The sequence below is a fragment of the Photobacterium sp. AWH4_225 genome, assembly GCF_056158405.1.
Map to the genome: position 1 here is coordinate 2,363,127 of NZ_JBSWTF010000004.1, position 113,860 is coordinate 2,476,986.

Sequence of the window (113,860 nt, forward strand, 5' to 3'; positions counted from 1 at the left end):
AAAGACAGAGACTCGCTAAAGTTCATTGCGACAATCGTCGTGCTCATCACTGTCGTGCATGTCGTCAATGTATTCACTGTAGGCTATCTTTCTGATTTTGGTCTGTTACCACGTCACTTTAGTGGTTTCACCGGCATTATTGCTTACCCATTTCTACATGGCTCTTGGGGCCATTTGATCAGTAATATCCTCTCGTTTTCTGTGTTGGCGTTTCTGTTATCTCGATCAGGTTTGGCAAGGTTAATCGCCATTTTTATGATTAGCTGGCTAGGCAGTGGCTTAGGTGTCTGGTTGTTCGGTCGAATGCATTACCATATAGGCTTGAGCGGGATTATCTATGGACTATGGGCGTACTTGCTGATGTACGCGATTATGTATCGTAGCGTTAAATCTATTGCTATCGCCGTTTTGGTGATGTTTTTTTATGGCTCAATGGTTTGGGGATTTTTACCCACACAAGAGTGGATCAGCTATGAAAGCCATTTGTTCGGTGCTATCTCGGGCGGGATAGCGGGCTACTTTTATGCCCGTAGAGATAAGAGAAGGAGTGAATAATGTTGGTGACGTTCAAATGCAAGGTCCACGCGAATGTTGTGATGTTCGGTGATATTGCTAAACAGCTGCTTAAGTTTATGGGGCATTGTGAGAACATCCCTGGCGCTATTGATCCGCAGGATATTGGTGATGCGCTTGCAAAACTCACTGCAGAAACACAAAGACTGCGTCAGTTAGAGTTGCAAGCTGCCGATGAAGATGCTGTTGATGTTGATGATGTCGCCGATTTAGACATGGAGCCTGTAGTTAGCCTCCATACTCGTGCAACGCCACTGATTGAAATGCTTGAAGCGGCAAAACAGGCTGATTGTCATGTCATGTGGGAGGAAGGTTGTTAAATTTTTCTCACTCGGCCTCACACATGAGCTTTACTCGACGATGTGAAGGGGGGCGAAAGGATCATCGTCTGGATCGTGAATCCAAAGGTATTCCATTTTTATCGCTACCTTGCGAGCAGCCTCTTCATTAAGAAAATCTGCAATCACAGCGATAAACATGTCTAAACAGGCAGTATTACCGGACGAGGTAAATACACGCTTATCACGTGTCCAGCGGGCTACGGGGTTCCATTTAACGTGGTTTCCAAATGTCGTTGCCCAATGATAGTGTTGTTTATTGCTGGTCGCAGAGTGATTCTCAAGTAGCCCTGCCTGAGCGAGTAACACAGCCCCTAAACATGACGAGCAAATGAGGGTGTCATGTCGGTTTTGTTTAGTAAGCCAATGAATTAGGTTTTCGTTTAGAAGGGCACTTTCGACGCCGGAACCTCCTGGAACAAAGAGAATGTCATAGGCCATCAGTGCCTGATAGCTTAAATCCGTGTTTAACACGATGCCTTGTTGGCTGGCCACCGCCTCGCCGTTCTCTGAGGTCAGCAGAATATCAAACTTTTCGGGTAATCCATGAAACAGTGCAATAGCAGCCGATACCTGAAGTAAATCAAACCCTTCAAATAAAACGATTGCTAATGTAAAGCGTGATGGCACGGCTGGTTGCTGATGTTCTGACATATCTTTTTCGTAAATGTAATTGACCTATTTAAGCGTAGCTTCGAGAACTGCCGGAAGGGATCGCAAGTTTGCACTTCCGGCGATTAGATATGTGTTTTTGTCTGAATCTGAGCCAAATTAAAGAAGCATCTGCATTAAGGAACTATCTGCGGCGCGTCAAAGTTCTCTGGTTCATCAGTATAAATACATACATTCCACTCTTTGGCTGCACCTGTTTCAGCCTCACAATGTGTAGCAAAGAAAGTTTGGATCTCTTTTCTTTGACAATGCGCCTCAAATGCTGCCATATCTGACCATATTTCATTGAACGCAATAGGCATAGAGTTCCCCTCGGCAAACGGGCTTTTGATCTGTCGCGTGACGATATATTGCAGGCAGCCATCTTCTCTTAGCGTGTTTGGCTCTAGAGCTTGGAGGGCAGTAAATAACTCTTGTTCACGGCCAGCTTTAGGTTGGAATTGGGCAATACAGTAAACTTTTTTCGACATTTGACTTCCTTATCAGACATTTTAAAGTTGTGAGCTTTGATTAATTAAACCATGCAGTTACATATACCCAAGTTACTGGGTGTACAGTTAATTAGTCAAATGTAGTGCTGAGGACGGATTCTGTCCATGAAAAAAAAAGCTCCTCGAGTGAGGAGCTGTAATTGAGGTTGTGGTTATGCTGCCAGAGTGGCAGTTCTAAATGAAATAGCCTTACTGCTAAACATTATTCAGTGCTTGAGCAATCACGATATTACGCTCAATTTCTTTCGCCTTATGTTCGCTGACATCACCTTTAAGAATTTGCTGCTGTGTCTTGATATATTCGGCAGCTTGTTTTGGCGACTTGAACATAAGATCTTTGACATTAATTGATGCGATGTTGGTGTAACGACCATCTTCGCTGGTTGGTACGGAAATCTTGCCTTCATTAATTAGAGTCTTGACGACTTCACGCTGCTTTTCAAAACCGTCAAGGCCTGAAAGCTTCCAACGGTGCATTGGCTTGCCTTCGTATTTGCCGTGCTTAACTTCAGTCAGGTAACGAATGGTCAGGTTGCGAATTGTGCCGTCTTCTTCACCGTATTCAGCTTCTGTATCAAATAGAACAGGGAAAGATTTGCCTTCTAATACGCCGCCAGCTTTTGTCAGGTGACCCATACGGTAGCTGTTCATGCCTAAGCGGATAGGGGTAGTATCTGTCACAGCTGTACCATCAGCGAACTGTAGATCAGTAATTCGCTGGCCCTGTGGCTGGGTTAGGTCGATGGTATATGTCACACCGGCAAAGAAATCGTTGGTGGAGTACTTAGAGGCACGACGTACTGGATTGAAGCTATATGTCAAATCACCAGGAGTGACGCTGTTAAAGTAGCCAGCTGACCATTCCATGTAAGTTTTTAGATCTTTACCTGTCATTTCATAGACAGTGATCTCGCCACCTGCATATTGGTAGTTATAGGCGATATCTTTAGCCTTGATCTTACCAACGTTCAGCTCAGCCTTGTCATTATCGATCTGAAGGGCAATGACATTGGCTTTCGGCGCATAATACATGCTGGCTTCTTGGAATAGAGTACTGATACCGGTGTCTTGGATATGTACCTGCGGGATCCCCTTGATCTCATTTTGCGGTACAAGATCGATGCCTGTAAGTTCAGCAACTACGCGATTAGCTTGCTCGCGAAGTCTTTTGTGATATGGCGAGTACAGCTCGTCCATTTTGTCATCAGAATCGATACCATTAATTTTGTAGGTAAAGCTGTCTTTGTTCACCAAAGTGTATTGGCCATTTTTCTCTTCGAACTGAAGATCGATACGAGAAAGGGCGCGGCCATATTTATCAGGCTCAGTGATAATTACACCATTGACCACGGCCTTATCGATACGGGTGTGCATGTGACCGGCAACAATGGCATCCAGCTCTGGGTTGTCGTTGGCGATATCGGTGACACCGGTTGCTTCGATGTTGTTTTCGTTATCAAGGCCCATATGGGCAACAAGCACGATAGCGTCTACTTTATCGTCAATTTGCTTGATGACTTTTTTCACTTCCATTGATGGGTTAGTGAATGTCATGCCTTCTAGGCGGTTTGTCCCTTCAGCAAACACCTGAGTCATTGGGGTATCCATACCGATAACGCCAATCTTAATGCCTTTACGCTCAATAATTGTGTGGGCAGGTAAGAAAGGGTTGCCATCTTTGCGTTTGATGTTACCGCCCAGAGAGGTACCTTTAAACTGTGTAAGCGAGCGGTTTAGCACCTTGAGGCCAAAATCGAACTCATGGTTACCCAACACCCATACATCGTAGTTCATTTCATTGAAGCCGAGCATCATAGGATCGACAGGCTCATCCTTGAAGGTTTCAACGAAGTTGCCCTGGATGGTATCACCGGCATCAACCAGAATGACGTTGTCAGATTGGCCGCGGACCTCTTTTACCTTTGTGGCGATTTGGCTCAGGCTACCACGGGTATTCGCTTTGTCACTGGCGTAATCCCACGCCATGAAATGTCCGTGAATGTCAGATGTACCTAAGATAGTGACATCAACGATATCGCCATCAGCTGCGAAGGCATGGCCGCTCATGGCGAGAAGAATGGTCGAGGCTAATAAATGTTTTTTCATGTTAACTTATGATTTTTATGAATAAAGTGGCGTAATACTAAAGGTTTAACGTTTTCGTTTTTGAAGTATTGATCACTTTTTTGCTTGTTGATTGTATTTATTTGCATTTCATTGTGAGGCGCATCTTACATTCTGTTGCGGTATTAATCGAAATGGGTGGCTTTAAACCAATTGCTAAATTGTCATTATTTTATTGCCTAATGTGGAGTGAAATCATCACAACTGCATGGTCTGTGCTATGGCTATCTATGTCATAGGATGGGTTGATAAGGTGTCTATCGTAAAGGTGATAATCGTAAACTTCTGCCAGACTTTCATTAAAGCTAGGGTCAAACTCTCCACTTAATAAAATGTAATCCAGCACCATGCCTTTTGCGCCATAGTAGTAGGTATAAGGAGCAGGGTGCTTTGTTGGGATGCGTATGTTTTGATCTTCAATACCCTCAAGGGATTCTGACTGTGCGGCTGTGTTGGTTTCGCGATGGCACAGGCTGGCCTGAAACAGTGCCCAACTGTGTTGAAGCCGGAAGCGTTGGGAAATAGAGTTCGAAAAGGCATCATTTTTCTGGCGACCACCATCAGCAAGTAAATGGTGCAACACACTGGTCTCTAACTCGTCATTGAAATCACCCATTAAAATGGCAGGTAAGCCCGACTTCAATTTTCTTGTCCAGATAGCATTCATGAGCTGGGCAGCTTCCGCGCTTCGTTGTTGAGTTGAAGCCCATTGACCAAGGATCTCAGCACGTAAGTTGTCAGTCGCTATTTCTGATTGAGAAGCCGTATCGATATTAATTTGACGAAAGCCCTCATCAACAATGGGTCTCTTAGACTTAAAATGAACGACATAGAAGTCGCATTCTCCTAGCTGAGGAAGGTGTATTGTTGCTCTAAGCGGCTTGCGGCTGAAAGAAAAGCTGTCACTGATCCCTAGCGGGCCATTGAGATTAGCGTCTTCTACAACAGCGCTGAACTCTGTTATCGGAAAGCGTGAGGCAATGGCGACCACTGGACTATCGTAGATATAGTCGTCGACCACGTTTGGCTCATCGATAACAGTGAAATAGGCGTAGCCAGACTCTTTTGTTAGTTGCTGTAGAGAAGACGAAGAAAAGACTTCTTGAAACCCAATCACATCAGGTTGATGTTCAGCCAAATAAGTACGAATCCAGGATTGTTTTTTTTCCCACTGCTCTTGCGAATAGATATTTTCGAAGTCATAGAAAGCGTCGGGAGGGGCGAGGTAATTGCATAAATTGAAAGTAGTTATTTTGATAGTACTATCGGGTTGAGCGTTATCGGTTGAATACGGCAAACTGCTATCCAAATATTCGGAAATCCTATAAATAGAATAGGGCTATACATGCAAAAACAAAACGAAAATTGCAGTTTAGCCCATATACACCGAACTTGATTGGATGTTATGCGTTCAACGCTTGTTCCAAGTCTTCAATGATATCGTCGATGTGTTCGATACCGACGGAAAGGCGAATCATCTCTGGGCTGACTCCCGCTTGGGCTTGTTCGCTTTCACTCAGTTGTCGGTGTGTGGTTGAAGCGGGATGACAAGCTAGCGATTTCGCATCACCAATGTTGACCAAGCGCTTGAAGATTTTCAATGCATCGTAGAAACGTACACCAGCATCATAACCATCTTTCAATCCGAAGGAGAGAATCGCTGAAGGTTTGCCTTTCATGTACTTCTCAGCCAGTGGGTAGTAAGGCGAATCAGACAAACCGGCATAGCTCACCCAGCTCACCTTTTCATGCTGTTTTAGATACTCAGCAACCTTAAGCGCATTCTCGGTATGGCGTTCCATGCGAAGGGGGAGTGTTTCAAGCCCTTGTAACAACATAAAGGCATTCATTGGAGAAAGTGCTGAGCCCGTGTTACGCAGGGGAACCGTACGTGCACGTCCTATAAAGGCAGCTTCGCCAAATGCTTCGGTATATACCACGCCATGGTAAGAGGCTTCTGGCTGGTTGAAGACAGGGAAGCGATCTTTGAATTTAGCCCAAGGGAATTTACCGGAGTCGATGATCATACCGCCAAGGGTTGTACCATGACCACCAACATATTTGGTTAACGAGTGAACCACGATATCCGCGCCAAACTCAATAGGTTTACACAGGGCAGGGGTCGCGACCGTATTATCGACTATAACCGGCACACCTTGCTGGTGGGCAAGCTCTGCGATTTTCTCCAAGTCGATAATATTGCCTGCCGGGTTACCGATACTTTCACAGTAAACCGCTTTGGTGTTTTCATCGATTAGGGCTGCCAGGCTCTCAGGCTTATCATCTGGGGCAAAACGAACTTCAATGCCTTGCTTAGGTAGCATATGGGCAAAGAGGGTGTAAGTCCCGCCATATAGCTGAGGGGTAGATATAATATTATCGCCCGCTTCTGCCAAGGTTTGGATTGCATAGTTGATGGCTGCACTACCAGCGCTGACAGCCAGTCCGGCAATGCCGCCTTCCAGTGCGGCCATCCGCTTTTCTAGTACATCGTTAGTCGGGTTCATAATACGGGTATAGATATTGCCCGGTACTTCCAAGTTAAAGAGATCTGCACCATGCTGCGCATCATCAAACTCATAGGCAACAGTCTGATAAATCGGTGTTGCGACTGATTTAGTTGTCGGGCAGGTCTCATAACCACTGTGTATTGATAGCGTTTCGTCTTTCATATCGCTTTTTCTTCCTTGATTAATGACAGAACAATTCGAAAGTATGGCAAATGTTTAATCACTTTACAGTGAAGCTAAACATTAATAGAAAAAAAGTAGCCGAAAATCACATATTAAAAAGAGAAGTACTGATTTGGACAAATGTCCTATTGCTTCATTTTGAACTTGTCTAACATCCGCACGCAAACGATTAAACTCGCTGGTGGCTGCGGATGAATGTACAAACTTGGAACCCTTCTGGCTGTCATGTTATGGCAAAACCGACAGGCTCAAAATGCAATATTGATTGCTCGTATTGCTTCTATTTAGAAAAAGAAAAACTGTACCCTGAGCGCGGTCAAGATTGGATGATGGGAGAGCAAACCTTAGACGCATACATCCAACAGCAGATAGATGCCCAAAGTGGAAATGAAGTTATCTTTGCTTGGCAGGGCGGGGAGCCAACGTTACGTGGTCTCGCTTTTTTTGAACAAGCGGTACTGTTACAGCAAAAATACGGTAAGGGTAAGAAGGTCATTAATACCTTTCAAACCAACGGTATTTTGATTGATGATAAATGGTGTGCTTTTTTTAAGCAGCATGATTTTCTGATCGGTATATCAATTGATGGTCCGGCTGCACTGCATGATGTATATCGAAAAAGCCGTTCTGGAAAACCCACCCACGCTAAAGTAGAAGCCGTAATCTTGTTATTCAAGCAGTACAAGATTGAATTTAATACCCTAACGGTGGTGAGCGAGGCGAATGTTCACCAAGCCCTCACTGTTTACCGCTACCTAAAGCAATTAGGTAGTCAACACATGCAATTTATTCCCTTGGTTGAAAGGAAAGCAACAGAGCATACAAGCAGTGGGCTAACCTTGATTAACCCTGAAAGCAAAGTGGCTGGGGAGCTTTGTGAGTGGTCTGTTGAACCCACGGCTTTCGGCGAGTTTCTGATTCAAATATTCCATGAGTGGGTTAGGGTAGATATTGGCAATGTCTATATTCAGATGTTTGAAAATACTTTTGCTCTGACGTGTAATCAACCCGCGCAAATTTGTGTGTTTTCATCCCAGTGTGGCAGTGCTTTTGCCCTTGAGGCCAACGGTGATCTATATAGTTGCGATCACTACGTATATCCCGAGTACAAGCTGGGAAATATACACGAAACGACAATTACACATATGAACAATAGTGAGCGTAATCGACTGTTTGGTTTAGCTAAATCGGACACCTTGTCTGCCGACTGTCGCCGCTGTGAGTTTCGTTCACTTTGTCACGGCGGTTGTCCTAAGCATCGCTTTGCTCTTTCGTCATCCGGGAAGCCGGATCAAAATTATTTATGCCCAGGCTATAAAGCCTTTTTCCGTTATTCCTCTCCGTATATGGCGCTAATGAAAAAGCTGTATCTGAATCAGTATCCGCCTGCGGCAATCAAGCAAATTATCCAAAAGAAAGAATCTCTACAGCAGTAAATGGAGTACGTACCATGTTTAAACTAAATGCCATTGCCAAAGGGTGCGCATTGGCGGCGTTGTCTTGCTCACCTTTTGTGCAAGCAACCGAAACTGTGAGTACCGATGAGCAGCCAAATATTATTGTGATAATGGCGGATGATCTAGGTCAGTGGGCAACTAGCTTTCGCAACCAAGACATTATCGAAACCCCTAACCTGGATTACTTGGCGGAGAATGGTGTTCGTTTTGAGAACGGGATGACGCCCGCTCCGGTCAGTTCAGCGGCTCGTGCCTCGTTTCATACTGGAAAAATGCCGTCGCAGCATGGGGTTTATGACTTCTTGGCTGAAGACCCAAAGTTCGATGCCAATTGGCTTGATGGTGAGAAGCTACTTTCTGAGCGAATGAAAGATGAAGGCTACCGTACAGCCTTGATGGGTAAGTGGCATGCAACCACTGATAGTAAAGATCCTATTCGAGGGTTTGACCGTTGGCTGAGCTACGATGCGCTAGAAGCGGGCTGGAAAAATCAATATTTGCACTCTGGGACGGTACTGTTTTCTAGTGATGGCGAAAACATGGAGTACACGGGCATTCAAGCGCAGTTCTTAACGGATGAAACGCTGAAGTTTATCGACCAGGACAGTGATCAGCCTTTCTTTGTTAGCCTAAACTATGTTGAGCCTCATTTTCCGTTCGAAGGACTTCCAGAGCGTTTGGTAACCAAATACCGCGGCATTGCACACAAAGTTGTGGCATTTGGTGGAAATTCGGTACTTGAGCACATGAGCGACTTTACTTTAATACCCGATGATCACGAAGAGCAATTAGCCCAATACTTAGCTGCTGTAACACTGTTAGATGATCAACTGGGCAAGTTGATTGATGGTCTAGAAGGGCGCGATTTACTCGACAATACTGTGATTGCTTTCGTTTCAGATCATGGTTTATTGATGGGGCAGTATGGATTGTACGGCAAGGTGAATGCGTCTTTCCCATATAACTATTATGAAGAGACAGTACGTATCCCGTTTGTTGTATCAGGCCCAGAAAAGTTTGTGAGGCCAAAACAAGTACGTGGTGAGTTTGTGGATTTGATTGATCTACATGCAACCGTGCTGGACTTAGCCGCAGGCGAGAAGCAGACCTATGACACCAGCTATGGGCCGGGCAAAACATTGCTGCCAATGCTTAAAGGTGAGCGTGTACGTGATTGGCGCGAATATCAATTTGCAGAACGTGGCAATTCTAGAATGATCTCTAACGGCCATTGGAAGCTTATTCGCTATTATCCGAACCCGGAAGTAAATAAAGAGCCAGAAGATCATTGGTATGATCTAAGTAACCCGATGGGCGAACGTTACTTGTCTGAACCACCGCGAGAGGAGTTGCGTGTGAAGATGATTGCTGACCTTGATGCATTCTTCGAACAATACTCAAGTGATAAATATAATGGTTTGAAGATGTGGGAGCAGGCATATCCTAACTTCACAACAGAAGATATGCTTAAGCACGAGCGCTGGAACTAATTGATTCATAAATAAGTATTTAATAGCTGACCGACAGATTATTGCTCAATCTTCCGGTCGGCTATTTGTCAATTTCCATTTCTAAAATCTCTTCCAGTAGCTCACGGTTGGTGACTTGAATAAAGTTTCTGCCTACCTCAACAGCGCCATCAACTTGCAGTTGTTTGATAATACGGTTGTATACGCGAATGCTAGTGCCTAACCGTTCAGATTCCAGCGTTTTATTGATATAGAGCTTTTCACCCGGTGTTAGTTCGTCAAAAGACAGTAGTTCGTCAATCACACAGAATTTAATGGTGTGAAGGATATTTCGGGTCATCTTTTCAACAGACAAATACCATTTCGATGTGATGTGCTTAAAGACAAATTTGGCCAGTTCAGGTGTTTGATAAATCAGCTGGGTAAACTGCTTAGTGTCAAGAAGGTAGCCAGTACACATGCTATTTGCACAGACAGTGTAGAAGCATGTTTTTTCAGAAAAGAGCTCCATCAAACCAATAAAGCCATTGTGTTTATAGGTTCCTAGCTGAAAGCGTCGCCCATGTACAGTTTGACGATGCAAAGAGATTTCACCATCCAAAATAAACAATAATTGCTCGACTTGCTGCCCTTGAGTCAGAAGTGTTTGGTTTTTCTCGAAGCGAACAGGTTTAAGGGTGATACTGCCTTGATGACGGCTCAGGTAGTCAATCAAAGTCTTGGTGTCGTAGACATCTTCAGAGGTAACTAGCATAGTGATGAGCGTAATGTAGAAAAGTCATTATGATAAATTCCAGAAAAGTATACTGTAAATTGATCATTTTTCAGTATTCATTTTCGTCCTTTCTAAAACAGGAAAACGATTATTCCGAGTTTGCATATCTAGCAATTTCCTTATTGATTTGAAGAACAATATAGCGTTCTATTTATAAGTCACTCTGACAACAGGAAGTAACAATATAACTTATAAAAAGGACTTTGCAGTGAAGAAGTATGTTCTTTCCGCAGCCATCAGTGCTGCTCTTGCTTTTCCCTCTTTCCACTTGATTGCCGCTGATGTACCAGAAGGTGTTGAGCTTGCCCAGAGCCAGCATTTGGTAAGAGCCAATGGTGCAGAGCCGGATACCGTTGACCCGGGTTTTGTTGGTTCGGGTAGTCCGGGCGATGTGATCGTCAATGATCTTTTTGAAGGACTGGTGATCGAGAGCCTTAACGGAGAAACAATTCCAGGCCAAGCTGAGTCATGGTCGATATCTGAAGACGGTAAAACGGTAACTTTCGTTTTACGCGATGGTTTGAAATGGTCAGATGGCTCGACTCTGACGGCCCATGATTTTGTCTATGCTTGGCAGCGCGCGGTTGATAGTAAAACCGGTAATAGCACAGGGTTTAACTTTCAAACAGCCAATGTGGTCAATGCCGTTCAGATTATCGCCGGTGATAAACCTGCTACTGAGTTAGGAGTGAAGGCAGTAGATGAACAAACCTTAGTGGTATCACTGACTCGCCCAACACCGTATTTCATCAGTATGATGAGTATTAAAACCTTCTTTCCGGTGCCGCAGTCAACAGTCGAGAAGTATGGCGACAACTGGACCCGCGCTGAGAACTTTGTTTCTAACGGTGCTTACACACTGAAGCAGTGGGTACCGAATGAAAAAGTCGAAGTGGTAAGAAATGAGCAATACCGTGCGAATGACAAAACGGTGATTGAAGGGGTGACTTACTTAGCACTGTCGTCACAAAATGCCGAGCTTACCCGATACCAAGCGGGTGAAATCCATATGACCAATCGTGTCCAGCTGGAATACTACCAAAAACTCATCAAAGAAAGCCCAGAACAGATTCAGGCACTCCGCTTGCTTGGCTCTTACGTCTATGCCTTCAATACCCGTGTTGCTCCGTTCGATAATGCTGATGTACGCCGTGCCCTTAGCATGGTTATCGACCGTGAAATACTGGTTGATAAAGTGACCGGACAAGGGGAGCCAGCAGCTTATTCCGTCGTACCGGACATTATTGCGGGTTATGAAGGGGCAGTACCTTCATTTAAAGCGACAGGAAATAAACAGCGCCTTAAGGAAGCCAAAGCCTTATTATCAGCAGCAGGCTATGGTCCAGATAAGCCGCTTACAATCAAGTTGACGTATAACACTAGTGAAAATCACAAGAAAATTGCGTTGGCGATTGCTTCAATGTGGAAGCCGCTGGGCGTAAATGTTCAGCTGATCAATATGGAGTGGAACGCGTACTTGTCGGCCAAGACTGCAGGTGACTTTACTGTCGCTCGTTCCTATGCTTTCGGGGATTTTGCTGAGCCATCTTCGGTGCTGGGAAGCTTTCAATGTGGCCATGTGAGTAACGAGACAGGATTCTGTGACAGTAAATTTGATGATCTGCTAGCTAAGGCGGCTTCGGCATCAGACCAAAGCGAGCGTTATAACCTGTACCATCAAGCAGAAGCGATCTTAAATGATGCTGCGCCTGTGATCCCGCTATACCACTATAACCATACCCGTTTGGTCAAAGCGAATTTGAAAGGCTTCCCTGTTAATAACCCTAAGGGCAACATCTACGCCAAGGATATGTATTTTGTGAAGTAATTAGTTTCAGTGACAGGTGAGATAAAGAGCAGTAGGGTTAAATTTCAAAAACTACTCGCATCGATGGTCCGGGCTGGCGTTCCAGAGTCGGAGCTACATGGATGTATTTAGGCGTTTTTGAAAGTTGATCCTACTGGTCTCACATAGATAATGAAGCGTTATTTACTCTTATACGGCTTATACAAACACAATGACATGATGATACCGAAGCAAACACCTTGTGTGATCATCGCGGTACCGCCATAACTGAAGAAGGGAAGAGGGCTCCCCATTACCGGCAACACACCACTGACCATCCCCATGTTGATAAACGCATACAAGAAGAAACTCAGTGATAATGCGCCACTGACTAATCGGTTGAATGGCGATTCACACTGACAGGCTAACCAAATCACTCGGCCTGTAATGAATAGGTATAAACCCAGTAGGATCAGGCTACCGATAAATCCCCACTCCTCGGCATAGGTTGAGAAGATAAAGTCTGTGTGGCTCTCCGGGATAAAGCCAAGATGACCCTGTGTGGCATTGGTCCAACCCTTGCCTTTAATTCCCCCTGAACCAATAGCAATTAATGATTGAATGATCTGATATCCAGCGCCAAGCGGATCAGACTCCGGATCAAGAAATTGAGTCACTCGTTTCTTCTGATAAGCCTCCATCACGAAGAACCACAATAAGGGAACAGCTGTGGCAATACCGCCAAGAAATGAGCCAATGATTTTCCAGCTCATGCCGGCGAAATACAGCACAAACAAGGCATAGATAATGGTGAAGATGGCACCATCAAGATCCGGCTGGATAAAGATCAGGCCAGCAGGAATGCCTGTTACCAATAGGCAGAGGCCAATTTTTTTAAGATCAGGACGGCCAGCATCTACCACCAACAACCAGGCCACCATCATCGGGATGGCGACTTTAACCAACTCTGAAGGTTGGAAGCGGATAGGGCCAATTGCCAGCCAACGTTGTGAGCCATTGGTGCTGTCGCCCATCACAATAACACCAAGCAGTAATACAATCGCTAGGCCATATAGATAAGGGGCGGCATGTTGGTATTTAACAGGCGGAATGGCAGACATCACCACCAAACAAAACAGAGCAATCAATGCACGAATGAGGTGGCGCTCGAGCATCGGCTCGCTAAAGCCACTGGCACTCCATACTGTGAGGGAGCCGAGTAAAATCAATGTGCTGATGGCTATCAGCAATGGGTAATCAATTCTTGGTCTGAAGTTAAGCATAATCTATTGAATCGTAAGCAATAACAATTAGCGCAATAGGTATTGCGCACGCTGGCAGTTTAAAGCCGAAAACATCTATGTTGTTGTTTCGATTAGTTAGTGATGCTCGACTATTGTGCGGAACTGGAGGTTGGCTTCTTTCCAGCCACCTAAACGGTGTTTGGTTTTTACTAGCGTGTAAGCACACAAGGGGATGGTGACTACAGCCATTGCAACCATTATCCACTGCATGACCAAAAGTCGTCTTTTGGACGCTTGCCACCAGTAATCAACAGGTATTGTTTTCTGGGAAAGTTCGAGGTGCCGTTGTGACGTAGGCGGAGAACTGATAGTTATCCAGCCAATGGGCTCATGCTTGTGTAACGATGAAAAATACCATTCTTCATCATCATCTTGCCGTTGTTCGGAGGCCTCAACCACTAGGGTTAGATGGTAACGGCTGTGCTCAAATCCAGGCTGAAATAAGAAGCTTATATAGGTTGATAGAGATACAAGCGATAACCCGAAGATCAGCATAATGAACTTGGGGAGTGAAAGTGAATGTTTCATTTCTTGTATCTATGCCAGAGCATTTGAGGGCTTTATATCTGATGAGTGCAAACAAGTTAAAGCGTTAGTAAAAAAATGCAATTGATTTTTGCAATGCTGCTGGCGAATGGCATTCAGTTGCGGGATATTTATTCAGAATGCCTTGCTAGAGCCTTGTAAAGCTGCCGCTATACTTAAGGCAGGATCCTATGTAACAAAAAGGTGTCGGCATGAAAAAGTTGTTTTATCCGGTTGTGTTGCTGTTAGGTTTACTAGGGATAGGAATGACAGGGTGTTCTAGCAACCCTTATGGTGATTCCTATGGGGTTGCAGATACCCGTACAATTCAGCAGGTGCGCTATGGTGTTGTGATGAAGACTGAACCTGTGACTATTGAAGGTGAAGGACAAGCCGTTGGTGCTATAGCGGGTGCTGCCGTGGGTGGTATTTTAGGTTCAAAGATTGGTGGTGGTTCCGGCTCTGATATCGCTGCTATCGGTGGTGGTGTACTTGGCGGTTATGCCGGTAGTAAAGCAGCAGAAGGCGTCACACGACGTAATGGAGTTAATTTAACGATTAAGATGGATGACACGGGTGAAACAATTGCAATTGTACAGGAGGCAAACCCGAATATGATGTTCACAGTCGGGCAGCGGGTAAGGGTTAACGTTGATGGCCGAACCGCAAGGGTTGTACCTGAATAACATCTCTTAAAGCTAGCCACTCTAATGTTTGGGATTCACTTCTATATCTAGCCGCTAGAGTGGCTTTATTTCACATGCACCCTACAGGTATATTAGAGCTCTAAAACCATCAAATGCTGGATGCTATTTCAATGACCCAAACTTTATCTTCCGTGATTGTCGAACCTGAAGTTACGCCAACAGCAAGTGTGATCTGGCTTCATGGACTAGGCGCCAATGGTCACGACTTTGAGGCAATCCTGCCTGAGCTTAACCTTCCTGAAGGTGCTCCTATCCGCTTTATTTTTCCGCATTCTCCTTCGATTCCTGTCACCATAAACGGTGGTATGGTCATGCCAGCATGGTATGACATTCTTGAGATGGGGGCGGGAAGAAAGCTCAATACACAGCAGTTACTCGACTCTGCTGCTGCGGTTTCAAAGCTGGTTGATCATGAAATAGCCAGCGGTATTCCTAGTGAACGGATATTGATAGCAGGTTTCTCTCAAGGTGGTGCAGTTGCCTATCAGCTTGCTTTAACCTATCCGCAGTCTCTAGCTGGATTACTCGCACTCTCAACGTATTTTCCTACCGCAGATGATATCGAAGTAAGTAGTGCCAACAAACAGCTAGACATAGAGGTAATGCATGGTAGCTATGATCCAGTAGTGCTGCCTGTAATGGGAAGGGATGCACTAGAGGCTCTTGAGGGGCTTGGGTTCAAACCAAACTGGCGCGAGTATCCTATGGAACATCAGGTGTGCTACCCACAAATCAAGGATATTTCAGAGTGGCTTAAGGCTAAATTGCTACAGCAGAACTGAGTTGGTAATTACGGGTATCTACTGCCATTTAGCCATTAAAAATGCCCAAGTCGAAAACTTGGGCATTAGTACTTGGTGATTAAGCCGCCAGTTTCCTAAACAACGCAGGCACCGATGCTTTACTTGTTTTGCTTAGTTTGCGCATAACGTCAAATGAGACCGACTGTAAATTGGTTTTGCTTTTCACTTCATTGACTAAATGTAACCACAACCTTGCAGTCATTTCGGCGTCGGCTAATGCTCGGTGGAAGGTGCCATCATTAGGAATGCTAAGCTCATTAACCAGGGTTCCTAACTTATGATTCGGTGCTTCCTGATAGAGGCGGCGTGCCAGCAGCATAGAGCAGACAAAATCACCGCTATATTGGCGATTGAGCATACCCAATTCTGCATCAAGGAAGCGCTGATCGAAAGAAGCGTTATGAGCAATAAGATTATAGCCTTGGATGAAATCAGCAAACTCATCCATAACCGCATGGCAGCTTGGAGCAGACTCTAGCATTTTATTGGTGATACCTGTGTAGCCTTCTATGAAGCTGCTAACACGGAAACCAGGGTTCATCAGTTGCTGGAACTGGTCAATAACAATGCCGTTTTGAATTTTTACAGCACCGATTTCGATGGCACGGTCGCCCATGTTGGGTGAAAGGCCTGTTGTCTCGAAGTCGAGAACAATAACCGTATCAGCGGGATGTTGTGTATACATTAGTAACCTAGCAAATAAGTGTTTATTTTGTGTTTTGTTTTTCTTAGAAAATTAGTAACCACGTTTTTTCCAAAATTCAGCTTCGTCTTTGGCGTAAAGATTAAAGGTTTTTTCTGCTACCACCTTACCTCCAAGCTCAATTGTCATGCGCCATTTGCCGATTTTGTTGGAAATCGGAGCCCAAATGGTATCGCCCAAGTAGAAGTCCCAGTCATTGGTACGAACATGCAACTCGCCGTCAAAAGGCTCTAATTCATCACCATCCTCGTCAGTGATGCCCGGATGGTAAATACAATAGCGGATCTTCTCGCCTCGGGCTTTCTTAATATTGACAGTAAACCCAAACTCGATGTCTATTTCTGCTGGCACATCGGTGGTGAAGGTCTTGATTTTGGGAAGGTGCTTGGACTCGGCATCCCAAGTGGTATGGATACCATAGGTCTCAATGCTAACGACAGGTTTTGATTTGGCCATGACTTAAAGCGCAGTGTTACTAAAAATAAAGAGGCATTATAAGGGGAAGTCGGGAAGGTTTCATGCTCAATTGTAAGCAGATGCAAAAAGAGGCTAGTTATCTAGCCTCTTGTGTTGCTTGACGTATTGAATCAATTGATCTCCACATTGGTGCTATTAGGCGAAGCCCCTTCAACTTTTGGTACTTGTATGGTGAGTACGCCATCATTGAAGCTAGCATGAACGTCTTCTTGTTGGATATTGTGGCCGAGATAAAAACTTCGCATCAGCCTACCTTCATAACGTTCTTTACGGATCACTTTTCCATCTTTTTCTTCTAGATCATCTTTCTTAGTGACAGCTTCTATGGTCAAAGAACCATTTGATAGTTGGACAGAAATATCACTCTTGTTAACACCGGGAAGATCAGCGCTGATTTCAAAAGCATTGTCTTTTTCAATGATATCGATTCTTGGTGAATAAACATTAGTATCAAGTCTGTGCCTTAGGGTAGGAAAGGCATGATCGAACATCTGCGAAAAGTCGAACCAAGAATCACGAGGTACCAAGCTCATAATTGCCTCCGACAGATTGCTTAACCATCAATACAATTTTAGATAATGGGCAAAAAGCCTGGCACTGTATTTAAACTCGGCTTGATGTATGTCAAGCCGAGTTACCTTTTAGTCTCCGCCATCGTCTCCATCATCATGGCTTCCTTCATAAGGGGAGTCATCTCCTGGGCTACCTTTGGCATACCTATCCATGCCATCCTCATCGTCAGGTGAGTGTTGTTCAACGATATTGTCTTTGTCTGGTTGTTCAGGATTAAAGATGTTTTTGAGCCACTCAAACATAGGCTAACCTTACTAATGACATTAGCGAATTAATGATTTTACATTACTAATACTAGTTGTTTGTGTGGGTAATGACATGAAAAGCGTACACATTGGTGAAACTTGCTTAGCTTATTTGAGAGTGACTGGACCCTATGGTGAAAGTTATGAACCCGCTGTTGACCATTTATACCGCTGGGCAGGGGAGGAAAACTTACAAGGTGGACAATGTTTATTTATCTATCTTGATGATCCGGATAAAACGGCGCCTGCACAATGTAGAACGGATATCTGTTTAACTGTGCCAGCAAGTACTTTAACCTCCGGTGAGATTGGTATACAAGTCTTGCCTGAAGGCAAATACTGCACACAGAGAGAGATAGTGAGACATAAATCAGATTACCCGGTGTATTGGAAAGCATTATCAGACTCAGTGAAACAGGCCGGGTTTGAGATTGATGGGCGTCCATGTTTCGAGCTATATCACAGTTATGATATTGAAACACATGTTGCAGATGTCGGATTTTACTTAGCAGTCAAAGGGTAAAGTTTTCTCTAAAGCCTAGCCGGTTAATTACGTGCTTCAGTGAGTGGTATTTGCATTTCAAAGTGTAAATACAGTTGTAAGATATTAGAGAGTGTAAAAGTTTGCTTCATTTTATCGTGAGGTGTTTTCTTATATCGGTTAGACAGAAAAGACTTGAAGAAAAACCCGAGTTAAGGGTATTATTTGGACGTAGTAATAAAGTATCCAGTTCAATAATAAAAATACTTTTCTTCCTCAATTTCACCCTCCTAAATATTTCACTTTGTAAATGGTTGAAATGTTTGCTCATTCTTTTAATGCTTTATTTACTCATTATATATTTCCATTACAGTATCATACTTTTTTATACGTTAAATAAAACACTGTAATAAGTTTAATCAATATATTCACACTCAAGAAAACAATAAATATAGACGTTTGTAGAATGAAGATTACTCTTAATAAGGTTTCAATGTGAAAAAAGTCATACTCTATTCAATCTTACTTTTGATTGGCTTGTTCTTATCACAATTGCTCCCACTGTATTTCCAAGGCTATAGCGCCTTGCAGCCAGTACTGATGGTTGTAACGATGTCGGCTTTGGCTTACATCATGATCAACGTCGGGCGTGAATTCGATATAGATAAAAACAATTTAAAGCAATATGGCTGGGACTATGTCGTAGCTATGACCACAGCGACATTCCCTTGGATCGCTGTCGTTCTCTACTTTATTTTTGTACTGATGCCGAGTGAGCTCTGGTTCAATGCTGATGCTTGGAAAGAAACACTTGTTATTGGTCGTTTTGCAGCGCCGACTTCAGCAGGAGTATTGTTCGCGATGCTCGCTGCAGCAGGTCTTGGTGCGACTTGGATGTTCAAAAAGGCAAGGGTGTTAGCCATTTTTGATGATCTAGATACCGTACTGCTGATGATTCCATTAACTATTTTGGTTGTCGGTTGGCGACCAGCGCTGGGCTTAACCTTAATAGTAATGCTTGTGCTGTTAGTCATGGGCTACAAATACCTACATAAGTGGAATATACCAGCTTCGGCAAGTTCGATTGTGGCTTATTCAGTCTTAATTGCAGGCCTGTGTGAGTTGTTCTATATCTCTACGGATATTCACTTTGAAGTACTTCTCCCAGCCTTTGTACTGGGCTGTATGATGAAATCGCAGCATGAATCAGCTGAAGATGTAAAAGTGTCTACGGCTGTTGCCTGTATCTTCATGGTGCTGGTGGGCTTGAGCTTACCTCAGATTTTTGGCGCTGTTGCTTCGACTGATAATACAAGTGTGACGACAGCAATGCCGGCAATGGAAATGAGCGAGATTGTATTCCACGTCATTATGATTTCCATTGTGTCGAATATCGGCAAGATGTTCCCGTTATTTTGTTACCGCAACGAGGCGACTGTGAAAGAGCGTTTAGCTCTGTCTATAGGCATGTGGCCTCGAGGCGAAGTTGGTGCTGGTGTGTTGATGATCAGTATCGGTTATGGATTTGGTGGACCTATTGTGACGATCAGTATGCTGTCATTGGCTTTGAACTTAGTGCTGACAGGCTTTTTCATCATGATGGTACGTAGTTTGATTCTAAGCCCAGTTAAAGGAGGCGCACATGAAAAAACGCGAGCTTAAATTACTAGCAGCCGTAATATCAATTTTCCTGTTTTCACTCGTAGTGGGTAGAGCAGCAGCATAACAATATCGGCTTAGTTTCCATCTTAACTGGCTACGTTGCTAAATTAACGTAGCCAGTTTTTTTATGTGTTGATTCTATTACGCGTTAGCAGGCTGTGGTTGAACAGTTAAGTTATTTAGCCAACGGCGTTTCAAATAGCGGTTGAAACAGAGCGATAGTTTTACTATCTCTTCTGCTAGCAGTGCCAGATACACCCAACCAAATGACCACTCCCCGATAAATGCGCCATATGCGGTAAATGGAATACCAATCATCCACATGGCGATAAAGTCCATTCTCAAGCAGAACAGGTTTTCACCACCGGTACGTAAAATGCCGTTAATGATAATCATATTAAGCATGCGTAATGTGATACCAATGCTGATCACATACATAGCGGGTTTTGCCAGCGGCATTAAATCTTCTTGGTTTAGGTTGAGCCAAGAAAGCACGAACAGGTGATTGATATAAAGGAACAAGCCCATTCCCAAGCCGACAATAAACACGAATTTAAGGAAGAATACCGTCATAGCTTGTGCTTTTTCGAATTCATCACGCCCTAAAGACTGACCTATCAATACTGAACACGCCACGGAAATACCCATGAAAACGGAATAGAGCAGTGATTCAAAAGGCCCAATCATGCTAAATACCGCAAGTTCAGTGGTGCCCATATGACCAAAAATAATTTGATAAGTCAGGGTACCTAGTGCCCATAGAAGCGCATTTAGAGATTGCGGAATAGCCAGCTTACGGTATGTCATCCACAAAGTTTGGTGGTTACGGATAGCTTGGCTAACGATCAGCCAATGCTTACGATAAGCGAGTACGCCACACATCATCAAAACCTGTGCAAATCGAGCAATGGTTGTTGCCAGCGCCGCACCGGCTACCCCCATGGCTGGTATGCCTAAACCACCTTTGATCAGTAGGAAATTCAGGGCAATATTCAACGCAATGGTAATGGCACCAAATATAAGTGGCAGCAGGGCATCATCGCTGGCACGTAGGCTTGATTCCAACGTAATGATCACATGAGTAAGGATCAATACTGGGAAGCTGTACCACAAGTACTGGCTGCCTTGCATGATGACTTCCAGATCGCTGGTCTGTAGGCGCATAATTTGCGGGGCAAATACAGTAATAACAATAGTGACTGGTACCATAATGGTCGCCCCAAGCTTCATCGCTTGAATAGTCACCGTTTTGGCATGAATACTGTCTTTTTTGCCCCAATACTGGGAAACTAGGATGCCATTAGCTGAGGCCAAGCCAGCCATGATCATAATGGCGACAAAGTGCCATTTCGAAGCAATACCCACAGCCGCGGTGGCTGACTGGCCAAAGTCACTCACCATTAATACATCGGCAAGAGCGAGGATCGCCACGAGGGCACTTTGAATGGCAACGGGAAAGGCCAACTTTGCGATACGGGCAAAGAGGTCTTGTGGTAGTGCTGTTGGATTGTTTTTAATTGTTGTCATCGTCAGTCTCCGGATCATACCCATTAGAGGTAGAGCGGTTTATAGAGATAGATCGGCTTGGTAATGGACGGCAACTATAGCGAACACAAAAATGGAGTGACATGTTAGAAAATACAGAAAACCTGTGTGAATCTGTCACCATGGGTTTTGCATTGGCTCAACCCAAAACGGATTGGAAAGAAGAAGTTTATCTGGCTCAGGCTTGTAAGGAGCGCTTTCTTACTCAGTCAGATCTGCCTGAGTTGACCGATAATGGCTTTTTTATGGCTGGCTTGGCCGAATTGGCCGAGGGATATGAGATAGAGCGGGTTGCGACGACCAATCATACTCTTCTGTTGACTCAAGAGGGGGCTGGGTTATTAACCCTTTCAGATCGCCAATATCACCTTATGCCCAATACACTGACGATATTGCCAGCAGGGCAGCCTTTCCGTTTTGAATTGGCTGACAAAAAAAAGGGCTGGAAGATGGCCTGGGTGCTTTTGAAACCCGGTGATAAATGGTTACCGCTGGTGGCAAATGGACAGCGTGTCGAACATACCCATATCTGTGAGCAAGTATGGTCAGTGATGAATTTGTTACACAGCGAAATCGGTGGACGAGCTAGTTACAGGAAGCTGTTTGCTAGCGAACTTTCTCGTTTAATGCTCGGGAGTGCCAACTTGGCTCCTTCCAACTCTGTGTTACGCGTTCAAAGTGTTTTCAATGATATTGAGTCTCAGCTTCATCTTAACTGGACGGTGAAGGGAATAGCCAAGCAATGTTTTCTCAGTACAGAGCAGCTAAACCGAATCACTAAGCAGCTTTTTAATTGTTCGACACAGCAGCGGCTGATTCAACTGCGCATGGAGAAAGCAGTGGATTTACTTTACTACCAAGAGTGGACGATCGGTATGGTGGCTCAGCGTTTGGGTTATCAAGACCCATTTAATTTTACCCACCGTTTTCGCCAATATCATGGTTGCTCACCGAGGGAATACCGTAAGCGGTTGTTTTTGTCTGAGTGATATTGACGATTACTGGCTTCACCGTTTACTTTCACAGAGATAAACGGTGAAGCCCAAAAAGATTACTTACGCTTAGGCTGCTGGTATGTGCGGCCCGCAGCTTGGTAAACATCTTTCGCTTTTACGTCGAACATATCAAAAAAGAACCACGCAACGAATTTGATCACATCCTCACCGACATTCATGATCCACTCGGCGTACTCTTCTTGTTCACCTTCATCATTTTCTTCTAACGACACATGGTAGATACGCTGCTCACCTTCAATCTCAGCCACTTTAAACTGGCCTGTTAGTGATGCTGCGGCTTCAGCGATCTCTGTATCTTCATTGGCTTTAAGTGCTTCAAGAACTTGGGGAACAGAGTCCAATTCACAAAGAGATTTAACCAGTGTTTCGAATTGGTCATGTTGCATGGTTTAATACCTATTATTAAGCAAAGTTGATTGCGCATATTCTAGCAGTGTAATTGATTGGAAAGACAGAATTATGATTTTGCAGGCAATAGGTGACTAAATTTTGTCCTCTTTTGGTCGCACAGCTGGTAATTTCAAATTTTGAGCGTTTATTCACGAACATTTCAATACATACACTCAAATACATAAAAACATGGATTCCCTAACAGTATGTGAGCGGATTACTTGTTAGCAGTGGGCGAAAAATTGCTTTATCTCTCGTTTTGTAGCTCCCATTTCCCATGTGTATTTACTTATACAGTGATGGAGTTGGTAAAAAAGGACTTTCAAGTTTCTACGCCCCCCATCTACGCCTATCAAACAAAGCAAGGGGGAGGGTATGGGGATTACAAAGTTATGAATAATAGGGAAATCATAACTACAAACTTGGAGACTCGATGTGAAAAGGAACCTACGATCTTTCCTTGCTGTGGCGATTGCAGCGTCGCTCACTGCCTGCAATAGTGCAGACAATGCTGCTGAAGTCGCTGGTATTAATTCAAATGCCTATATGTGCGATACCTCAATGATGACGCAATCGGATGATTTGCGTATCTACCAGATCATGGTTGAAAGCTTTGTCAGTGGTGACGACAGCATTGGGCATGGTACCGGCTATGGTACCAGCCATCATAAAGGTGATTTGCAAGGCATTATAGATTCATTGGATTACATCGAGTCCTTGGGAATGAATGCAATATGGCTGACACCTATTTTTGATTCAATCCCTGTCGAGGGCCAGGATCACTGGGCTGATCGATTAGATGCTACAGGCTATTTCACTAGTAACTATTTTGCCATTGACCCTCGCTTCGGCACCATGGACCAAGCAAAAGAGTTGGTAGAAAAAGCGCATGAGAAGGGGCTATATGTCTTCTTTGATGGCGTATTTGGTCATCATAAAGGTAATGTTGTGCCTTCGCCTGAAGGTCGATTGCCAGCTGGGGAGAACAACCCAGTCAGTTACCCAGAAAGCCTCGAGTTCTATCAGGAAGTTGCAACCTACTGGATCGAAGAGCTTAAGATTGATGGCTGGCGCCTAGACCAAGCTTATCAAGTACCAACTGAGGCATGGGCGGCTATCCGCGCTAGTGTAGACGAAGCCTCTAAATCAGTGACCTATGTGAACTCAGAGGGAGAAACTGTGAACCCGTTGGGTTATATGGTTGCTGAAATCTGGAACAACGAAAACTACATCAAAGAAACAGGTTACGGTAAAGAGGGTGAGCCTGCACTTTGTTCTGCATTTGATTTCCCGGTTCGTTACCGCGTCGTAGAAACCTTTGCGGTCAATGAAAACAGTATTGGCAACAAGGGAGGGAAATGGCTTGATGAAGGGATGAACCTTCATAGTCTTTACCCATCACACGCCAAGCCGAACCTGATGCTAGGCAATCACGATTTGGTGCGTTTTGGTGATTTGCTGCAGCGTGGCGATATTGCCTCCCCGGATCAGCCTGAATACTGGGCAAGGCACAAAGCGGCATTGTCTTTCCAAGCGGCATATTCAGGGGCAATCACTTTGTATTACGGCGAAGAAATTGGTGATGAGCTTGAAGGCTATGCGAAGAAGGTCGAGTTAGACTGTGCTGTCCAAGGGTTGTGTGATGACCATGTTTCCCGTACCAGCGCCAATATTGACGGTATAACGGCCTCTCTAAATACCAATCAGCGTGATTTGAAGCATTATGTGTCACAGTTGATGTCATTGCGAGCGTCTCACCCAGCCTTAAGCCGTGGAGAGCGAACTAATATAGTTGCCAACGATACCGTCTATGTTGACCATAAGCAGACGGACGAAGAAGCACTGCTTTACATGGTTAGTACAACCACCAAGCCAGAATCTATTTCGCTGAAAGCAAAGGATATAGCTTCTGAAGGTCAGTTGGTAGATTTGCTTAGTGGCAAAGTTTACCAGGCTATCGATGGTGAATATCAAATCAGCTTGTCACCTTTTGAAGCCAAATTCTTGAAGATTGTTGAGCCATCAGAAGAGGGGCTGACTAAGGCTGCAGCCACGACGACTGCAACGCTAATGGGCGAGGGTTTTATGGCTCAATGTGACAACCCAGAGGTTGAAGGCGCAGGTCCTGTTGGTAAAACTCTTTATGTTGTGGGTGACTTTGTCGATGCGGGGTGGAAGCACAAGCCGAATCGAGCTTACAGCTACGTGGGTGATAATACCTACCAAGCGGTTGTAAACGAGAAAGCCGGTGCATTTCGAATGCAATACGCCAGTAAAGATTGGTCACCGCAATTTACTGCTGATGGCCTTGAGCTAACACCAGGTAAAGTTGCGACTCTTAAGCGAGGTGGTTACGGTAAAGATACTGCGGTGACGTTACCTGAAGCCGGTGAGTATGTTTGGAGTCTCAAGTTTTCTGACAGCGGAGAGCCGGAACAGTTGATGGTTTCTAAGTGCCCATAAATTCATTAATTTAATACCAAAAGGGAGCAGGTGGCTCCCTTTTTTGTTATTGTTTTTATTACAATATTAATAGCTGGAAGCGTAAAGATGAGTGAAAAATGCGTGGTGATGACAACCTTCGCTGATGAAAAAGTCGGGAAGGCAATTATCCATTCGTTAATTGAGAAGCGGCTAGCTGCCTGCATACAAGTTCAAGCTATTGAGAGCTATTACCACTGGGAGGGAAAGGTGAATAATGACCAAGAAAAGTTGGCCATCATTAAAACGACCACCGACCTGTATGAACAGGTGGAGGCTGACATTCTTGCCAACCATGATTACGATACACCGGAAATCATTCAGCTTCCGATCACAGCCGGATACAGTGACTATCTGCAATGGATAGAGAGTGAGTGCAAATAGCTTTTGCATTGGTAATAACGGCATGTGAACAACAGTCATTATGTAACTAATTGCACTTATACAAAAAAAATATTTGTATAATTGATCCAATCTACTACTCTTCCTTGTACAAGAGATTAGTTTTGTACAAGGTAGGGATAGTCATGCAAATACAAGTTGGGATCAGTGCTTGCGTTTTGGGCGAGCGAGTAAGGTTCGATGGCGGACACAAACTCAATCGATTTATTGTCGATGAATTATCTAAATATCTGACTTTCAAGCCAGTCTGTCCTGAAATGGGCATCGGCATGGAGGTACCTCGACCTGTTATCCGCCTCCTGCAGCTACCTTCAAATGAAATTCGCTTAGTGGAAAGCAAGCGTCAGGAAATTGATTACACCGATAAAATGGTGGAATTCGCTCACAAGAAAGTGTCTCAGTTCGATGATCTGTGTGGGTATGTTGTTTGCGCAAAATCACCTACTTGCGGTATGGAGCGTGTAAAACTACACATACCAAACAATAACACTATTCCAGGCGGCTCTGTTGGCATCTACACCAGAGAGTTAATGGCAAAAATGCCATGGTTACCGGTGGAAGAAGACGGTCGATTAAATGATCCGGTATTGCGTGAAAATTTCGTTTTTCGCATTTTTGCCCTTAATGATTTTTATCATTCAGTAAGGGATCAGCTCTCTGCCAATGCTATTGTGAAATTCCACTCCCGCTACAAGCTAGTTTTAATGGCACACAATCCGGCAGCTTATAAAGACTTGGGCGGTATGGTTGCGCACATCAGTGAATGGGATATTGACGAGTTTTATTTGGAGTACCGCCTCAAATTTATGGAAGCAATAAAAGAGCGCGCTTCGAGAAAAAACAAAACTAATGTGCTGATGCATCTTCAGGGTTACTTCAAGCGTTCTCTAACCAAAGAACAGAAACAAGAACTGTCTGAATTAATCATGAGCTATAAGGAAGGGAATCAACCGATTCTTGCACCGCTGGCTTTGATTAAGCATTACTTGCGTGAATACCCTGATCCGTATTTGCAGCTACAAACTTTCCTTGACCCATATCCGGAAGATTTGAAATTACGTTATGGACTCTGATAACAAATACTATGCAATTAAAGAAGTTTCTGAAATTACCGGTGTGAATTCAGTAACGCTTAGGGCCTGGCAAAGACGCTATGGATTGCTCAACCCGATGAGAACCGAGAAAGGGCATCGTTTATATACGGATAAAGACATCTCGAAGATCAAAGAAATTGTTGAATGGCTTGATAAAGGTGTCGCAATCGGGAAAGTAAAACCTATGTTAGGCAAGCTTGCCCCTAATATCGGTGAAGACAATCAGAATGAGAGCCAACGAGCGATTGGAAATATTTTGGCATCTTTGGCTCAGCTTGATGCTATTTCTTTGGATAAGCAGCTTATTCAACTGATGAAAGAATATCCGGTAAAGGTATTGGAAAATAAAATTATCAGTACAGTGATTAAAGAAATACAGCAACCTGACAATCCTTTGCTGGATATTCAGATGGTCATTTGGACAAGTGTTTTTCAAGAAAGGTGCTTATCTCTGATATCAGCTTCGCGCAAGCGCAATAAAAGGCCGTGCCTGCTGATTAGTTTTGATGAAGAACCAAGTTCACGGTTTTGGTTAAAGGCTGTTGAACTATCAGAGCTGGGTTACAGTGTCACCTTGCTGCCAAAGTTGAAAGGCAAATTGGCGCCATTGACACCATTGCTCAACTCTTGGACTGATAAAAAGCTATTTATCGATGGTGATAACAAGCTTCCTTTGGACATTTTGAGCCAAGTTGAACTGTTATTAGATGGTACCGATTCAGAGTTGGTAACAATGGGCAGCATTAATACTATCCATCCCGAGTTATTGGAGTGGCAGCATGAGTCAGCATAAGCAGATAGGTTTAGTTTGGTTCCGTACTGACTTACGTGTGGTAGACAATACAGCTTTGTTTGAAGCGGTTAAACACTGCGATCAACTCATCGCACTATATGTTTCAACACCAATGCAATGGCATGAACATCATGTTGCTCCGATACAGGTTGATTTAATTAGGCGCCGGCTATCGATTCTAAGAGAACAACTTGCCGATATTGGTATTCCACTTGTATTTAAAGAAATTGCCGATTTTGATCAAACCGCTGAGCTGCTGGTTGATATTGCCAAAGAGATGGCAGTAACGCATGTCTTTTGTAATAAGCAATATGAGTGGAACGAGCTTCAGCGAGATGACAAAGTCGGGCACCGGCTTGCTGACGCAAAAGTTAAATTCAGCATATTTGACGATTGCTGCGTCATTACCCCTGGGGAAGTACAAACGCAAAAAGGTGAAGCGTTCAAAGTATTCACGCCGTTTAGAAAAGAGTGGCTGAAACTGTTTCGTTCATTGTCCCCGGCTCCTCTACCAACTCCAAAGCCAGTTAAGGAGCCTTTAAAAATAAAAGACTTGGGTGAAATCGCCTTGACGTATCCGCCTGTTGATAGCATGGCTTGGCCTGTTGATGAAGAAACAATTCGTCAGCGTTTAGTGACTTTCTGCTACGAAAAAGTTGAGGACTACCATCAACAACGCGATATTCCAGCTATAGATGGCACCAGTTGTTTATCTCCGTATTTGGCACTGGGCATGCTTTCTCCCCGTCAATGTATAGCGGTGCTGGTCGCAGTCAGTCCTATGTGTTTGGACGAGCCGGAAAGTGGTGCATTTAGCTGGCTTAATGAGATTATTTGGCGTGAGTTTTATCGCCACTTGCTTGTTGCATACCCTAATCTTTGCCGGGATCAACCCTTCCAGCAATGGACGAAGAAAGTGCATTGGCAGTCATCGAGTGAACTACTGGCTGCATGGCAGCAGGGTAAAACAGGCTTTCCCATTGTAGATGCCGCGATGCGCCAGTTGAAAGAAACAGGGTGGATGCACAACCGATTAAGAATGATAACAGCGAGTTTTCTGACCAAAGATCTGCTGATTCACTGGCAGGCGGGGGAGCAATGGTTTATGTCTCAGCTCGTTGATGGAGACTTTGCCTCAAACAACGGCGGCTGGCAGTGGGCTGCTTCAACAGGGACTGATGCACAGCCGTATTTTCGGGTGTTTAATCCGACAACACAGGGTGAACGCTTTGATCCAAAAGGAGAATTTATCCGTACTTGGTTGTATGAGTTAAAAGACGTGCCGGACAAATATATCCATCAGCCACATCTGTGGCCAGGTAGCGATGGCATCAATTATCCAAAGCCAATTGTTGATCATAAGCAGGCAAGGCTACAGGCAATCAGTGCTTTCAAAACGGCAAAGGAAATGTGATTGCATCTTTGCTATCAGGTGCAGCGGCCTTAAGCGTTCAGGAGATCATATGGATGAGCAAAATATAGCGTTAGCAGACAAGTTCGTCGCAGCTTATCAAAATCTGGATAAGCAAGATTTGTCTAAATTAAAAGACATATATCACGACGATATTGTATTTGAAGACCCCGCTCATCGTGTGGAAGGTTGGGGAGAGCTTTCAGATTATTTTGCGCGTTTATTCGATGCGGTGGACTACTGCAGCTTCAATATTACTGAGCAGGTATGCCAAGGCGATATCGCATACGTACAGTGGGTAATGACCTTCCAGCATCCACGTTTACAGTCAGGAAAAAGCCGTTTGGTTAATGGCTGTTCGAGATTGGTATTTGCAGAGGGCAAAGTGATCCACCACCGGGATTATTTCGATATGGGGCAAATGCTTTATGAAGGAATTCCTTTGTTAGGATCTGTCGTTCGCAAAATTAAAGCGAGACTGTAATCATGAGCACAAATAAGCAGGTATTGATAACAGGAGCCAGCTCCGGTATCGGGAAGCAACTCGCCATTGACTACGCGAATACTGGCTGGTCGGTATTTGGTTGCGGGCAAAATCCAGAACGTTTACAGGCGCTGTCTGATGAAAATGAAAACATTACGACAGTAAATTTTGACGTCACGAACAATCAAGACGTTCATGAGAAATTGTCAGAGTTAAGTGAAGTACCTAATCTAATCATTTTAAATGCGGGTACTTGCGAATACATCGACCATGGTCAGATAGATGTGCCTTTGTTTCGTCGTGTCTACGAAGTTAATGTATTTGGTCTGCTTAACTGTATAGAAGCATTGCAACAATCTTTTAATGCAAATACTCACCTCGTGATTATAGGTTCAACAGCTTCTTATATTCCATTGCCAAGGGCAGAAGCATACGGTTCTTCTAAGGCCGCGATAGCTTATATTGCAAATACGCTAGCTATAGATTTGGCTAGTAAGGGTGTCACTGTCAGTTTAGTTAGTCCGGGATTTGTTAAAACCCCATTAACTGACAAAAATGACTTCGCCATGCCTATGCTAATGTCACCAGAATTTGCATCAGAAAAAATAAGAGAAGGAATAGAAGCGAAGAAAAAGGAAATTCACTTTCCGCTGAAGTTTAGTTTGTTCTTAAAGTTTATCGCCTTGCTACCCATTAGGCTGCAATTGGCTACCGTGAAACGTATGACAGGAAAAACCGCATGAAAATAGCAATTATAGGTAGTGGGATCTCTGGTCTAACATGCGCGCATTATTTGAATGAGCAGCATGACATCACTCTTTATGAAGAAAATGATTATATTGGCGGGCATACTGCGACGGTAGATGTTGAAGTAGAGAGCGGTAAATACGCGATCGATACAGGCTTTATTGTTTTCAATGATCGTACATATCCGAATTTCGAAAAACTCCTCGCAGAAATTGGTATTGTCGGTCAACCCACTGAGATGAGTTTCAGTGTTCATAATACCTTAAATGGCCTTGAATATAATGGGCATGACTTACTGTCGATGTTCGCTCAGAAGCGCAATTTGCTCAACCCATTTTTTTATCGCTTCATCTACGATATATTGCGATTTAATCGACTAGCGAGGGAGGTTGATTTAGCGTCTGAGATAAGCAAAACGCAAACCCTCGGTGACTTTCTCACCTCACACCGCTTCAACAATTACTTCTGCGAAAATTATATTTTGCCTATGGGCGCTGCGATATGGTCTTCGACATTATCAGACATGCGTCAGTTTCCTTTGGAGTTCTTCATTCGTTTCTTCCGTAATCACGGGTTACTGGAAGTGACAAACAGGCCACAATGGTACGTCATTCCTGGTGGCTCCCGTGAGTATGTCAAACGTTTGATTGTTCCTTTTGAAGAACGAATTCGTTTATCCAGCCCAGTCACTGCTGTGAAGCGTACACATGGCAAAGTCGCAGTGACATCAAATGGTGTAAGCGAAATATATGATCACGTTATTTTTGCCAGCCATAGCGATCAAGCTTTGAACATGCTGACGGATGCGACTGAAGCTGAAGAGAAAATACTTGGTGCATTGGGCTATCAAAAAAATGATGTCGTATTGCATACCGATAAGTATTTATTGCCAAAACGAAGGGCTGCATGGGCATCTTGGAATTATTATCTGGGGGATAATGAAGATGGCCAGTGGGAAGATAAGCAAACAACCCTGACTTATAACATGAATATTCTGCAGGGTATTGAAGCACCGGAAACATTTTGTGTCACACTGAATCAAACCGATCAAATTGCACCAGAGCGGATCTTACGTAAGTTTGTATACGCACATCCTGTTTTCACAACTGAAAGTATCCAAGCGCAGCAATGCCGTGAACAAGTCAATGGCGTAGAAAATACTTGGTACTGCGGTGCTTATTGGTACAACGGATTTCATGAAGATGGCGTTCGCAGTGCATTAGATGTCGTCGAGCAGATAAACAAGTTAGAGCTGGGACTATCTACGCCAAGAAGTAATGACTCCCACGAATTATCTGCCGTAGAGGCAGGAAGTAGGGGAGTGTCATGAACAGCGGCTTGTATTCAGGCGTTGTCAGGCACCGTCGATTTACGCCTGTTTCGCACCAGTTCCAGTATCCGATGTTTATGCCCTTAATCAATTTGGATGAACTCGGTCAGCTTGAAAAGCATGTTTTCGGTTTTGGCCACCGTTGGTACCACTTTGCAAGGTTCAAGCTTTCGGATTACATGCGTGGTTGTGAGCAACTCAATGGGCTGACTCATTCAGGTATTGCTGAACAAGGCGCAGGGTTGAAGTTTGCTGTGTTAGATAAATTAGAGCATTTGACGGACGAGAAAGTGAAAGGCCAAGTCTATATGCTTTGCCAATTGCGTTACGCAGGTATGTATTTTAGCCCACTTAATATGTACTACGTATTTGATGAACAGGGTAAATGGCAATGGGTGTTGGCTGAAGTTAGCAATACACCATGGAATGAAAAACATTACTATGCGTTACCTGCTGTTGAGCATTGGAACAATAAACAATGGTATGAGAAAAAATCATTCCATGTGTCGCCTTTCAATCCGATGGAGCAACACTATTACTGGAAATTAAAACAGCCAGCATCGAATGTTTTTCTTCATCTCGATATTCATGAGCAGCAAACAGACATCAAAGTGCTGGATGCGACGATGGCTCTCAAGCGCCACCCAATGACCTCATCAACTTTATGGCAGCATATTGCTCAAACGCCAATTCAAACGGTCAAAGTCTTATTCGGTATCTACTGGCAAGCGTTGAGGTTATGGCTAAAGAAAGTGCCATTTTACTCTCATCCAGATAGCACTCATTCACCAGCGACGGTAAATGAAAACAAGCATTTTCCTCCACCATCAAACAATAAGGAGTAGAGGTATCATGTTAAATAGCGAAGTAAGCCAAGGGGCATTGGCCCTTTCAGGAACAGATCGCGTTGCGAGGAAAATCATTTTTCGGTTTTTAGAGCAACTAAGCGGTTGCGGTTTGATGGTGTCGGAAAATCAAGGTGAAACTTATTACTTTGGTGAACGTTCAGCTGAACTGCAGGCCCAACTTATCGTCAAACACCAGGGGTTCTACAAACGTGTTTTAGATGGCGGCAGTATTGCTGCTGGCGAAGCATACATGGACGGTTGGTGGGATTCACCTGATTTAACTCAAGTTGTGCGTGTTCTCGCCCGGAACTTGGCCACTCTTGATAACATTGAATCTAAAGTGGGCTGGTTATCGACCTTAAAAAACAAATGGCTTCATTACACTCGCCGAAACAGCAAGCAGTCTTCAAAGAAAAATATTCTTGCGCATTATGATCTTGGCAATGATTTCTACCGTACCTTTTTAGACGAGAATATGCTTTATTCGGCCGCGATCTATGATGGCGACAATACCAGTCTTTCTCAGGCCCAATTCAATAAGATGGATCGCCTCTGTAAGCAACTGGATCTTAAGCCTCATGATCATTTGTTGGAAATTGGTACTGGGTGGGGGGCACTTGCTGTACATGCTGCCAAGCACTATGGGTGCCGAGTGACAACCACTACTATATCTGATGCACAGCATCAGTGGGCGAAAAAGCGTATTGAAGAAGAAGGATTGGGAGATAGGGTCACCCTATTACTCGACGATTACCGGGATTTAACCGGGCAATACGACAAAATTGTATCCGTCGAGATGATTGAGGCTGTTGGGAAAGAGTATCTAACAACTTACATCAAAAAGTGCCAGTCATTATTGAAACAAGATGGTTTATTGGCCATACAAGCTATAACCATTGCCGACCAGCGGTATGACAGTTACAGCAAGGGGGTGGACTTTATACAGAAGTACATTTTCCCTGGTGGATTCTTGCCTTCTGTAACGGTGCTTTCGCAGCATCTAACCCAGCATACAGATTTCGTGATTAGGGATCTGAGAGACATGGGAATGGACTATGCAAAAACGCTGTCTGATTGGCATAAGGGTTTCAATGAGAATATCGACCAATATCTTCAAAGCGGATTCGATGAGCAATTCATAAGGATGTGGCGCTATTACCTTTGTTATTGCGAAGGTGGATTTTTAGAGCGAAGTATTAGTACCGTACAGTTAGTTGCCAGTAGAAGTGGGTGGAGACGTTGAACCATCATAGCTAACCAACAGGCAATCTAACATCCAGTATGACGATGGTGATGAATATGTCCGGTAAGAAACTACTCCTAGCAGGTTTATTGTTTAACATGTATTGGTTAATCGCGGTGTTAGGGCAACAGGCTTACGTGTGGGTACTTGTGCTACTTATTGTTGCCTGCTGGTGGAAGTTTCCAAAAGGTATCAAAGCTGCACTTTCGATTGCCTTAGTTGGTGTGGTGATGGATTTCACTCTGAGTGCTGTAGATATCTTTGCATTTGACAGCTTCGTAATCCCAGCATGGCTCGTCATGCTGTGGCTAGGTTTCGGTACTTTTGTGTGGTTTATGAGAAGTACCATTGTTAGTTACCCTGTAATGCTGATCGGTATATTAGGCGGAATTGGTGGCTCTATGAGCTATTTTGCCGGGTATCGTTTAGAAGCAGTGCAATGGCCGTTAGGGGTGGGGATTACCCTGTCAGTACTATTTGTCATATGGCTTCTGTTCTCGTTATCGATAGCACTAATGATGAAACGCAATGAGCCTCATTACTCATAACCCATGACGTGTTAGTCAGCTATGTCGCCCTCGAGGGGGATTTATGAAACTGTTACGATCAATTCTAACCCGATACACAATGTTGGCTATGTTTGGTTTGTTCGCTACCAATGCAATTGCCTCAACGCCTTGGCAAGTTTGGCCCGCTGTGGGTGATGCCCGTTTAACGTGGGGACCTTGGGTTATATATGACTCGGAGCTACGGTCTCCTGATGGAGAATATCAAGCTGCTGGTGACAACCTTGCGCTGGTGATTCGCTATCACAGAAATATAGATAGTGAAGATTTGATTGAAGCTACTGACGACCAATGGAGACACCTCGGCATTAGCTCTAGTAAACGTACTCAATGGATAAACCGTCTTGAAGAAATCTGGCCTGATGTTAGGAAAGGAGATCGTCTAATTTTTGTTTTAGACGATAACCAAGGTGCATTCTTTCAAGACAACCGTCAGATAGGCGTCCTTCAAGACTTTGAAATGTCCCATTCCTTCTTGCAAATTTGGTTGTCTCCAAACACTGCATACCCCGAAATTCGCAGCCAACTGATAGGTAAACGCTAATGTTGCTTGAGAAAAAAACAATTAAACGTTTTTGGCTATTTGGGTGGTTGATGATGTCCTTGTTTGGTTTGTTCGGGTGTAGCGCAACAATCAATGATTATCAGAATACTAAGCCGGTGTTTAATTTGTTTAGTTACTTTGAGGGTGACATAAAGGCTTGGGGAATGTTGCAAGATAGAAGTGGGAAACAGACCCGACGTTTTACAGTTGATATCAAAGGTTCGGTGAATGATGATGTCTTGACGCTTGAAGAAGATTTTGTCTTTGATGACGGAGAAAAACAACGAAGGGTTTGGGTTATTACACAAAACCTAGATGGAACCTACACCGGCCGTGCTGATGATGTAGTTGGAGAAGCTACAGGTATTGCATTAGGTAACACGCTTCATTGGCAGTATGTGTTGCGTATCCCTGTTGATGACACTACATATGACATCTCCTTTAATGATTGGATGCATTTACAAGATGAAAAGCGCCTGTTTAATACCGCCAAAATGACCAAGTGGGGTTTTACGGTTGGAACAGTTACCTTGTTTTTTGAAAAACAGTGAATAAGAAAGTAATTTGGTGCATAGTTCTTAATTTTTACGGCTAGTTTGTTATTTTTGGTATATAAGCTCGAGAATCTACCATTTTGCGATATATGTATATTTATTGAATAGCTCTTACACAAGCGTTAACAATCCAATCATTTGTGTACCATACTGATATAAGGAAGGATTAGTAAGAAACAAACATGGACGTATGGAAAGAGCACAGATAGATTTCAGTTATATCAAACAGCTAATCATCTTATCGCTGATTCTATATAGCATCATTTTTTTAGCTATGATTACAAATGGCTGGGAAGATTTATATAATCTTAAACTTAACGATAATGATGATTACATGAGGTATTACCAGTTTACATCCTGGTTACAGGATGGAAATTGGTACCTTAAGCCGATTGGGAATTTTAACCCAGATCAAGGTCAAATTATCCATTGGTCAAGACTCCCCGATATCCCGCTTGCAGCGATAACATTAGTTATGAAGCCTTGGTTGGGACAACATACTGCTGAAATAGTAGCAATAATATTTGTTCCGTTCATATATTTAGTCTTCCTTAGCACTGCTTTAAGTTTCTTTACTTATCGTTTAGCTGGTATCGATGCTGCAAAACTAGCATTATGTATGGTGTTGTTGTCACCACTTATAACAAAATTTAACCCTGGTTCAATTGATCATCATAATATCCAATTAGCTCTTTTGGCATGGATAATTGCATTACTTCCCCTCAATAAATTTCAAGCTAAATGTATTAATATTTGTTGGTTGCACGGATTACTAATTAGTTTGTCGCTGTGGGTTGGGATGGAGAACTTACCAATAATTGCAATTATATTGCTATTCATGACAATTTTCGGCTACAAAATCTCAAGACAATATTTACTATACTGTAAGCAGGTCTGCATTAGTGCCAGTCTATTTACAGCTTTGTTTGTTGTAGTTAACCGCCCAATGGATGAAGCATTACTTGCAAGATTTGATGCTATATCTTTCATATGTGTAGTTTTGCTTGTTTCAGGCTATATTTTCTGTAGTTTATCCATTTACTGTCTAGTGAACAAAAGGTTAAGAAGGTTCAATAGATTCTTAATATATTCAATAATAGCTATTGTCTCTATCATTCCTTTGCTTACAACTATCCCATTTTTAATTTCAGGCTTGTTTTTAGACTATCCTGAAATTCTAAAAGAGTTTTGGCTAAACCATGTCATTGAAGCAAGATCCATGTTAGAGATAATAAGGGCTGGGGGTCTTCTAGATAAACACAATTTTTTGATGTTTATATTGCCAGGAATGCTTTCTATTGTATGTTTTTACAAGAGAAAATATCATTTAGTGCTTTATCTTATGATGGTGTTATTATTAATATTGCCTTTTTTCTGGCAAGTTAGAGTTATCTATGCGGTTTTTTTGTTTGCGATTCCTGTACAGGCGATATTGTGTGATTTGTTAATAAATAAAAACAAATTTCAGTTGGTAAGAATATTTATATTATTGGTTTGTATGCCTATAACACCTATACTAGCTACAAAAACAATTCAAACTTACATCAATAATGTCGTGGCTGAAAATAATGTTGTAGAAAATGAATCAAAGAAAAAACAATCCAATTTAAATAAAATAGATCTCTTAACAAGAAACAACGTAAATGGCAGTTTAATATTAGCTCCAATAGAGTATGGAGCACCAATATTAGCACTAACTAATAACAAAATAGTTGCTGCGCCATATCATAGAAACATTAGTGGTAACACTATCATGGTTGAGATATTCTCATCAACAAATGATGTGTATGTGAAACAAGAAATTGATAAATATAAATTTGAATATATCTTAATTGGAAAAGATGGCGGAACAAGTATTCTTTTATCTAAATCAGATAACGATGCATTTATTCATCAATTAAATGAGAAACGATTACCACAATGGCTTTCATTAGTCGAAGAGTCTTCAAGTGGAGAGATATTGTATAAGGTGGATCAGGAGGTTTTATGATTGAAGCAATGAACATTGCTGTTTTGCTCCCATGTTATAACGAAGAGGGAGCTGTTGGTAAAACAATTAAAGATTTCTATAAGGTATTACCTTATGCAAGAGTTTTTGTTTATGACAATAACTCAATAGATAAAACAGTTGATGAAGCTGAAAAAGCGGGAGCTATAGTTTTTAAAGAGCTCCGTCAAGGTAAAGGAGAAGTTGTTAAAAGGATGTTTGCAGATATAGATGCAGATATCTATGTGCTTGCCGACGGGGATGATACTTATGATGCAAATGCTGTAATTAAATTGATTGAATGTTTGGTCAATGAAAACTTAGATATGGTGATTGGTACTCGTTCTGTTGCGAAAGATGCATACCCAAGAGGGCATATCATAGGGAATAAGGTTTTTACAGGCCTGATAAGTATGTTTTTTAACTCTAAACTAAACGATGTATTTTCTGGCTATAGAGTAATGAGCAAGCGGTTTGTTAAAACAGTTCCAGTTCTCAGTGATGGATTTGAAATTGAAACTGAATTAACAGTACACGCTTTGCATCATAGAATTCCAATCAAAGAAGTTGCCACAATGTACAAAAGTCGACCTGAGGGAACAAAAAGCAAGCTAAAAACATTTAGTGATGGTTTTAAAATCATGAATTTCATTTTCTTTTTATTGAGGGATGTAAAACCACTTCTATTTTTTTCTGTTTTATCAATGTGTTTTGCATTAATGTCTTTGTTTAGTGGTATTCCTGTCGTGGTTGAGTTTTTTCAAACTGGTTTGGTCGAGAGGTTACCCACTGCTGTATTAGCCAGTGGCTTGGGTATTATATCAGTTCTGTGTTTTTTTACAGGTTTAATTCTAGATAATGTGAGTAGAGGAAGGCTTGAATCAAAAATGATTAACTATTTGTCGTATGAGAATATTAAAGATAGTAAATTGGAAGGCTTTGAAATTCTTTTTCAAGAAAATAATCTAAAATAATTTGATGATTAATTATTATTATATGAGGTAATGATTATAGAGGTTAATATTAATGAATGTTATTCTGGATAGATTAGATAATGGTTTATTTAGATTTCTTTTAGTTGGAGGGAGTTCAACTGGAATCAATCTTTTTCTAGTTAATTTGTTCATCTATACTAACTTTATGCCATTAATACAAGCATCAATATTTGGTTATATAGTAGGTGTTATTTTTTCATTTTTTGTGCAAAAAACATTCACATTTGGGTGTGATGGATATAAAAGCCACTATTTCTTTAGGTTTTTTGTTTTATCCATTTTTGGTGTTTTTTTTAATGCATTTATAATCTTGATTTTGGTTGAGCATATCCAAGTAAATAAACATTTATCAACAATTTTATCGGCACTACTTATCGCAGCGATAAATTATTTTATGCTAGGTAAATGGGTGTTTAAATGAAAGGTTGTAAGTTTGTGGTTGAGCGTAAGTTTATTTTTAATTTTGTTTTGAGAATAATGATTTGGGGTGCTTTTTCATTATTTCTATATGATATCATTAAAGTGTATATACCACCTTTAGATATTAAAGTTTCAAAGTTAACACCAGGAAGAGTAGCTCATGCAGCAGGTGGAGTTAATAACGATGTTTATACTAATTCATATCAAGCCCTTGATAATAATATAAAAAAAGGATTTACTTATTTTGAGATTGATTTCGTATTTACATCTGATAATGAGATAGTTTGCTTACATGATTGGAATGATTCATTTTATTCAAATTTTGGATACCTTCCTTCTGACAGATTATCCTTAGAGCAGTTTGTTAAATCCGTTGAACTTTCAGGGAAGTATAAGAACTGTACGTTACATGGTCTATCAATTTGGATGATGAACAATCCCTCTGCAATACTAATAACTGATGTAAAAGGAAGTAATATAGATGCCTTGAAGAAAATTCATAGTGTTATTCCAGACTCAAACAAAAGAGTAATACCACAAATTTACAATCCAAACGAGTTTTCAGAGGTAAAAGAAGTTGGCTTTGAATCTATTATTTGGACGTTGTACAAGTTTAATGGCAGTAATAGAGCAGTACTTTACTGGCTTAGTCGTTTTGATGGGAAGGTTGGTGTAACTATGCCAAAGCATAGAGCAACAAGCGGATTAAGCTCAAAGTTAAATCAGTATGACATTACTAGTTTTGTTCATACTGTTAATAATAGAGAAGAACTCATAGAGCTGCAATCAAAGTATGATGTGACAGAAGTTTATACTGATTTCATTTCGCCTTAATTTTGAATTATTCTTGAATGATTTATGATGTCTAAAGCCAACTTTGAATCAACATTTTTATTAATTGATCTCGTATTATCTCCATCAAGCAAAATGTTAAATGCTTCAAAATTCTGATTGCATTTTGCTGTAATTATATTTCGATTATCACCTCTGGAGTGTAAGATACATTTTGGACTAATTGCTTTCTCTATAGGGAATACAGAGCCTAAAACGTCACCAAAGCATTGCGTATCACTTACAAGGCCAACTATTGAGTTCATCAAGTCAGTTTGTTGGAATTCCTTATCGATTTGAATATTTATATCATCCCATATCATAAATGCTGGAACCTTTGAAACTGCCAATAGTCCCGAAGATTGTTTTTCTGTACTGGTGACTGGTGTCATTGCTCTATGATCACTTAAAACGATTACTAAGTTGTTTGGTGTAGCTATAGTGGATATTAAATCAGCTAACAATTTATCTGTATATAAGAAGGCTGATTCTTCAGATTGGACGATATTACCATTTTTATCAGGTGAATAAAATGGAGCATGTGTTGAAACGTTCTCAACAACAATAAGTTTAGAGTCGGATTTAGTACTATCAGTTGATAATGTTGCAACTTTATTGAAAAGGTCTTCATCAGAAACAGAGTTAAAAAGATATCTTTGACTACCTTTCGGAAAATCATCAGATCCTATAATTGTTGAAAAGCCAATTTCTCTTAACCATTTTCCTTTATCTAAAAAGTTCAGATTCCCTGAAGTAACAAAGTAACTGTGATAGCCATATTTAGATAATTCTTTTGGTAGGGTCTTAGTGTTACTAAAGTTTGTTAGTCCTACAGCGCCATCTAGTTTCATTTTTTTCTTGTAAAGAACTGGGAAATTTCCAGTTAAAATTGAATACAAACCAGCTTCAGTAGTGAAACCATTAGCATGAAAATTTGTCATTGAAATGTTTTTTTTAGCTGTAAGGTCTAAATTTGGTGTCCAGTTATTTTCATTTCCAAAGAATGCACTATGGTAGTTTGACCAAGATTCAACTAAGAAGATGTATATAGAATTAGGCTTTTTTTCTTGTATTGTACTGCATTGTTCTTTAGGGGAGTAAGTGAAGTTAGATATAAAGTTGTCAGAATATTCTTTATCTATAGTCGTATTGATGTTCACGGAAAAGTAATCTTGAAAAAAAATCTCTCGAGCAGTACTTTGTTTGATTGGAAAAAAATTAAAAGATACCGAAATTGCTAAAGTTATAAAACAGTATGACAAAAGTTTATGATTTTTGTTATCTATGGATTTTCTCTGTATAAAAACTGAAAATAGCAATACCGTAAAGAGTAAAGTTAATACGAAATATAAATCTGAAGTATCAAACAGCAAAAATGCATCATTAAACATGTTTAAAATGTCGTTGTAATAAAGCCGAGTTGAAAGCAGTAATATTAACAATGTGTCTATCAGATATAAAATAAAGATGAAAAAAGAAAACAATCGTAGAGTGTAAAATGTTTTTATATTAGAGATGTTTGCAAGGGAGTATAGGAAGAAGCACAAGAGAATAACTTTGCTGTCATTGAATAGTATTTTAATATAACTATAATTATCGTCTATATAGAATGCACCCCCTATGATAAATATTTTTAATAGATATGGGGCTAGTAATATAAAAATGATAAACATACCTTCTCCTTGGCTATATCTAACACCATAAAAATTCTAGCATTAAGTTTTATGTTTTTCTATAAATTAATTTTGAACTCTATGTTCATTACAGTAATCTAGGATTCGTATGAGTTGTGTTTTATTAAGTCACTTAACTTATTATTTTTAGTGAATTTAATTATCGTATTCAACTTTGCCCTCTCGACATTGCAACGATACGTTTTAGGATCCAGCGTAATAGAATAGGGATGTTATCGACATTTTCTTGCTCAATGAAGTTGATCATAGCAAGCGCAACATCTGGTTTGGCATGGCGTTTTAGTGCTCTCTGGATAATTTTTTTGGGCGTTACTGGTGACTCAACAGGAATATTGGCTAAATCTCTGAATAAAGGTTCGAATCCATTAAAGAAAAGGAAATGTTCGATATCTCTTTTCGGTAAAATAGTTAAACGGTGACGTTCAGCTTCATTGCCTAAAATATTTCTCACTGTATCTGCATATTTTTTCCCAGCCATATCGCCATCCGCAACCATGTGCCATTCAATACCGAAGTGTCTAGCGACTTTAATCAATGGTTTTAAACCACTTTGTGCAAACTCAATGATTTGTACGCCTTCGGCAGCAAGGTTGTAACCGCATATTCTTGCTAATTCATTGAATAGCCAAACTTCCGTTTCTCCTTCAACCAATAACCAAGCTCTAGCAAATAGGGCACTTGGTCGGTGCACACGAAGATGGAAGGTTACCCGCCGCTCTTCATCACGGCTAAGTTTATGATCAATAATGGAATAAACTTTGGTTTTATTAGGTTTCCGGATCAGTTTTTTGACACTTTCCAGTGGGACGACTGAACAAAGGTCAGGGCTGTTTGTAGTGAGCACCTTCTGCATCGGCATTTTACAAATAAAGGTCCACGCCTGATGGAGAATTGTGGGGTGTAATCGACCTTCTGGGTCTTCTAAAATCAAAATTGGACGAGAAATACGCTTTAATTCAACTGGGCCTCTTGCACGAATAAATGCATTAAGTAGCCCCATAAGTACAAGGCGACTCTGTTTGGTTGTTTCGGGTTCAGTGAGTTGCTCAAGTGGATTTATGGCATATTGGGCCCGCTCTGGAAAATGGGCTCGGTCGAAGTTTTGGCTTCGGTAATGGGGTGTAAAGGCAAAGTAATGATCAACTAAAGTCCTGAGAGCATTAATACTGCTTTTTATCTCTGCTTGGCTGACATGACCGGGCTTCGTCATCAGGCGCCTGCATGTGTTGTCTAGCCGTCGTTGTATTCTCACATTGTCATCATGTCGACGATCTGTACCATTGCCGTTCTGCTGTCCATTGCCATTAGTCGTACTGGAGGATGAGAGTGGATGATACTCACGCAATCGTCGTGCATCACGTATTCTCACAATAGGGTGCAGTACCATAAGTTGTTTGGCGAGTTTATCATTGTCTTCGCAGTTTATTGGATTGCCATGTTTGTCGAGAAATCGCCTTTTTGTCGTTATTTTATCTCCCGAGACGCTACTCGTAATTTGATAAAACAAAGCGTTGCAATGATCTTCGCCTTTAACCCATACCGGTGAAAATGATTTATATCGCCGGGCCTTATGCTCACCGGGGTAATCTTCTTGCCAGTGTAAAATGATATTTAGGTGGCTCATTTTGGAATGGCCAGCGCTGTAGTCGACATGAAAGTCATCGAAGTGAAAAGTGTGGAATGTTGCATTGGGTGACAGCGCAATATCGAGAGCATCCAACAGAGAGGATTTACCCCAGGCGTTTTCACCAATCAATACCGACAACTCGTCGAATGAAAGGGATAATCGTTTGATACCCCGGAAGCCTGAAATCTCAATACGTTTTAGCTGCATAGCCACCTCAACATGATGAAAAAAAGAAGCAGAGACAATGTAAAGGAGTAAGCGAAGCATCGTTGGCTCATACTTTAAGCCTATCTTAAGAGACGCAGATCTGAAGGTGTATTTGTCACAATATTGAAAAAATAACTAATTGATTGAAAAGGGAAACTGCTTGTTGTCCTAGTATCTAATTGCTATAGTCAGCAACCAATATAACGACTAACATATTGATTATCATGGAGATGTCAGATGGCTAAAATTATTCACTCAATGATCCGTGTCGGTGATTTAGATAAATCATTAAAATTTTACAAAGAGGCATTGGATCTGGATATTGCCGAACGCCTTGATTTTGAAGGCTTTAGCTTGGTTTATCTTCGTAATGAAGAAAACGATATGGAACTAGAGCTCACTTGGAATGAAGGCACTGATAGCTACACTCATGGCAGCGGTTACGGCCATATCGCTGTAGCTGTTGATGAGCTTGAATCTGAGCACCAAAAAATGTCGGAGCTAGGTTATGAACCTGCTGACATTAAGGAGTTTTTCCGTGAAGGACAGTTATTGGCGAAGTTCTTTTTTGTCCAAGATCCTGACGGCTATAAGATTGAATTCTTGCAGCGTCATGGCCGCTACCAGTAATCGATGGTTTTATCGTAACTGCAAAACATGTGTTTTATTAAGCCATACCTTTACAGGTGTGGCTTTTTCTTGGCCATCATCCGCTTATAAACTTTGAGCGAGACAAGGCCTATCGCAATCCCGAAAATGATAGAAAGAATGGCAACTACGCCCGATGGGGAAAATGCCGGTAAAGAAATCAGTAATTGGGAGTCGTTTCCACCTAATGCGAGGGAAGCACCTAACCCCATAATGAACCCTGCTAAGGAGTGAGAGAGTATTTGGTTAGGCCGAAACTGGAATGATGTTAGTGCTAGCCGATTTTTGGCACCAAGTGCCATTCCAAAGACTAAGCCTACAATAATTAAGTACCTTTCAACCTCAGGCCAAACTTGTACGTCGCGATGATAGGCTGTGTAAGATAGATCCTTTAACAATTGGCTCGGTGACCATTGTGGCTCCAGCAATGTTAAAATACTGGCTGTAATACCAAATAAGATAACACCTAAAAGTAGTTTTCTTCGCTCTGGTGAAGTCTTCAAGATTGTTAAAAATAAGATCAAAGCCAACACTAGAAGAGCGGGTAGGTTAGGTGTGTTGATACTCTCCAGTGGCTGGTAACTGACTGGAGGGGTAAGTATAGGCAAAAGTAACCAACCCAAAATCCAGCCAACGATAGTGGCCAACATGTAGAAATGTCCACTGGCTAGTTTTGAAATGGTTGATATTGAGCAGCCCTTGTTTAACGCTGCACCTAAGCCGAATAGCAACCCACCGATGATAAAATGCACCGTACCGTCAAAACGCTTGGCTAGGAATGGAACCCACTCCTGTCCGGTAAATGGAACAACCAACCAGTACCAAAATCCGCAGCAGAGAATTGCCAACAGAAATGATGGACGTCGCTCAAGCAGTTCGCTTACGCCCCGAACCATACAAAGTCCCGTACGTTGGGCGAGTAGACCAACTAACACTGCAAGTAAGATTGAGATTACTGACTGCAACATCACTTCAACCTGTCATCGATTCGACATAAAAGTAAGTATACTCAGGATACTTACTGCTTATGATCACCAAAATATGTGAATCCACTCCTGCTTTGTTGTGTAACGAAGAGGAAATTACTTATAAAAATCTGAGATTGAACGGTTTTTGGTATAAGATAACTGCTCTGAAAATGTGGAGGCCTATAACGCTTTATGACACAACATCGCTCGGCAAAGTTAACTATTGCCCATATCAATGATACTCACTCACACTTTGAGCCATCTACAATTGCGCTACAGATACCATTGGGCACTTTAGAGTCGCCAATGTCGGTATATGCGAGTTGTGGTGGTTTCGCTCGGGTATCTTCCGCGGTGAGAGAGGTAAAAAAGCAGGCACTTTTACAACAGCGTGATTTCCTCTTTGTCCATGCCGGAGATTGTTTCCAAGGGACGTTATTCTTTTCTTTATACAAAGGGTCAGCCAACGCGGTTTTACTTAATGCGATTGGTATCGATGCTATGGCGCTGGGTAACCATGAGTTAGACATGGGGAACCAGGTAGTGGCTGATTTCATGGATTTAGCCAATTTCCCTCTGTTAGCGGGAAATTGGGATTTGTCCGGGGAACATCAAAATAAGCAAAATCCACTGTCTCCTAAATCAAATGTCATGGCTTATGACAACGAAAATGGGCATGCGAAGTACCTGGTTAAAGATGTCGATGGGGAGCCCGTTGCTATTTTTGGCTTGGCTATTGAAAACATGTCAGGCATAGCCAATCCGGACCCAGATACACAGTTCTTGAATGTCACCTCGGTCGCCCTGCAGACTGTTGAAGCTATTCGCCTAGCAGGTATCAACAAGATAATTGTGCTTAGTCACCTTGGTTATGAACGAGACTTAGAGCTTGCCGCTCAAATTGATGGGGTCGGAGCAATCATCGGCGGCCATACCCATACGATGCAAGGCGATTTCAGTAATATTGGCTTCAGCGCTTCTGATGATTATGCCGTGCAGATTAACGGTACTTGTGTTGTACAGGCGGGCTGTAACGCGCTTGCGTTAGGGCAGTTAGATATTGATTTCAATGCTGATGGTTCAGTCGCGAGTGTCGGAGGTAAGAATCAGCTGTTGCTTGGCAGACAGTTTACTGTCGATGCTAGCCGCAGTGAACACCTTGACGTTTCAACTCACCAGATGGTGAAGAACTACCTTCTTGACCAAGGTAATGTGAGGTTTTGTATTAAAGACCCTCATATTGAAAATTTGCTTAATCAAGATTACCGACCAGCGGTAAGAGAGCTGCAAACGCAAAAAGTCGCTGATTTGACAGAATCGCTGCGTCATATCCGTGTGCCTGATCAAAAAGGACCGAGTCAAATAGCCCCGTTGGTTGTTGATAGTTTCGTTTGGTCTTCAAGGCAACGTGGTCATGCCGTGGACTTTGGTATTCATAATGCTGGTGGCGTAAGGGCATCTTTGCATGCAGGACCCATTACCGCTGCAGATATTTCCGGTAGGCTACTGCCATTTGCTATTGGCCTTATGGTTTATGAAGTGAGTGGCAAACAGCTTCGCTCAGCGCTAGAAGGTGCGATTAATAATGCGATTGATAACGGTGTTGAAGGTACAGGAAGCGGAAGCTTCCCATATACATCCCGTTTGAAGTACACCTACCGTTGCTGTGCTCCTCAAGGGCAACGTATAGAAGCGTTAAAACTGTATAAGAATGGTAACTGGGAAGATATCCAAGATGAGTCTGTTTATCTTTCAGTATCTTCTGGTTATACCGCAACAGGTAAAGAAGGGTACGATTCACTGGTTAATCACAATGTAGACCCGATACCTTTAAACATTACTATGGCTGATGCCTTTCAAGAGTATGCAAGCCACAGAGGGACATTCGGTGCGTTTGAAGAGGTGATGATTAACTACATCCCTTGTCATTGTGAGCAGGAAGATGTGGCTTAAATAGCCTTGTAAATGTAAACGATAAAAACCGGTAGCTTCGTCGCACCGGTTTTTTTATTTAAAGAAATCGGCTTTTCTGACGTTCTATCACAATAGATAGCTTTAATTATTAGTTATGTGAATTAGTTGAGTACCTTATTGTCATAATGACAGAGGGTATATAAGTCAGAATCTGGAGCCAAGGATGAACAAAGATTGGAGCGATATAGCGGTTGTAATGGGGTGGGTATCAGCTTGGGCGCTACTAATGCATTTTATGCCAGCAGCATAATTAAAACATTTTGTCGTATTTAATTGCCGAGTATTTTTATACTCGGCAATATGTAGATAACTCTTTTACTTTCTTTAGAACTAAAGGTTAAGCTGTTAGTGTTTCGACTGATTCCGAATTTGCTACTTCTTTCGCCAAACGGTAAGCCGCTAAGTCTTCAATTGTCAGAACTGGCATGTTGTGAGCTTTACCAAATTCAATAACTTCTGGCAGACGCGCCATCGTACCATCCGGGTTCGTCAGTTCACACAGCACGCCATAAGGTTTCATGCCGGATAAGCGCATCAGGTCAATGGTTGCCTCGGTATGACCGCGACGGCCCAATACACCTTCTGGGTTGGCTTTCAGAGGGAAAACATGACCAGGACGACTCAGATCTGCAGGCACGGCGCGATCTGCAATAGCGGTTTTGATAGTGGTAACTCGATCAGCAGCTGATACACCTGTTGTGACCCCTTTTGCCGCTTCAATAGTAACGGTAAAGCCTGTTTGGTTAGCGCTGGTATTATTCTCAACCATCATTGGTAAATCGAGTTGCTTGACTCGCTCGTCAGTCAAGCATAGACAAACAATTCCCGAACATTCACGGATCATCAGCGCCATTTGCTCGCTAGTCAACGTTTCTGCAGCAAAAATGATATCGCCTTCATTTTCGCGATCTTCATCATCAACAACCAACACACCACGACCTTGGCGAATGGCTTCAAGGCCAGCTTCAACACGTTCAAAAGCTGTGCCGTAAGGGGTAAGTAGAGACTGATTCATGGTAATAAACTCCTAAAATAAACATTTACCAGAATCAGGGCATGGAAAGTCAGCAAGCACAGTCACTCAAGCAACTGGCAAGAAAAGATATACAGGGCCCTCGGGGGGAGATACCACTGCATAAAAAATCCTTGTCTCCTTGTCTCTTTGATAGAGATAGACAAGTACTGTACTGAGATCCTCTTTCATCCGGACTATGACCGTCGGCTCTGGACTGAAAGACTAAGCTTTTTCACCAGATCTGCTGACCTTATATCTTGAAAGAACAAAATATAAGCGCTCGCGGGCTTTCCTATATAAGGATTACCGCCGGTGGGGAATTTCGCCCCGCCCTGAGAATTCTTCTGAACTATAAGGAAAAGAAAATTTACGTGCAAGAAGATCAGACTTCTTTATTTGATATTTTTGACATCAAGCAGTTAAAACCTCTGTGCTTGTTATTTCTGATGGTTGGTTTGAGGTGAATAATCGCGAGTTGTAATGGTGTTGTTTATCCATCTTATGAATAAAGGCAACGCATAAGTTGGCATTTGAAGAGCGCCGAGCAAAATCAGAAAGTCAGGGCCAAGGTAGCTTCCTGCTACGGTAAAAGTAAGTAAGACATTTCGGTTAGCTGAGGATATAGCAGTGAGCAAAGCCGTGTCTTTTCCCTGTCGGAAATATAGCGCAGCAAGGGCGATGAAGAAAAGAAAGCACAGTCCTGTTGCAATGGCTAAATATTGACCAGCGAGAGTTGGGCTGGTGTCAAAGATATCTCTGAAAGGGCCGATTAAGCCAAAAGGAAATGCAAAAACGAGGATAATGGTTAAATGAGAAAGCTTGCCGTGCACTCTTTTTAACGTTTGTCTCGGTACAAAGCGATAGACAAGGGCTGAAAAAGCCATAGGACAAACAATGAAGATTAACAGGCGAAGGCTATAGCTAGCCATATCTAATGTGAATCCATCACTCTGAAAAATAAGCAGATTGATATATAGCACCAATGGCATCATTAAAGTTGTCGCTATGGTCATGGCCATGGCTGATAAAGCGTCTAGTCCTACAGAACGAGCTATAGCAGGCGTAGCAAAAAGAGACCCTGTAGCGGTCACAGCAACGATGGCAATTAACAACGGCTCAGATGCATTAAAAGCAATAGCCAGTGAAGCTGCGATAATCGTCATACCCACACTATGCAATAGCGCATATACCCAACATTGCTTTTGTTTCAAGGCTTTCAATAGTGATGTTTGCTCAATTCCAACAAGGGTAAACAGCATCAAGAAGAACAGAACATAGGGAAGGGTTGGGAAAACAGCGTGTGATGCCTCAGGCCATAGAAAACCGAGTAAGGTCGCAACGATTAGTAAAACAGACGAATGCTTAGCCAAAAACGATAACATCACACAATTCCAAAATTTTTTTGTTGAGTTATTGTTACGGAAATTCCATGTGATATGCAAGGAAATTGATAACCAAGCATAAATCAATCAAAAATTGTAGATTTATTCAAAAGGTTTGCATGTTATTTCGCTATGGTAGATGACAGTTTAACGAACTACTAACACATTAGAAAAACTAATCTTCCTGCCGAAATATTGTCATTTTTGGTTGTAATCTGATCAGCTTAAAATGTCTGCAGTTGATAAAAATACAAACGAGAGGCAATCATGGCACAGGCAATGAACTTTGACACCATCGCAACCCCAACCGCAATGGACAAAAAAGCCTATGCGGTAAATTTCAAAGGATTGATTGCACACGCATTTGATATTGTTTTTGGTCGTAAGGCTACAGCTAAGCAATATAATGTTTCAGATTTACCGGTACACCTTCAGAAAGATATCGGTATGTATCGTTAAGAGTCTGAGAGTTTCGAATACTAAAGCGCTGGATTACCGGCGCTTTTTTGTATCTGAAAACCAAATTACAACAGTACTGCTGTTGATTGCTACGCTTGAAGCCTTCTTTACAATCTTTAAAGCTCATACAAGATAAATTTTGCTTATCTGAATGCTGTGCAAAATTTTGTATTGCTAATAAGTCGCTCCCATCTAATGACAGAGGGTTCTGCGCTTTGGTAATAGATTTCCAAGAATTTAATCTTGCTTTCATTTTTTTTTATTAGATTATGGCAAGATGTCACTGTATCAGAACGATTTTTGGAGATAATTGAAGTGGGTTTCTTATCAAAATTATTTGGACTAGGTAAACAAGAAACTAAAGCTGCAGATGTTGAGCCGATTGAATATGAAGGATATTTGATCTACCCGGAGCCAAAGGCAGAGGGGGGACAATTTCGTATTGCCGGACGTATTTGCAAACAGTTTGGGGATGAAGTGAAAACGCATGTATTCGTCCGTTCTGATTTGTTGTCTTCCAAAGCCGATGCTGAGTCATTCATGATCAATAAGGCAAAGATGTTTATTGATCAGACTGGCGACAAGATGTTCGGTTAACTTGTTTCTGTTTGCCCGCTAGTTATCTCTACCGCTAGCGGGTAATCCATGAAAGGTAGGGAGAGCTGCAGCGAATGTATGTAGTGCAACACTCATCAGGGAATGATGATTGTTTTTCCTTTCAGGGCAACCTCATTCCTTTGATGTTTTAAACGATAAAGACACTATTCAGGATGCTGAAAATGGGCATTTATAAAGTTAAATCAAGTAATATTAGTGATTTATGCATTCTTGAGTGCATGCATTATTAATTTTATTTGTGGTTTGACCTCTGTCCAGGTGTTGTAAACGTTATTTTCTTACTGTTAGAAGGTAACATTTGTTAATCATAACGACGCTTGTGTAATTTTATTTTGTATTTCGGCTACAAACTGCTTGATATTATGTTCGTGGTTGGATAAAAAATTGTTACTTATTTGCCGTAATTTAGGGATTAATAATGCAAATTGGTGTGCCTAAGGAAATACTCGCAAATGAAACGCGAGTAGCTGCAACGCCGAAAACGGTTGAGCAGTTTATAAAAATGGGGTTCAGTGTTGCTGTTGAACAGAGCGCGGGTATTCATGCAAGTTTTGATGATGCCGCCTATGAAGCAGCTGGCGCCACTGTTGTTGGATTAGAGGATGTGTGGGCTTCGGATATTATTCTGAAGGTGAATGCACCACAGGTTAATGATCAAACGGGTGTTGATGAGTTTGACCTGATCAAAGAAGGGGCAAGCTTAGTCAGTTTTATTTGGCCAGCGCAGAATGAAGATTTGCTAGAGAAACTGTCTGGTAAAAATATCAATGTAATGGCGATGGACTCTGTTCCCCGTATATCTCGAGCGCAGGCACTGGATGCATTGAGCTCGATGGCAAACATTGCGGGTTATCGCGCAGTTGTTGAGGCCGCCCATGAATTTGGTCGTTTCTTCACCGGTCAAATAACCGCTGCGGGCAAAGTACCGCCAGCTAAAGTTCTGGTTGCTGGTGCGGGTGTTGCTGGTCTTGCTGCTATCGGTGCGGCAGGAAGCTTAGGTGCAATTGTTCGTTCATTTGACGTTCGACCTGAAGTTAAAGAGCAGGTTGAATCGATGGGCGCTGAATTCCTTGAGGTTGACTTTAAGGAAGACACGACGACTGGCGATGGCTATGCCAAAGAGATGTCTGATGACTTCAATAAAGCAGCTGAAAAACTCTACGCCGAGCAAGCAAAAGACGTCGATATCATTATCACTACCGCTTTGATTCCTGGCCGTCCGGCGCCGAAGTTGATCACCAAAGAAATGGTTGATTCAATGAAACCGGGTAGTGTGATCGTGGATTTAGCTGCAGCTAACGGCGGTAACTGCGAATACGCTGAAGCAGGCAAAGTCATCACAACTGCAAATGGGGTCAAAGTCATTGGCTATACCGATATGGTAGGCCGTTTGCCGACTCAGTCATCTCAGCTCTACGGTACTAACCTAGTCAACCTGTTCAAACTGCTATGTAAAGAAAAAGACGGTACTATCGACATCGATTTTGATGATGAAGTCCTACGTGGTTTGACCGTCATTAAAGAAGGTGAAGTGACTTGGCCTGCGCCACCAATCAAGGTTTCTGCTGCGCCAGCACCTGAAGCTAAGCCTGTCGAAGCGCCAGTTAAACAGGAAGAAAAGCCAGCTTCGCCAGCTAAAAAGTATGGTTTTATGGCTGCGGGTATTGCAGCCTTTGGCTGGGTTGCCAACTACGCGCCTTCTGAGTTCCTTGCTCACTTTACGGTATTTGTATTGGCCTGTGTGGTGGGTTACTACGTGGTATGGAACGTAACACACGCGTTGCATACACCACTTATGTCGGTAACTAATGCGATTTCAGGCATCATTATCGTCGGTGCACTGCTGCAGATAGGGCAGGGAAGTGGCTTGGTCACCTTCCTCGCGTTTATTGCAGTTTTGATAGCCAGTATCAATATATTTGGTGGCTTCACAGTAACCAAGCGCATGCTTGAAATGTTCCGCAAAGATAGATAAAGGAGTAACAAATGTCTGCAGGAATCGTACAAGCAGCTTATATTGTTGCTGCGGTATTATTTATCATGTCACTGGCGGGTCTTTCTAAGCAGGAAACGGCACGTTCGGGTAACTACTATGGTATTGCCGGTATGGCAATCGCCTTGATCGCGACTATTTTTGGCCCAGAATCGCAGGGAACTGTTTGGGTAATTATCGCGATGATTATTGGTGGTGCTATCGGTATTTACTACGCTAGACGCGTTGAAATGACCGAGATGCCTGAGCTGGTTGCTATTCTTCACAGTTTTGTGGGTATGGCGGCAGTGCTGGTTGGTTTCAATACCTACTTCGACCATGGTGATCTTAGCGGGGTAATGCTGAATATCCACTTGGTGGAAATTTTCCTTGGCGTGTTCATTGGTGCAGTAACCTTTACTGGATCGGTGGTTGCGTTCGGAAAGCTTCGTGGAAGTATTTCATCTAAGCCATTAATGCTACCTCACCGTCACAAGCTGAACTTGGCTGCGGTGGTGGTTTCATTCTTGTTGATGGTTGCATTTGTTAAGGCTGAAGGTTCGACAATTGCATTGATCGTCGTTGCATTGATCGCTTTTGCGTTCGGTTATCACTTGGTTGCATCAATCGGTGGTGCCGACATGCCAGTTGTTGTATCTATGCTGAACTCCTACTCAGGCTGGGCAGCAGCGGCGGCAGGCTTCATGCTGGCCAACGACCTGCTTATTGTAACGGGTGCTTTGGTGGGCTCTTCAGGTGCCATCCTGTCTTACATCATGTGTAAGGCAATGAACCGTTCATTTATCAGTGTTATCGCGGGTGGCTTCGGTACTGATGGTTCTTCAGCTGCAGCCGACGAAGATCACGGCGAACATCAGGAAGCATCGGCAGAAGAAGTGGCTGAAATGCTAAAAGATGCACGTTCAGTGGTTATCACTCCTGGATACGGTATGGCAGTTGCGCAAGCCCAGTACCCAGTTCATGAGATCACCGAAAAGCTGCGTAACAAAGGCGTTGATGTTCGTTTTGGTATTCACCCTGTAGCTGGGCGCTTGCCGGGTCACATGAACGTTCTATTGGCTGAAGCGAAAGTACCTTACGACATCGTGCTAGAGATGGACGAAATCAATGACGACTTCAGCGAAACAGATGTTGTGTTGGTTATCGGTGCTAACGATACGGTTAACCCAGCAGCGATGGAAGATCCGAACAGTCCGATTGCTGGCATGCCAGTGTTGGAAGTGTGGAACTCCAAGCATGTTATCGTCTTCAAGCGTTCGATGAACACAGGCTATGCTGGTGTTCAGAACCCATTGTTCTTCAAAGAAAACTCGCAAATGCTGTTTGGTGATGCGAAAGAGTCTTGTAATAAGATCCTTGAGCACATCTAACTGTTGAGATAGTAAGAGCGTAATAGTAGAAAGGGAGCCATGTGCTCCCTTTCTTTTGTCTGGAAGATGCCGATATAGTTAAACCTAAAATGTGAATTAGGTATAATTGTTTGTTAGTTATCATATTTTACCGATATGATTAAGTTTCTAACGTTTATCGCCGTTTGAATATCGAAGGTGATTGACGCGATTTGAATGCACATTTATCCATCAGGCTAATGACAAAGCCCTGACATATCCCAAAAGCGGGGTGATAGACTTCACTTATGAAAAAATTCGTCTTACTGATCTCATTGCTGCTTGCTGGCACTAATACTGCTTCGGCAGAGAACTTACCTGAGCGCCTTAATGGAGTTCGGGCTGAGCTGTTGGCAAGCGAGGCAGTAGCGACGTATGATTTCAGACAGCTACAAGGCCAGTTTCCAACGCAGCTACTGTTACCTTCATCTCTGTTACCACAGTCAGCGACATATCCTCTGAAATCGCTTCAGCGGCTTTATAATAGTTCGTTGACTTGTAAAGGTCCGTGGCCGGTTACGCCATTGCTCACTCAGCCATTGGTGTTTACTCGTGCTATTTGTAATAACACTGTGTTACCAATCGGGTGGTTTGCAAGGGCAGGATATATTCATCCTGGCGGAGGAAGTTATGCCTCAAGGTATTTGGAAAAGCATCCTGATTTAAAAGGCAAATTAGGGGATTTTCTTCATATTCAAGAACGTGACCTAGCGCCAACGAATACCGTACTAGGGCGCCTGCAGCGAATGAGTCGTGATGAAATTCAGGTCTATATCGCTGGGGCGGAAGCCTTCATATCAAATGGAGAGCTTTGGATTCGTAATGGTAACGAATACAACATCTATGATCAGCCAAGGTGGTCCCCGGTTCTGAGCCAGTTTGATGTGAATTTTACGCGACTCGATACAACCAGTTTTTGTATTTTGAAAAGCGGTAATATCTGCTGGGAAGAAGAAGATAAATCGCATCTTACCTTCTATCTTTTAGTCGGGTTGTTGGTTGTTAATGTAAGCTTGCTATTTGGCTGGGGTTTCTATCGTTGGCGAATCCGCCGTCGCGCCATGCAAGAGAGGATGTTGGTGCTGCAGATCCTGACTCACGAACTGAGAACACCAATCGCGAGTTTGGCTATGACAGTAGAAGGGTTTCGCAGACATTTTGATGCGCTGCCAGAAACCTTATATGATGAGTTCAGGCGTCTGACTGAAGATTCAAGGCGTCTAAGACAGCTTGCAGAGGCAAGTAAAGATTACTTACAGGCGAATCAACAGGAGCTGAGTGTTCAACATGTTGATTCGTTTAATGAGTGGGTTGAGTACCTGAGTGAACCGTATGAGGTAACACTGGATCTTGCTGAGGACCGCCCTGTAGATGTAAATATTTATTGGTTGGGCACTTGTATCGACAATCTGTTGTCTAATGCCCATAAGTATGGCGTTAAGCCTGTAAAATTAACATCATCGTATTCGAACGGAAAACTTATTGTAAGCGTTTCAGATAACGGTCAGCTCGGTGCAAAAGACTGGGCAAGATTAAGAAAGCCATTCGTAAGCGAACGCGGACTAGGGCTTGGACTTACAATCGTTGAATCGATGATCCGAAGAATGGGGGGACGAATGAAGTTAGTTGGCCCTCCTACCACTTTTATATTGGAGATACCGTGTGAATCAAACTCTGCTTCTGGTTGAAGATGACCGCAACCTTGCTGATGGTTTACTCGAGAGCTTAAAAGGGGCAGGTTACCACTGCCTATATGCTGATTGCGCGTCGAATGTTGCTGAGCAGTGGGCTCAAGCTGATCTCGTTGTACTTGACCGTCAGTTACCTGAGGGAGACTCCCTGAGTTACTTGGGTGACTGGTTGAAGATAAAACATGTGCCAGTGATTCTGCTGACTGCGATGGTGTCAGTGTCCGATAAAGTCATTGGTTTAGATTCTGGTGCTAAAGACTACCTCACCAAACCTTTCGCTGAGGAAGAGTTATTGGCCCGTATCCGCCTTCACCTTCGTTCCGGTGCACCGGAGGCTGTACCGAGTAATACAGTTTCAGTTGGTGATATTACGATTGATCTGGATAGCCGAGAGGTCATTCAGGGTGGTGACGCTGTCACTTTGACGCGTACGGAGTTCGAACTTTTGGTCTTTTTAGCAAAGAATGCGGGACGTGTGTTTACCCGTGATGAGCTTCTTGATCAGGTATGGGGCTATAACCATTACCCGACAACACGTACTGTGGATACCCATATTCTACAGTTGCGACAGAAGCTTCCAGGTATTGAAATTGAGACCCTCCGTGGCGTGGGTTATCGAATGAAATCGGCATAAGATGTCTCACTTTTCAATTGCTTGTTCTCTTTTCGTGTTGCATTCGGCGCTATGGGCGCCGAATGCACTCGCTAATTGGTTTGTATCGCAAGATGTGTTCACTTTGGCCCATCAAAAATTACTCGAAGGTAAAACCAACGAGAGTTTTGGCGCTATGGTGCAAGCTTGGCAGCAGTCACCGAATATTGAACAGCAGAATAATCTAAATGATTTACTCCAACTCGCAATTACTGAAGATTGTGGGCGTAGCCTTGATGTAACCGCCTTACCACCTTGGTTGTCTACTTTGGTGATTCAGCGAGAAATGGTCCAAAACCAGAATCAGGTTTTACCTCGTCTTGCGATCACGGGGACTTCAGAACAGCGTATTACCAACATTGATTTTATTCGTTGGCCAGAGCAGTCAATTTTATCAGCTACACCTAAAACAGATAAAGGTGGCTACTTTTCACTTGAAACCAAACGATTAGAAAAAGCGAGCAGCGAAGGCCTGTATCAAATGATAATCAGTGCTGACGGTGAGGAGAGCTATAAAACTTGGGTTTTGCTAACCCGGCCTCAGAGCAAGCAACGAATTGGTTGGGTTGATAGTCAGAATTGGCGTATAGAGCGAAACGGCCTGCCAGATAAAGTATGTCCATCCCCTGTGCTATCAATGAACATTTATGATCTCAATGATACGTCATGGACACCACTATGGACGGAAAATGTCGACGGTAAGCTGCCTACAACCTTGCCTGATGTAGACCTTCCTGATGGGCGCTATTGGCTAAGTGTCGGTATTATTCATAGCCGATGGCAGGGTGAAATCGCGGTACGTGATATTCAAAGTATTACGAGACCAGTAGAGCATTCTGAAATGTAATATGGTTTTCTCATCTAATAATTATATGTAAGTCTAATTCATCTAATTGATTATTGGCGGTTTTAATTAGGGACCTTAATTTAGATCTAAAGATGTATTTTCATTGCAAATTTAAAGGTGTATTATTAATGCATCTTTAAAATGGGTGATGAAACCATGATGCAAATCCTTGATAGCGAAAAAGAGCAGAAGATCCTGCCATTATTTCGTTTAGCCTTCCGACCTTTCTTCCTCGCAGCCAGCTTACTGTCTGTTGTTTCTATGCTTCTTTGGGGGCTGTTCTGGGCTGGGAATGTTTCTTTAGCTAGCTACATGTACAGCAATCCTGTTTGGTGGCACAGCCATGAAATGCTATTTGGTTTTACGGGAGCCATTATAATTGGATTCCTGTTAACAGCGGTTCAAAATTGGACTGGTAACCCAGGCGTTAGAGGGTGGAAGCTTGCGGTAATCTTTGCTTTCTGGTTAGTAGCACGATTGGCGATGTTTTCAAGTACGCCGCACTTAATTTGGATGCTGGTTGATTTAACCTGGATGCCGTTGGCTGCAGGGTTTTTAGCTCATCCGATTATCATACGTCGTCAATGGAACAATTTGTTTTTTGCCCCGTTAATCATATTGATGACAGTATTAAACGCTTTTTTCCACCTTATTGCCCTTGGATTGATCGATACACCATTGCGAACGGTTTCTTTTGCAACGGTTATGGTCATCAGTGTGATTGTACTGGTGGTTGGGGGCAGGGTGATTCCATTCTTTACCTGGCGCGGTACCCAAACTGAGCAAATTACGCGCATTAAATGGTTGGAATACGGAGCTTTAATACCAAGTTGGTTGCTGTTGTTAAATGTACTTTTACCTGTTCCAGAAGCCATTTCAGCATTTACCTTACCAACATTGCTTGTGGTAACAGGTTTGATGAACCTAGTCCGTTTCATCCGTTGGCGCAGTTTATCTACGGTAAATGTCCCATTGCTATGGTTGCTTCACTTTGCATACTTGGCCATGGTGATTGGCATGATATTACTAGGCCTGCATTTCTGGTCAGACAGTGTGGGATATAGCTTAGCTTTACATACTTTAACGGTAGGTGGGATCGGCTGCATGATTTTAGCGATGATTGCCCGTGTGTCATTAGGCCATACAGGTAGAGCGTTACAAATTAAACCGCTGATAGTAGTTGCGTTTGTTGCGTTGGTATTGGCGACTTTATCACGTACCTTGTTAATTGCTATGTATCCAGCACTGACAATTCAGGCATATGTTGTATCGGCAGGCTTATGGGCCTTCTCGTTCGCTATTTTTACGGCAGTGTATTATCCCATTTTATCTAAACCCCGTGTAGACGGACGCCCGGGCTAACGATAAATAGCAGGTGACAACAAGAGCGCAAGTCAATAAACTATGCGCTCTATTATTTCGGGTAAGATGATTTATGTTTAACAACACTCCGACACTGACTCACGCGCAGCAACAAGAAGCGGCAGAAAAAATTCATGAGCTGATGGCACAGGGGATCAGCAGCGGCGAAGCGATTATGATGGTGGCTAATGCCATTCGTGAAGCTGAGGCTAAAAAAGCTGAGTCGGAAGACGAGCAGGAATAATTTGTCTTATCCCTGATACGAATCTATGAAACGGGCGCCAATTGGCGCCCGTTTTTTCATCAAATCGTGCAATAAATCCCAGTTGTTTATGTGGGATTGAGTAAAATCATTCTTTGAAAGAGTGAATCACATCCTGATTTCAATTTGGCCTAATTTTGTTTGGGTGTGGTCGTGTCAGATTTAGATGAAGGAGGGAAGGATGAATAACCGTTACCTCAAGGCTCGTACTTTGGCCCGGGCTAAGCACACAGGACAGATGTACGGTGACGTTCCATATTATATCCATCTCGATGCAGTTTCACGTTTAGCCAGCCCCTTTGGTACTGATGCCATGATTGTGGCCCAACTGCATGACGTACTTGAAGATACTGAAACTACTGTCGACGAATTAGCGGCTGACTTCGGGTTTCTCGTTGCTGATGCTGTTTGTTATATGACAGATGATAAGCTTGAGAGTCGGCAAGATAGGAAACATCAAATCAACCAAAGATTGGCAACGTTAGACACGGTAGAAGAGGCCGCCAGAATTGCTTTAATCGTTAAAGCGTGCGACCGGCTAGCGAATGTGCGTGCGAGCTTATACAGCAATCATCATTACTATCAACTCTATCAAGAAGAGCATCAAGCATTTAAACAGTCTGTATATCGAAAAGGGCTTTGCGAAGCGATTTGGTGGGAATTAGATAATCTACTGCGTTACTCAGAAGCATCATAAGAAAAGGGCTCAATTGAGCCCTTTTCATTGAGTGACGTATAGCGACAGCCCTGGCGGGATATATTACTCTTCGTCGTAAATCGTCGGAATTGGCTGACGCTTGTGTTGCGTTGCCTTGTAGATGCCGACCAAACGGTCTGATACGGTTTGGTCAACTGGCTTGCCTTCAAGGAAATCATCAATTTGATCGTAGCTAACGTTGAGCGCGTCTTCATCGGCTTTCTGTGGAGTCAACTCTTCAAGATCAGCGGTTGGTATCTTGTGTACAAGCAACTCTGGCGCACCCAGTTTATCCGCAACTTGTCGAACCTGGCGTTTGTTCAAGCCGAATAAAGGAGCAAGGTCGCAAGCACCATCACCAAATTTGGTGTAAAAACCGGTAATGTTTTCAGCTGAATGGTCAGTACCAAGAACCAAACCGCCAACGAGTCCAGCGATTTCATACTGGGCAATCATACGGGTACGGGCTTTAACGTTACCTTTAACGAAGTCAATGGCCCCTTCGCTCTCAGGAATAAGGCCTGTGCCTTCAAGTGCCAATAGTGTGCTGGCATGGGTACCATCTACGCCGTCTTTAATATTGACGCTTACTGATTGGGTTGGTTTTATAAAAGACAGGGCAAGCTGAGCTTCATCTTCGTCTTTTTGCTCACCATACGGTAAACGGACAGCGATAAACTGGTATTCGTTGGTATTTTCAGCTGCATTCAGGCCTTCAATTGCCAATTGTGAAAGGCGGCCAAGCGTGGTTGAATCAACACCACCACTGATACCCAAAACCAGTGATTTGCATCCTGACTGTTTGAGCTTCTTTTGAATAAACGCAATGCGGCGTTCAATTTCAAAGTCCACATCAATTTCCGGTAATACGCGCATTTCTTCGCGAATTAACTGTTCCATAATGAATCGATCCTCAGGGGCTTGCCCAATTTGTAACCATATAGCTTTATTTAATGCAAAAAAGAGATGAAATGCATTAAACCTTTTGCAAAATATGCGATAACTCTATGTAAGGATCAATCCTCTTACGTTAAATAAGTCAAATAAACAGTAAAACGGCATAAAAAAAGGACATTCCAGTCATGACTGCATCAATTGCCATCTTCGGCAGTGCTTTTAACCCACCGAGTTTAGGTCACCAGTCAGTTATTGAACGACTGACGCATTTTGACAAAGTGATACTACTACCAAGCTATAGTCACGCTTGGGGGAAGCAGATGTTGGACTATGATGCGCGATGCAAACTGGTAGAAGCTTTCATTGAGGATCTAGAACAGAGCAACCTAGAACTGTCGAGACTCGAAGAAGAGATCGCTGTTGGCGATGAAGCCATCACAACGTTTGCTGTTCTTGAAGCACTTGAAAAAAAATACACGGATGCAAACCTTACATTTGTTGTTGGTCCGGATAACTTTCTAAACTTCGGCAAGTTCTTCAAGGCTGATGAAATCATGCAGCGCTGGCAGGTGCTTGCGTGTCCTGAAACCGTCAAGGTGCGCAGTACCCAAATCCGTGAGCAAATTATCAATAGTCGCACAATTTCACATTTAACGACCAAGAAGGTTGTTAAAATGCTGGCTGAAAATAAGTGGTATGCCAAATAGGTGAAGATACCGTTGATTTAATTAGCTTTGGGTTTGATTTAGTCGTTACCGTTTTTGTGTTAAATCGCTGTGTTGAATAGCTGTTTTGAATGGTTGTGTTGAATGGTTGTGTTGAATATTTCCTCTGGATTATTGTTGTCAGCAATATACTTTAATAGCTCTACATGTATCGCGCCTGTTGATGGTGAACGGTCTCAACCAGAGGCAGAAACTCAATATACCCAACAAATCGAGTGTTCGGCTGTTTATGCTATGCCTACAGAGAGTGGTTACAATTCTCCGGATGCATTCTCTGATCCAGTTTTTGAGTGGAATGCCAGTGAAACGCAAAAAGATAGCTTTTGGGATAACTGGGCACGCCAATTTGATTCTCCGTTTGTCTCCTCCAATGTTTCATCAAGCTTTTATGGTCTAGGTGTGTGGATGCCTGATAAGTTTGCCGAAGACGACTTAATGGATTTTGAAGAAGTCAAAGAGCTGATAAGGAAATACGGTCTACAGATGAGTTTTGGTATTGGTGGTGAAAACGGTCAATCGCCACGGCTACGTTTTGATTATCGCTGGCATGAAGATCGCGACTTAGAGGATGTCTTCATTCAAGTTGAAATTCCTTTCCAATAAGCTATTTCATTTAATACTCAATAACTTTTGATGCTAATTTATTCATGTCATATCCTTGCAGCTCCACTTCATGGAATGAAAGAGCCTCTAGATCAGGGAAGCGTTCAGCCATAAGTTCATGATCTCTACTTGTCGCATAACTGTGGTGGATGACACCAAATCCACTCGGGTACGGCGTATTCCACAATTGACTATTAGCAACTAGGCTAGACGTGATGAACTGCCCAATATATGTAACTTCGTCTTCAGTGATATCAAAATAAATAGCAAGATTTTGATTAGAAGTAGAACGCACGGTTTTACGGCCATTGCTCCCCTTAAATTGCACTTGGTTTATTTCATAGCGGCCGATAGGAAGTTCTGCAACGAACAGCTGGCCTTTATCATGCTCGTTTTCAAAGTCAGACTTGGCTTGAGTGTTGGTTAATGTGATTTCATCTGTCTTGCCGACTGGACGGATTGAGAGGGTAGTGATGATTCCTTCGCCTGTTGAGGGCCATACTGTCGTTACACCAAGGCTACCAGCAAGATAGCCAGTCGCACTGGTTTTATTGGCGATAGTTTCTGGCACATTGATATAGATACCAGAACTGCATCCCCAGATAAACAAGCAAAATGTAAGAGTGATGAAGCGTTTCATTTGTTGCGTCCTTGCAATGGCGTCGCCGATCATACCGAGTACGTTGTATAACGTTATATGCTATTTAACATGATACATAGCGAATAAGACAGTTATGTAAACAAAATTTGTTAATTTGGTACATGAAATTAGTGAATCTACCAATAGATTAGCCTGAAATGGCGCATTTTTGCTCGTAAAGTGGGATAAAGTGAATATTGACTCACAGCTTGTGCTACTCTGGCAAAAAATTATCTGTAATCTGTAATGAGTCTCATTGTTATTCAAAAGATAAAGTCTACTTTTTGTCTCGGTGATCGAGATGGATTAGCGTTCAAGTTATTTTCTTCATTTGCGATTAGCTTGTTTATCATTCTCTTGTTACAGAACCTTGCTGAAGCAGCATTGGTAAGAGTGATGCTGCATGTTCCAGAAAAGATTAAGGCAGATATGGTAGAGATGGCCTATCAGGCTGAAGTCAATATCCGTGAGGGGGATATGGATGAACTTGCTGATTGGGAAAGGGGACAGAAATACTATTTGTTTGTGTTAGACGAAAAACAACAAGCAATTAGTGGAAGGGAGATGCACCCACATTTCGAATTTAAGCTGCAGTATGCCCGCGACATTGACACGGTTTTTGATAATGAGGTTAATCAACCGATCATTGCTATCCCGCTACAGACTGGACATACCATTTATATTCAGTTTCCGCACCATCATCATCCCGCACGTTTTTTTACTTACTACTTTACTGTGATAAAGGTAGTCATTGCAGGTCTGATACTAGGCGTGTTGTCTCTGATCCTTGCGAGGCATTTGCAACAACCGCTGAATAAGCTTCAGGTAGCAAGTCAGCGTTTAGCTGAGGGGGACTTTTCGGTCAGAGTGGGCCATGAGGTTGGTGATACAGTGACTGAGTTTTCTGCCCTTGCTAACAGCTTCGACCATATGACCCGGCGGATCGATGCTTTATCGGAAAAGCAAAAAAGTTTGATAAGGGATGTGTCGCATGAGCTTAAAACGCCATTAGCTCGACATGATTTAGCCTTGCACTTATTGAGAAGAAAACTGCCGGATGAGCAGCAAGGTTTATTGGATCGTCTTGAGCGAGAGTCTTGTGAAATGAACGAGCTGGTCAGCGAGATCCTTGAATATAGCCGATTGGAAAATGCCAACTACCAATTGAAACTGCACCCAACTGATCTATCAAGTCTATGCGTTTTTCAAGTTGAAAAGATGAAAGATGCATTGCTAAGTGGACAGTCATTACAATTTAATAATGATCAGAGTGAAATGTTGGCGGTAGCGGATAACAGCTTGGTACTTCGTATTTTGAACAACTTAATTGGCAATGCCATCAAGTATGCGGGTAAGCAGGCAAATATCAGTGTTTCTGTTAGGTCTTTAGGGGAGGAAGCGATTGAAATGTGGGTGGAAGACACTGGAAAAGGCATCTCAACACAGAATATCACCACAATCTTTGACCCGTTTACCCGGATTGAATCATCGCGTGAAAAGCAAGCTGGTGGCTATGGGCTAGGGCTGGCGATTGTGAAAGAAGCGGCAACCATCATGAATGGTAAAGTTGAAGCGGAAAACCTGGCTGATGGCTTTCGTGTAAGAGTTCAATTGCCTAGAGCCGTATAACTGAAAAAAGCCCGATGCATTGCATCGGGCTTAGTGTTATTTCTTTAAACGTTCGATATCAATAACGTTTTTGAATTTGCCTGCCTTGCTGAAAATGTAATCTACGTCTGGCGGGAAGTCTTTATTGCTTTTGGCGTGTTTCATCATGTCAAACACTGTGAATTCAGTCATCACAGCGTACTGGTATTCTTTGAAGTCACCTTCAGCTTGTAGGGTTGGGTCATAGTATTTATCGCCTTTACGGATGATTGCATGGTCTACAACCTCTTCGCCGCAGCGATAGCCAAGTACGTAACGATCACCTTTTCCGTAAATGACGTTCATATAGCTGTTATAGAAACATTCACCCTCAGTCGATGTACACGACTCAAGTACATCCTCATCCATTGCAGAAACGGTGACAATGCGCATTTTTTCTGCTTTTAGGTTAAGGGCTGTCAGTTGCTGACGAACGTTATCTAGGTTTACTTCTGTCACTTCAAATGTACCGATAATTTTAAAAAACATCGCATTATACCTGCCTGCCATGAAAATGACACATTTCCTGTATGGGGAAATCAGAACAGGATGAGTTTGATGTAAGTTTACACTTCTTTACGAATGCAAAGAATGTAAATTAACTGCAAATGGTAATGGTTATCACTTATATTCCTCTCAGCACAAAAATGCATGTGGGTACAACAAAGCCGCCTATCAATAAATCAAAAACAAGGCGCTGTATCTCAAACGATTTGGAGTAACGGAATATGTTTAATAAAAGTCAATTGACTTTACTTATTGGTGCCATCCTAGCGGCACCTGCTGTCTATGCCCAAGAGCACACTGCGACAACTGATGTTGATGAGCACATGGTTGTTACGGGTCGTGACTATGGATATAAAGCGGATACCAACACATCAGCTATGCGTATCGAAGCGACGCAACTAGAAACAGCAGGTCAGGTATCCATTATCGACGAGCAGTTGATTGATGAGCAACGTGCCAGTTCGTTGGACCAGGTGCTACAAAACGACTCTAGTGTTTCTATCGGTGATAAAACACGTAACCGCGTCACATATTCCTTGCGTGGTTTTGAAGTGCAAAGCGGTAGTGGTTTCTTACGAGACGGTAAGCAACATTGGTCCCATTACCGTCAGCCTATTGAGTTGCTAGAGCGGGTCGAAGTATTGAAAGGGCCTTCTGGGCTGTTGTACGGGAAGTCGGCACCAGGCGGTTTGATCAATATGGTTTCTAAGAAACCAACCTACGAAACACAAGTGAATGTTAGCCAGGATATCGGCTCTGATAACGAATCACGCACTGTTGTTGATGTTAGCGGTGCGCTTAACGAAGCCCAGACATTACGTGCTCGCGCAATTGTTTCTCAGCAAACATATGACAACTGGCGCTCTTACACTGATGGAAGCACGCCTTCGACAGAACGTTTTGTGGGTGGGTTGTTTGTTGATTACGACGTTAACGATAACGTCACTGTGTCTGTTCACTACGATAAAACTCGCGACAAAGGCAGTGTGGATTCGGGTGCATATGTTAAAGATGGACAGGTAGTTCTAGGCAATGAACACATTTGGGATGCTCAGTGGTCACAGATTGAAAATAACGTTGAAAACTATGGTATTGATGTAAACGCGCAGCTAACTGATATATGGCGCATGACAGCGAGCTATAACCATCAGAACTTCTTGCGTCACGATACTGAAAGCTTTTCACAGCCAGAAACCTATGACCCTGAGACGGGTGAGTTTTTATACCAAGGCTATGATCGCTCAGATGATTGGCAATATGACACTGCATTTCTTGACTTTGTAGGCGAATTCTCAGCATTTGGAGTTGATCACCAGCTACTTGTCGGGGCTAACTGGCTAGGATATTTCTATCAGAGGCAACAACACTCAGATAGTAATTGCAGCGAAGATGCCAACGGAAAAGAGGTGTGCGATTACTACACAGCTCAAGTTGGAAAACCAATGCCAAAACCTGAGGGGCTTGACTACACCACACAGAAGAAAGGAACACCAACAGAGCGCGATTCATACGGCTTCTATATCCAAGATATGGTAACGTTTAACGACCAGTGGCAAGCATTGGCGGGTCTTCGTTACGACCGTGAAGAAACAAAAGGTAAAGATCTAGTAGAAGATGCCCTGACGCCTAAAGTCGCTGTGATTTACCACCCACAGAGCAATGGCTCAATTTACGCCTCTTACTCTGAAAGCTTTGAGCCACAGGGCGAAGTAACTTCAAGTAGTAAGAAAAAGTACCGTAACGATGGCGAGCATCTAAAACCACGTACCGGTAAGCAATATGAGCTAGGTACGAAGTGGGAACTGTTCGACGAACGTTTGTTTGTGACTGGTGCTGTTTTTGATATCGCATTAGAAGATGTTGCTTTGGATATCAAGCACTCAAATGGCGAATACACTAAAACGCAAGGCGGTGAACAAGTACACCGAGGTGCTGAGTTTGCAATGCAAGGTTACCTAACAGAGCAATTCTCGTTGCACGGTAACGCGATGTACCTAGATGCTGAGTACAAGAGCCATGCGGACTATCAGGGTAACCGTCCTGCAGATGTTCCAGAGTTTGGAGCGACAGTTTGGTCTCGGTACGCATTTGAGAACAATACCAATGTTAACCTTGGATTGACATATGTTGGTGAGCGTTACGGTGATGATGCCAACACGTTTAAGAAAGATGCTTACACGCGTGTGGATATGGGTATTTCTCATACTATCCATTATGATCAGAACCTAGATTTCATCGCTCGCTTCAATGTGGAAAATGTTTTCGATACGGATTACATGATGGGTGGTGATAACACCAATGTAACCCTTGGCGAAGGCCGCAATTACATGGCTACGTTGCAAGTACGTTACTAATTGATTAATAAAGGGGGAGGGCTGTGTGCTCTCCCTTTTACTGTTTAATTAAATAATGTAAATCCAAATGATATTGATTTTCATTTGTTGTATATTGATTTTCACTCATTGACTAGCACTCGATGAGTTTATTTGTTTTTGGTATAGCCTTCATAGATTGAAGATTTTTAACGTTTATTAGTGCATTGATTTTAAAATGAATATCAAGAAAACTAGCCTCGCGCTATTGGTACTTAGTCTCACAGCTGGCGCACAAGCCAGTACACTAGGTGACGCTCGCAGCCTTGAAAGCTCGATGAATGCGGCCTCAGCTAACAGCCAGAAGAAAATTGACCGTAGCGCCGAAGCAACGTTGTCAATGAAAGCGGAAATCGAACAGCTTCAGGAAGAAGTACAGAACCTGCAGGTTTATCGTGACCACCTTGCCAATCTGGTTAACAGCCAGACCCAAGAAATGGCAAGCCTCAACCAGCAGATTGAAGGCATTAAAGATACCCGACAGGGTGTGGTGCCATTGATGTACAGCATGCTTAATGGCCTAAAGACCAATGTCGAATCAGACAAGCCTATCCGAAAAGAGCAACGTTTGGCGCGTATTGAAAAGCTAGAAAAGATGATGGTGCAGGCTGATATTAGCGATGCAGAAAAATACCGTCGTATTCTCGAGGCTTATCAAATTGAGCTCGATTACGGTACTAAAATGGGTGTCTATCAGGGCCAACTGGCGCTAGAAAGTGGCTCGATTGAAGCAGATATGCTCTACCTAGGCCGTGTTTCCCTTGTTGCTCGCAGCCTTGATGGAACCAACTACTGGTCTTGGAACGAGAAAGAGTCGGTGTGGCAATCACTTGATCACTCTTTTGCATCAGACATCAACAAGGCTTTTGCGATTGCGTCAAAGCAAGCGGCCCCGAGCCTAATTTCACTGCCAGTTTCAGTTAACGTGGAGACTAAGTAACATGAAAATCAAAGCGTTAGTGGCAGCGTTGTGCCTATTTACTGTTCCTGTAGTTTCAGCAAATACCTCGTTAGTTCAAGATACCCGTCAAGAAGCCAAAGTTCAGCAGCAACACAATGCTGAGCGTGAACAAGGCTTCAAGATGACTGAGCAAGAATTCAAAGCTCAGCGTGATGCTTTAATTAAACAACGTCAGAAGCTACAAGCAGAAACAGACAAGCTAAGTACGACGTTCAGCTCAAATGAAAACGAATTGGCGAAACTGGAAGAGCAGCTTCGTCTAGAAACGGGCAGCCTGGGTGAATTGTTCGGTGTTGTTCGTCAAGCCGCCAAAGATCTTGATTCTGAAGTGGGCTTCTCGGTAACGGGTGTTGACCGAAATGAATACCGTCAGGTTATCGACAGCATTGTTGATGCTCGAACTCTACCTTCATTAGAAGAACTGAACGGTCTGTGGAAAGGGCTTGAAGAGCAAATTCAAGCAAGCCGTGAACTGCGAGCGGTATCTGTTCCGTTTATCGACGGTCAGGGTAAGAGTGCAAATGTAGATGCATACCGCTTAGGCAGCCTTGGCCTGATTGGTGAAAAAGGTTACCTATCTTGGGACGGTAAACGCGAATCCGCAAAACCATATCTTCGTCAGCCGCAAAACGGCCCTGTGAGCAACCAGCTTTCTCAGCTTGAGCAAAGTGGTATGCAGTCGATGGTTGTCGACCCATCACGCGGTATTATGCTTGAACAGCTAGCCAATGCGCCCGAACTAAAAGATCGCATCGAGCACGGTGGTGTAGTCGGTAAGATCATCCTTGGCCTACTGGCGATTGGTCTGTCTATTGGCCTTTTCCGTGGTGCTAAGTTGTTTGTTATCCGTCAACAAATCAAAAAGCAGCTTAAAACACCCGAAAACCCAGGCAACAATCCACTGGGTCGCGTACTAAGTGTTTACAGCAAAGAACAGAACCGCAGTGTTGAAGCACTTGAATTGCGTTTGCTTGAAACGATTGTTGATGAGCAGCAAGGTCTAGAGAAAGGCCTTTCAATGCTGAAGCTTCTGGCGGCTCTCGCGCCGATGCTGGGTCTACTGGGTACAGTAACTGGTATGATCGAAACCTTCCAAGTGATCACCCAGTTTGGTAACGGTGACCCGACTGTAATGGCGGGTGGTATTTCAATGGCACTTGTTACTACAGTGCTTGGCCTAGTAGCGGCAATGCCACTGCTATTGGCACACAACATGTTGACGACTCAGGCTGAAACAATTCGTAGTATCTTGGAAAAACAAGGTATTAGCCTAGTTGCTGAGCAAGCTGAAAAAGCAGGAACGACCGCATAATGGAAAGCAATCTGTATGAAGTTCCGCTAGTGCAAGCTTCATTCTTTGATGCTTGGAAATACTCACTTGAGACCTTTATGAACCAAGGTGGTCAGGTTCTCTGGTGGTTGGCAGCGGTTGTGATGTTTTGCTGGATCTTGGTTATTGAGCGGGTGTTATACCTGCTCATTACCTATCCGAAACAGCGCCAGGTTTGGTTGGAAAAGTGGCAATCAAGGGATGACCATGCATCGTGGTACGCACGATCTATTCGTGATGGTTGGCTGAGCCAAGCACATATTGCGCTTAACCAAAACCTGAACCTTATTAAGGTGCTTGTCGCGATTTGCCCAATGCTTGGTTTGCTGGGTACGGTTACCGGTATGATCTCGGTATTTGATGTGATGGCAACGCAAGGTAGCAGCCAGCCAAGGCTGATGGCATCGGGGATTTCCCTTGCCACACTACCGACGATGGCCGGTATGGTTGCCGCGTTATCAGGGATGTTTGTGCACTCTCGCTTATCAAAGTCCTGCCACAAGCGCGAAATTAAGTTAGAAAAATTATTGAGGAGTCAGTAATGAGACTGAGTCGTCCTTCTTCAGCCCGTGAAGATGCCCAGGTAGACCTGACGTCTATGCTGGATATCGTATTTATCATGTTGATTTTCTTCATTGTAACCAGCTCATTTGTTCGAGAGTCTGGTGTCGAAGTGAATCGTCCCCAAGCGAGTAATGTTGTCAGCCAGAAAGATGCGGGTATCTTCATTGCTATAACTTCTGCCAACGATGTCTACATTGATAAGCGCGTTGTTGATGTAGAACGCGTTCAGGCAACACTTGAACACTTACTTCTTGAGCAACCAGAAGCCTCTTTGGTGATTCAGGCTGATGAACACGCCTATAACGGTACAGTTGTTAGAGTGATGGATGCCGCTAAAGGCGCGGGTGTACAGAAAATAGCGCTGGCTGCGGAGAAGCGCTAATGCTGCGTATACTCATTGCAATTCCAGCTGCTTTCGCGATGGCGTTAGGCTTGTTCACTTTCATGGCGTGGATGGTCGATAACGGCAACCAGCGACCTGAGGCTGAAAAACAGCTCTTAGCGTTTGATATGGTGATGGTTGAGCAGGAACGTGAAGCTCAGCGTAGGCAGCGTGCGGTACCGGAGAAACCTGAAACACCGGAACCGCCACCGCAGGCCATGCCACAGGCGACGAACCAGGCCGTGACCAATACCATTTCGCCTTCAATGCCGAACTTGAATTTGGACGCGTCGGTATCGGGTTTGGCGATTAATATGCCAACCTTCTCTGATTTTGGTTCTAACCAACAGGCTATGCCGCTATACCGTGTTGAGCCAAAGTATCCTTCAAGGGCGATGAAGCAGGGGGCGGAAGGTTACGTTGTCATGTCATTTACCATTGACCCACAAGGTCGGCCAACGGATATCAGCGTACTGGATGCCAAGCCGCGTCGTTTATTTGAGCGTGAGGCTATTCAAGCACTGAGAAAATGGAAGTACCAGCCTAAAGTTGTCGATGGCAAGTCGATTGCTCAGGTTGGTCAAACGGTAAGACTGGAGTTTAAAATACAGAAATGATCAAGAAACTGACATTACTTGTTGCCTTGTCACTACCGCTTGGCCTAATTCCTGAACAGGCTGTATCGGCTGAACTTTCACAGTATACGGCGGGGCGAGTGCAGCGAGCACATAACCTTCAGCAAGATGAGAAGTTGGGTGAAGCAATTACGATGCTTGAGGGGCTAAACCCATCTCGGGCATACGACAAGGCCTATGTCCAACGTATGTTGGGTGTGTTTTATTGGCAGCAAGATAACACGGCAAAAGCGATTGCAAATCTATCTGATGCCGTCAATTCAGGCTTGCTCCAAGACGAACAGGCATGGGTGACACAGCGTATGTTAGCCGATATCTTGCTCTCAAGTGAAAGGTTCAAGCAGGCTTTGCCGCATTACTATGCCTTGAGCAAGAATATCCCTGAAAATCAGAAAGCTGATGAGCTCTGGCTTCGCATTGCCCAGTCACACTATCAGATCTCTGAGTGGCAACAAACGTTGAGTGCTATCAACACTTATGGCAAGTATGCAGGCAAACTTGATGTGCAACCTTTGACCATCAAGCTTGGTGCCCAATTGCAGCTCAAGCAATGGAAAGCGTCATTACCAACCTTGGAAAGCCTGATTGCCCTTGAGCCGAACAAGCTGGTTTGGTGGCAGCAGACGGTCGGTATCCAACTGCGTTTAGGCCAGTCAAAATCGGCACTAGATACGTTGGCGTTGGCACGTAGACAAGGTGTAGAGTTGTCGCAACAAGACTTGAAGACACTGGCTCAGCTTTATGCTCAGCGAGGTATCCCAGAGCGCGCAGCGATTCTGTTCTCACAACTTGAAGATGCTGACTCAGATGTTGAGCTTGTTGTATTGCAGGCACAATATTGGCAAATCGCGAAAGAGTGGGATAAGTCCATCTCGGTATGGCGTAAAGCGGCAGCGTTGAACAATAAACACCGCTGGCCTTTGGCTCAATTGCTCCTTCAGCAAGGTTATTATCAGAAAGCCATCGCTGAGCTTGATAAAGTCAAAGACAAAGAGCATGCGGCTGAAGTTGCGCTCGCCAAGGTACGCGCATATTACAAGCTCGATAATCTTGAAAAAGCCATTATCTTTGCCAAGCAAGCAGACAATATTGAGTCCACTACAGCATCAAAAAGCTGGATTAAGTATCTGTCTCAAAAAAGAGAAATGGCAAGCTAAGTTATTAGGCTTACAACCGTACTTAACCAGACCTGATTAGTAAATGGCTGCAGTTGTGATATCTACACTTACGTTGAATGTCACAAATGTGGCCTTTTTTTATAACAAAAAACAGACAATCTTCATCCTTATGAAATAACTCACATTAAATCGAAGTCAATGGGCGCAAGCTATTCGAGACAATGAAATTTTAAAGTTTGGTTATTCTTACTAATACTCTTGCGGCGATTTGGGCCTCTGCTTATGGACGTACCCATCCGAAAATTGACCTGGAAGACGAGAAGGCGGGAAACCGCCATTTATGCTGAAAAATAGCGTTTGTCTTTCTGATCTTCGGAGGCTGTTATGTCTATGAATGAAATTCGTAATGTTGCAATAGTCGGTCAAAGCGGGGTAGGTAAAACGACCTTGATTGAGCGTCTGTTGTTTGAGTCAGAATGCACCACTCATCTCGGAAATGTCAAAGAAGGTGACACCGTTACAGACTTTGATGACCAGTCAATCCACTATCAACACAGTATTGAAGCTACCCCCGCCGCACTTTGTTGGCAAAAACACCGCATGAATGTTATTGATACCCCCGGTTTACCCGAGTTGTTGGGTCGTACACTCAGTATCTATCCTGCTGTTGAAACTTCTGCTTTAGTTTTTGATGCCAACACACCGCTTAACCAAGTTTCAGAAAAGTTATATTCTTTTGCCCAGTCGCAGAAAAAGTGCCAGATGGTCATCATCAATAAGGTCGATCTGAACCCTGATAAAATACCTCAGCTCCTTCAGGAAATCCAAGCGCACTTTGGTCAGGAGTGTCTGCCGATCAATTTACCTTCAGCGGATGGCCAATCCATTGTTGACTGCTATTTCTCACCCGATTATGACGCAGACACCTTGTGGGATAGCGTTGAAGCAGCACATGAGCAGCTTATTGATCAGGTTATCGAAGTTGACGAAAATCTCATGGAGCTATATTTAGAGCAAGGCTCTTCTCTTACACCAGAGCAACTTCATGATCCCTTCGAGGAAGCTTTAAGAACGGGGCATGTGATCCCGGTATGTTTCGTATCAGCAGAAACTGGGCAGGGCATTTCACTATTGCTCCGAACTTTAGCGGAAATCATGCCGATGCCTTCTGAAGGTAATCCACCGATGTTGGAGAAAAACGGCCAGCAAATTCGAGTTGACTGTGAACAGTTGGATCATACGGTAGCTCATGTTTACAAAGTCAGTGTCGATCCGTATTTAGGAAAACTGGCGTATTTGCGGGTATTCCAGGGTGAAATAAATGCCGGCTCTCAGCTTTACATCGGAGAAAATAGCAAGGCGTTTAAAGTTGGACACTTATATCAGTTACAAGGGAAGAAACGTTTAGAAATCGCTAGTGCGAGAGCGGGTGATTTTTGTGTATTGGCAAAAGTGGATGATTTGAATTTTGATTCGGTAGTCCATGACTCCCATGATGAAGATGATGTCATCATGAAAACCATTGATTTTCCTGCGCCCATGTATAGCTTGGCGCTGCAAACCACCAAAAGGGGAGACGAACAGAAATTATCAGAAGTACTTAACAAAATATCGTCTGAAGATCCTTCATTGCGTCTTGAGCACCGTACCCGCACCAATGAAACGGTTTTAGGTGGGCAAGGTGAATTCCACTTGAAAATCGCGCTGGAAAAAATGGCATCGGTATATAAGCTCAACGTCAATACCGAACAGCCAAGTATTGAGTATTTTGAAACGATCACCCAACAAGCTGAAGGCCATTATCGCCACAAAAAACAAAGTGGAGGCGCTGGGCAGTTTGGTGAAGTTCAGCTCAAAGTTCGCCCATTAGAACGTGGTGATGGCTTTGTATTCATCAACAAAGTGGTAGGTGGTGCGATCCCAACATCATTAATCCCCGCGGTAGAAAAGGGTATCCGTCAAGCGGTAGAGGAGGGGGCTATTTCTGGTAACCCTATACATGACATAGAAGTCACTGTTTATGATGGTAAGTACCATTCAGTGGACTCTAAGGAAATCGCATTTGTGATTGCGGGTAAGAAAGCGTTCCTTGATGCAGTGAACAATGCCAACCCTATTGTTCTTGAGCCTATCGTTGAACTTAATCTGCAGATCCCAACGGATTCTGTTGGTGACATTAGCGGTGATCTGGCCGCAAACCGAGGCGTGATATTGGGCACTCAATCTGAAGAAAACAATTTCACCTCACTTCAAGCGCGGATCCCGCAAAATGAGCTGTTAGATTACTCACAGCGTTTGAGGGCGATGACTGGCGGTGAAGGCAGTTTCAGTATGGTATTGAGTCACTACGAACCTGCCCCCAACACTGTACAGAAAAAGGTATGCAGTGCTGCTGAAGAAACGTGTTAGCAAAAATATATAGCCAGCACCTTTGACTAATTAAAGGCTCCTGAAATCAGGAGCCTATTTATTGAGCGTTTAAAAACAAGGTGATATGTTCCTATTTTGATAGGAATCCTTTTGGGAGGTCATGATAAATGGAAACGAAAAGGCTGAAGCTGGTACCACCATCGCTAGAAAGGGCATCAATGATGCTTGAAGCCATAGTGGAGAGCCGCGACGAACTCGCAGTGTTTTTACCTTGGGTACCCTATGCCTTGACCGAAGAAGCCTCTATTGAGAATACCAAGCAAGCGATAGCTAATTTTGAAGCATTTGAGGGAGAGTTGCGATACTCCATCCTTGAAAAGGAAGCTGGACAGTTCATTGGTGCCATAGGACTTCTCGTTAGGGATAAAGACGTACCGTATTTTGAGATTGGCTACTGGTTGAGAACCTCGGCTTATGGTTGCGGCTACATGACAGAGGCAGTTAATTGCCTTACAGATTATGCATTTAATGAGTTGAAAGCTAACCGTGTTGAAATCACCGCGGCAGAGCAAAATTACCCTAGCCGGGCTGTTGCTGAGCGTTGTGGATATGAATTTGAATGCCTGAAGAAAAATGAAAGGCGGTTACCATCAGGAGAACTTGGGCATACTGTGGTATACAGCAAAACAACAGCAGGTTAGGCCAATCGTGATGGCTGAATCAACATAGTACTTGCGGTTAACTCGCTACAACTAGGCACTCACATTAGACGTTTAAGTTCCTTTCCGCTTGGTCGCTTATTTCAAACAGAATTGTTTTGTTTGGAGGTTAGATGTCTCTTGGAGTAAACCTATCAGTTGATGATAGACAAAAGCTATTGTCAGAACTCAAGGCAGTCGTGATGAGCCGCTTTCCAGATCGGGAAGTTAAAATTATTAAGCAAAGTCAGCAACAGGGGACCGTGTCGTTGCATTTCGAAGTGAATGATGGCGGTCTTATTCAAATAGATCTTCCGCAATAGTATCTTGTCGGTCTCAATTTCCATGATAGATTATTGAATAGCTTGAAAATCTATCATGGAGTTTTGATGAATCATAACACTGCTGCGCTAAATGCGATTCGCTATGTCAACGAATATGCCCAAACCTTAAATACCAATGAGTTAAGTACCAATGAGCTTCAGGTGTTTGGACACGTACTGGAAATGTCTAACATTGACGAGCAGTTGGTGTCGCAGTTTTTAGCTAAGATTCAACAGATAGCGCAGATCGCAGCGCACTTCCACCCAGATAGAGTTACTGCAAACGGCCTAACGGTAGTGGATTCAATGCAACACTCAGGTCGTTATCTCAACCAGTTTGAATCTTTAATATCGAACGGCAAGCTTGACCCTCAACAAGAAGGCGAGCGTGCCCAGTGGGAAAACCATTTATTTGGTGATGTATTTACAAACGCACCGCTAAATCAACGCCCCAAGTATGGTGCGCTTGATATCGCAAAGCACATGGACGGCCCATGTCCGAGATTCGGTTCATGTTATTTTGTTTTCAAACCCGAAGTCAGTCAGCGAGCAACATTTTGTTTTGGTGATTCTTATCAAACACCAAAAATTAGAGGGACGCTAGACGCTTTCAAGCCTATTCTCGCAGCAACACTATTAGAGTGCTTTGAAAGAGATGCTGTTTTGGGCTTAACCAATATTCGGCCTAAAGCGTTTATGGAAAGTTGTCTACATGGTGACTTGGCCATACTCGGTGCAGATGTTGATGTTCGGTTATCAAAACAAAATGCAAGAAACCTCGATCATTATGTTGAAGCACAAGTTCACGGTGATATCAGTTTAACCAATGATGTCGAAAGCCTCATTGCTGATGCGTCATTCAAGGGTACAGAGGTTGGCAATGCTCTTGAGCTGTTAGCGAATACACATGATATTAAGCTGAGTTGGCGACCAGCGTATAGATTAGCGGTTGAAAGTGTTCCTGATGATTTTCGCGGGCCAAATATGGTCCAGCTTGCCAAACATATTGCCATTGATGGTGAAATTACGGCCTTCGCTATAGGCCAAGCGGCGCAGAGAGTGGCTAATAGTCAACGAAGCTTATCTCCTGAAGAAATACAGGCAGAACTTCAGCAATTGAAATTGCTATGGCATGTTTTGGTTAAATTTGGCTAATCAATTTAGTAACCAAGCTAATTTATATATGGCATGAAACTGCTTAATTGATCACAAACCGTATAGGTATGGCTGTGTTTATCATGTATCCAAGCTATTTGGGTGTTAAAGCAATATATTGGTTTGGAGTTTGTAATGAGTCGTCGTCTAGCTTTAGGTTGTTTCGTGCTTTGCTTTTCAACGGGCTCATTGGCTAATGATTACGGTGAAAGTGTTAAGGTTCCATTGGTCGAAAGTGGCTTTTTTGGTAAGAGCACTATTAACTTAGAAGCGACAGTATACAAACCTGAGGGGGAAGGGCCTTTCCCCACTGTTGTATTTAACCATGGTTCAACAGGGCCTTATGTTATTCCCACAGACTACACCATCAACCCTTGGGGCTTCGGTAAGTATTTAGTCAGTAAAGATATTGCGCTGATTATCCCGATGAGAAGAGGGCGAGGGAAGTCTGAAGGAAGCTATGACGAGTTATATACTTGTGACCCTGAAGGGATAAACGCAGGATTGGACTATGCCGTGCAATCTTTAGATGCAACGTATGATTATTTAATCGAGCAACCATGGGTAGATAAAAACAAAATACTGTTATCAGGTAATTCGCGTGGCGGAATACTGTCTTTGGTTTATGCCTCCCAGCATCCGGATGCTTTTTCGGGAGTGATTAACTTTTCCGGTGGATGGGTAGGGGACACCTGTAATAATGGGACTCTATCGCAAAACATCGAGATATTTGAGAGTGCAGCCCATAAGCTAAAAACACCGACATTGTTCATTTATGGCCATAACGATCCTTATTACGCCGATTCGACAATACAAAGCTTTGTCACAGCTTATGAGGAAGCAGGCGGTCAAGTCGACTTTAAGTTCTATCAGTTAGGTTCGGGCGTTTCTGGGCATGAAGTTTTCTATAACTATGGCCACTTATGGTCGTATGTTGTCGACAAATATCTAATTGAAGCCTTCAAGTAATAATAATTACCTGTAATAGTTGAGCCGCAGAAGTAATCTTTTGTGCTACTGCGGCTTTTCTATTATGCAGCCAATTCTTGTTCTGCCGGAGTGGCTTCTTTGCGCTTTACACAAGCAAAGAAAGCATTACCTGATGTGTTGTTAAGCGGAACAATCTTTTCATAGTCATGCTCGAATACGTACACGTCGAAATAGGGTTCTAGCAACTGGCGCATTTGTTCAAAACTGACAGCCACCATAGGATGCTCATCGCTCCATTGGAGTGTCTCATTATCGCTGTGCTTTTCAATGCTAAGTTTCAGTGACTGCCTTTCTCCCTCACCTGGGTAGTGCCAACCTGAGGCAAAAACAAAGTTATCACCGTTATGTTGGGTGTTATGCCGCACGAAAAGGCGGTTATCTATCTTGTTTTTTTCTACTACATTAAAGCAAAACATACCGCCCTCATTCAGTGCTGCATGAGCACTGGCAATGCAGGCTTGAAGCTTCTCAATATCACCAGAGTAGTGGATAGAGTAGAGAAAACAGGTGATCAAATCGAGCTTGGTCTCGACAGTAAAACCACACATATCTTGTTGCTTGAAGCTTGCTTCCGGGCAACGCAGTTTTGCCTGATCCAGCATGGGTTGGTTTAGGTCCAGTCCCTGACTTAGATATCCAGTGTCAATCAGGAAACGAATGTGAGGGCCGGTACCACATGCTAAATCAAGGTGGTGTTTGCCTCCATTGCCAAATAGCTGGTGTAACCTGCGTACGTATGTACTCTGTGCTTTGTAATCAATATCTGCACACATCAAGTCATAATAACCTGATAAGTCGGTGTACAACGCATTGGAAGAGGCTGGGGTCACTGATAACTACCTGCAAACAAAAAGGCTGCGCAGAATAAGGCGTGTTGGTGAGTAAGGAAAACAAAAAACATTGCATGTATTGATAAGCAAAATTAATCATCAATAAATCTCTAACAATTGAGGGTATAGAGGTTTTAGGTATGGTTTTTGTGAATAATGCAATGCGAATTAATAAAGCGCTGTGATTTTTACTTTTCCGCCTTTAAGGGGTTCTATCCAAATGAATTCCCCCGGCCCAAATCCTTACATTCGTAAACAATGTAAATTTAATGCCAATGAAAACGATTATCAATTATGTTGTGCAGCATAAGATAGTCACTATACATTGATTTGACCATGCTATTGAAAAGTAAAGCAGTTCAGCTCTGGGCCCGACGCCTGCATACCTACGTGTCTATGGCTCTGCTGCTCGTTGTACTGTTTTTCTCAGTGACAGGGATCACCCTAAACCGCCCTGAACTGTTCGTAAAAAGCCAGCCGAACGTAGAGTCGCTGACCCTTACCTTGCCACATTCATTAATGGCAAGCGGAAACAATGTTTTCGTACCAGAAGAGCAGGCGTTATTAGCGTTTCTGAAGTCGAATGCTGACTTGTCTGGTATGCCATCAGCGATGGAAGTGTTTACTGAATTTGAAGGTGGCGAGTTGATCGAAGGTGAAATTGCACTCGATTACAAAGGCCCTGGCTACAATGCCACAGTCTTTATTGATTTGGTCAGCCAAGAAGCTGAAATAGAAAAGAACCATTACGGCATAGTTGCTGTACTAAACGACCTCCACAAGGGCAGAAACAGCGGTGAGGTTTGGAAATGGTTTATCGATATAACTGCTTTGCTGATGGTCTTCTTCGTTTTAACTGGTGTATGTCTGCTGCTTCCTAAAAAGAAAACATTGAATACGTCAATGAAATGGATGGCACTGGGCTCGCTGACCACGCTATTAATTTTTATTTTCGCTGTGCCTTAACAGGCTATTTGACAAGGAACACCCATGAATGCTTTTGCTAAATCGCTTGCTAGCTTGAGTCTGGCTATGCCGATTGCATTTACGGCTTTCGCCAAACCACTCCCAGAATCAGCCTCGATGGATATTGAGTTTCAACTACCAAAAATTGAAACCTCTATGTATGCGCGACCTTATGTTGCTGTTTGGATCGAAGACAGCAACCGCAAACCGGTACGCACGGTACAGTTATGGGTGGGCAAGGATGAATGGCTTAAGGATTTGAGAAGCTGGTGGCGTAAAGTCGGACGCTATGACCGAGAGTTAGTCGATGCCGTCACATCAGCCACAAGGCCTGCTGGTGAATATCGTTTTGTTTGGGATGGCCTGGATGATGCTGGCAACCGAGTAGAGCAGGGCGATTACACCTTTTACGTCGAAGTTGTACGTGAACACGGTGGTCGTAATTACCTACGCCAAAAAATCAACTTGTCTGAAGCCAGTTTTACTCATCACCTAAAGCCTACTGAAGAGACAGGAGATATCCGACTTCAGTACACAGTGAAATAAAGATTAAACACAATTCGAGAATTATAGAATGATTAAATCTTCGCAATTTAAGGCAGCAACTATTGCCTGTGCTTTAGTAGCTGGCATGGCAGTAAGTGCCACGGCTAATGCCCACCCACGCTGGATTTTGCCTTCCCATTTTACGGTTTCAAAAGAAGGTGGTGATTGGCTGACTTTTGATGTGACCGCGTCACACGGCACCTTTGTGTTTGATAAGCCGGCGGGTAGTGAAACAGGCCAAATCGTCATGCCAGATGGCCGTATCCAGTACCCGTCTTATGTGACTAAAGGAAAGCGCCGCTCGGTATTTGATTTTTACTTTGAAGAAGAAGGTACACACAAAGTTCGCGTAAATAACGTGCCTTCATACTACACCCAATATAAAGCCGGCCGTCGCGATACCGTTAAGTGGGTCAAGGCGCACAAAGCCGAGCGCGATGAAGTGCTACCTAAGAAATCTCGCGATGTCATTACGCAAATCAGTTATACGCGGGCTGAAACCTACGTGACAGTGGGTAAGCCAACAGAAAAAGCGTTTGAGATTGAAGGTAAGTACCTTGAGCTTGTACCTGTCACACACCCAGCAGATATCGTTGAGGGTGAAGAGGTGACCTTCCAGTTTTTCTTCAACGGTGAACCTCAGCAGGGCGTAACAGCCGAAATTACGCGTGAGGGTACGCTTTACCGCAACCACCAAGAGCAGATTGATGTTGTGAGTGACGAGCAGGGTATGGTGACCTTTGTCCCAGAACATGCGGGTCGTTGGTTGATGAAGGCCAATTATAAAGGTGACCTTGAAAACAATGCGCTAGCTGATCGTGCCAGCGTCAATGTTCACCTGACATTTGAGGCCGTGTTGCAGTAAGTGAAGAACTAGACCCCTAGAATAGCGCAGAAAAGCAATCGTTATGGCCTGTATCTCGTTGCAGGCCATTCTTCTTGAGATGAAATTGTAATGAAGAAAATCCCCAAAAACGTAATTGTTGGTGCGGCCGTTGCCGCCAGCTTAATGAATGTTGGCAGTGCTTACGCACATTTCCCTTTAATGAGTTGTTGGTTCGAAGCTGAAAAGGTGGTATGCCAAGCTGGATACAGTGATGGTAGTGAAGCGGTTGACTATGACGTCGAAATGTTTGATTACGATGACAACCTTATTAATCGTGTGACAACAGATAAACGCTCTATTGCTGAGTTCTCCATGCCTGAAGATGACTTTTACCTGGTATTCGATGCAGGGCATGAAAGCCCAGTTGAAGTCGATGTTGTCGAGATTGAAGAGAAATGATCACTGAAGCAGTAAAAGCAGATGATGGTGGCACCGAGGGCAAGTGGGTTGCCCTAGCAATTGCGGTTATTTTGGCTATCGGTTTTCTTTCATTGCCTTATCACCAAGCCGGCCATAGTGAGCTTGACCTTGAAGCGCATCAGGTTTCAATCAAGGATATGCCAGCAAATGAACTCTCTATGATAGCTGAACTACGGCTGGCTCATGAGGAAATTCGGAATGTGTTTCATGATAAGTCAGAGTTTCTTTCTGCAGGTAAAACATCCAGTGATGACCCGCTTTGGCCGCTGGTGGCAGAATTAGAATCTCTCTGGTTACCTCCTTTTATCAAAGACAAAAGCTGGGAGCACAAAGGCCGCCATCGCTGGCAGCTCGTTGAAGGCGGTGTGTACTTAGGTGTACCGGAGAAAAATGATTCTGGCGACACTCTCACGGCGGTGCTGCTAATTAGCTTAGAGAATGAACCTAATATCTGGTTTACATCATTCACGGTTGAAAGTGCTATTGAAACACCTTCTTTATTCACCTCTTCAGCACTGGCGAAATCTGGCTGGTTTCAAGTCTCTTTTGTAGAACACAAGCAACAACATGCCCACTAAGTAGCTAGCAACCGACTATTTGGAAAAAAGATGAAAATAGTAAATATCAGCCTAAAAGGGCTTTTATCAGCAGCATTGATGCTAGCTGTATCGGCACAGGGTTATGCCGCTGAAAAAATCAACATTGGTATCACGCTGCAGCCTTACTATAGCTACGTTAAGGCTGTAGTTGGGGACAAAGCCAATATCATTCCCCTTGTTGATGCCGGTTTTAACCCGCATAACTACCAGCCCCAGCCGAATGATCTGCGCCGCTTAAAACAAATGGATGTCATTGTGGTGAATGGTATTGGCCATGATGATTTTGCATTGAAGGTGATTGCCGCCGCAAACCGCAAAGATTTGGTCGTTATCGAGGCGAACAAAGATGTGCCTTTGCTTCCAGCGATGGGGCAATCGGTAGGGGATGGAGCTGTGAACCCTCATACCTTTGTTGGCCTCTCTACTACGATTCAGAAGGTCTATACCATTGCCAATGAGCTATCCAAACTAGACCCTGAAAATGCGCGCTTCTATCGAGCTAATGCCCGCAAATACTCCATCGCTTTCCGTAAGTTCAAACACGAGGCGATGGTTCAACTGGGTGATTTGGACACTAGCGGTATGGTCGTAGCAACTACGCACAATGCGTATGGTTATCTACTGCAGGAGTTTGGTGTTGATGTTGCTGCTGTCATCGAACCTGCGCACGGTGTAGAACCCAGTGCCAGCGAGCTTCAAGAGACTATCGAAAAAATCCGCCAATCTGGCATCGATGTGTTGTTTTATGAATTGAACATGCCTAACCGCTATGTTGATACCATTGAGAAGGCAACAGGTGTCCAGCTATACCGTTTTTCGCACATGACTCACGGCCCATATGAAGCGGGCAAGGTAGAAAAGGAAATGAAAGAAAACCTAGATACCTTAATCGAGGCCATGCAGTTTGTTGCCAAAGGGAAGGTAAGCTAATGGCCGGACCGAGCATTTCACTTCAGAGCGTCAACTTGCAGTATGGCGACAATCAAATCCTTCATGACATAAACCACCAGTTTGAAGCCGGCAAATGCCATGTTGTGATGGGGCCAAATGGTGGCGGAAAAACATCGTTGCTACGCTCGATTCTGGGTCTAACGCCGTTTGTCGGTGACATCAATATTCACTGGCCAGATAGCAAGGGTAGAGTAGGTTACGTACCTCAGAAAGCGGTCTTTGAATCCAGTCTTCCGCTAACGGTAATGGATTTTATTTTACTCAACCAGAGCCGAACACCATTGTTTTGGGCACGCTGGCGTAATTTGTCTAAGCAACGTCACTTTGCTCTTGAGCAACTTGACCGTGTGGGTATGGCGGAGCGTGCTGACCGCCGAATGGGGCAGCTCTCAGGTGGCGAGCAACAGCGTGTACTATTCGCCCAAGCCCTGTTGGACAACCCAGATTTATTAGTACTGGATGAGCCAACCACTGGTATGGACGAGCAGGGCGTCCGCTATTTGGAATCGCTTATCTTGGAATTGGTATCTGAAGGCAAAACCTTATTAGCGGTACACCACGATGTTTCTGCTGTTAGGCGCCTTCAAGCCCAAGTGCATGTTGTGAACCGCCAGCTGATTGATAGCGGAACGGTACAGAATGTTTTGACTCCTGAAAAAGTCGAAAGGCTGTTTAATCATTATTCCTGTTCAAGTAATGATGCAATGAAGAAACAAGGTAAAGCGGCATGATGGACTCAATTCGCCAATTGGCATTGTCTGGCGTTGAAGCGGGATGGCTCAGTGAAAGCTTCTCTTATGCTTTTGTGGTTAATGCGGTTGTGGCTGCATTGCTGGTTGGCCCGCTGTTAGGTGGTTTAGGAACCTTGGTTATTGCCAAGCGCCTAGCATTCTTTTCCGAGGCTGTTGGTCATGCTGCGTTAACCGGTATTGCCTTGGGCGTGTTACTGGGCGAGCCACCTGAAAACCCTATTATTGGTTTGTTCTGTTTTTGTATGGTGTTTGCGTTACTGCTTCATTTTGTTAGGAATCGCACCAATGTACCTTACGATACCTTGGTTGGGGTATTTTTGGCCTTAGCTCTTGCTGTGGGGGCTGCGCTGCTGATGTACGTAGCACGCAAGATCAATATCCATATGTTGGAGAATGTGCTGTTTGGTTCGATCCTGACGGTCACCGACCAAGATATTATGATTCTGGGATTGAGTTGCTTGTTGATTATTTTGGTGCTGATCCCAACCTTCAATCGCATTTTGCTGACATGCATTAGCCCGGACATTGCTCGTGTTCGCGGCCATGCAACGCACTTTTACGACTACCTGTTTGTCATGATGATCACCTTGGTCACCATTGCCTCGGTGAAGATTATCGGTGCTGTGCTGGTTGGTGCCTTGTTACTGATCCCGGGGGCGACGGCACGTTTAATGACTAAAAATATGGGTGATTTTGTGTTGGTATCGGCGTTACTGGCAACGGTGAGCTGTTTGGTAGGAACGATTTTGCCTATGGAGCTAGAAATGCCCGTACCTTCTGGCGCGGCAATCATTATTGTTTCAGCCTTCTTCTTCCTGGTAGCGACAAGCTACCGCATTGTACGTAAAAGCTAGTAACGAGATGGGACTTCCGATGAATATAAAGGTTAAAAAAGCCCTGAGTTTACTTGGGCTTTGCTCAGTAATGTTCTCTGCGGCGATGGTTGAAGCAAAAGATATCCTGACAGCGACACCAGTAACTTATATGATCTCGTCTGAACTGACGAAAGGGACTGGATTAGAGACGCAATACTTGCCTCCCAAGCGGTACGGTATGATGCGTTTGCCAAACTGGTTCAACAGTAAAGGGGCGGAAAGTACTGCGCATGCTGCCAAAAATGCCACTGCTGTTGTGACTATTGGTGCGGTATGGCCACAAGACCCACTCTATGTCCATGCTCGGCAGGGAAATATCCGCATTGTAGAAATTGATGCTTCACAATCAATTTCTCCGAGGGCGCAAGGAGTGGCTGCTCTTAGGTTAAAGAATGGTGCTCTATCGCCATTCTCTTGGCTGAACTCGTCAAACCTGACTCGAATGGCGGCGATTGTTAGCAAAGATCTTCAGCAATTGTGGCCTGAGCATGCTGATAAGATTGCTGAAAACCAACAGACGCTGATGATTGATGTTCGAGCGCTCATCAATAAGCAGCAAGCCGCGCTGTTTGATGCTGTAGTTGATACTGTAATTTTGTTGTCCCAAGAACTCGAAGACTTTGCCTCAGGGAATCAATTGTTTGTTGTTGGGCGTTATACCAAGCCTGAAATGGACTGGACAGAAGATGAAATGAAGGCGCTTGTGAAGACATTATCCGAAGATGAAAGTGTTTGGATTTTAACAACACGTAAGTTGAGTAAAACACTTCAGGCCCAATTACCCAACTCTAATCGGGTTATGATCATTGATCCTATCGATCGCTGGGGAAGAAAAGGAATTAGCAAAGAGAATCCGCTTTCCCGATGGGAAATAGAGCTGTAGTAAGCAAACATTTTAATGATAAAAACTCGGTTAGTCTGAAATGGGCTTACCGAGTTTTTTATGCTTGTGATTTTATCAATTCGTCGGCAAAGGAATAGACCTCATTAGCCTATCAATTCCCCTATTGGCGGTGAAAAATAGCTCTAGTTCAACCATGATGCCGGGATTAACTTTATACTGAAAGTCATTTTGAAAATCGAGTTCAGGGGTAATAGTCATAAAGAGCCAATTGCTATATAGGCGATGGGTCCAAGCAACTTCTAACCATGAGTTTGTTATAGAGTAATTAGGTGTTGAGTCAGCACTAATGCCTATTGCATACCTCAATAGATTATCACGATTAATTCTGTCAAATATCTCAGCTTGCTGAACAAATTCCCAATTATCATCGCTATCTAAAAATTGAGCACTTGAGCCTAGTTTTAAAATAGTTGTTGGGTCTTCTTGTGATGAAAAATAAAAATCCACTTCAGTGAGTGCACCCGGTCCCCGCGAATCGAAATAAAACACTTCTTGTTTGATACGGCTAGTCCAAGTATGACTCAGTTTATCTACACGCCGCAAATCAGCTCGTGCAAATGGGTCAAGTGGAAGTTTTATCTTCAAACCTAGATCAAAGTTGGTTTTCCATTTCCCTAATTGCTGTCCCTGGAGACGGAATCCACCGAGGGCACCAGACAAACCATCATCTGAGCGGTTACTGATTCCACGTTGCTTATCCTCTAGGCGGTCAAAGTCAGACGGGTCTGTATCTAGAATAATTTTCCAGTTCTTTTCTGTATGGGGGAGATCAATCTTGAGCTTAACACTGCCATCAGGGTCAAAGTATTCTCTGTGGGTGTAACGGCCTTTGAGCTTGATTTTCAGATAGCTGTTATTCAACATGGGCAGTTCTTCGTCGTCTTTTGACATAAAATGATCGATGTAAGAACTATAGTCGTGAACAGAATCTGAAATTAAATCTTGAGTGTCGTCGACCCAATCTACAAAGGTTTCTTCATCATTAAGATCAGAATGGATTCTGTCGTAATGGATGTCATAGGCATCTTCTTTTACTTCACCGGCAAGGATATAAAACGGTGTGAGTAAAATAGCGCAATGGATAGCCATAAAGGATAAGGGCTTGCGCATGTAATCAAAGAGATTTGAATACTGCCACATCCCGTTTCTCCCATAACTACATGATGAATATGAACTTATTTATAAAAATTATAGACTGCTCATTTATTGATTACCTACTAAAAAGGTGAATTTATTAAAATGAGATCTAATTCTAAAAAATAAAAACTAAAAATGCGGTGGAGGTTATATGTGCGCTGTTCGATTAGAGTGAATTTTCTATAAAACAGAAGTTTAGTATATAGAATATTTTGTTACACATGATTTTCCTATTAATGAATAAATTAAACATCTTCAACTACACTTTACATGTCTAGATTGATCAACACCTCAGACTAAAAAATTGGAGAAGCTGATGGATAGTGTCGATGTTGAAGGGATCAAAAGGGATGTGTCACATAAAGTCGTTGATATCTTTGAATCATTTGAGGAGGACAACAACCGTTTACCGACAATGGAAGAGTTTAGGCAATTATTCAATAATGAAGCTGACCAGTATATTGGCCCTAGTGAAACGTTAAAGGTTAAGCCTGGCAGTGTATTGCACGATAAATTGCAAGAGCGAGAGCAAAAACTTTGGCGAGCGGTAAATGAGCTTGAGGCAGAACAACGATTTCTTCGATCTGAAACCTATTAGCTTCTTGAAAGGTGCTGAGAGGATAGGAATGTAGCCTTTGGTGAGTTAGTGGTAATTATCATTTCACGGGTAGTTACCACTCTTTTTTTTCGCTCCCATGCATAGATATTTTTTTACGAAACTACTGAAGTTTCTTGGCTTTTAATGCTAGCGATACATTTGAGCGAGGGTGGATACCCAGCGCTTCTGTAATTAACCAACCCGCCTCTGCTATTTTTTCCAGCTCAAGTCCTGTTTCAATCCCGAGCTGCTGGCAAAGATAGATAACATCTTCAGTTGCCACATTCCCGCTTGCGCCTGGGGCATAAGGGCAACCTCCTAAGCCCGCTACGCTGGCATCAATCGTGCCAATACCCATCGATAAAGCTTGATAGATATTCGGTAGAGCTTGCCCCCAGGTATTGTGGAAATGAACTGCTATCTGATGGTGCGGAATATTGCTATTGATTGTTTCAATGAGCCGGGCAACTTTAATTGGGGTTCCCGTGCCAATAGTATCCCCCAGAGAAACTTCATAGCATCCCATGTCTATAAGCGTTCTTGCGACGTCCATTACCTGATTTGCATCAGTAGGACCGTCATAAGGACAGTCAATAACACATGAGAGGTAGCCTCTAACTGGAATATTGTGCAGTTGTGCCAAAGCCATGACCGGTTCAAATCGTTTGAGGCTCTCATCGATTGAGCAATTAATGTTGTGTTGGCTGAATCCTTCAGACGCTGAACCAAAAATAGCAACCTCATCGGCTTGGGCACTGAGTGCCATTTCGAAACCTTGAATATTTGGGGTGAGGACAGAATAGGTAATACCTTCTTTGCGTGATATTGCACGCATGACGTTGAGTGAGTCTGCCATTTGCGGAACGCGTTTGGCAGAGACAAATGAGCCCGCTTCTATATGAGTGAGTCCTGACTGAGAGAGCAAGTTGATGAAATCGACTTTGGTCTGCGTAGGTAAAGGCGCTTCATTTTGCAGGCCGTCACGTGCACCCACTTCATAGAGAGTGACTTTATCGGGAAAGTCGGTTGAACAATCGAGCCTTTTAATCATGTGAGATTTTCCAGTTGGGCTTACGCTTATCCAAAAATGCGCCAATACCTTCTTGCCCTTCAGGTGAAACTCTTAGTTCTGCAATGAGCTCAGATGTTTGTTTCCTCAGCGATGCGTCTAAGGGGGATGACTCACAAAGCTGACAGAGTGCTTTGGCTTCTCTGATGGCATTTGGGCTATTTCGAGAAAGTTGTTTTAACAACTCTTGTAGGCATGGCGTTAAGGCATGCGGTGTTGATACCAGTTTATGAATGATATTGAGCTCTTTGGCTTGATAGGCAGTGATAAGCTCAGCGGTTAGCATGTAGCGTCTGGCTTGGCGTTGGCCCATGGCACGGCAAACATAAGGTCCAATTGTGGCCGGTACCAAGCCGAGCTTTACTTCACTTAAGCAAAACAGTGTATCTTTACTGGCAATCGCGATATCACAACAGCAAATTAAACCGAGTGCTCCCCCAAACGCTGCTCCCTGGACTAAGGCAATGCTCGGTAAAGGTATTGTGTCTAGTTGATGAAGTAACTCAGCGAGATTTTCTGCATCCTTGATATTTTCGTCCATGCTGAAATTGGCAAGAGACTGCATCCAGTTAAGATCGGCACCAGCACTGAAATGGCTACCATTTGCCCTTAACACAAGCGCTTTAGCTTCTGAGCTTTCTTTCAGTTGTTGCAGAATAGCCAATAAAGCCTCAATGGTATGTTTGTCGAAGGCATTTTTCTTTGCTGGACGATTTAGGGTAATAGTGGCAATACCGTTTTCATCAATGTGAAAAAGTACGTTTTGTTTTTCTGGGGTGGGATTAGTGCTTGAGCTATTACTGATAATTTGATTCATAAACTTGCCTCGCACTTCATTTATAGCCCTACATTCTGAAGATTCCAAAAGTACTTTCAGCGATGGGTGCCCTTTGGCTAGCATGCAGTGCCATTCCGACGATATGCCGTGTGTCTCTTGGGTCAATAATGCCATCATCCCAAAGCCTGGCACTGGCATAATAGGGAGAGCCCTGCTGCTCATAGAGATCACGAATAGGCTGCTTGAACGCCTCTTCTTCTTTGCGTGTCCAATGCTCGCCTTGGCGTTGCTTGTTATCTCTGTTTACTTGCGCCAACACGCCAGCAGCTTGTTCGCCACCCATTACTGATATACGAGCATTCGGCCACATCCACATCATGGTAGGGCTGTAGGCTCGGCCACACATGCCGTAGTTCCCGGCACCGTAGGAGCCACCGATAATAACGGTGAATTTAGGGACATCTGCACATGCCACTGCCATGACCATTTTAGCTCCATGTTTGGCGATGCCTTCTGACTCAAGCTTCTTACCAACCATAAAGCCGGTAATATTTTGAAGAAATAAAAGCGGGATTTTTCGTTTGCAGCATAGTTCTATGAAATGTGCGCCTTTTTGCGCCGATTCTGAAAACAGGATGCCGTTATTGGCCACAACACCGACTTGCTGACCGTAGATGCTGGCGAAGCCGCATACTAACGTCGCTCCGTACAATGCTTTGAATTCATCGAATGCTGAGTCATCGACAATTCGTGCAATGACCTCTCTAACATTAAATGGTGTGCGCAAATCGGTGCCCACAATGCCAAACATCTCGTCAGCAGGATAACGTGGAGCAGCTGCGGTTTGGTCCAAAGGATCAAAAGAAGAGAGGGCACAGCTAGCCACCGCTTGCCTTGCCAGCTTTAGTGCATGTTGCTCATCATTGGCAAAATAATCGGCAACGCCAGAAGTCTTACAGTGAACATAGGCACCACCAAGCTCTTCAGCGGTGACGACTTCCCCGGTAGCCGCTTTTACCAGTGGGGGGCCGGCAAGAAAAATAGTGCCTTGCTCTTTAATGATGATGGAGACATCGGCCATGGCTGGAACATAGGCCCCGCCTGCGGTGCAAGAGCCCATTACAACCGCTATTTGCGGAATGCCTTTGGCAGACATTCTGGCTTGGTTATAGAAAATACGTCCGAAATGATCACGGTCGGGGAACACCTCGGCTTGGTGGGGCAGGTTGGCACCGCCAGAGTCGACAAGGTAGATACAAGGAAGGTGACATCGTTCGGCAATCTCTTGTGCTCTGAGGTGTTTCTTTACTGTCAGAGGGTAATAGGTTCCCCCCTTTACTGAAGGATCATTGGCCACCACCATGCATTCAATCCCTTCAATGCGGCCAATACCAGCAACGACGCCTGCACTTGGTATCGATTCAGCGTAGACATCCCACGCCGCAAACTGACCCACTTCGAGGAATTCACTGTCAGCGTCCAATAGTGATTGAATCCTGGATCTTACAGGCTGTTTGCCTTTATCTTGTTGTTTTTTTTGTGCGTTGGCACCTCCGCCGAGTTTTATGGCTTCAATGTTTGTCTGCAATTTGTCGACAACTTCGGCCATATTTTTGTAGTTGTTAGCGAAAAATGTGTCATCACGATTGACTGTCGACTTAATTATTGCCATTTCCTTTCCTTATTTGGATTCCTCGAATAGCTCGCGTCCAATTAACATTCTGCGGATTTCAGATGTGCCAGCACCGATTTCGTAGAGCTTGGCATCTCGAAGCAGGCGTCCTGCTGGAAACTCATTGATATAGCCATTGCCACCGAGTAATTGGATTGTGTCTAGCGCAAGTTGAGTGGCCAATTCCGCTGCATATAGAATGACACCAGCAGCATCTTTACGGGTCGCTTCACCCCGATCACAGGCTTTTGCAACGGTATAGACATAGGCACGCGCGGCATTGGTTCGGGTGTACATATCAGCGACTTTGGCTTGAACTAACTGGAATTCGCCAATCGAGCGGCCAAACTGTTTTCTGTCATGCACATAGGGCAAAACGATATCCAGGCAGGCTCTCATGATCCCCAGCGGCCCTGCGGCAAGGACGACGCGTTCGTAATCCAACCCGCTCATCAAAACTTGTACACCTTTATTGAGGTCACCGAGTAGGTTGTCCGCTGGGACGATACAGTCGTTAAACACTAGCTCACAGGTGTTTGAACCTCGCATACCGAGTTTGTCTAGCTTTTGAGCGTGGCTGAAGCCGGGAAGGCGTTTCTCGAGAATAAAGGCCGAGATACCGTGTGAACCTGCATCCGGAGCAGTTTTTGCGTATACAACGATGGTATCGGCATCGGGGCCATTAGTGATCCACATCTTGCTACCATTAAGCACGAAGTGATCCCCTTGACGTTCTGCCTTAAGTTGCATGCTAACCACGTCGGAGCCTGCATTGGGCTCGCTCATTGCCAACGCGCCAATATGCTCACCACTGATCAGCTTTGGTAGGTACTTGGCTTTTTGCTCACTGGTACCATGGCGATAAATTTGATTGACGCAAAGGTTAGAGTGAGCGCCATAACTTAGCCCGACAGACGCTGAAGCGCGGCTGATTTCCTCCATGGCGATTACATGGGCAAGATAACCCATATCCGCACCACCATATTCCTCACTGACCGTAACACCCAACAAGCCCATTTCACCCATTAATGGCCACAGGTGATTGGGAAACTGATTGTCTTTATCGATGTCCGCGGCCAGAGGGAGAATAGTTTGTTCTGCAAAGCCATTAACTTGCTCTCGTAGCATGTCAATGGTCTCGCCTAGGCCATAATTTAAAGGGGTGAAGCTATCTTTCATAAGCGCTCCAGTTGTCGAGGTTGGACTCGTGTTACTCACCAGGGGACTGGGACTTCAATGCTTGATTGCATCTGTCCTTAGCAATTTGAAGTTCGGTCATTACGACATTGATGTCTTCAAGCTGACGTTGCAGGGCAGCTTGCTTGGTATCAATGATGATGAGCATTTTATTGAGCTGTGAAGAGCTTTGATTGGTATCGTACAAATCAAACAGCTCTCTTATTTCTGCCAGGGAAAACCCCAGTCTTTTGCCTCGCAAAATGAGCTTGAGCCGTATTTTGTCTCGGCGTTGATAGACCCGGGTGCTGCCTTGCCTTTGGGGCTGTAGTAATCCCACATCTTCATAGAAACGGATGCTTCTGGTGGTGATGTCAAATTCTCTGGCTAACTCGCTTATTTTGAACGTTTCCACCTTGCTTTGCCCCCAATCTTAGGTAATGGCTTCACAGCTGCAATGTGTATTAGAGTTGTTTCTTAACGTTTACGTAAATGTTAGTGCTATGCTTACGTAAACGTCAAGAAATCGCCTGCAGAGATAGAGCACATCAAGAGGGCTTTGTTATGAGTAAGGAAGTGTGGGTCATCGCGGCAAACCGTACACCTATTGGTAGTTTTCAAGGAGAGCTATCGTCACTAAGTGCTTCCGAGCTGGGTAGTGTGGCCATCAAAGGCGCATTACAGCATTCCGGTCTTTCGGCAGAAATGATTGATGAAGTATTAATGGGTCATGTATTGCTCGCCGGCTGTGGTCAGGCTCCAGCAAGGCAAGCCGCACTAAAAGCGGGTATCCCAGAAAATGTAGGCTGTACCACCATTAATAAAGTGTGTGGTTCGGGCATGAAAACCGTCATGTTGGCCCATGATGCGATTTTGGTAGGGACCAATCAAACGGTGGTAGCGGGTGGTATGGAGAGCATGAGTAATGCCCCATACCTGCAAAGCAAAATTCGCTCAGGATTACGCTTGGGACACAGTACCTTGCACGATCATATGTTCCTCGATGGTCTACAGGATGCCTATGAAGGGGATCTGATGGGTGTCTATGCCCAGAAAATTGCTGATGAGCGTCATTACACTCGCCAGAGCATGGACAAATGGGCAGTAAAATCCGTCGAGCGTGCATTGATTGCTCAGGAGCAAGGCTGGTTCGAAAGCGAAATTATTCCCGTAAAAGTGGAAAACCCAATGGGGGATGTGGTTGTTAGCCGGGATGAACATCCTAACGAAATAAACCTGACTAAGTTACCAGTTTTACGCCCAGCGTTTGCTGAAGGCGGCACGGTCACAGCGGGTAATTCCAGTTCTATTTCCGATGGGGCTGCAGCGCTTATTTTGATGGATGGCGATCTTGCCAGGCAGCAAGGGCACAAACCGTTAGCTGTTATATCGGCCCATTCAAGCCATGCTCGTGCTCCGTCGGAATTTACTATCGCGCCTGTATACGCCATTCGCCAGTTATTGGACAAGTTAGCTTGGTCGCCAGAACAAGTGGACAGCTGGGAGTTAAACGAAGCGTTCGCGGTGGTAACCCAAATTGCGACCAAAGAGCTGGGCATCGACCCTGAGCGAGTTAACCCTGACGGTGGTGCTTGCGCCTTGGGTCACCCCATTGGTGCGAGTGGGGCAAGAATTATCGTAACCCTGATCCATCGTTTGAACCGATTGCACAAGAGCATCGGACGCCCGGTAAGAGGCATTGCTTCGTGCTGTATTGGAGGTGGGGAAGCGACGGCTATTGCCATTGAGGTCGGTAACACTGAATAAGTGAGGAGCAGATATGAACGATGCAAATCCTATTTCTCCTGTTCCGCTGTATATCAACGGAGAATTCGTCAATTCGTCTTCTAATCAATGGATAGAAGTAACAAACCCGGCAACCAACGCTGTAATCGCCAATGTTCCATGTGCGACTGAACCTGAATTGGAATCGGCTATTTCCAGCGCGGGTGCTACTTTCGAGCAATGGAAAGAAGTACCGGTACCCGAGCGTGCCCGTTTGATGTTGTCGTATCAGCAGTTATTGAAAGACCATCATGATGAGCTGGCGAAGCTGCTTTCCAGCGAAACCGGCAAAAATTTTGCTGATGCTAAAGGCGATGTCTGGCGGGGGATTGAGGTGGTTGAACAAGCTGCCAATATTGCCAGCTTGATGATGGGTGAAACGGTTGAGAATGTTGCCAGTGATATAGACAGCTACTCTTTGATCCAACCGCTTGGGGTGTGTTGCGGTATTACCCCGTTCAACTTCCCGGCAATGATCCCCCTATGGATGTTCCCGATGGCGATTGCTGCAGGTAACACCTTTGTCCTCAAACCGTCAGAGCAAGTTCCACTTACCGCGATGCGTCTCGCTGAACTGTTTGAACAAGCCGGGGCGCCGCAGGGTGTACTGCAAATTGTTCACGGCAGCAAAGAGCAAGTGGATTATCTGCTGGCACACCCGGACATTCGCACCATATCATTTGTCGGGTCGGTACCTGTTGCGAAGCACATCTACCAAACCGGTACTCAGCACCTTAAACGGGTTCAGGCTTTTGCAGGTGCAAAGAACCATATGGTGGTCATGCCTGATGCCAAAATGGAGCAGGTCGTCAATCACTTGGTTGGCTCTTCGGTTGGCGCCGCGGGGCAGCGTTGTATGGCGATCTCGGTTGCCGTGCTGGTGGGTAATGCCAGTGAAATCATTCCTGAACTAAAAGCAGCGATGCAAAAAGTCAAACCGGGTGTCTCCGATGATAGTAATGCAGCGTACGGGCCATTAATTAGCCCAGCAGCTAAACAGCGTGTGCTCAACCTTATTGAGCAAGGTAAGCAGCAAGGCGCTACCTGTGAAGTCGATGGTTCAGATTGTCAGGTAGATGGCTACCCAGACGGTAACTGGCTCGGGCCAACCTTGTTTAGTGGTGTGTCGACAGATATGGCGATTTACCAGCAGGAAATCTTCGGACCTGTATTGGTTTGTATTGCCGTCGAAACTCTAGATGAAGCAATTACCTTAATAAATAACAACCCTTATGGTAACGGCACATCTATTTTTACGGCCTGTGGCGCGGCGGCGAGAAAATTCCAGCATCGAATTCAAGTAGGCCAAGTTGGGGTCAACGTGCCGATTCCGGTGCCTCTACCTTTCTTTTCATTTACAGGATGGAGAGGCAGCTTTTATGGCGATTTGCATGCTTACGGAAAACAAGCAGTACGGTTTTACACCGAGACTAAAACAGTGACTGCGCGCTGGTTTGATGAAGACATTCCTGACGGACCGAATATGACCATACACCTGCGCTAATTCCATTGACTCAAAATCAGTCAATAGTGCCTTTAATAAGGAGCTGATATGGATTTCTCGTTGACAGAAGACCAACGCGCCTTTGCAGAAGCTGCGAGTCAGTTTTCACAAGACAAACTCGCCCCTAATGCTGCCCTGTGGGATGAAAAGCAAATCTTTCCCAAAGACGTGCTTAAAGAAGCCGGTGAAATGGGATTTTTAAGTCTGTACGTCCCTGAAGAGCATGGCGGTATGGGGCTTCCTAGATTGGATGCCTCAATTATTTTTGAACAGCTCGCGATGGGCTGTACATCAACAACCGCCTATATGACCATCCACAATATGGTGTCGTGGATGATAGCCAGTTTTGCCTCTGATGAAGTCAAACAACAATATTGCCCGTTGCTGGTTACAGGTGACAGCTTGGGCTCCTATTGCCTAACAGAAGCAAATGCAGGTTCAGATGCCGCTTCATTAACAACAGCGGCAACTAAGCAAGGTGGAGAGTATGTGCTTAGGGGAGCAAAAGCGTTTATCTCCGGCGCAGGGGACACCGATGTTTTGGTTGTGATGGCAAGAACGGATATCAACCAAAAGGGGGCATCAGGTGTTTCGGCTTTTGTTGTCCCAGCAGATGCCAAGGGGATCAGTTATGGGCGCAAAGAGCCAAAACTGGGTTGGAATAGTCAGCCAACAAGAGCTGTGACCTTTGATGATGTTCGAATACCCGCTAGCCATTTACTTGGCAATGAAGGCGATGGTTTTAAGTTTGCAATGAAAGGGTTGGATGGAGGGCGGATCAATATTGCAACCTGCTCAATCGGTACTGCCCAGCAGGCGCTAGACCAAGCCATCCAATATGTGGGTGAACGTAAACAGTTTGGCCAAAAATTATCAGATTTTCAGTCGGTACAGTTCAAGCTTGCAGATATGGCAACAGAACTAGTTGCCGCCAGACAGTTAGTGCGTTATGCCGCCTATCAGCTGGATCAAAAAGCTCCAGAGGCAACGGCTTATTGTGCAATGGCTAAGCGGTTTGCTACCGACGTTGGCTTTAAGATCTGTGACCATGCCCTGCAGCTCTATGGTGGCTACGGCTACATCAAGGAATATCCGCTTGAACGATACTTCCGAGATGTCAGGGTGCATCAAATCCTTGAAGGTACCAACGAAATTATGCGCCTCATTATTGCCCGCCGGGTACTCAGCGAAGGCTGCCGACTCCTTTAATGCTTAACAAGAGGGATAAACCTCATGTCAGACCAAGCTAACTCAGAGAGTTTTATCGACATTGAAATAAGTGGCCACACTGCTGTTTTGACCATGAATAACCCACCAGCCAATACCTGGACAAAAGAGAGTCTTAACCTTCTGAGAGATACAGTTCTAAAGCTTAATGAGGACGAGGCTGTTTATGCACTGGTAATTACAGGGCAAGGGGAGAAGTTTTTCTCTGCCGGCGCAGATTTGAACCTGTTTGCTGATGGAGACAAAGCGGTTGCCTTAGGCATGGCGCAGGCATTCGGTGAGGCTTTTGAGAATCTGAGCCAATTTCGCGGGGTATCCATTGCTGCAATTAATGGTTACGCCATGGGGGGAGGCTTAGAAGTGGCTTTGGCTTGTGATATCCGTATCGTAGAAGCACATGCGAGCTTGGCATTGCCTGAGGCAAAAGTTGGCTTGTTGCCCTGTGCGGGTGGGACTCAAAACCTGACTTGGTTAGTAGGCGAAGGCTGGGCAAAACGCATTATCCTTTGTGGAGAAAGAGTGACGGCGTCACAGGCGTTGGAGATCGGTTTGGTTGAAGAAGTGGTGGCGTCAGGTCAGGCATTGGAATGCGCAATGCAAATGGCAACTGATGTCGAAAATCAATCACCGTCTTCTGTGGCTGCATGCAAGTCTCTTATCCAAAATTGTCGCCATTCACCATTGACACACGGCTTGGTTAAAGAGCGTGAGCTTTTCATGAAACTGTTTGACACAGAAGACCAAACCGAAGGGGTGAACGCTTTTTTAGAGAAGCGCAAACCTGAGTGGAAGAACCGGTAAAAATTAATAATCAGAGGCGCTTTACAAGTTTTAGGGGGAGAAGATGTCAGGCATGGTGAATATCAGTGAACTTGATTGCGGAGGCGGGCTCAAGTTTGGTGTGGCGGAACTTGATAATCCCGCATCTTTAAATGCACTTACTTACGAGATGTTGGTTGTGCTCAATGAGGCTCTTCGCCACTGGCAGGATGATCAGAATATTGTTGGCGTTGTGATCCATGGTGTGGGAGATAAAGCCTTTTGTGCGGGTGGGGATGTCAGGGCAATGTACCACGTTATGCATGAGGCAAAGTCTTCTGAACATCCTGATAGTAAGTTCCATGCTATTGGCTATTTGACGGATTACTTCACTGTTGAGTATCAGACTGATTATCTCATTCATACTTACAGCAAGCCTGTCATTGTATGGGGGCAGGGGATCGTGATGGGGGGCGGCATTGGGTTATATATCGGTGCTAGCCACAGGATCACTACCCTGAAGACAAAGCTTGCCATGCCAGAAATTAGTATTGGCTTATATCCTGATGTGGGGGGCACTTGGTTTCTTAATCATTTGCCGCAAGGTGTTGGCTTATTCCTTGGGTTAACGGGGGCAACCGTTAATGCCACCGATGCGCTCGCCTTGTCGCTGTCAGAGCATATTTTATCGCCTGAGCAGAAAGAGGCCCTTTTCGAAAACCTTCAAGCAGTGAGCTGGGAAGATGTGGAACCACATCAAGGTGTGACTGAGTTGCTCGAACAACTCGGTAAGAAGGCGATGTACTCACATCCGAGTAATGAGCTGATACCGTTTTTGCCTGCGATCCAAGCGGCATGCCAATATGGGTCTTTATCGGAGATCTATGATCAAATTCAAGCCATGGCTGAGCCCGTTGATGAAGGGGAAGGAAAGTGGCTGAGAAGGGCAAAGCAGACGTTGAAAGAAGGGAGTCCTATCACGGCTCATATCTGCTACCGGCAACTCACTCAATTCCATTATGAATCGCTAGCTGATTGCTTCAGGCTCGAACTGACTTTATCTGTTCGCAGCGGAGAGTTGGGTGAATTCTATGAGGGCGTTAAATCTCGGCTCATTGAGAAAACCAACCAACCTGAATGGCTCTTCCCTAATATCGACAGTGTTGATCCAGCAGTTATTGATACTTTGTTTACCCCACTGTGGGCGGATAATGAACACCCGCTATATCGTCTGGGGCTTGATGATTCACTTGAAGGAGCATAATGATGAATATTGCTTTTATTGGCCTTGGCAACATGGGTCACCCAATGGTGTTGAACTTGCTCAAAGCTGGTTGTCAGGTGTCAGTGTTTGATATCAATACCGCAGCGGCGGAATCATTGAAAGCTGAAGGCGCAGCGGTTGCCAACACTATGGAAGAATGTGTCAAAGGGGCAGAAACGGTGATAACTATGCTGCCTGCGGGCGAGCACGTCAGAGCGGTATACTTAGGCGATCATGATGGTGGTATTGGCTTACTGCGAATGGTTGATGAAGGCACTTTCCTTATCGATTCATCCACTATTGAGCCGGCTTCTGCAAGGCTGGTGGCACAAGAAGCACATTCCAAAGGGTTTGAGTTTGTTGACGCACCGGTATCTGGCGGTGTGGCTGGGGCGCAAGCTGGTACGTTAACCTTCATTGTTGGTGGTACGGATGATGGTTTCAAGCAAGCGCAGGCTGTGTTGCAGTTTGTCGGCAAAAATATCTTTCATGCCGGTAAGGCTGGCGATGGACAGATGGCGAAGATTTGCAACAACTTGATGTTGGGGATCTTAATGTCAGGCACTTGCGAAGCATTGAGCTTGGGTATGGATAACGGATTAGATCCAAAAGTATTATCAGAGATCATGCTTCAAAGCTCAGGCCGTAACTGGGCGCTGGAACTCTATAACCCATGTCCGGGAATTATGGAGAAAGCACCCGCTTCAAATCAATATCAGCCAGGCTTTATGGCTAAGTTAATGCTCAAAGATTTAGGTTTGGGGCTGGAAGCCGCAACAAGCAGTCAATCGCCCATTCCTATGGGGACGTTAGCCCGTAATCTATATGCTTTTCATAACGCGGATGGAAACGAATTAAAAGACTTCTCTAGTTTGTTTGAGTTTTATCGCAAGCAATCAAAAGAACAATAACGATAAGCACATGTTGTTAGGGGGAACTATGGACTTAAAACAGAGTGTCATTGCCATTACTGGGGCAGGGCAAGGCCTTGGTCAAATGATGGCGATAAGCCTAGCACAGGCCGGTGCCGAACTTGCATTGATTGATATGAATGAAGACGGACTGCATGAAACTAAACAGCAGTGCCAAATGCTCAGTGCAAAAACATTAACCTACTTGGCTGATGTGACGCATGAGCAGCAAGTCATTGCGGTGTTTGAAAATATCATAGAGGACTTTGGCCAGCTCAATGGCTTGGTGAATAATGCCGGGGTGTTGAGGGATGGGTTACTGGTTAAAGCCAAAGATGACAGCATAGAGAAAATGTCTCTCGAGCAGTTCACAACCGTCATGGATGTCAATGTCACTGGAACATTTCTGTGTGGAAGGGAAGCTGCCGCTAGCATGGTGAAGGCGGGTAACTCGGGTGCAATCATCAATATATCCAGTGTCGCAAGAGCAGGTAATATTGGACAAACCAACTACGCGGCATCAAAAGCGGCGGTTGCAACCATGGCTGTCTGCTGGGCGAAAGAACTCGCTCGTTATGGGATAAGAGCTGCTGCTATTGCACCTGGAGTGGTAGAAACAGCTATGGCTACGCAGCTAAAACCTGAAGCCATTGAAAGGCTCAAATCCATGATACCGGTTGGTCGTATGGGGGAGGCAAGTGAGATAGCCCACGCCGTGAAATACATCTTTGAAAACGACTATTTTACCGGGCGCGTTCTAGAAATAGATGGTGGCATGCGGATGTAACGGCCTTAAATATGTGTTTGCTATTTAAGGACCATAAAAGAACACGAATAGCGCCATGCCGCCGCCAATAACGAACATAAGCATTGCAACAATCGAAGCGAACTTATTGAGAAGTGAAAAGAGTTTATCCATAGCTGACATCATCATAAGAATGTATTTGGCAGCAAGATGCCACAGCTAGCAGTAAAATGCGATAGTGTATTCTCACTAGCAATGTTTCATTACAATTCGCTAAGCTGTGACGTCTTCAACCAATAGCGCCTATTTTAGCCTAAGTGGGCAACAGCCCCATGGCTTGTAGCTTGAGAAAAGCGGCTAATGTTTTGGCGTCTTTGATCTCGTTTTCAGCGACTTTACTGAGAAATTCTGCCGGTGTCATTTTGACTACTTCGATAACTTCATCATCATCACATTGCGCTTGGCAAGGCTTTAGCAGTGAGGCTAAGAATAAATACTGCACTTCGTCGCAAAAACCGGGAACAGGGAAAAGCTCACCGAGGTTATGCCAATGCCGGGCACTCAATTGCGTTTCTTCAGCCAGTTCACGTTGAGCGCAGCCTAAAATATCTTCATTGCTTTCCAGTGTGCCGGCAGGGAACTCCAGTATCCAATCCTTGATCGCGGGACGATACTGGTTGAGCATTATTAAATTTCCAGCCTCATCAATAGGCACGATTATCACCGCTCCCGGATGTATGACGGTGGTAAAGTCAATTTCCCTACCGTCAGGTAAAGTATGCTGAGATTGTTCAACAGAGAAACATTTCCACTGGCAAAGGGTTTTAGTTGTCATCATTGAGTACCCGTTTTGTAATTGTTTCTAGCGTAAGTGCTTTGTTAGCTGATCGCAATTTGATCTTTGCCCCAGTTTTTTGCTCTCAGTAAGGCGCTGTCTGCCTTTATGTAGTCGAGGCTGAAATTTTGATATTCAACAAGCGTAAGGCCAATACTCACTGTGACCGAAACTTGCTGTCCATTATCCAATTCTAGTTGCCAGTTTTTTATCTCTTGTATGAGTTTCAAGGCAATGAGTTCAGCATCTGATTGTGATGTATCAGGGAGGAGAAGACAAAACTCACCGCTTCCCATCCGCGCTAGGCTGTCCAAGGGTTTTAGATGCTGCTTTAGATACTGTGACACCATGATCAGAATTTGATCGCCGACTTCCAAGCCAAATCTATCGTTAATGTCTTTTAGTCCATCAATATCAACAAGTACAAGAGAAAAATCTTTCAGGTAGCGGTTACAACGATAAGCTTGGTGAAGGTATTGTTCCTCTAGGCCTTTTCGGTTGAGTAAACCAGTAAGAAAATCTTTTTTAGCTGTCACTTTTACCCTATTGATGGCTTCATTACGATGTTGAGCCAACAAATATGCCATCACAAGTACCATGGCGTAGGCACTGATATTCTGCAGTGCTTCGTTGATCTGCAGGTGTTTCTGAAAGTACTCATCTGCACTCATGACAACGTAATATAAGCCAAACAACAAGCTATACCAGTATGCATATTGATGTCTTAGCGTAAAAAAGCATAAAAGCGGGATCGTAAGTGCAATGGTATTGTTCAGTAAGTTGGGGCCATCGGTATAAAACCCCGAGATACAATTTGCAGTGGTATAGATGATAAACACCCATATCAACACACGTGGAATTTCAGAACGTTTATTTAATGCAGCAAGGAGCTGACAAAGTAGGGCACCGAAAAGCGCTTGGCCTGTCAGCCATAGAGAGTTCGTCGCAACGAAATAAGAAAATGCAATGATAAGAAAAATGATACCGGCGACGGGAAAGAGGATGGACAACTGCCTTTTCAGCGTTTCCTTGCTAAGTTCGATATAGGCGTGATTATCAGATTGTAGTTGGTGGCTCTTGAAAACCATAGTCATGGCAAAAGGTCATCCCTTGGTAAAGCGAAAATCCAGTCAATACGCAACCGTGCGCATTGACTGGGTTAGCTTAATAGAAGGTGAGAACCTTGTCTAATTTTCTTGCGTAAAAAATGTAATTTGTTGATCTGTGATAATCATTGCTTGCACTATTTAACTAATGAATACTTTCAATAGTTTAGAGACAGTGTCGGGTTGCTCATTGGTGACGCCGTGAGCCGTTTCAGGGAGAACGACAATGGCAGAACTTAGATGCTTACTGAGTTCGATACCGTTTTTCAGCGGGAAAATTTTATCGCTATCACCCCAAATTATCATTGTAGGCGGAAATTCTTTAGTGTTGGCATTGGCGATTCGCGCTCTGTCATCCACAAGAGATTGTATTAAAAGTTCTTTTTCTTTTTTATAAGGGGAAAAATAGCTGCTGTAAATTTGGTTGGCGACAAAATCAGGCATTTTTTTCGGCTCATAGAAAACATTGTCGAACAGACGTCTAACTTCATCACTATTGGTCGGGACAAAAAGCTGTTCAGGTTTTTCTACACCAGCTCTTTGGCATAGCTCTTCGAGATCTTCATCGCTAAAGAGTGGACCTGGGCTAGCAATAATTATTCCTTTTTCCACTCTTTCCGGTTGCATCATCATGTTGTAGGTAATAAAGCCACCGTAAGAAATCCCCGCCACATTCACTTTATCAATCTTAAGTGCATCCAGTAGTTGCCAAATGGTGTCAGTTTGCGTTGTAAGGTTGGGGGTGCCCATGCTGTAAGATTGGCCAAACCATGCAAGATCAGGGGCAATCACTTGGTAATGTTTGCTTAACTCGAGCATTTCTTCTTTCCAGGTCGCGACTGCAGTACCGCCAAATCCGTGAATCAACAACAAAGGCTTGCCCGAACCACCAGCCCAGTATTTGAGTTGACCACCTTCATTTAAGTTGAGGATATGCTCTTGGAAGCCTTGAGCATACAGTTGGTCGTGGTCATGGTTTTCTTTCCATTGCACCAGCTCACAACCATTGAGGATCATGAGTGCAAGAAATATGGTAATAAACTTAATAAGTTGGCGGTTTAACTGCGCGAGCACGAGAACTTCTCCATTCCCAGAAATTTGAACGAATCTATTATATGCTGTTTTATTATCAGCTAAAGTATAAAAATTATTGCTCGCAAATTGCTCATGTAATGTGATCCTTGCTTTATTTTCCAGATAGTTATGATACTTTATGCGCAGTTTAACTAAGATTGTTTGAGTAAATCCTCACTCAAAGGGAGAAAAGCATGCGAGTTCTCGTCACCGGTGGTATGGGTTACATTGGCAGCCACACTTGTGTTCAGATGATTGAAGCAGGTATGACACCAATTATTGTCGATAACCTATACAACAGTAAGAAAACAGTATTGGCTCGAATTGAAAAGCTGACGGGGGTTACTCCAGCTTTTTATCAGGGTGATATTCGTGACCGTGCTTTCCTGGACAAGGTGTTGGCTGAAAATGAAGTGGAATCGGTTATTCACTTCGCAGGGCTAAAAGCCGTGGGTGAGTCGGTAGAAAAGCCGCTGGAATATTATGACAACAATGTCCACGGGACATTGGTACTTGTTGAAGCAATGCGTGCTGCCGGTGTGAACAGCTTAATCTTCAGTTCATCGGCCACGGTTTATGGCGACCCGGCGAGTGTGCCAATTACCGAGGACTTTCCAACTAGCGCGACTAATCCATATGGCCGCAGTAAGTTGATGGTTGAAGAGTGTCTGACAGATATTCAAAAAGCGCATCCTGAAATGAGCATTACTCTGCTGCGCTACTTCAACCCGGTTGGCTCGCACCAAAGTGGTGAGATGGGTGAAGATCCACAGGGTATCCCAAATAACCTGATGCCGTTTATTTCTCAGGTAGCGGTCGGCCGCCGTGAATACTTGTCTGTTTTCGGTGACGATTACCCAACAGTAGACGGTACCGGTGTTCGTGATTACATCCATGTACTTGATTTGGCTGATGGTCACTTGGCAGCTTTGAACCACAAAGGCAAAGAAGCAGGCCTGCATATCTACAACCTAGGCACAGGTAATGGCTTCAGTGTATTGCAGATGGTTAAAGCCTTCTCTACTGCTGCGGGTGTTGACGTTGCATACAAAATTGCACCACGTCGCCCAGGTGATATTGCAGAGTGTTGGGCAGACCCTGCTAAAGCGAAAGCTGAATTACACTGGGAAGCGACACGTACCATTGAAGATATGACTGCAGATACTTGGCGTTGGCAGTCTGCTAACCCAACAGGTTATCCTGACTTATAAAAGCCAATTATATTGTGTAACTTCTAAACTGCCATCGCTATGATGGCAGTTTTTTTATGTTATTAGCAACTGATGATGGCATCCATCTTATACGATTCATCATATGAATGAACTCATCATATTCTCACTGCAAGACAATACACTTGCAATAAATTGAGGATGAAGATGAAGGAAATTGTGTTTGGTGTAATGGGAAATATGGGGGCCTGAAGCGGATGCACTATTTCAGGATATCGTAGCAAAAGAGGAGATAACCCAAGGAGCGTTGAAAGATCAGGATCACATGGGCATGTTAGTCGTGAAAAATCCCGATATCCCAGATCGTTCAGAAGCAATTAATGAAGGCGGGAAGGATCCTGTTCCCGAAATGGTCAAGTCGGCAAAAATCTTAGAAAAGAATAATGTTAATTATGCCGTAATGACTTGTAATACAGCGCATTATTTCCGCGAAGCTGTCCAGGCACAAACCAGTGTTTACTTGGTTGATATGCTAAAAGCAACGACAGAAGTAATAAAAGAGAAAAACCCTAATGCTGTTGTTGGGGTACTTTGTACTACGGGCACCTACAATTCTGGCATTTACGATAGCTACTTAGATCTTGATGGTATCCACTTTTTTAAACTTGAACCTGAAGAACAAGAGAACTATGTTCACAGTGCAATTTACGGGAAAAAAACTGGCGAAAGAACGGATTGTGGTCAAGAGATAAGAGAAAAAGCGGGTATTAAATCAGGTGTTTTTGACAGTAATGCAGAATTGTTAAGCCACGCTATCCGTTCTTTACAACTTAAAGGTGTTGATACCATCATTCTTGGTTGTACTGAGTTGCCGTTAGTGAGGAGCCAATTGCAAGATAATTTCCCTAACGTGTATTTTATTGACCCTATGGAAGTTGTAGCGATAAGCGTTGTTGACGCCTACAAAGAGGCTGAAAGCTTGATAGAGAATGGGTTCGCTTCTGATACACAGATTAGAAATGTAAAAGATATTAAGAGTAAGGAAGATATCGCAGCATATATCGCATATAAGGCTCGTATGAACATTGAGTAAACTCATGCTCAATTGTTTGGTTAAACCCCAGCTTGATGCTGGGGTAATTATTACTTAATTACGGTAGGGTTTGATAAGCCAAAATAAGATTAAACTGGTGATAGCACCAAGTGTGTCCATCATCATGTCTTTTTGTGCGTCCCATATGTCTCCTTGGCTACCAAGAAATTCTATACCAGCATCTCCACCAGCAAGGGCTGCATACCACCATTCAATAATCTCGTAGCCAGCGGCAATAGCCATTATTGTAGCTAGGGCAAAAATAGTAGCCACCAGTGGCTTGCAATGACCTTTGCGGACCATGAACTCAGCAATTGGAAATGCGTAAAGCCCTATAGAGAAGTGCGCAACGCGGTCAAAATTATTACGCTGGGAACCAATCAGTTCGTTAAACCAATCAAAAGGGACATTGGCAAAGGTGTAATGGGCGCCGATGGTATGGAGTGACATCCAAATGGCAATCAGGATATAAGCCGTATTCGAAAATTGGAAAAAGCGATAGGTGATCAGCAATGGGGCTAGGATCAGGACGACAGGAATGATTTCAGCCAGCCAGACATCCGGGAATACAGGATCCAAGCCAGACCAAATGATGATCAGGGTGACAATCACGAAAGTGGTGACAGGTATGGCATGGCTTCGAATTTGTGTCATTAATTCAATATCCTACATGTAACTATCTATCCTGAAGGTTAGCACAAGAAAGATACGGAAAACTGAATCGATGGCTAGTTTGTACGACTACAATCCAAAGTAGCGCTTTCTTTAAACCGCTGTAGGGCTGCCACCGAGGTTTCGAGCCTTGCGACACAGTCTTCATAATATAAAGTAATTTCAGCTATCCCTCGGCTTTTCGGTGGCGATTTGAGTTCAATATCTGGCTTCCCTGTTTCGATGATTAAAAAACGGTGCTTGTGCGCCAATTCACCAAATCTGGATTTGGCTGCCATCAGTCGACGTTGTGTGAACGACTGCTGTTTTCTGCCTGGGCTTCGTTTCTTTTTTTCGGCAGGTTCAAGCACTTTTTCCAAACGGAATTTTTTCCAAGGTGTTTCAGTCTTCATAAGTTTCATGTCGAGAAGGGGATACAAGTTTGGCTTGGGATAAATGGTTGTTCAAGCTAAATGAAAAGTCAGTCCGAATGTAGGTCATTTTGCGACAAGTCATATTGATTGTGAAAAAGCCCCATGCGAGAAGCAGGTATCTCGCATGGGGGTAACCAGCTTTAGGCCAATACCCATAGAAGAGTTCTTGGTTAGACAAAATGGGTAAACAATAAGGCGCAATTAACTCCATGACTGCGCTCATGTACTTTTTACCTGTGCTGGTCCTAGAGTGACAGGTCATTTTGCGACAAGTTCGACTATTTGGCCGCTTTAGGTCTGAGGTAAGGCTGTCGTGCTTGGTTATCTTTATGAAATGGCGATAAATCTCTATCAATTTGGTGCTAGCAATTTGAAATGTGGTACAATGCCTAGCTAACCAAATTTAGCGCTGTGTGATGACTGTCACGCAGGCTTGAACTGTATTATTCTTGCTCATAGTTGGGCAATTACCGGAGCATCACTTTGCAATTTAACGATCTTGGATTAGACCAGCGCCTGATTAAAAAACTTCATCATTTGGCGTTCGATAAACCAACTGAAATTCAAAAAGCAGCAATACCTGTCGGCATCTTGGGCAAAGATATCTTGGCCTCGTCAAAAACAGGTTCTGGTAAGACACTGGCATTCTTGTTGCCAGCTATGCAGCGTATGTATCGTAGCAAACCATTCACTCGTCGTGATCCTCGTGTTCTCGTTTTGACTCCAACCCGAGAACTTGCCAAGCAGGTATTTGCCCAGCTACGTACTCTTAATGCCGGTACACCATATGATGGTGCACTTATCGTTGGCGGTGAAAACTTTAACGATCAGGTGAAAGCGCTTCGCAAAGATCCAATGTTTGTTATTGCAACACCAGGTCGATTGGCCGATCACCTTGAGCACCGCAGTACGTATCTGGATGGCCTTGAAATGCTTATCCTTGATGAAGCAGACCGTATGCTTGATCTTGGTTTTGAAGCCCAACTACGTCGTATTCACGAAGCAGCGAATCACCGTCGCCGTCAGACTATGATGTTCTCAGCAACGCTGGATCACACTGACGTTGTGAGTATTGCGAGCGATATGCTGAATGCACCTAAGCGTATTTCAATCGGTCACTCGGCAGAAGAGCATACCGATATCACTCAGCGCTTCTTCCTTTGTGATCACCTAGACCACAAACAAGCTTTGCTGGACAAGGTGCTAGAAACCGAAAACTACAACCAGGTGATTATCTTTACGGCGACCCGTGCAGATACCGATCGTCTAACCAATGAGTTGAATGAGCGTAAGCTGAAGGCAGTCGCATTGAGTGGTGATATGAACCAGACTCAGCGTAATGCCATCATGAGCCAGTTCGAGCGTGACTGTCATAAGATCTTGGTGACAACTGATGTTGCATCGCGTGGTTTGGATATCGAAAAAGTATCTCACGTTATTAACTTCGATATGCCAAAGCATGCTGAGGAATATGTTCACCGTATCGGTCGTACTGGCCGTGCGGGTAACAAAGGTGACGCAATCTCTTTGGTTGGCCCTAAAGACTGGAAGAGCTTTAAGAACGTTGAAGCTTTCCTACAGCAGTCAATTAGCTTCACAACAATTGAAGGCCTTGAAGGTAAGTTCAAAGGATTGAAGCCTGCGCCGAAAAAGAAATTTACTAAGAAGAAACCGACATCAGCGAAACCGGTGGCTAAGAAGACTCAGGCTAAGCCACAGGCTAAGAAGAAAATGGACAAACGCTTCTACGACAACATGGCAGTGGGAGATAACGTCTTTATCCCTAAAAAGAAAAAGCCTGCTAGTCCATCGGCTGAAGATTAATTCTAGATAAACATTCTTGATCGATAAAAATGCCAGTCTTTGACTGGCATTTTTTACCTATAGAATATTAAACGAGGTTAAACAGAGGGTTGTTGAAGGTGGTTTACCAACGCTTTTACAAACCTCGCCGCTTCACCCCCCGTACATGCTCGGTGGTCAAAGGTCATAGAAAGGGGGAGGACTTTGACGGCTTTCACATTGCCGTTGTCGAGAACTAGCTTTTCAATAATTCTACCTGCCCCAATAATGGCAACTTGAGGTGGAGTGACGACAGGCGTGGCATATATGCCTGCAATCGCACCAAAATTAGATAGGGTAATGGTGGCGTGTTGAAGTTGCTCACGGCCAATTTTTCGTTCGCGAATCCCTGCTACGGTTTTATCCACCCATTGCCTAATCCCCTTGCTGCTAAATTCATCAGCATGGCGTAATACAGGGACATAAAGGCCATGTTTACTGTCTACAGCAATCCCGATATTAACCGTGTGATGTAAACAGCGGGTCATGGTTTCTGCATCGAACCAAGCGTTTAGTGCAGGCTCCTTCTGGCAGGCATCAACGATTGCCTGGACTAGCCGGCAAGTAATATCTTGCTCTGGCAGCCATTGTGCAAGGCTCGCTTCTTCAGTGATGGTAACGGCGGCTATATTGTGGTGAGATTCGGCCATTGCCCCCACCATGGTACGACGAGCCCCTTTAAGAACCTCCGTACCAGGCAGTTGTTTGTCACAGGCATTATAGACATCGCTATCAAGAATAACGCCGTCAGGGCCGCTACCTTTAATAGCATTGAGGTCTACACCTAGCTTTTGAGCAAGTAGCCTTGCAGAGGGCATCGCACTTAATGGGTGCTCTTTATTTTCTTGATGGGTGTTGCCCACCCAAAACTCATCGACGTTGATGTCATGGCTTTCTTGCGCCACGGTGCCGACGACAGTGGCTGCATCGGACTTCTGCTGTGTTGCTTCTTTTGTCGTCGCAGTTTTTGTGACAGAGGCTGTGGCTTCTTCAATCTCTAACAATAAACTACCGATGCCAATAACATCGCCTGCTTCTCCATAGCGACTCACAATGGTGCCGCTGTACGGGGCAGGGACCTCGACGGTCGCTTTGGCTGTTTCGACTGTGAGAACGACCTGATCCACTTCGACATAATCCCCGATATTGACATGCCATTGTACAATTTCAGATTCAGCTAACCCTTCGCCTAAGTCGGGTAAGTTAAATGATTTCATTTCCACCCCTCCACCAGCGATTTCGCTGCATCAACAATGTCATCTTCCTGAATCATAAAATAATCTTCGTTACGGTAATAAGGCATTATGGTATCGGTACCTGTAACGCGTTTAGGCGGTGCTTTTAACAGGCACATGGCTTGTTCAGACACTCTTGTAATGATCTCCGCACCCACACCGCATGTTTTGCACGCTTCATGGACAACAAGTAGTCGTCCCGTTTTTTCGAGAGATTTGATGATGGATGCCATATCAAGTGGCTTGATAGTGGCCAAATCTATTACTTCAGCTTCTATGCCTACTTCCGACAGAGTTTGAGCGGCTTGGAGTGATTCAACAACACATGCCCCCCAAGTGACCAAAGTAAGATCACGGCCTTTTCTTAATGTGAAGCAAGTATTGAGTGGCAGGGCCTCGCCATTATCAACAACGTTGGACTTCACCGTACGATAAATTCGTTTAGGCTCAAAAAACATGATCGGGTCGTTGCTTCTTATCGCTGCTAGCAACAAACCGTAAGCACGCTGCGGTGAAGAAGGGATGACCACAGTGAGACCTGGGACATGGGCAAACAGAGCTTCTACGCTTTCTGAGTGATGCTCTGGCGCATGAATACCACCACCAAATGGTGCTCGGAAAACGGCGGGGCAGGTCAAGCGACCTCTGGTACGGTTTCTGATCCTTGCCGCATGGCATACGAGGTGCTCCAGCGCAGGGAATACGAAGCCTTGGAATTGAAACTCAGCCACAGGGCGTAAACCTTGAGTCGCCATGCCGACGGTGACACCACCGATCAGGGCTTCTGCGAGTGGGGAATCAATGACACGCTTACAGCCATACTTTTCTTTGAGGCCAACAGTTGCCCTGAAAACGCCGCCGTTATCGCCAACATCTTCACCCAAGACAACAACATTTTGATCATGTGCCATTTCGTAATGCAGAGCCATGTTCACGGCATCGAGGAGAGTAATTTCAGCCATGGTTACCCCCTTGCATGCGCATTGCCTTGTTGATGATGGTGTCGCGTTGGCTCAGTAAATCTTCACTGAGTTCTTCATATAAGAAATCAAAGGCTGTTTCAGGTGCTTGCGGTGTGGTGTTGAGATACTTTTCAACAACTTTTTCAATAACTTCCTTGCAATGGGTTAACCAATTAAGATCATCTTGCTCAGACCAAACACCTTGTTCAATTAGGAATGTTTTCAGGCGTTTGACGGGTTCGTACTCCCATGCTTGCTGGAGTTCATCGTCACTGCGGTAGCGAGAGGCATCATCAGCTGTTGTATGATCGCTTAGGCGATAGCTAACCGCTTCAATCAAAGTGGCACCTTTGCCCTTTCTGGCGTGATCTAGAGATTTTGTCACGATATCGAACACGGCAACGACATCATTACCATCGACCGTTATGCCCTCGATACCGGCGCCTTTGGCCTTGTCAGAAAGTAACTCTGCTCCACATTGGATTGAGCGAGGGACTGATATTGCCCATTGGTTGTTGTTAATCACGAATACCAGTGGAATATTCCATGCCCCGGCACAGTTCAATGATTCGAGAAAGTCCCCCTTGGACGTTGCACCGTCACCACATGTTACTAGAGCAACCTGGTGGTTACCTTGAATTTTCAAGGCCGCAGCCACGCCTACGGCATGGGTGCACTGTGTGGCGATAGGTACGCAGAAAGGTAAATCACGGCAGTGGGCATCATCAGGTGAAAAATCGCTACCGCGTTCATCACCGCCCCAGTATTGGAGGTTTTTTTCCATTCCAATACCGCGAGCCCACAAAGCGGGTAGATCTCGGTAGTAAGGGATAAAGACATCAGATTTTTTTAGCGCTCGTCCAACTGCAATACCAATTGCTTCGGACCCGAGGTGAGAAGGGTATGTCCCCAGTTTGCCCGTACGTTGAAGGGCGACAGCTTTATTATCGTATGTGCGGGTTAATACCATGTCGCAATAGAAGCCTTTCAGGGTTGTAAGATCAGCCCATTCAGGGAGCGGATTAACCAATTTACCGCGATGATCGATGAAACGATGCATCGGCATAGCCAGAACATTCATCGTTAGCTCCTTCTGGTGCTGCCTCAAATGAGGCGGACAGCAAAATCTAGAACGTGCCTGTTGGAACAGTGGAAAATATCATTAGTGTGATAGGCGACGTTCGATAGTACTAAGTGTAATCAAATTGTTAACATTCGCAGGTGGTCGTTTTTGTAGGGGGAGTAAACTTATCGGTACACTTGATTGATTTGTCAGTAAGAAGATTCCGAGACGGGTGTTTTAGTGTTAAGACCCTGATGAGTTATCCGCGCAATGCTCAGGCTATCGCACATACTTAAGTTTGTATTAAAGAGTGCATCTCATGCCGCATGGTTGTGGTGTATTGAATTGTTGAGCTGTTTCTTGCGGGGATAACAGTATGAAATGGTATAGCTGCTTGGCCGTGGTGATAGTGATGTCTGCGTGCTCATCACAGGCAAATGTAAGTGAAATAGCCCAGCAGAAGACACTGTACATCCAAAATGAGTGCTACGAAAACGAAGAGAGTGCCCTCAATGATGCGTTCAAAACCTTTATGTCTGACAGGCAAGAAGAATTAGGCGGTTTACGGGCTTCACTAAGTGATGAAAATTATGAACAACTTGATTTTGCCTTAAAGCATTTTGTGACGTATTGGGATCAGCTACAAACTGAAAGAAATCAGGCCTGTGAGCAACATGCCACCTGTGAGTTTATTCAGATTAAGACACCATCGCTGCAAGCAAACAATGCGTTTTGTGATGGTACTGACTTTGAATACAGTGTAAGCCGAGCGAAAATAATTAACTTTTTCAGTGATATAGAGCGTTTGGAGCTGCAACAAAACCCTTGAGTTTTATTAGCGGTCATTGCCATTGCGTCTGCATTACAGCGTCAATAATGGTGTCACAACTCACACTTCGATTTTGAGTGTCACCGCAAATAATCTCTGCTAATATCCGCCATTTCTACCCTAGAGCAAAATGAAGTGGCTTCCTTTTCTATTCAATGTCCCCACTGCAAAAAAGTGACAACTATGGCGGTTCAGTCTCTATCAAATACTGTCAAATGTGATCACTGTACAAAACCCGTGTTAGACGGCCAACCGGTTGAAGTTGACAGTAAGGCATTAGACAAAATCATATTTTCACCAGTACCGGTGATTGCTGTGTTTTGGGGGGATAACTGTACGCCTTGTAAAGCGTTCAAACCTATAGTGACAAAAATTGCTAAAGAGAGATCAGGTAAGCTCCGTGTTGTCTTCGTGAACATAAATAAAAACAGAGCGTTATCGACAAAATATCGTCTACGTGGTGTCCCGACTACTATCGCCTTCAAGAAAGGGCGCCAGCAAGCAGTGCTCAATACTGCTTTACGAAAAAATGAGCTTTTAAAGTGGTTAACAGATTCACTATCAATTTGATCACAAAAGCGTAACTGTGCTAAAGGTATAGTGTAGGCAGCGGCATAATCAGCTATCTATGCAAATGAAACAAGTGGTTTTTCATCTGAATGCCGCTTTAATAATTCAACTTATCAGGTAAATGAAAAGGAGGAAATTATGGCTACTAGCCGTAAAATTAGTAAGGAGCGTTTAGCGCTGAAATTATCCCTAGCAGGCACTGTTGTTCTGTCCTCGCTAGGTATTGGCTATGGGTTATATGTCGGATCCAACGCCATTTTGCTAGACGGCATGTTCTCCTTACTCAGTATGGGAATGACAGGGTTAAGTTTGTACACTGCTTACCTTGTATCCAAACCAGACGATCAATACTTCCAGTTCGGATATGCGCACATTGAACCGTTAATCAACGTCGTCAATGGCTTGCTCATCTTACTCACATGTATATTAGCCTTTTTTAGTGGTGTGCAAACCATTGTCAACGGCGGCCATGAGGTTGTGCTGGAGCATGCAATTTTATATGCAGTGCTCTCGACAATCTGTTGTTTCTCTATCTATTTCACTGAAACTTATATTGCTAAAGCAGAACAATCTGAGTTGGTAAAGGTAGATTCGCAAGAGTGGCTTATCGATGGCATTTTAAGTGCGTCAATTCTTGTCGGTTTCATTGCGGTAATGATCTTGGATCATTACGGGTATTCCCAGTGGAACCGTTATGTCGACCCAATATTGGTCTCTGCTTTATCCCTCGCTGCGATTGTTCTACCTATCAAGGTGTTACGACGTAACCTCAGGGAGGTATTGCTGGTGGCTCCTCAGGATGATGTGCAGGAGAATGTTGATCGTGTCATTGCCAAACTGTCCAAACAGTATCACTTTGACGACTATACCCATCATTTTGCCAAGACGGGGCGGCAGTACGATCTTGAAGTCAATATCCTCGTAAAGGATGACACTTACTGGACGACGAAACGTCAGGATCAGATCCGGCTTATTCTTTGGGAGGCTTTGTCCGATGAGCTAGGGGATACTTGGTTATCCGTCAGCTTTACTGGGCAGGCGAGGTGGCTCTAATAGCCAGATTCAGAATATCTATCTAGAAAAGGGCATTAATTGCCCTTTTTTTACTCCATAAATTAATATTTCCAATTATCCTCATACTTATAACTATATCTAATCTGAAGGTAGAAAATTTATAGCCAAAAATACTCTGGTTATTTGGGGCTTTTCAACGCAAAATATTCATTAAATAATCAATAAAGCGAAGCCTGGCAAGCGTAGTGTACATTGATTGAATAAATTACTTTATTAAGTTGCTGTTATTAAAGAATTAGTCTGGCTGGTATTGTGAAGTTATTTCTTGGTTTACATGCAACTAGCACGAATAATATGCAAACTTTTTAGTGCATTTTTTGCTCTGGTGGGGTATCTTGTCCCCAGTCTAAAAATTGCTTCTAGATTTAGTGGTAATCTTTAGACTTACAGGCCGCATTTAGATGCTAAACGTATTCACACATTTTGATAAATCATAGGTTTATGTGATTATGGAAACATTACTGGTTATTGCTTTCATCATTGGTGGTTTCTACATTATTTGCAGAGAAAAGAAGAAATGTACCAAGGAAGTTGATTACTCTCGAGACTCTTTGTAATTCCTATTTTTTATAGAGTAATCTGCTGGTTTTCAGATGTTACCAGTATGGCTAGCTATTTTTTGAAATAGC

115 protein-coding genes and 1 riboswitch (1 of these 116 running past the window's edge) are annotated in these 113,860 nt (G+C 43.8%); of the genes, 77 read left to right on the top strand and 38 right to left on the bottom strand.

The window, feature by feature from the left end:
* Window positions 1-555, top strand: partial view of a rhomboid family intramembrane serine protease gene (locus ACXAD4_RS27840; protein ID WP_475245329.1) — the 3' portion only. It extends 18 nt beyond the left edge of the window; the window shows 555 of its 573 coding nt (coding positions 19-573); the start codon falls outside the window, past its left edge; its stop codon occupies window positions 553-555.
* Window positions 555-893, top strand: a complete 339-nt coding sequence (locus ACXAD4_RS27845; protein ID WP_475245331.1) for a DUF1840 domain-containing protein — start codon at window positions 555-557, stop codon at window positions 891-893. Before ACXAD4_RS27840 ends, ACXAD4_RS27845 begins: the two co-directional genes overlap by 1 nt.
* A gap of 30 nt (window positions 894-923) precedes the next feature.
* On the opposite strand, the gene ACXAD4_RS27850 is transcribed toward ACXAD4_RS27845, so the two are convergent.
* The 5 genes from ACXAD4_RS27850 to ACXAD4_RS27870 all read right to left on the bottom strand — a co-directional run bounded on the left by ACXAD4_RS27850 (window position 924) and on the right by ACXAD4_RS27870 (window position 6,870).
* Window positions 924-1,565 (bottom strand): DJ-1/PfpI family protein, encoded by a 642-nt coding sequence (locus ACXAD4_RS27850; RefSeq protein ID WP_475245333.1) that lies wholly within the window; start codon window positions 1,563-1,565, stop codon window positions 924-926.
* Between the two features lie 134 nt (window positions 1,566-1,699).
* Window positions 1,700-2,053, bottom strand: a complete 354-nt coding sequence (locus ACXAD4_RS27855) for a putative quinol monooxygenase (RefSeq protein ID WP_475245335.1) — start codon at window positions 2,051-2,053, stop codon at window positions 1,700-1,702.
* 216 nt (window positions 2,054-2,269) lie between these two features.
* On the bottom strand, window positions 2,270-4,180 hold the full coding sequence (locus ACXAD4_RS27860; RefSeq protein WP_475245337.1) for a bifunctional metallophosphatase/5'-nucleotidase: 1,911 nt from the start codon (window positions 4,178-4,180) through the stop codon (window positions 2,270-2,272).
* A 190-nt stretch (window positions 4,181-4,370) separates the two neighbouring features.
* Window positions 4,371-5,507: an endonuclease/exonuclease/phosphatase family protein gene (locus tag ACXAD4_RS27865; RefSeq protein ID WP_475245339.1), complete on the bottom strand. Its 1,137-nt coding sequence runs from the start codon at window positions 5,505-5,507 to the stop codon at window positions 4,371-4,373.
* A gap of 94 nt (window positions 5,508-5,601) precedes the next feature.
* On the bottom strand, window positions 5,602-6,870 hold the full coding sequence (locus ACXAD4_RS27870) for an O-acetylhomoserine aminocarboxypropyltransferase/cysteine synthase family protein (RefSeq protein WP_475245341.1): 1,269 nt from the start codon (window positions 6,868-6,870) through the stop codon (window positions 5,602-5,604).
* Between the two features lie 251 nt (window positions 6,871-7,121).
* On the opposite strand from ACXAD4_RS27870, the gene ACXAD4_RS27875 reads away from it, so the two are divergent.
* Together ACXAD4_RS27875 and ACXAD4_RS27880 are read left to right on the top strand one after the other, a co-directional pair.
* Entirely contained in the window at window positions 7,122-8,327 is a 1,206-nt protein-coding gene (locus ACXAD4_RS27875; protein WP_475245343.1) for an anaerobic sulfatase maturase, read from the top strand.
* A 14-nt stretch (window positions 8,328-8,341) separates the two neighbouring features.
* Window positions 8,342-9,838: a sulfatase family protein gene (locus ACXAD4_RS27880; protein ID WP_475245345.1), complete on the top strand. Its 1,497-nt coding sequence runs from the start codon at window positions 8,342-8,344 to the stop codon at window positions 9,836-9,838.
* A gap of 61 nt (window positions 9,839-9,899) precedes the next feature.
* On the opposite strand, the gene ACXAD4_RS27885 is transcribed toward ACXAD4_RS27880, so the two are convergent.
* Window positions 9,900-10,571 (bottom strand): Crp/Fnr family transcriptional regulator, encoded by a 672-nt coding sequence (locus tag ACXAD4_RS27885; protein WP_475245347.1) that lies wholly within the window; start codon window positions 10,569-10,571, stop codon window positions 9,900-9,902.
* 229 nt (window positions 10,572-10,800) lie between these two features.
* Here ACXAD4_RS27885 and ACXAD4_RS27890 point away from each other — a divergent pair, with 229 nt between their 5' ends.
* The gene (locus ACXAD4_RS27890; RefSeq protein ID WP_475245349.1) at window positions 10,801-12,420 is read left to right on the top strand and encodes a peptide ABC transporter substrate-binding protein; all 1,620 of its coding nucleotides are present in this window, start codon (window positions 10,801-10,803) and stop codon (window positions 12,418-12,420) included.
* A gap of 158 nt (window positions 12,421-12,578) precedes the next feature.
* On the opposite strand, the gene rodA is transcribed toward ACXAD4_RS27890, so the two are convergent.
* The gene (gene rodA / locus ACXAD4_RS27895; RefSeq protein WP_475245351.1) at window positions 12,579-13,661 is read right to left on the bottom strand and encodes a rod shape-determining protein RodA; all 1,083 of its coding nucleotides are present in this window, start codon (window positions 13,659-13,661) and stop codon (window positions 12,579-12,581) included.
* 96 nt (window positions 13,662-13,757) lie between these two features.
* A complete protein-coding gene (locus ACXAD4_RS27900; RefSeq protein ID WP_475245353.1) occupies window positions 13,758-14,210 on the bottom strand; it encodes a hypothetical protein in 453 nt (150 codons plus the stop codon).
* 209 nt (window positions 14,211-14,419) lie between these two features.
* On the opposite strand from ACXAD4_RS27900, the gene ACXAD4_RS27905 reads away from it, so the two are divergent.
* Entirely contained in the window at window positions 14,420-14,893 is a 474-nt protein-coding gene (locus ACXAD4_RS27905; RefSeq protein WP_475245355.1) for an outer membrane lipoprotein, read from the top strand.
* Window positions 14,894-15,024: 131 nt separating this feature from the next.
* Entirely contained in the window at window positions 15,025-15,696 is a 672-nt protein-coding gene (locus ACXAD4_RS27910) for an alpha/beta hydrolase (protein ID WP_475245357.1), read from the top strand.
* 79 nt (window positions 15,697-15,775) lie between these two features.
* Here the strand turns inward: ACXAD4_RS27910 and ACXAD4_RS27915 are convergent, their stop codons facing one another.
* The 4 genes from ACXAD4_RS27915 to ACXAD4_RS27930 form a co-directional block, all read right to left on the bottom strand.
* Window positions 15,776-16,402, bottom strand: coding sequence for a 3'-5' exonuclease (locus ACXAD4_RS27915; RefSeq protein WP_475245359.1), 627 nt, complete (start codon window positions 16,400-16,402; stop codon window positions 15,776-15,778).
* Window positions 16,403-16,453: 51 nt separating this feature from the next.
* On the bottom strand, window positions 16,454-16,876 hold the full coding sequence (locus tag ACXAD4_RS27920; protein WP_475245361.1) for a DUF3859 domain-containing protein: 423 nt from the start codon (window positions 16,874-16,876) through the stop codon (window positions 16,454-16,456).
* A 131-nt stretch (window positions 16,877-17,007) separates the two neighbouring features.
* Complete coding sequence (locus ACXAD4_RS27925; protein ID WP_475245363.1) at window positions 17,008-17,430, bottom strand: Hsp20/alpha crystallin family protein; 423 nt, start codon at window positions 17,428-17,430, stop codon at window positions 17,008-17,010.
* Between the two features lie 108 nt (window positions 17,431-17,538).
* Window positions 17,539-17,712, bottom strand: a complete 174-nt coding sequence (locus ACXAD4_RS27930) for a hypothetical protein (RefSeq protein ID WP_475245365.1) — start codon at window positions 17,710-17,712, stop codon at window positions 17,539-17,541.
* Between the two features lie 76 nt (window positions 17,713-17,788).
* On the opposite strand from ACXAD4_RS27930, the gene ACXAD4_RS27935 reads away from it, so the two are divergent.
* Entirely contained in the window at window positions 17,789-18,238 is a 450-nt protein-coding gene (locus ACXAD4_RS27935; protein ID WP_475245367.1) for an AraC family transcriptional regulator, read from the top strand.
* Window positions 18,239-18,691: 453 nt separating this feature from the next.
* Complete coding sequence (locus ACXAD4_RS27940; RefSeq protein ID WP_475245369.1) at window positions 18,692-19,858, top strand: sodium:proton antiporter; 1,167 nt, start codon at window positions 18,692-18,694, stop codon at window positions 19,856-19,858.
* A gap of 141 nt (window positions 19,859-19,999) precedes the next feature.
* On the opposite strand, the gene ACXAD4_RS27945 is transcribed toward ACXAD4_RS27940, so the two are convergent.
* Window positions 20,000-21,385: an MATE family efflux transporter gene (locus ACXAD4_RS27945; RefSeq protein ID WP_475245371.1), complete on the bottom strand. Its 1,386-nt coding sequence runs from the start codon at window positions 21,383-21,385 to the stop codon at window positions 20,000-20,002.
* Between the two features lie 101 nt (window positions 21,386-21,486).
* Here ACXAD4_RS27945 and ACXAD4_RS27950 point away from each other — a divergent pair, with 101 nt between their 5' ends.
* Window positions 21,487-22,392, top strand: coding sequence for an AraC family transcriptional regulator (locus ACXAD4_RS27950; RefSeq protein ID WP_475245373.1), 906 nt, complete (start codon window positions 21,487-21,489; stop codon window positions 22,390-22,392).
* A 62-nt stretch (window positions 22,393-22,454) separates the two neighbouring features.
* Here ACXAD4_RS27950 and ACXAD4_RS27955 read toward each other — a convergent pair whose 3' ends face one another.
* Entirely contained in the window at window positions 22,455-22,805 is a 351-nt protein-coding gene (locus ACXAD4_RS27955; RefSeq protein WP_317520213.1) for a hypothetical protein, read from the bottom strand.
* A gap of 439 nt (window positions 22,806-23,244) precedes the next feature.
* Here ACXAD4_RS27955 and ACXAD4_RS27960 point away from each other — a divergent pair, with 439 nt between their 5' ends.
* The 17 genes from ACXAD4_RS27960 to ACXAD4_RS28040 all read left to right on the top strand — a co-directional run bounded on the left by ACXAD4_RS27960 (window position 23,245) and on the right by ACXAD4_RS28040 (window position 39,542).
* Window positions 23,245-25,272, top strand: coding sequence for an alpha-amylase family glycosyl hydrolase (locus tag ACXAD4_RS27960; RefSeq protein WP_475245375.1), 2,028 nt, complete (start codon window positions 23,245-23,247; stop codon window positions 25,270-25,272).
* A gap of 87 nt (window positions 25,273-25,359) precedes the next feature.
* Window positions 25,360-25,674 (top strand): divalent-cation tolerance protein CutA, encoded by a 315-nt coding sequence (cutA, locus tag ACXAD4_RS27965; RefSeq protein ID WP_475245377.1) that lies wholly within the window; start codon window positions 25,360-25,362, stop codon window positions 25,672-25,674.
* A 143-nt stretch (window positions 25,675-25,817) separates the two neighbouring features.
* Complete coding sequence (locus ACXAD4_RS27970) at window positions 25,818-26,765, top strand: YbgA family protein (RefSeq protein ID WP_475245379.1); 948 nt, start codon at window positions 25,818-25,820, stop codon at window positions 26,763-26,765.
* Entirely contained in the window at window positions 26,755-27,579 is an 825-nt protein-coding gene (locus ACXAD4_RS27975; protein WP_475245381.1) for a MerR family transcriptional regulator, read from the top strand. The genes ACXAD4_RS27970 and ACXAD4_RS27975 overlap by 11 nt, the downstream gene beginning before the upstream one ends.
* Before the next feature lie 4 nt (window positions 27,580-27,583).
* Window positions 27,584-28,993 carry a deoxyribodipyrimidine photo-lyase gene (gene phrB, locus ACXAD4_RS27980; RefSeq protein ID WP_475245682.1) on the top strand — a complete coding sequence of 470 codons (1,410 nt, stop codon included), beginning with the start codon at window positions 27,584-27,586 and terminating at the stop codon, window positions 28,991-28,993.
* Between the two features lie 49 nt (window positions 28,994-29,042).
* The gene (locus ACXAD4_RS27985) at window positions 29,043-29,474 is read left to right on the top strand and encodes a nuclear transport factor 2 family protein (protein WP_475245383.1); all 432 of its coding nucleotides are present in this window, start codon (window positions 29,043-29,045) and stop codon (window positions 29,472-29,474) included.
* Window positions 29,475-29,476: 2 nt separating this feature from the next.
* Entirely contained in the window at window positions 29,477-30,217 is a 741-nt protein-coding gene (locus ACXAD4_RS27990) for an SDR family NAD(P)-dependent oxidoreductase (protein WP_475245385.1), read from the top strand.
* Entirely contained in the window at window positions 30,214-31,551 is a 1,338-nt protein-coding gene (locus ACXAD4_RS27995; RefSeq protein ID WP_475245387.1) for an NAD(P)/FAD-dependent oxidoreductase, read from the top strand. Before ACXAD4_RS27990 ends, ACXAD4_RS27995 begins: the two co-directional genes overlap by 4 nt.
* Window positions 31,548-32,396: a DUF1365 domain-containing protein gene (locus ACXAD4_RS28000; protein ID WP_475245389.1), complete on the top strand. Its 849-nt coding sequence runs from the start codon at window positions 31,548-31,550 to the stop codon at window positions 32,394-32,396. The genes ACXAD4_RS27995 and ACXAD4_RS28000 overlap by 4 nt, the downstream gene beginning before the upstream one ends.
* Window positions 32,397-32,403: 7 nt before the next feature.
* Window positions 32,404-33,642 (top strand): class I SAM-dependent methyltransferase, encoded by a 1,239-nt coding sequence (locus ACXAD4_RS28005; RefSeq protein ID WP_475245391.1) that lies wholly within the window; start codon window positions 32,404-32,406, stop codon window positions 33,640-33,642.
* 56 nt (window positions 33,643-33,698) lie between these two features.
* Window positions 33,699-34,190, top strand: coding sequence for a DUF2878 family protein (locus tag ACXAD4_RS28010; RefSeq protein WP_475245393.1), 492 nt, complete (start codon window positions 33,699-33,701; stop codon window positions 34,188-34,190).
* Window positions 34,191-34,233: 43 nt separating this feature from the next.
* Entirely contained in the window at window positions 34,234-34,752 is a 519-nt protein-coding gene (locus ACXAD4_RS28015; protein ID WP_475245395.1) for a chalcone isomerase family protein, read from the top strand.
* A 50-nt stretch (window positions 34,753-34,802) separates the two neighbouring features.
* Entirely contained in the window at window positions 34,803-35,303 is a 501-nt protein-coding gene (locus tag ACXAD4_RS28020; protein WP_475245684.1) for a DUF3833 domain-containing protein, read from the top strand.
* A gap of 193 nt (window positions 35,304-35,496) precedes the next feature.
* The gene (locus ACXAD4_RS28025) at window positions 35,497-37,296 is read left to right on the top strand and encodes a hypothetical protein (RefSeq protein WP_475245397.1); all 1,800 of its coding nucleotides are present in this window, start codon (window positions 35,497-35,499) and stop codon (window positions 37,294-37,296) included.
* A complete protein-coding gene (locus ACXAD4_RS28030) occupies window positions 37,296-38,267 on the top strand; it encodes a glycosyltransferase family 2 protein (protein ID WP_475245685.1) in 972 nt (323 codons plus the stop codon). The genes ACXAD4_RS28025 and ACXAD4_RS28030 overlap by 1 nt, the downstream gene beginning before the upstream one ends.
* A 52-nt stretch (window positions 38,268-38,319) precedes the next feature.
* On the top strand, window positions 38,320-38,709 hold the full coding sequence (locus ACXAD4_RS28035; RefSeq protein ID WP_475245399.1) for a GtrA family protein: 390 nt from the start codon (window positions 38,320-38,322) through the stop codon (window positions 38,707-38,709).
* The gene (locus tag ACXAD4_RS28040; protein WP_475245401.1) at window positions 38,706-39,542 is read left to right on the top strand and encodes a PI-PLC domain-containing protein; all 837 of its coding nucleotides are present in this window, start codon (window positions 38,706-38,708) and stop codon (window positions 39,540-39,542) included. Before ACXAD4_RS28035 ends, ACXAD4_RS28040 begins: the two co-directional genes overlap by 4 nt.
* Here ACXAD4_RS28040 and ACXAD4_RS28045 read toward each other — a convergent pair.
* Entirely contained in the window at window positions 39,539-40,930 is a 1,392-nt protein-coding gene (locus ACXAD4_RS28045) for a sulfatase-like hydrolase/transferase (RefSeq protein WP_475245403.1), read from the bottom strand. The genes ACXAD4_RS28040 and ACXAD4_RS28045 overlap by 4 nt on opposite strands.
* A gap of 451 nt (window positions 40,931-41,381) precedes the next feature.
* Window positions 41,382-43,067 (bottom strand): ATP-dependent endonuclease, encoded by a 1,686-nt coding sequence (locus tag ACXAD4_RS28050; protein ID WP_475245687.1) that lies wholly within the window; start codon window positions 43,065-43,067, stop codon window positions 41,382-41,384.
* Window positions 43,068-43,304: 237 nt separating this feature from the next.
* On the opposite strand from ACXAD4_RS28050, the gene ACXAD4_RS28055 reads away from it, so the two are divergent.
* Window positions 43,305-43,697: a VOC family protein gene (locus tag ACXAD4_RS28055; RefSeq protein ID WP_475245405.1), complete on the top strand. Its 393-nt coding sequence runs from the start codon at window positions 43,305-43,307 to the stop codon at window positions 43,695-43,697.
* Between the two features lie 50 nt (window positions 43,698-43,747).
* Here the strand turns inward: ACXAD4_RS28055 and ACXAD4_RS28060 are convergent, their stop codons facing one another.
* Window positions 43,748-44,683: a YeeE/YedE thiosulfate transporter family protein gene (locus ACXAD4_RS28060; protein ID WP_475245407.1), complete on the bottom strand. Its 936-nt coding sequence runs from the start codon at window positions 44,681-44,683 to the stop codon at window positions 43,748-43,750.
* Window positions 44,684-44,875: 192 nt separating this feature from the next.
* On the opposite strand from ACXAD4_RS28060, the gene ACXAD4_RS28065 reads away from it, so the two are divergent.
* Window positions 44,876-46,636: a bifunctional metallophosphatase/5'-nucleotidase gene (locus ACXAD4_RS28065; protein ID WP_475245409.1), complete on the top strand. Its 1,761-nt coding sequence runs from the start codon at window positions 44,876-44,878 to the stop codon at window positions 46,634-46,636.
* A 358-nt stretch (window positions 46,637-46,994) separates the two neighbouring features.
* Here the strand turns inward: ACXAD4_RS28065 and ribB are convergent, their stop codons facing one another.
* Together ribB and ACXAD4_RS28075 are read right to left on the bottom strand one after the other, a co-directional pair.
* Entirely contained in the window at window positions 46,995-47,672 is a 678-nt protein-coding gene (ribB, locus tag ACXAD4_RS28070) for a 3,4-dihydroxy-2-butanone-4-phosphate synthase (protein WP_475245411.1), read from the bottom strand.
* 173 nt (window positions 47,673-47,845) lie between these two features.
* A riboswitch (FMN riboswitch) is annotated at window positions 47,846-48,016 on the bottom strand.
* Window positions 48,017-48,109: 93 nt separating this feature from the next.
* The gene (locus ACXAD4_RS28075; protein ID WP_475245413.1) at window positions 48,110-49,054 is read right to left on the bottom strand and encodes a hypothetical protein; all 945 of its coding nucleotides are present in this window, start codon (window positions 49,052-49,054) and stop codon (window positions 48,110-48,112) included.
* Window positions 49,055-49,321: 267 nt separating this feature from the next.
* Between ACXAD4_RS28075 and ACXAD4_RS28080 the strand changes: the two genes are divergently transcribed.
* The 10 genes from ACXAD4_RS28080 to ACXAD4_RS28125 all read left to right on the top strand — a co-directional run bounded on the left by ACXAD4_RS28080 (window position 49,322) and on the right by ACXAD4_RS28125 (window position 59,023).
* Entirely contained in the window at window positions 49,322-49,513 is a 192-nt protein-coding gene (locus ACXAD4_RS28080; protein ID WP_475245415.1) for a hypothetical protein, read from the top strand.
* Between the two features lie 315 nt (window positions 49,514-49,828).
* Window positions 49,829-50,110, top strand: coding sequence for an HlyU family transcriptional regulator (locus ACXAD4_RS28085; protein WP_475245689.1), 282 nt, complete (start codon window positions 49,829-49,831; stop codon window positions 50,108-50,110).
* Between the two features lie 439 nt (window positions 50,111-50,549).
* Window positions 50,550-52,106, top strand: a complete 1,557-nt coding sequence (locus ACXAD4_RS28090; protein ID WP_475245417.1) for a Re/Si-specific NAD(P)(+) transhydrogenase subunit alpha — start codon at window positions 50,550-50,552, stop codon at window positions 52,104-52,106.
* 11 nt (window positions 52,107-52,117) lie between these two features.
* Window positions 52,118-53,494, top strand: a complete 1,377-nt coding sequence (gene pntB / locus ACXAD4_RS28095) for a Re/Si-specific NAD(P)(+) transhydrogenase subunit beta (protein WP_222550963.1) — start codon at window positions 52,118-52,120, stop codon at window positions 53,492-53,494.
* A 266-nt stretch (window positions 53,495-53,760) separates the two neighbouring features.
* Window positions 53,761-55,200, top strand: a complete 1,440-nt coding sequence (vxrA, locus tag ACXAD4_RS28100) for a sensor histidine kinase VxrA (protein WP_475245419.1) — start codon at window positions 53,761-53,763, stop codon at window positions 55,198-55,200.
* Complete coding sequence (locus ACXAD4_RS28105) at window positions 55,175-55,837, top strand: response regulator transcription factor (protein WP_475245421.1); 663 nt, start codon at window positions 55,175-55,177, stop codon at window positions 55,835-55,837. The genes vxrA and ACXAD4_RS28105 overlap by 26 nt, the downstream gene beginning before the upstream one ends.
* A gap of 1 nt (window position 55,838) precedes the next feature.
* On the top strand, window positions 55,839-56,702 hold the full coding sequence (locus tag ACXAD4_RS28110) for a DUF2861 family protein (protein ID WP_475245423.1): 864 nt from the start codon (window positions 55,839-55,841) through the stop codon (window positions 56,700-56,702).
* Window positions 56,703-56,843: 141 nt separating this feature from the next.
* Window positions 56,844-58,064 (top strand): NnrS family protein, encoded by a 1,221-nt coding sequence (locus tag ACXAD4_RS28115; protein WP_475245425.1) that lies wholly within the window; start codon window positions 56,844-56,846, stop codon window positions 58,062-58,064.
* Window positions 58,065-58,137: 73 nt separating this feature from the next.
* On the top strand, window positions 58,138-58,308 hold the full coding sequence (locus tag ACXAD4_RS28120) for a YoaH family protein (protein WP_317520189.1): 171 nt from the start codon (window positions 58,138-58,140) through the stop codon (window positions 58,306-58,308).
* Between the two features lie 199 nt (window positions 58,309-58,507).
* A complete protein-coding gene (locus tag ACXAD4_RS28125; protein ID WP_475245426.1) occupies window positions 58,508-59,023 on the top strand; it encodes a phosphohydrolase in 516 nt (171 codons plus the stop codon).
* Between the two features lie 63 nt (window positions 59,024-59,086).
* On the opposite strand, the gene nadE is transcribed toward ACXAD4_RS28125, so the two are convergent.
* Window positions 59,087-59,923, bottom strand: a complete 837-nt coding sequence (gene nadE / locus ACXAD4_RS28130; protein ID WP_475245427.1) for an ammonia-dependent NAD(+) synthetase — start codon at window positions 59,921-59,923, stop codon at window positions 59,087-59,089.
* A gap of 182 nt (window positions 59,924-60,105) precedes the next feature.
* Between nadE and ACXAD4_RS28135 the strand changes: the two genes are divergently transcribed.
* Both ACXAD4_RS28135 and ACXAD4_RS28140 read left to right on the top strand, forming a co-directional pair.
* Entirely contained in the window at window positions 60,106-60,627 is a 522-nt protein-coding gene (locus ACXAD4_RS28135) for a nicotinate-nicotinamide nucleotide adenylyltransferase (protein ID WP_475245428.1), read from the top strand.
* Between the two features lie 102 nt (window positions 60,628-60,729).
* Complete coding sequence (locus ACXAD4_RS28140) at window positions 60,730-61,248, top strand: hypothetical protein (protein WP_475245429.1); 519 nt, start codon at window positions 60,730-60,732, stop codon at window positions 61,246-61,248.
* A gap of 10 nt (window positions 61,249-61,258) precedes the next feature.
* Here ACXAD4_RS28140 and ACXAD4_RS28145 read toward each other — a convergent pair whose 3' ends face one another.
* Window positions 61,259-61,888 carry a hypothetical protein gene (locus tag ACXAD4_RS28145; protein WP_475245430.1) on the bottom strand — a complete coding sequence of 210 codons (630 nt, stop codon included), beginning with the start codon at window positions 61,886-61,888 and terminating at the stop codon, window positions 61,259-61,261.
* 246 nt (window positions 61,889-62,134) lie between these two features.
* Here ACXAD4_RS28145 and ACXAD4_RS28150 point away from each other — a divergent pair, with 246 nt between their 5' ends.
* Entirely contained in the window at window positions 62,135-63,517 is a 1,383-nt protein-coding gene (locus tag ACXAD4_RS28150; protein WP_475245431.1) for a HAMP domain-containing sensor histidine kinase, read from the top strand.
* Window positions 63,518-63,553: 36 nt separating this feature from the next.
* Here ACXAD4_RS28150 and ACXAD4_RS28155 read toward each other — a convergent pair whose 3' ends face one another.
* The gene (locus tag ACXAD4_RS28155) at window positions 63,554-64,024 is read right to left on the bottom strand and encodes a hypothetical protein (RefSeq protein WP_475245432.1); all 471 of its coding nucleotides are present in this window, start codon (window positions 64,022-64,024) and stop codon (window positions 63,554-63,556) included.
* A 239-nt stretch (window positions 64,025-64,263) separates the two neighbouring features.
* Between ACXAD4_RS28155 and ACXAD4_RS28160 the strand changes: the two genes are divergently transcribed.
* From ACXAD4_RS28160 to ACXAD4_RS28215, 12 genes are all read left to right on the top strand, one after another.
* Window positions 64,264-66,396: a TonB-dependent siderophore receptor gene (locus tag ACXAD4_RS28160; RefSeq protein ID WP_475245433.1), complete on the top strand. Its 2,133-nt coding sequence runs from the start codon at window positions 64,264-64,266 to the stop codon at window positions 66,394-66,396.
* A gap of 196 nt (window positions 66,397-66,592) precedes the next feature.
* Window positions 66,593-67,354: a DUF3450 domain-containing protein gene (locus tag ACXAD4_RS28165; RefSeq protein ID WP_475245434.1), complete on the top strand. Its 762-nt coding sequence runs from the start codon at window positions 66,593-66,595 to the stop codon at window positions 67,352-67,354.
* A 1-nt stretch (window position 67,355) separates the two neighbouring features.
* Window positions 67,356-68,687, top strand: a complete 1,332-nt coding sequence (locus ACXAD4_RS28170) for a MotA/TolQ/ExbB proton channel family protein (RefSeq protein ID WP_475245435.1) — start codon at window positions 67,356-67,358, stop codon at window positions 68,685-68,687.
* On the top strand, window positions 68,687-69,247 hold the full coding sequence (locus ACXAD4_RS28175) for a MotA/TolQ/ExbB proton channel family protein (protein WP_475245437.1): 561 nt from the start codon (window positions 68,687-68,689) through the stop codon (window positions 69,245-69,247). The genes ACXAD4_RS28170 and ACXAD4_RS28175 overlap by 1 nt, the downstream gene beginning before the upstream one ends.
* Window positions 69,247-69,651 carry an ExbD/TolR family protein gene (locus tag ACXAD4_RS28180; RefSeq protein ID WP_107296501.1) on the top strand — a complete coding sequence of 135 codons (405 nt, stop codon included), beginning with the start codon at window positions 69,247-69,249 and terminating at the stop codon, window positions 69,649-69,651. The genes ACXAD4_RS28175 and ACXAD4_RS28180 overlap by 1 nt, the downstream gene beginning before the upstream one ends.
* Window positions 69,651-70,268 (top strand): energy transducer TonB, encoded by a 618-nt coding sequence (locus tag ACXAD4_RS28185; RefSeq protein WP_475245438.1) that lies wholly within the window; start codon window positions 69,651-69,653, stop codon window positions 70,266-70,268. The genes ACXAD4_RS28180 and ACXAD4_RS28185 overlap by 1 nt, the downstream gene beginning before the upstream one ends.
* Window positions 70,265-71,443: a tetratricopeptide repeat protein gene (locus tag ACXAD4_RS28190; RefSeq protein WP_475245440.1), complete on the top strand. Its 1,179-nt coding sequence runs from the start codon at window positions 70,265-70,267 to the stop codon at window positions 71,441-71,443. The genes ACXAD4_RS28185 and ACXAD4_RS28190 overlap by 4 nt, the downstream gene beginning before the upstream one ends.
* Before the next feature lie 345 nt (window positions 71,444-71,788).
* Window positions 71,789-73,813 (top strand): elongation factor G, encoded by a 2,025-nt coding sequence (gene fusA, locus ACXAD4_RS28195; protein ID WP_475245442.1) that lies wholly within the window; start codon window positions 71,789-71,791, stop codon window positions 73,811-73,813.
* A gap of 128 nt (window positions 73,814-73,941) precedes the next feature.
* The gene (locus ACXAD4_RS28200) at window positions 73,942-74,475 is read left to right on the top strand and encodes a GNAT family N-acetyltransferase (protein WP_475245443.1); all 534 of its coding nucleotides are present in this window, start codon (window positions 73,942-73,944) and stop codon (window positions 74,473-74,475) included.
* A 131-nt stretch (window positions 74,476-74,606) separates the two neighbouring features.
* Entirely contained in the window at window positions 74,607-74,795 is a 189-nt protein-coding gene (locus tag ACXAD4_RS28205; RefSeq protein WP_475245444.1) for a hypothetical protein, read from the top strand.
* 66 nt (window positions 74,796-74,861) lie between these two features.
* Window positions 74,862-75,950: a DUF3626 domain-containing protein gene (locus ACXAD4_RS28210; protein WP_475245446.1), complete on the top strand. Its 1,089-nt coding sequence runs from the start codon at window positions 74,862-74,864 to the stop codon at window positions 75,948-75,950.
* A gap of 135 nt (window positions 75,951-76,085) precedes the next feature.
* Window positions 76,086-76,919 carry an alpha/beta hydrolase family protein gene (locus ACXAD4_RS28215; protein ID WP_475245448.1) on the top strand — a complete coding sequence of 278 codons (834 nt, stop codon included), beginning with the start codon at window positions 76,086-76,088 and terminating at the stop codon, window positions 76,917-76,919.
* Between the two features lie 62 nt (window positions 76,920-76,981).
* Here the strand turns inward: ACXAD4_RS28215 and ACXAD4_RS28220 are convergent, their stop codons facing one another.
* Complete coding sequence (locus ACXAD4_RS28220; RefSeq protein ID WP_475245691.1) at window positions 76,982-77,713, bottom strand: class I SAM-dependent DNA methyltransferase; 732 nt, start codon at window positions 77,711-77,713, stop codon at window positions 76,982-76,984.
* 393 nt (window positions 77,714-78,106) lie between these two features.
* Between ACXAD4_RS28220 and ACXAD4_RS28225 the strand changes: the two genes are divergently transcribed.
* The 9 genes from ACXAD4_RS28225 to ACXAD4_RS28265 all read left to right on the top strand — a co-directional run bounded on the left by ACXAD4_RS28225 (window position 78,107) and on the right by ACXAD4_RS28265 (window position 84,648).
* The gene (locus tag ACXAD4_RS28225; protein ID WP_475245449.1) at window positions 78,107-78,736 is read left to right on the top strand and encodes a PepSY-associated TM helix domain-containing protein; all 630 of its coding nucleotides are present in this window, start codon (window positions 78,107-78,109) and stop codon (window positions 78,734-78,736) included.
* Window positions 78,737-78,802: 66 nt separating this feature from the next.
* A complete protein-coding gene (locus tag ACXAD4_RS28230) occupies window positions 78,803-79,282 on the top strand; it encodes a DUF2271 domain-containing protein (protein ID WP_475245693.1) in 480 nt (159 codons plus the stop codon).
* A 28-nt stretch (window positions 79,283-79,310) separates the two neighbouring features.
* On the top strand, window positions 79,311-80,147 hold the full coding sequence (locus ACXAD4_RS28235; protein ID WP_475245450.1) for a DUF4198 domain-containing protein: 837 nt from the start codon (window positions 79,311-79,313) through the stop codon (window positions 80,145-80,147).
* A 144-nt stretch (window positions 80,148-80,291) separates the two neighbouring features.
* A complete protein-coding gene (locus ACXAD4_RS28240; protein ID WP_475245694.1) occupies window positions 80,292-80,567 on the top strand; it encodes a hypothetical protein in 276 nt (91 codons plus the stop codon).
* Window positions 80,564-81,166: a DUF6162 family protein gene (locus ACXAD4_RS28245; protein ID WP_475245451.1), complete on the top strand. Its 603-nt coding sequence runs from the start codon at window positions 80,564-80,566 to the stop codon at window positions 81,164-81,166. Before ACXAD4_RS28240 ends, ACXAD4_RS28245 begins: the two co-directional genes overlap by 4 nt.
* 30 nt (window positions 81,167-81,196) lie before the next feature.
* Window positions 81,197-82,117 carry a metal ABC transporter solute-binding protein, Zn/Mn family gene (locus ACXAD4_RS28250; RefSeq protein WP_475245452.1) on the top strand — a complete coding sequence of 307 codons (921 nt, stop codon included), beginning with the start codon at window positions 81,197-81,199 and terminating at the stop codon, window positions 82,115-82,117.
* A complete protein-coding gene (locus ACXAD4_RS28255; RefSeq protein ID WP_475245454.1) occupies window positions 82,117-82,869 on the top strand; it encodes a metal ABC transporter ATP-binding protein in 753 nt (250 codons plus the stop codon). The genes ACXAD4_RS28250 and ACXAD4_RS28255 overlap by 1 nt, the downstream gene beginning before the upstream one ends.
* Window positions 82,869-83,744 carry a metal ABC transporter permease gene (locus ACXAD4_RS28260; RefSeq protein WP_475245695.1) on the top strand — a complete coding sequence of 292 codons (876 nt, stop codon included), beginning with the start codon at window positions 82,869-82,871 and terminating at the stop codon, window positions 83,742-83,744. Before ACXAD4_RS28255 ends, ACXAD4_RS28260 begins: the two co-directional genes overlap by 1 nt.
* 19 nt (window positions 83,745-83,763) lie before the next feature.
* The gene (locus ACXAD4_RS28265) at window positions 83,764-84,648 is read left to right on the top strand and encodes a metal ABC transporter solute-binding protein, Zn/Mn family (protein ID WP_475245455.1); all 885 of its coding nucleotides are present in this window, start codon (window positions 83,764-83,766) and stop codon (window positions 84,646-84,648) included.
* Window positions 84,649-84,723: 75 nt separating this feature from the next.
* On the opposite strand, the gene ACXAD4_RS28270 is transcribed toward ACXAD4_RS28265, so the two are convergent.
* Window positions 84,724-85,809: a hypothetical protein gene (locus ACXAD4_RS28270; protein ID WP_475245456.1), complete on the bottom strand. Its 1,086-nt coding sequence runs from the start codon at window positions 85,807-85,809 to the stop codon at window positions 84,724-84,726.
* 313 nt (window positions 85,810-86,122) lie between these two features.
* On the opposite strand from ACXAD4_RS28270, the gene ACXAD4_RS28275 reads away from it, so the two are divergent.
* Complete coding sequence (locus ACXAD4_RS28275) at window positions 86,123-86,404, top strand: hypothetical protein (RefSeq protein WP_475245457.1); 282 nt, start codon at window positions 86,123-86,125, stop codon at window positions 86,402-86,404.
* A gap of 121 nt (window positions 86,405-86,525) precedes the next feature.
* On the opposite strand, the gene ACXAD4_RS28280 is transcribed toward ACXAD4_RS28275, so the two are convergent.
* The 5 genes from ACXAD4_RS28280 to ACXAD4_RS28300 are packed head-to-tail and all read right to left on the bottom strand — an operon-like array spanning window position 86,526 to window position 91,514.
* Entirely contained in the window at window positions 86,526-87,455 is a 930-nt protein-coding gene (locus ACXAD4_RS28280) for a hydroxymethylglutaryl-CoA lyase (protein ID WP_475245459.1), read from the bottom strand.
* Window positions 87,448-88,281, bottom strand: coding sequence for an enoyl-CoA hydratase-related protein (locus ACXAD4_RS28285; RefSeq protein ID WP_475245697.1), 834 nt, complete (start codon window positions 88,279-88,281; stop codon window positions 87,448-87,450). The genes ACXAD4_RS28280 and ACXAD4_RS28285 overlap by 8 nt, the downstream gene beginning before the upstream one ends.
* 37 nt (window positions 88,282-88,318) lie before the next feature.
* Window positions 88,319-89,923, bottom strand: a complete 1,605-nt coding sequence (locus tag ACXAD4_RS28290) for a carboxyl transferase domain-containing protein (RefSeq protein WP_475245460.1) — start codon at window positions 89,921-89,923, stop codon at window positions 88,319-88,321.
* Between the two features lie 9 nt (window positions 89,924-89,932).
* Entirely contained in the window at window positions 89,933-91,102 is a 1,170-nt protein-coding gene (locus tag ACXAD4_RS28295; RefSeq protein WP_475245461.1) for an isovaleryl-CoA dehydrogenase, read from the bottom strand.
* Between the two features lie 31 nt (window positions 91,103-91,133).
* Window positions 91,134-91,514 carry a MerR family transcriptional regulator gene (locus ACXAD4_RS28300; RefSeq protein WP_475245463.1) on the bottom strand — a complete coding sequence of 127 codons (381 nt, stop codon included), beginning with the start codon at window positions 91,512-91,514 and terminating at the stop codon, window positions 91,134-91,136.
* A 149-nt stretch (window positions 91,515-91,663) separates the two neighbouring features.
* Between ACXAD4_RS28300 and ACXAD4_RS28305 the strand changes: the two genes are divergently transcribed.
* Genes ACXAD4_RS28305 through ACXAD4_RS28335 form a run of 7 tightly spaced genes read left to right on the top strand, consistent with a single transcriptional unit; the run spans window position 91,664 to window position 99,336 of the window.
* Window positions 91,664-92,866, top strand: coding sequence for a thiolase family protein (locus tag ACXAD4_RS28305; RefSeq protein WP_475245464.1), 1,203 nt, complete (start codon window positions 91,664-91,666; stop codon window positions 92,864-92,866).
* Window positions 92,867-92,879: 13 nt separating this feature from the next.
* Window positions 92,880-94,388 carry a CoA-acylating methylmalonate-semialdehyde dehydrogenase gene (locus ACXAD4_RS28310; protein WP_475245466.1) on the top strand — a complete coding sequence of 503 codons (1,509 nt, stop codon included), beginning with the start codon at window positions 92,880-92,882 and terminating at the stop codon, window positions 94,386-94,388.
* A gap of 48 nt (window positions 94,389-94,436) precedes the next feature.
* Window positions 94,437-95,597 carry an acyl-CoA dehydrogenase family protein gene (locus tag ACXAD4_RS28315; protein WP_475245467.1) on the top strand — a complete coding sequence of 387 codons (1,161 nt, stop codon included), beginning with the start codon at window positions 94,437-94,439 and terminating at the stop codon, window positions 95,595-95,597.
* Between the two features lie 24 nt (window positions 95,598-95,621).
* Window positions 95,622-96,416 (top strand): enoyl-CoA hydratase, encoded by a 795-nt coding sequence (locus ACXAD4_RS28320; RefSeq protein WP_475245468.1) that lies wholly within the window; start codon window positions 95,622-95,624, stop codon window positions 96,414-96,416.
* Window positions 96,417-96,459: 43 nt separating this feature from the next.
* The gene (locus tag ACXAD4_RS28325) at window positions 96,460-97,638 is read left to right on the top strand and encodes an enoyl-CoA hydratase/isomerase family protein (RefSeq protein WP_475245469.1); all 1,179 of its coding nucleotides are present in this window, start codon (window positions 96,460-96,462) and stop codon (window positions 97,636-97,638) included.
* Window positions 97,638-98,549, top strand: a complete 912-nt coding sequence (gene mmsB / locus ACXAD4_RS28330) for a 3-hydroxyisobutyrate dehydrogenase (protein ID WP_475245470.1) — start codon at window positions 97,638-97,640, stop codon at window positions 98,547-98,549. The genes ACXAD4_RS28325 and mmsB overlap by 1 nt, the downstream gene beginning before the upstream one ends.
* 28 nt (window positions 98,550-98,577) lie before the next feature.
* Entirely contained in the window at window positions 98,578-99,336 is a 759-nt protein-coding gene (locus ACXAD4_RS28335; RefSeq protein ID WP_475245471.1) for an SDR family oxidoreductase, read from the top strand.
* A gap of 24 nt (window positions 99,337-99,360) precedes the next feature.
* Here ACXAD4_RS28335 and ACXAD4_RS28340 read toward each other — a convergent pair whose 3' ends face one another.
* The 4 genes from ACXAD4_RS28340 to ACXAD4_RS28355 form a co-directional block, all read right to left on the bottom strand.
* Window positions 99,361-99,468: a 3-ketoacyl-ACP reductase gene (locus tag ACXAD4_RS28340; RefSeq protein ID WP_107297397.1), complete on the bottom strand. Its 108-nt coding sequence runs from the start codon at window positions 99,466-99,468 to the stop codon at window positions 99,361-99,363.
* A 139-nt stretch (window positions 99,469-99,607) separates the two neighbouring features.
* Complete coding sequence (locus tag ACXAD4_RS28345; protein WP_475245698.1) at window positions 99,608-100,129, bottom strand: NUDIX hydrolase; 522 nt, start codon at window positions 100,127-100,129, stop codon at window positions 99,608-99,610.
* A gap of 44 nt (window positions 100,130-100,173) precedes the next feature.
* Window positions 100,174-101,223: a GGDEF domain-containing protein gene (locus ACXAD4_RS28350; protein WP_475245473.1), complete on the bottom strand. Its 1,050-nt coding sequence runs from the start codon at window positions 101,221-101,223 to the stop codon at window positions 100,174-100,176.
* A gap of 153 nt (window positions 101,224-101,376) precedes the next feature.
* Window positions 101,377-102,309, bottom strand: a complete 933-nt coding sequence (locus ACXAD4_RS28355; protein WP_475245474.1) for an alpha/beta fold hydrolase — start codon at window positions 102,307-102,309, stop codon at window positions 101,377-101,379.
* 194 nt (window positions 102,310-102,503) lie between these two features.
* On the opposite strand from ACXAD4_RS28355, the gene galE reads away from it, so the two are divergent.
* Complete coding sequence (gene galE / locus ACXAD4_RS28360) at window positions 102,504-103,520, top strand: UDP-glucose 4-epimerase GalE (RefSeq protein ID WP_475245475.1); 1,017 nt, start codon at window positions 102,504-102,506, stop codon at window positions 103,518-103,520.
* 289 nt (window positions 103,521-103,809) lie between these two features.
* Window positions 103,810-104,571: an aspartate/glutamate racemase family protein gene (locus ACXAD4_RS28365; protein ID WP_475245477.1), complete on the top strand. Its 762-nt coding sequence runs from the start codon at window positions 103,810-103,812 to the stop codon at window positions 104,569-104,571.
* Window positions 104,572-104,625: 54 nt separating this feature from the next.
* Here the strand turns inward: ACXAD4_RS28365 and ACXAD4_RS28370 are convergent, their stop codons facing one another.
* Both ACXAD4_RS28370 and ACXAD4_RS28375 read right to left on the bottom strand, forming a co-directional pair.
* Window positions 104,626-105,225 carry a DUF2238 domain-containing protein gene (locus ACXAD4_RS28370; protein WP_475245478.1) on the bottom strand — a complete coding sequence of 200 codons (600 nt, stop codon included), beginning with the start codon at window positions 105,223-105,225 and terminating at the stop codon, window positions 104,626-104,628.
* Window positions 105,226-105,299: 74 nt separating this feature from the next.
* The gene (locus ACXAD4_RS28375; RefSeq protein ID WP_475245480.1) at window positions 105,300-105,635 is read right to left on the bottom strand and encodes a hypothetical protein; all 336 of its coding nucleotides are present in this window, start codon (window positions 105,633-105,635) and stop codon (window positions 105,300-105,302) included.
* A gap of 504 nt (window positions 105,636-106,139) precedes the next feature.
* On the opposite strand from ACXAD4_RS28375, the gene ACXAD4_RS28380 reads away from it, so the two are divergent.
* The gene (locus tag ACXAD4_RS28380; protein WP_475245481.1) at window positions 106,140-107,480 is read left to right on the top strand and encodes a DEAD/DEAH box helicase; all 1,341 of its coding nucleotides are present in this window, start codon (window positions 106,140-106,142) and stop codon (window positions 107,478-107,480) included.
* Between the two features lie 77 nt (window positions 107,481-107,557).
* Here the strand turns inward: ACXAD4_RS28380 and ACXAD4_RS28385 are convergent, their stop codons facing one another.
* From ACXAD4_RS28385 to pdhA, 3 genes are read right to left on the bottom strand one after another with little or no spacing between them, the layout of a single operon-like run.
* Window positions 107,558-108,715 carry a dihydrolipoamide acetyltransferase family protein gene (locus tag ACXAD4_RS28385; protein WP_475245482.1) on the bottom strand — a complete coding sequence of 386 codons (1,158 nt, stop codon included), beginning with the start codon at window positions 108,713-108,715 and terminating at the stop codon, window positions 107,558-107,560.
* Window positions 108,712-109,695: an alpha-ketoacid dehydrogenase subunit beta gene (locus ACXAD4_RS28390; RefSeq protein WP_475245483.1), complete on the bottom strand. Its 984-nt coding sequence runs from the start codon at window positions 109,693-109,695 to the stop codon at window positions 108,712-108,714. The genes ACXAD4_RS28385 and ACXAD4_RS28390 overlap by 4 nt, the downstream gene beginning before the upstream one ends.
* A complete protein-coding gene (pdhA, locus tag ACXAD4_RS28395) occupies window positions 109,688-110,776 on the bottom strand; it encodes a pyruvate dehydrogenase (acetyl-transferring) E1 component subunit alpha (RefSeq protein WP_475245484.1) in 1,089 nt (362 codons plus the stop codon). The genes ACXAD4_RS28390 and pdhA overlap by 8 nt, the downstream gene beginning before the upstream one ends.
* Window positions 110,777-111,134: 358 nt before the next feature.
* On the opposite strand from pdhA, the gene ACXAD4_RS28400 reads away from it, so the two are divergent.
* The 3 genes from ACXAD4_RS28400 (at window position 111,135) to ACXAD4_RS28410 (ending at window position 113,210) form a co-directional block, all read left to right on the top strand.
* Window positions 111,135-111,587 carry a hypothetical protein gene (locus ACXAD4_RS28400; RefSeq protein WP_475245485.1) on the top strand — a complete coding sequence of 151 codons (453 nt, stop codon included), beginning with the start codon at window positions 111,135-111,137 and terminating at the stop codon, window positions 111,585-111,587.
* Between the two features lie 183 nt (window positions 111,588-111,770).
* A complete protein-coding gene (locus tag ACXAD4_RS28405; RefSeq protein WP_475245486.1) occupies window positions 111,771-112,157 on the top strand; it encodes a DUF6568 family protein in 387 nt (128 codons plus the stop codon).
* A 138-nt stretch (window positions 112,158-112,295) separates the two neighbouring features.
* Entirely contained in the window at window positions 112,296-113,210 is a 915-nt protein-coding gene (locus ACXAD4_RS28410) for a cation diffusion facilitator family transporter (protein ID WP_475245487.1), read from the top strand.
* Window positions 113,211-113,860: the final 650 nt, after the last annotated feature.

Excerpts from the sequence above, each read along its gene's own strand:
- ACXAD4_RS27845 (WP_475245331.1), top strand. The coding sequence starts at position 555 with ATGTTGGTGACGTTCAAATGCAAGGTCCACGCGAATGTTGTGATGTTC.
- ACXAD4_RS27850 (WP_475245333.1), bottom strand. The coding sequence starts at position 1,565 with ATGTCAGAACATCAGCAACCAGCCGTGCCATCACGCTTTACATTAGCA.
- ACXAD4_RS27855 (WP_475245335.1), bottom strand. The coding sequence starts at position 2,053 with ATGTCGAAAAAAGTTTACTGTATTGCCCAATTCCAACCTAAAGCTGGC.
- ACXAD4_RS27860 (WP_475245337.1), bottom strand. The coding sequence starts at position 4,180 with ATGAAAAAACATTTATTAGCCTCGACCATTCTTCTCGCCATGAGCGGC.
- ACXAD4_RS27870 (WP_475245341.1), bottom strand. The coding sequence starts at position 6,870 with ATGAAAGACGAAACGCTATCAATACACAGTGGTTATGAGACCTGCCCG.
- ACXAD4_RS27875 (WP_475245343.1), top strand. The coding sequence starts at position 7,122 with ATGGCAAAACCGACAGGCTCAAAATGCAATATTGATTGCTCGTATTGC.
- ACXAD4_RS27880 (WP_475245345.1), top strand. The coding sequence starts at position 8,342 with ATGTTTAAACTAAATGCCATTGCCAAAGGGTGCGCATTGGCGGCGTTG.
- ACXAD4_RS27885 (WP_475245347.1), bottom strand. The coding sequence starts at position 10,571 with ATGCTAGTTACCTCTGAAGATGTCTACGACACCAAGACTTTGATTGAC.
- rodA (WP_475245351.1), bottom strand. The coding sequence starts at position 13,661 with ATGCTTAACTTCAGACCAAGAATTGATTACCCATTGCTGATAGCCATC.
- ACXAD4_RS27900 (WP_475245353.1), bottom strand. The coding sequence starts at position 14,210 with ATGAAACATTCACTTTCACTCCCCAAGTTCATTATGCTGATCTTCGGG.
- ACXAD4_RS27905 (WP_475245355.1), top strand. The coding sequence starts at position 14,420 with ATGAAAAAGTTGTTTTATCCGGTTGTGTTGCTGTTAGGTTTACTAGGG.
- ACXAD4_RS27910 (WP_475245357.1), top strand. The coding sequence starts at position 15,025 with ATGACCCAAACTTTATCTTCCGTGATTGTCGAACCTGAAGTTACGCCA.
- ACXAD4_RS27915 (WP_475245359.1), bottom strand. The coding sequence starts at position 16,402 with ATGTATACACAACATCCCGCTGATACGGTTATTGTTCTCGACTTCGAG.
- ACXAD4_RS27920 (WP_475245361.1), bottom strand. The coding sequence starts at position 16,876 with ATGGCCAAATCAAAACCTGTCGTTAGCATTGAGACCTATGGTATCCAT.
- ACXAD4_RS27925 (WP_475245363.1), bottom strand. The coding sequence starts at position 17,430 with ATGAGCTTGGTACCTCGTGATTCTTGGTTCGACTTTTCGCAGATGTTC.
- ACXAD4_RS27930 (WP_475245365.1), bottom strand. The coding sequence starts at position 17,712 with ATGTTTGAGTGGCTCAAAAACATCTTTAATCCTGAACAACCAGACAAA.
- ACXAD4_RS27935 (WP_475245367.1), top strand. The coding sequence starts at position 17,789 with ATGAAAAGCGTACACATTGGTGAAACTTGCTTAGCTTATTTGAGAGTG.
- ACXAD4_RS27945 (WP_475245371.1), bottom strand. The coding sequence starts at position 21,385 with ATGACAACAATTAAAAACAATCCAACAGCACTACCACAAGACCTCTTT.
- ACXAD4_RS27950 (WP_475245373.1), top strand. The coding sequence starts at position 21,487 with ATGTTAGAAAATACAGAAAACCTGTGTGAATCTGTCACCATGGGTTTT.
- ACXAD4_RS27955 (WP_317520213.1), bottom strand. The coding sequence starts at position 22,805 with ATGCAACATGACCAATTCGAAACACTGGTTAAATCTCTTTGTGAATTG.
- cutA (WP_475245377.1), top strand. The coding sequence starts at position 25,360 with ATGAGTGAAAAATGCGTGGTGATGACAACCTTCGCTGATGAAAAAGTC.
- ACXAD4_RS27970 (WP_475245379.1), top strand. The coding sequence starts at position 25,818 with ATGCAAATACAAGTTGGGATCAGTGCTTGCGTTTTGGGCGAGCGAGTA.
- ACXAD4_RS27975 (WP_475245381.1), top strand. The coding sequence starts at position 26,755 with ATGGACTCTGATAACAAATACTATGCAATTAAAGAAGTTTCTGAAATT.
- ACXAD4_RS27985 (WP_475245383.1), top strand. The coding sequence starts at position 29,043 with ATGGATGAGCAAAATATAGCGTTAGCAGACAAGTTCGTCGCAGCTTAT.
- ACXAD4_RS27990 (WP_475245385.1), top strand. The coding sequence starts at position 29,477 with ATGAGCACAAATAAGCAGGTATTGATAACAGGAGCCAGCTCCGGTATC.
- ACXAD4_RS27995 (WP_475245387.1), top strand. The coding sequence starts at position 30,214 with ATGAAAATAGCAATTATAGGTAGTGGGATCTCTGGTCTAACATGCGCG.
- ACXAD4_RS28000 (WP_475245389.1), top strand. The coding sequence starts at position 31,548 with ATGAACAGCGGCTTGTATTCAGGCGTTGTCAGGCACCGTCGATTTACG.
- ACXAD4_RS28005 (WP_475245391.1), top strand. The coding sequence starts at position 32,404 with ATGTTAAATAGCGAAGTAAGCCAAGGGGCATTGGCCCTTTCAGGAACA.
- ACXAD4_RS28010 (WP_475245393.1), top strand. The coding sequence starts at position 33,699 with ATGTCCGGTAAGAAACTACTCCTAGCAGGTTTATTGTTTAACATGTAT.
- ACXAD4_RS28015 (WP_475245395.1), top strand. The coding sequence starts at position 34,234 with ATGAAACTGTTACGATCAATTCTAACCCGATACACAATGTTGGCTATG.
- ACXAD4_RS28020 (WP_475245684.1), top strand. The coding sequence starts at position 34,803 with ATGATGTCCTTGTTTGGTTTGTTCGGGTGTAGCGCAACAATCAATGAT.
- ACXAD4_RS28025 (WP_475245397.1), top strand. The coding sequence starts at position 35,497 with ATGGAAAGAGCACAGATAGATTTCAGTTATATCAAACAGCTAATCATC.
- ACXAD4_RS28035 (WP_475245399.1), top strand. The coding sequence starts at position 38,320 with ATGAATGTTATTCTGGATAGATTAGATAATGGTTTATTTAGATTTCTT.
- ACXAD4_RS28040 (WP_475245401.1), top strand. The coding sequence starts at position 38,706 with ATGAAAGGTTGTAAGTTTGTGGTTGAGCGTAAGTTTATTTTTAATTTT.
- ACXAD4_RS28045 (WP_475245403.1), bottom strand. The coding sequence starts at position 40,930 with ATGTTTAATGATGCATTTTTGCTGTTTGATACTTCAGATTTATATTTC.
- ACXAD4_RS28050 (WP_475245687.1), bottom strand. The coding sequence starts at position 43,067 with ATGCAGCTAAAACGTATTGAGATTTCAGGCTTCCGGGGTATCAAACGA.
- ACXAD4_RS28055 (WP_475245405.1), top strand. The coding sequence starts at position 43,305 with ATGGCTAAAATTATTCACTCAATGATCCGTGTCGGTGATTTAGATAAA.
- ACXAD4_RS28060 (WP_475245407.1), bottom strand. The coding sequence starts at position 44,683 with ATGTTGCAGTCAGTAATCTCAATCTTACTTGCAGTGTTAGTTGGTCTA.
- ACXAD4_RS28065 (WP_475245409.1), top strand. The coding sequence starts at position 44,876 with ATGACACAACATCGCTCGGCAAAGTTAACTATTGCCCATATCAATGAT.
- ribB (WP_475245411.1), bottom strand. The coding sequence starts at position 47,672 with ATGAATCAGTCTCTACTTACCCCTTACGGCACAGCTTTTGAACGTGTT.
- ACXAD4_RS28075 (WP_475245413.1), bottom strand. The coding sequence starts at position 49,054 with ATGTTATCGTTTTTGGCTAAGCATTCGTCTGTTTTACTAATCGTTGCG.
- ACXAD4_RS28080 (WP_475245415.1), top strand. The coding sequence starts at position 49,322 with ATGGCACAGGCAATGAACTTTGACACCATCGCAACCCCAACCGCAATG.
- ACXAD4_RS28090 (WP_475245417.1), top strand. The coding sequence starts at position 50,550 with ATGCAAATTGGTGTGCCTAAGGAAATACTCGCAAATGAAACGCGAGTA.
- pntB (WP_222550963.1), top strand. The coding sequence starts at position 52,118 with ATGTCTGCAGGAATCGTACAAGCAGCTTATATTGTTGCTGCGGTATTA.
- vxrA (WP_475245419.1), top strand. The coding sequence starts at position 53,761 with ATGAAAAAATTCGTCTTACTGATCTCATTGCTGCTTGCTGGCACTAAT.
- ACXAD4_RS28110 (WP_475245423.1), top strand. The coding sequence starts at position 55,839 with ATGTCTCACTTTTCAATTGCTTGTTCTCTTTTCGTGTTGCATTCGGCG.
- ACXAD4_RS28115 (WP_475245425.1), top strand. The coding sequence starts at position 56,844 with ATGGGTGATGAAACCATGATGCAAATCCTTGATAGCGAAAAAGAGCAG.
- ACXAD4_RS28120 (WP_317520189.1), top strand. The coding sequence starts at position 58,138 with ATGTTTAACAACACTCCGACACTGACTCACGCGCAGCAACAAGAAGCG.
- ACXAD4_RS28125 (WP_475245426.1), top strand. The coding sequence starts at position 58,508 with ATGAATAACCGTTACCTCAAGGCTCGTACTTTGGCCCGGGCTAAGCAC.
- nadE (WP_475245427.1), bottom strand. The coding sequence starts at position 59,923 with ATGGAACAGTTAATTCGCGAAGAAATGCGCGTATTACCGGAAATTGAT.
- ACXAD4_RS28135 (WP_475245428.1), top strand. The coding sequence starts at position 60,106 with ATGACTGCATCAATTGCCATCTTCGGCAGTGCTTTTAACCCACCGAGT.
- ACXAD4_RS28140 (WP_475245429.1), top strand. The coding sequence starts at position 60,730 with ATGGTTGTGTTGAATATTTCCTCTGGATTATTGTTGTCAGCAATATAC.
- ACXAD4_RS28145 (WP_475245430.1), bottom strand. The coding sequence starts at position 61,888 with ATGAAACGCTTCATCACTCTTACATTTTGCTTGTTTATCTGGGGATGC.
- ACXAD4_RS28150 (WP_475245431.1), top strand. The coding sequence starts at position 62,135 with ATGAGTCTCATTGTTATTCAAAAGATAAAGTCTACTTTTTGTCTCGGT.
- ACXAD4_RS28155 (WP_475245432.1), bottom strand. The coding sequence starts at position 64,024 with ATGTTTTTTAAAATTATCGGTACATTTGAAGTGACAGAAGTAAACCTA.
- ACXAD4_RS28160 (WP_475245433.1), top strand. The coding sequence starts at position 64,264 with ATGTTTAATAAAAGTCAATTGACTTTACTTATTGGTGCCATCCTAGCG.
- ACXAD4_RS28165 (WP_475245434.1), top strand. The coding sequence starts at position 66,593 with ATGAATATCAAGAAAACTAGCCTCGCGCTATTGGTACTTAGTCTCACA.
- ACXAD4_RS28170 (WP_475245435.1), top strand. The coding sequence starts at position 67,356 with ATGAAAATCAAAGCGTTAGTGGCAGCGTTGTGCCTATTTACTGTTCCT.
- ACXAD4_RS28175 (WP_475245437.1), top strand. The coding sequence starts at position 68,687 with ATGGAAAGCAATCTGTATGAAGTTCCGCTAGTGCAAGCTTCATTCTTT.
- ACXAD4_RS28180 (WP_107296501.1), top strand. The coding sequence starts at position 69,247 with ATGAGACTGAGTCGTCCTTCTTCAGCCCGTGAAGATGCCCAGGTAGAC.
- ACXAD4_RS28185 (WP_475245438.1), top strand. The coding sequence starts at position 69,651 with ATGCTGCGTATACTCATTGCAATTCCAGCTGCTTTCGCGATGGCGTTA.
- ACXAD4_RS28190 (WP_475245440.1), top strand. The coding sequence starts at position 70,265 with ATGATCAAGAAACTGACATTACTTGTTGCCTTGTCACTACCGCTTGGC.
- fusA (WP_475245442.1), top strand. The coding sequence starts at position 71,789 with ATGTCTATGAATGAAATTCGTAATGTTGCAATAGTCGGTCAAAGCGGG.
- ACXAD4_RS28200 (WP_475245443.1), top strand. The coding sequence starts at position 73,942 with ATGGAAACGAAAAGGCTGAAGCTGGTACCACCATCGCTAGAAAGGGCA.
- ACXAD4_RS28205 (WP_475245444.1), top strand. The coding sequence starts at position 74,607 with ATGTCTCTTGGAGTAAACCTATCAGTTGATGATAGACAAAAGCTATTG.
- ACXAD4_RS28210 (WP_475245446.1), top strand. The coding sequence starts at position 74,862 with ATGAATCATAACACTGCTGCGCTAAATGCGATTCGCTATGTCAACGAA.
- ACXAD4_RS28215 (WP_475245448.1), top strand. The coding sequence starts at position 76,086 with ATGAGTCGTCGTCTAGCTTTAGGTTGTTTCGTGCTTTGCTTTTCAACG.
- ACXAD4_RS28220 (WP_475245691.1), bottom strand. The coding sequence starts at position 77,713 with ATGTGTGCAGATATTGATTACAAAGCACAGAGTACATACGTACGCAGG.
- ACXAD4_RS28225 (WP_475245449.1), top strand. The coding sequence starts at position 78,107 with ATGCTATTGAAAAGTAAAGCAGTTCAGCTCTGGGCCCGACGCCTGCAT.
- ACXAD4_RS28230 (WP_475245693.1), top strand. The coding sequence starts at position 78,803 with ATGCCGATTGCATTTACGGCTTTCGCCAAACCACTCCCAGAATCAGCC.
- ACXAD4_RS28235 (WP_475245450.1), top strand. The coding sequence starts at position 79,311 with ATGATTAAATCTTCGCAATTTAAGGCAGCAACTATTGCCTGTGCTTTA.
- ACXAD4_RS28240 (WP_475245694.1), top strand. The coding sequence starts at position 80,292 with ATGAATGTTGGCAGTGCTTACGCACATTTCCCTTTAATGAGTTGTTGG.
- ACXAD4_RS28245 (WP_475245451.1), top strand. The coding sequence starts at position 80,564 with ATGATCACTGAAGCAGTAAAAGCAGATGATGGTGGCACCGAGGGCAAG.
- ACXAD4_RS28250 (WP_475245452.1), top strand. The coding sequence starts at position 81,197 with ATGAAAATAGTAAATATCAGCCTAAAAGGGCTTTTATCAGCAGCATTG.
- ACXAD4_RS28255 (WP_475245454.1), top strand. The coding sequence starts at position 82,117 with ATGGCCGGACCGAGCATTTCACTTCAGAGCGTCAACTTGCAGTATGGC.
- ACXAD4_RS28260 (WP_475245695.1), top strand. The coding sequence starts at position 82,869 with ATGGACTCAATTCGCCAATTGGCATTGTCTGGCGTTGAAGCGGGATGG.
- ACXAD4_RS28265 (WP_475245455.1), top strand. The coding sequence starts at position 83,764 with ATGAATATAAAGGTTAAAAAAGCCCTGAGTTTACTTGGGCTTTGCTCA.
- ACXAD4_RS28270 (WP_475245456.1), bottom strand. The coding sequence starts at position 85,809 with ATGTGGCAGTATTCAAATCTCTTTGATTACATGCGCAAGCCCTTATCC.
- ACXAD4_RS28275 (WP_475245457.1), top strand. The coding sequence starts at position 86,123 with ATGGATAGTGTCGATGTTGAAGGGATCAAAAGGGATGTGTCACATAAA.
- ACXAD4_RS28280 (WP_475245459.1), bottom strand. The coding sequence starts at position 87,455 with ATGATTAAAAGGCTCGATTGTTCAACCGACTTTCCCGATAAAGTCACT.
- ACXAD4_RS28290 (WP_475245460.1), bottom strand. The coding sequence starts at position 89,923 with ATGGCAATAATTAAGTCGACAGTCAATCGTGATGACACATTTTTCGCT.
- ACXAD4_RS28295 (WP_475245461.1), bottom strand. The coding sequence starts at position 91,102 with ATGAAAGATAGCTTCACCCCTTTAAATTATGGCCTAGGCGAGACCATT.
- ACXAD4_RS28305 (WP_475245464.1), top strand. The coding sequence starts at position 91,664 with ATGAGTAAGGAAGTGTGGGTCATCGCGGCAAACCGTACACCTATTGGT.
- ACXAD4_RS28310 (WP_475245466.1), top strand. The coding sequence starts at position 92,880 with ATGAACGATGCAAATCCTATTTCTCCTGTTCCGCTGTATATCAACGGA.
- ACXAD4_RS28315 (WP_475245467.1), top strand. The coding sequence starts at position 94,437 with ATGGATTTCTCGTTGACAGAAGACCAACGCGCCTTTGCAGAAGCTGCG.
- ACXAD4_RS28320 (WP_475245468.1), top strand. The coding sequence starts at position 95,622 with ATGTCAGACCAAGCTAACTCAGAGAGTTTTATCGACATTGAAATAAGT.
- ACXAD4_RS28325 (WP_475245469.1), top strand. The coding sequence starts at position 96,460 with ATGTCAGGCATGGTGAATATCAGTGAACTTGATTGCGGAGGCGGGCTC.
- mmsB (WP_475245470.1), top strand. The coding sequence starts at position 97,638 with ATGATGAATATTGCTTTTATTGGCCTTGGCAACATGGGTCACCCAATG.
- ACXAD4_RS28335 (WP_475245471.1), top strand. The coding sequence starts at position 98,578 with ATGGACTTAAAACAGAGTGTCATTGCCATTACTGGGGCAGGGCAAGGC.
- ACXAD4_RS28340 (WP_107297397.1), bottom strand. The coding sequence starts at position 99,468 with ATGGATAAACTCTTTTCACTTCTCAATAAGTTCGCTTCGATTGTTGCA.
- ACXAD4_RS28345 (WP_475245698.1), bottom strand. The coding sequence starts at position 100,129 with ATGACAACTAAAACCCTTTGCCAGTGGAAATGTTTCTCTGTTGAACAA.
- ACXAD4_RS28350 (WP_475245473.1), bottom strand. The coding sequence starts at position 101,223 with ATGACTATGGTTTTCAAGAGCCACCAACTACAATCTGATAATCACGCC.
- galE (WP_475245475.1), top strand. The coding sequence starts at position 102,504 with ATGCGAGTTCTCGTCACCGGTGGTATGGGTTACATTGGCAGCCACACT.
- ACXAD4_RS28365 (WP_475245477.1), top strand. The coding sequence starts at position 103,810 with ATGTTAGTCGTGAAAAATCCCGATATCCCAGATCGTTCAGAAGCAATT.
- ACXAD4_RS28370 (WP_475245478.1), bottom strand. The coding sequence starts at position 105,225 with ATGACACAAATTCGAAGCCATGCCATACCTGTCACCACTTTCGTGATT.
- ACXAD4_RS28375 (WP_475245480.1), bottom strand. The coding sequence starts at position 105,635 with ATGAAGACTGAAACACCTTGGAAAAAATTCCGTTTGGAAAAAGTGCTT.
- ACXAD4_RS28385 (WP_475245482.1), bottom strand. The coding sequence starts at position 108,715 with ATGAAATCATTTAACTTACCCGACTTAGGCGAAGGGTTAGCTGAATCT.
- ACXAD4_RS28390 (WP_475245483.1), bottom strand. The coding sequence starts at position 109,695 with ATGGCTGAAATTACTCTCCTCGATGCCGTGAACATGGCTCTGCATTAC.
- pdhA (WP_475245484.1), bottom strand. The coding sequence starts at position 110,776 with ATGAATGTTCTGGCTATGCCGATGCATCGTTTCATCGATCATCGCGGT.
- ACXAD4_RS28400 (WP_475245485.1), top strand. The coding sequence starts at position 111,135 with ATGAAATGGTATAGCTGCTTGGCCGTGGTGATAGTGATGTCTGCGTGC.
- ACXAD4_RS28405 (WP_475245486.1), top strand. The coding sequence starts at position 111,771 with ATGGCGGTTCAGTCTCTATCAAATACTGTCAAATGTGATCACTGTACA.
- ACXAD4_RS28410 (WP_475245487.1), top strand. The coding sequence starts at position 112,296 with ATGGCTACTAGCCGTAAAATTAGTAAGGAGCGTTTAGCGCTGAAATTA.